The sequence below is a fragment of the Blastococcus sp. TML/C7B genome (assembly GCF_016612845.1).
Taxonomy (GTDB): Bacteria; Actinomycetota; Actinomycetes; order Mycobacteriales; family Geodermatophilaceae; genus Blastococcus.
This window is the reverse complement of sequence record NZ_JAEOAA010000002.1, coordinates 454467-568898: the sequence shown is the minus strand read 5'-3', so window position 1 is coordinate 568898 and position 114432 is coordinate 454467. Positions and strand designations below refer to the sequence as shown.

Below are 114432 nucleotides of genomic sequence, written 5' to 3'. Positions count from 1 at the left end.
ACCTCCTCGTCGGGGTGCGGGTCCTTCGCGTGCTGCGTGCGGTCCCGGGTGACGTTCTCCTCGGGGGTGATCACGTCGTCGAGGGTGGGGCCGTCCTGGGGATCGGTCATGGGAGCTCTCCTCCGGGGGTGGTTCGAGCGGTCCCGGAACCCATAGCCCGCTCGGCAGGGGTCCTAACCCACCGGGTCAGCGCGGTTCGAGCCGCGCAGCCGGCAGCCACGCCTCGATGAGCGCCGGCCCGTCCGAGCCGCTCACGGCGTAGGTCACCCGGCCCTGCCAGGTGCCGTGCCGTTGCCGCCACTCGACGAGCAGCCCCGGCCAGGTGCCGGGGGCGTCGGGCGGGTCGTGCACCCAGCAGTGCCGGCCCTCGGCGGCCCGCCCGGGCACGGGCGGAGGAGGGGTGGTGGGGACCGCGCCGGACAGCGCCGCGCGTTCGGCGAGCGACCGCCCCGACCCGCCCCGCTGCATCCCTCCGGCCACCCGGACAGGATCGCACGGATCGAACAGACGTTCGAGACGGGTCCGGGGTGTGTCGGCGGGTCGGGGCCGTCGAGCCCGACCCGCCGGGTACCTCAGGAGCGGTCGCCCGCCAGGCCGTCGGCCAGGGTCCGGACCACCGTCCGCAGCAGCGGGTGGGCGGGCAGGTCCTCGACCAGGACGGGCAGCGGCAACGACCAGTTCGGGCGGTCCGCCGCACCGGGCATGTTGGGTCGCCGCGGTTCGCCGACGGCGTCGTCCAGGGTCGCGGAGAGCAGCAGCGACGGCGCCTGCGCCAGCCGCTCGTGGGCCCGCTCGACCGCCTGCTCGGGCGAGGAGCCCTCGTCGACGCCGGGCAGGTGCTCGAGCAGCGAGGAGCGGCCGCGTTGCAGCTCCTCCTCGGTGCCGGTGCCCTGCTCCCGCTGCTCGTCCAGGTCCGCGCCGCCGACCAGCCCGGCGACCGTGGGCAGGTCGTGGGTGGTGATGGCGGCCATCGCCTCGGCCGGCCAGGTCGCGGGCTCGTCGTCCTCGAACCACAGCAGCCGGTAGGAGAGCACCCCGTGCTCGGCCATGGCCTCGCGCACGCCGTCCTCGACGGTGCCGAGGTCCTCGCCGACGACGAGGGCCTGGGCGCGGGCGCTCTCCAGGGCGACGATGCCGAGCAGGTCCTCGGCGGGGTAGCGCACGTAGGCGCCGTCGGCGGCGGTGCCCTCGCGGGGCACCCACCAGAGCCGGAACAGGCCCATGACGTGGTCGATCCTCAAGCCCCCGGCGCCGGCGATCGTGGCGCGGATGGACTGGATGAACGGCTCGTAGTCGGCGTCGCGGAGCCGCCACGGGATCAGCGGCGGCGAGCCCCAGTCCTGCCCGGCGGAGTTGAACGCGTCCGGCGGCGCGCCGACGCTCACGCCGTCGGCCAGGACGTCCTGCCAGGTCCAGGCGTCGGCGCCGCCGCCGGCGAACCCGATCGGGAGGTCCTGGATCACGGTCATGCCGTCGGTGGCGGCGGTGAACTGCAGCTCCAGCGCCCACTGCAGCCAGGCGTGGAAGCCGACGACGGCGCCGTGCTGCTCGACGTACTCCGCCAGCGCGGGGCTGCCGGGCCGGCGCAGATCCTCGGGCCAGGTGTGCCAGTCGGCGCCGTGCTCCTCGGTGATCGCGGCCCAGGTGGCCCAGTCCTGCAGGGTCTGCCCCTGCTCCTCCCGCCAGCGCCCGAACGCCTCGCCGCCGCCGTGGGCGAAGAAGATCCGCATGAGCACCTCGCGCTTGCGGGCCCAGACGGCGTCGCGGTCGATGAGCTCGCCGTCGTTCAGGGCGCGGCCGGCGTCCTCCTCCAGGTCGACGGTCTCGGCCCCGGGCACCTCGGGGACGCGCAGGTAGATCGGGTTGAGGAAGCGCCGCGTGGCCGGGAGGTACGGGCTGGCCTCCTGCTGCGGGATGGGGGCGACGGCGTGCAGCGGGTTGATGAGGACGAACCCGGCGCCCTGCTCGGCGGCCATCCGGCGGATGCTGCGCAGGTCGCCGAGGTCGCCGATGCCCCAGCTCTCCCGGCTGCGCGCGGCGTAGAGCTGCACGGCCCAGCCCCAGCTGCGCTGCTCGGGCAGCCAGCAGCGGCCGGGGGTGACGATCAGCCGGCGGCGGCGCCCCTCGGCGGACTGGAACCAGTGGTAGCCGAGCGGGAAGTCCTCGGGCAGCGAGCCGTCGACGTGCCGGACCTCGCCGTCCTCGCAGATGACGTCGATCTCGTCGATCTCGAGGGCGTCCCCGGGGCGGGCCACGATCGGCGCCCGGTCCTCCAGGTCGGCCGGCGGTTCGCCGATGATCTCGCGGAGCCGGTCGATCGTCTCCTGCGCGACCTGGTGCTCCTGGTCCAGCGCGTCCAGCCAGCTGGTGTCGATGCCGCGGTCGTCGGTCGTCGGGGTGCGTGTCACCGGCTGATCCTCGCCGGGCCGGCGGGAGCCCGCAGTCTCAGCGGCGCGCGCGTGGCGAAGCTCGCGTCGTGGCCGGCGCCGCGGCCGGGTCCTCGGGCCAGGGGTGGCGCGGGTAGCGGCCGCGCAGCTCGCTGCGGACGGCCGGGTAGCCGGTGACCCAGAAGCCGGCGAGGTCGGCGGTCGTCGCGACGACGCGACGGGCGGGGGAGAGCAGCTCGAGCCGCAGCGGCCGGCCGGCCACCCGTGGCGCCGCCGCCCAGCCGAACACCTCCTGGACACGCACCGCCAGGGTGGGGACGGCGGGGTCGGTGTAGTCGACGCGGATCCGGGAGCCGGTCGGCACGGTCACCGCGTCGGGGACGACGGCGTCCAGGTCGCCGGAGAGCTGCCAGGGCACGAGCGCGCGCAGCGCCGCGACGACGTCGACGCGGGCCAGGTCGGCGCGCCGTCGGGCGCCGGAGACGTCGATGCCGGCGAGCAGGGCCGCGTCGTCGACGGCGGGCCAGGGATCGCCGAGCCCGGCGTGCGCCGCGGCCAGCCGCTCGCGCAGCCGGGTGGCTGCCGGCGTCCAGGTGAGCAGGCCGAGCCCCTCGCGGCGCAGCCCCTCGGCGACGGCGGCGGCCGCGGCGGCCGGGTCCGGTGCACGGGCCGGGCGCTCGGCCAGCACGATCGCGCCGAGCCGCTCGAGGTGCGCGCTGCGGACGTCGCCGTCGCGCCAGGCCACCTCGTCGCCCTCGGTGTGCAGCGGACCGCCGGCCTCCAGGGCCGTGGCCTCATCGATCGCGACGGCCGACCTGACGCGGGCGTCCCGGCGGCCGGGGGCGCGGTCGGCGACGGCGACCGCCAGCCACGGGGCGCCGGAGAGCGCCGTACCCGGGGGCAGTTCGGCGCCGGTGCCGGCGGCCATGAGGTAGGCGGTGCCGTCCGGTCGCCGGCGGGCCAGCCGTTCGGGGTGGGCGAGCCCGACGACCAGCCCGGCGGCGGTGTCGTCCGGTATGCGCGGCGGCGGGACGTCGGCCACCGAGCGCTCGAGGCGGGCGACCTCGTCCTTCCAGCGCGCGGTCGCACCCCGGTCGGTGCCCGAGCGCAGCTCGCGCCAGCCCGCCACCAGGTCGTCGCCGCGGGTGGGCAGGTCCGCGGAGAGCAGCGCCACCACCTCGGCGGCCCGGCGCCGGCCCACGAGCGGGGCGCCGTCGAGCAGCGCCCGCGCCAGGCGCGGGTGCACGCCGACGGCGGTCAGGGCTCGGCCGCGGGGGGTCGCGCGGCCGTAGTCGTCCACCGCGCCGAGGGTGCGCAGCGTCCGGTCCGCGACCAGCAGTGCCACCTCCGGGGGCGGGTCGGGCAGGCCCAGGCCGGTGCCGCCCGGGGCGCCCCAGCAGGCGAGCTCGAGGGCGAAGGCGGTGAGGTCGGAGACGGCGACCTCCGGCTCCTCGTGCGCGGGCAGCCGGTCGTGCTCGGCCGCGGTCCAGCAGCGGTAGACCGCGCCCGGGGCCTCGCGCCCGGCCCGGCCGGCCCGCTGGGTGACCGCCGCGCGCGACGCCCGCACGGTGACCAGCGAACCGAGCCCGCGGGCGAGGTCAGCGCGCGGGACGCGGGCCAGGCCCGCGTCCACGACGACGCGGACGCCGGGCACGGTCAGGCTGCTCTCGGCCAGCGCGGTGGCGACGACGACGCGGCGCCGGGGGCCGGCCTGCAGCGCGGCGTCCTGCGCGGTGGCCGGCAGCCGCCCGTGCAGGGGGAGGACGTCGGCCTCGACCCCGCGCAGCTCGGTGGTCACCCGGCCGATCTCGGCGGCGCCGGGCACGAAGACCAGGACGTCGCCGGTGCGCTCGGCCAGCGCGCGGCGGACGGTGGCGGCGACGTGGGTGAGCAGCCGCGGGTCGACCTGCAGGCCGTGCGGCGGGTCGACCGGGCCGGTCGGTGGTGCCCAGAGGACGTCGACGTCGTGCAGTGCGCCGGGCGCCTCGACGACGGGTGCGGGTGCGCCGTCCCCGCCGAGGAGCGCGGCCAGGCGCTCGGCCTGCGCGGTGGCCGACATGGCCAGCAGCTGCAGGTCGGGGCGCAGCGCGCCGCGGACGTCGAGGGTGAAGGCGAGCGCAAGGTCGGTGTCGAGGTGCCGCTCGTGGCACTCGTCGAGGACGACGGCGGACACCCCGGTCAGCTCGGGATCGGCCTGCAGCCGGCGGACGAGCAGCCCGGTGGTGACCACCTCGACGCGGGTGGCGGCGCTGCGCCGGCTCTCTCCGCGAACGCTGAAGCCCACCCGGCCGCCGACGGGCTCGCCGAGCAGGGCGGCCATCCGGCGGGCGGCCGCCCGGGCGGCGACGCGGCGCGGCTCGGCGACCACGATCCGGCCGGGCAGGGCGCCGGCCAGCGCGAGCGGGACGAGCGTCGTCTTGCCGGTGCCGGGCGGCGCGACCAGCACGGCACTGCCCCGCGCGGCCAGGGCGTCGGCGAGCGCGGGCAGCGCGGAGCGGACCGGCAGGTCGGTCCCCGGCGTCCCGGGCGGTGGCAGCACGGTGCCCAGTCTGCTGCGCCGCGCGGCCCTAGAAGGGCGGTGGGTCGTCGTCCGGCAACGGCGACGGGGACGGCGGGGGCGGTTCGGGTGGTGGTTCGGGTGGTGGCCGGCGCAGCCCGGGTGGCCGGGTGGTGCGGGTGACCCCGCTGGGCGTGGTGACGTGCAGGGTGCCGTCGTCCTCCATGCGGAAGACCCAGCCGCGGGCGAAGGTTTTGAGCCGGTGGTGGGAGCGGCACAGGCAGCAGAGGTTGGCGCAGCCGGTCGAGCTGCCCTGGGCGTGCGGCACGACGTGGTCCAGATCGGTCCAGCCCACGCGCTGCCCGCAGTTGGGCATCCGGCAGGTGCGGTCGCGGGTGGAGACGAAGCGCTCCTGGCCGGTGGTGCGGGCGTACCGGTCGGTGGCCGCGGGTGGGGTGAGCGCGGGGCAGCCGCAGTCGCCGCCGGGGTGCTCGGTGCACCCGCGCGTCGCCACCCGGAGGAGCTCGGCCACCGTCGTCGTGGCCAGCAAGCGGCCGGTCTCGTCGGTGAGCGCAAAGGTGAGGCTGCCGCGGGCCGGTGCCTGCAGGCCGAGCGCGGCGATCCGGGCGAGCAGCGCCCGCACGTGGGCGGCGGTGATGACCAGTCCGTTCACCGACCCGGCCTCGGTCGTGGTGCCGCCCAGCCCGTCCAGGGTGGCCGTGATGGTCAGGTGCGCGGTGACGTCGGGCTGGTCGGCGCCACCGGGTCGGCGCAGCAGCAGGGAGAACAGCTCGGTGCGGATCCGCGCGATCGGCCGCTCGTCGCCGTCGGCCTTCGCCAGCCGGGCCAGCTGGTCGATCACGGCGTAGGCCTCGGCCGCCTCGTCGGCGTCCAGCTCCGCGCCCAGGGTGGCCCGGCCGTCGGCGCCGGGCTGGAGGAAGACGTCGGAGGACTCGGCCGCCTCCTCCCGGCGGGTGTCGGCGGCGGCCGCGTCCAGCTCGAGCAGCAGCTCGAGGGCGCGGGCGCGGAGCCGGGCCACGGACAGTTCCACCGCCCCGGGCAGCAGCCGCGCCTCGATGGTGCGCGCCAGCTCCGGGTCGGCGCCGCCGAGCACGTCGGCCAACGCCGCGGCCCGGGCCTCGTCGAGCTCGCCGCGGTGCAGGGCGGCGAGCGTGGCCGGCAGGTTGTCCTGCCAGGCCAGGGCCCGCGCGTGGCGGTGGCTCGCGGTGCCCCGCCCGCGGTTGAGCACGAGCGCCAGCTCCCCGGTGAAGAACTCGCTCACGCCGTCCCGGTCCCGAGCCGCGCCCCACCCGGGGGTGCGTGCGCCGGGCGTCCCCACCGGCGGGTCGTCCTCGTCGGAGGTCAGCTCCGCCATCCGCAGGATCAGCTCGGCCTCGTAGCCGGCGTCCATCGCCCTGCGGCGGTCCTGCCGGCGCAGCTCCTCGGCGACCTGCCGCTTGGACAGCACCCCGACGGGCAGCCGCCCGTTCCGGACCGGCTGGTCGAGCGACCAGTCGATCAGCACGCCCTCGACGGTCGAGGAGCCGGAGATCCGAGGCACACCCACACGCTACGAGCGGGGTACGACAGTTCCGGCGCTCGCGGGGAGGTCAGCCCAGCCGCGACCGCAGCGCCGGCACGCCGTCCCCGCTCAGGGAACCGAGCGCGGCGGTGCGCCCGGTGACCCCGAGCAGCAGCGCGTCGGCCGGGCCGCGTACCACCGGTCCCTCGCCGAGGGCCCAGTCCAGGTCGTCGGCCTCGACGCGCAGCCCCGCCAGGGCGCCCTTCGGCACCAGGCCGTCGACGGCCCCGGCGACCAGCCAGGTGAGCGACGTGCGCAGTCGGTGCGGGGGGATCTCGCGCGCCAACCCGAGCGGCCACCGGATGTCCAGGCCGTGCACCAGGACGTCGGTGAGGGGGGCCTCGGGACCCGAGCCCGGCGGCGTGAAGCGCGACTCCGCCTTGTCGCGCAGCACCCCGAGCAGCTCGTCGAAAGGTCGGCGCGCCTGCTCGCGGGCCAGCCGCACGTTCGCCCGGTCGAAGTTGCCCCGTGCGGCGATCATCGCGCGCAGGAAGCGCGGGACGCCGACCTCCAGCGGCACGACCAGGTGCCCGACCACCTCGTGCACGCTCCACTCGCCGCACAGGCTCTGCGCCGCCTGCTGCTCAGGGGTCAACCCGGACAGCTGCGCGGCCAGGGCGCGGCGCTCGTCGGCGATCTCGGCGAACGTGTCCACCCGGCCACCATGCACCGGGTTCCGCGCGCACGTCTCGGATCCGCGCGCGGCGGGTAGTCGCCGCGGATGCCGGTCATCGGGTTCCACAACTCGCACGAGCAGGTCCACCCCGCACGGCTGCTGGAGGCGGTGCAGCACGCCGAGGAGGTGGGGTTCACCGCAGCCATGTGCTCCGACCACCTCACGCCCTGGAACCCCCGGCAGGGGGAGTCGGGGTTCGCCTGGTCGTGGCTGGGCGCGGCGATGGCGACGACGTCGCTGCCGTTCGGGGCGGTGAACGCCCCCCGGGCAGCGCTACCACCCGGTGATCGTCGCGCAGGCGATCGCGACGCTGGGCGCGATGTTCCCCGGCCGGTTCTGGGTGGCGCTGGGCAGCGGTGAGGCGATGAACGAGCACGTCACCGGCGATCCGTGGCCGCGCAAGGAGCTGCGCGACGCCCGGCTGCGCGAGTGCGTCGCCGTCATCCGGGCGCTGCTGGCCGGCGAGGAGGTCAGCCACGACGGGTCGGTCACCGTCGACCGGGCGCGGGTCTACACGCTCCCCGAGATCCAGCCCGCGCTCATCGCCCCGGCGGTCAGCGTGGCCACCGCCCGCAACGGCGCGGACTGGGCCGACGGGCTGGTGACCATCAACCAGCCGCACGACCACCTGCGCGAGATGATCGCCGCCTACCGGGACGCCGGCGGCCAGGGGAAGCTGATCATCCAGGTGCACGTCTCCTGGGACCCCGACCCGGACCGGGCGCTGGGCATCGCCCACGACCAGTGGCGCAGCAACGTCCTTCCCGCCTCCGCTGTGCTGGGACCTCGACAGCCCGGAGGCGTTCGAGCAGGCCAGCGCGCACGTCCGGCCGGAAGGGGTCACCGACTCGGTCCGGGTGTCGGCGGACCTGGGGCAGCACGCCGCCTGGCTGCAGGAGTACCTCGACCTGGGCTTCGACGAGATCTACCTGCACCACGTCGGCAAGGAGCAGCGGCCCTTCCTCGACGCCTTCGGCGAGAAGGTGCTCCCGCAGCTCGGCGTCACCGCCGCCGGCCCGGTCGCGGCGGTGCGGGCATGAGGATCACCGACACCAGCGACCTGTGGTGGAAGAACGCCGTCGTCTACTGCCTGGACGTCGAGACGTTCATGGACTGGAACGGCGACGGGATCGGCGACTTCGAGGGGCTGGCCCAGCGCATCGACCACCTCGCCGACCTCGGCGTCACCTGCCTGTGGCTGATGCCCTTCTACCCGACCGCCGAGCGCGACGACGGCTACGACATCACCGACTTCTACGGCGTCGACCCGCGGCTCGGCACCCACGGCGACCTCGTCGAGGTGATCCGGACGGCGAACGACCGCGGCATGCGGGTGATCGCCGACCTCGTCGTCAACCACACCTCGCGCAAGCACCCCTGGTTCCGGTCGGCGGAGTCCTCGAAGGACTCGCCGTACCGCGACTTCTACGTGTGGCGCTCCGACCCGCCGCCGGACACCTCCGACCAGGTCGTCTTCCCCGACCAGGAGGACAGCATCTGGACGCTGTCGGAGAAGACCGGCGAGTGGTACCTGCACAAGTTCTACAAGGAGCAGCCCGACCTGGACGTGACGAATCCGAAGGTGCGGGACGAGGTCGCGAAGATCATGGGCTTCTGGCTGCAGGTGGGCCTCGCGGGCTTCCGCGTCGACGCCGTCCCCTTCTTCCTGGAGACCGCGGGCGCCGACGAGGATGCGCTGCCCGACCCGCACTCCTACCTGCGCGACCTGCGCTCGGTGGTCGGCCGGCGTTCGGGCAGCGGGGTGCTGCTGGGCGAGGTGAACCTGCCCTACGAGGAGCAGCTGCAGTTCTTCGGCGGCACCGACGGCGACGAGCTGACCATGCAGTTCGACTTCCTCGGCATGCAGGCGCTGTACCTGGCGCTGGCCCGCGGCGACGCCGGCCCGATCGCCGCCGCGTTGCAGGCGCGGCCGGAGCTGCACCCCGACTCGCAGTGGGCCACCTTCGTGCGCAACCACGACGAGCTGACCCTGGACAAGCTGACCGACGACGAGCGCGCCGAGGTGTTCGCCGCGTTCGGTCCCGAGGAGTCGATGCAGGTGTACGGGCGGGGGCTGCGGCGCCGGCTCCCACCGATGCTGGACGGCGACCCGCGGCGGGTGCGCATGGTCTACAGCCTGCTGTTCTCGCTGCCCGGGACGCCGGTGCTGTTCTACGGCGAGGAGATCGGGATGGGGGAGGACCTCGACGCCGAGGGCCGGCTCGCCGTCCGCACGCCCATGCAGTGGACGGCGGGGCGCAACGGCGGCTTCTCGCCGGCCGCGCCGCGGAAGCTGCCCGGGCCGGTGGTCACCGGCGGCTTCTCGCCCGAGTACGTGAACGTCGCCGACCAGCGCAACGACCCGGACTCGCTGCTGTCGTTCATGAAGCTGCTGATCCGGCGGTACCGGGAGTCACCCGAGCTCGGCTGGGGCGGCTTCTCGGTGCTCGAGCACCCGTGCCCCGAGGTGCTGGCCCACCTCTGCAGCTGGGACGACGGCGCGCTGGTGGCGCTGCACAACCTGAGCCCCGAGCCGCGGACCGTGCCGCTGCGACTGGCGGACTGCGACTCCAGCCACCGCCTGGTCGACCTGCTGCAGCCCGGCCAGACCGGGGTGGGGGACGACGGGTCGGTGGAGCTGCAGCTGGACGGCTACGGCTACCGGTGGCTGCGGGTGGTCGCGCAGGACAGCCGCCGGCTGGTCTGAGCCGACCGGTCAGGTCAGCCGGCGGGCCATGAGGACGTCGTCGACGTAGCGACCGTCGAGCCAGAACTCCTCGCGCAGCACGCCCTCGACGACGAAGCCGGCCGACTCGTAGAGCGTCCGGGCCGCGGTGTTCCCGCCGAGGACGCGCAGGCCGAGCTTGCGGATGCCGCGCCGGGCGGCCTCCGCGGCGGCGGCTTCGAGCAGCTGCCGTGCGACGCCCTGCCGCCGCGCGGAGGGGGCGACCGCCAGGCCCTGGATGTGCAGCACGTGCTCGTTGGAGGCCAGCGGCGTGGGGCGGCCGAACTGGGTGTAGCCGACGACCGCGCCGTCGTCCTCCGCGACCAGGACGTCGTCCGGCGGGCGGCGCTCGAAGAAGTCGGCGGCGTCGTCCCGGAGCGGCGCGACGGCGTTCTCCGGGGACCAGGTCGCCCGGTCGAGTTCGACCAGGCGCGGGCCGTCGGCGGTCACGGCGGGCCGGATGCTGAGCACCTCCGCAGTCTGCCCCGACCTGCCCGGCGCGGCATCACTGTGCGTCACCGCTCCGCCGGGGCGTTCTCCCGGACCGGTGGGACGGCTGCGCCTAGCGTGGCGCGCGAGGTGATCAGTCATGAGTGAACGCAACGGAAGCACGCCCACCGGACCCGGCACGGCCGAGATCCCGGTGATCCGCCCACGGGGTGGCAAGGCCCCGAAGACCGGTGCGGCACCGACGACCGGCGCGGCCCCCGAGCCCCCGGCGACCGCCCCTGCGCCCGCCGTCGGCGCGACCGCCGCGGTGGGCGAACCGGCTGCGGAACCGGCGTCGCCCGAGGCGGCCGAGCCCGCGCCGGGTGCGCACCCGACCGCGCCGGTCACCGTGCGCCCGGCTCCGCGGATGCCGCGCCGCGGACCGCTGACGGTGATGGGCCCCTGGGCGCCGGTCGCCGGCGGGCTGCTCGGCCTGGTGCTGGGCGGGATCGTCGCCGCGGTGCTCGGCGGATCGGCGGAGAGCTACGACCAGCGCCTCTCGGTCGTGTTCGTGGTGCTCGGGCTCGGCATGCTCGGCACCGCGGGCACGCTGCTCGCCGACGAGGTGCGCATCGTGCGGCAGCAGGCCCGCGACGCCGTCGTCCGCCCGCAGTGGGTGGAGGCGACCGCCGGCCTGGTGAACGGCCTGACGCCGGCGCGGCTGCTGATGCTGGCCAGCGTCGTCGTCCTGGTCCTGGCCGCCTGGGTGGGGCAGGGCTGACCCGTCCCGAGCGTGCGCCCGCGGGGTCCCCCTGACCCCGGGACCCCGCGGCGCGCACACCCGGGCCTAGGAGTAGGCCTGGATGCCCAGGTGGACGGCGAGGCCGAGCCCGGCGACGGCGATGACCGTGCGCAGGACGCCCTGCGGCGCGCGCCGGACCACGCCGGGGCCGATCCGGCCGCCGGCGAGGAAGCCCAGCGCCAGGGGCAACGCCGCCGACCACGCGACGTCGGCGAGCACCACGAACCCGATCGCGGCGACGCCGTTGGCCACGCCGAGGACGACGTTCTTCATGGCGTTGCCGCGGGGGAGGCCCTCGCCGGTGCTCAGCAGGTACATCGCCAGGAGCAGCACGCCGGCGGCCGCCCCGAAGTAGCCGCCGTAGATGCAGACGGCGAAGGTGCCCAGCGGCAGCCACCGCGGATCGCGCGCGGGGTGCTGGGCGCCCTCGGCGGCCAGCTCGCGCGGCGGGCGCTGCACGAGGATCGCCGCGGAGGCGCCGGCGATCAGCCACGGGACGATCCGCTCGAACGCCTCGGTCGGGGTGAGCAGCAGCAGCGCCATGCCGGTGGCACCGCCGAGGACGGCGGCGACCAGCAGCGGCCGCAGCCGACGGCCCTGCCCGCGCAGCTCGGGGCGTGAGGCGCTGACCGAGCCGACCGCGTTGAGCACCAGGGCGACGGTGTTGGTGACGTTGGCGGTGACCGGGGGGATGCCGGTGGCCAGCAGCGCCGGGTAGCTGACCAGCGAGGCGAGGCCCGCGATGCTGCCGGTCAGGCCTGCGCCGATGCCGGCGAGCACGAGGAAGCCGAACTCCAGGGGCGTCATCGGTTCAGCAGCACTGCGATCGCGACCAGGCCGAGGGCGACGATCGCCGTCCGCAGCACCGGTTCGGGGAGCTTCCGGCCGTAGCGGGAGCTGACGTAGCCGCCGATCAGCGAGCCGACGGCCAGCAGCCCCGCCGCCGCCCAGTCCACCCGGTCGGTGGCGACGACGACGTACGCGCCGGCCGCGACGGTGTTGACCGCGAGGGTGAGCACGTTCTTCAGCGCGTTGAGCCGCTGGAGCGACTCGCGCAGGAGCAGGCCGAAGATGCCGATCTGCAGCACGCCCTGGCTGGCCGCGAAGTAGCCGCCGTAGGTGCCGGTCAGGTACGCGCCGCCGAACAGCGCGGCCGTGCGGCCGAGGCCGACGCGCTGCTCCTCCTCGCCCGCTGACCGCCGGCGCTTGAGGGCGCGCTGCACCAGCGGCTGGACGGCGACCAGGGTGACGGCGAGCCCGATGAGCACCGGGACGACCGCCTCGAACGTCGACGCCGGCAAGTGCAGCAGCAGGAAGGCACCGGTCAGCCCGCCGAGGACCGACGCGGGCAGCAGGGTGAGCAGCCGGCGGCGTTGACCGCGCAGCTCGCGCCGGTAGCCGAAGGCGCCCGAGGCGTTACCCGCGATGAGCCCTAGCGAGTTGCTGATCGTGGCCGGCACCGGCGGGATGCCGACGGCGAGCAGGACGGGGAAGGAGACCAGGGTGCCCGAACCGACGACGGCGTTGATCCCGCCGGCCGCCAGCCCCGCCGCCAGGACCGCGACCATCTCCCACCCGCTCATGCGTGCATCCCGGCGAGCCTGTCACGGGTGCGGGGGGCTCCGCTGCCGCCGGCCCGTTGATCACCTCACACCCACGGCGGTCCCGGGCGTCGCCGGCACCGCCTCGGACGCGTGGTGATCACCGGTGACGTTCCCGCGGGAACGTCGGGGGGCCGCGGGTGGCGAACCACCCTCCGTGGGGTGAGGCGGCCGCCTCGAACCTGAACCGAGCCGGTCCGGTACCGAAGACTCGTCTGGATGCACCCCATGCTGACTCCGACAGTGATGACCGCCCCGTCGGGCTGCCACGGGTGCGGCAGCCCTCTCGCGGTGAGCACGCGCTCGTGGCGTGTCAGCCGGTCCGGAGGCGCTCGGCACTGGCTGTGCCTCGCGTGCGGGCGTGGTCTCGCCGTCGGACGGGCAGGGGCATCGGCGGAGCGGGAGGCGATGCGCCGCATGCGATCGGAGCCGGTCGTCGCGCTCCCGCCCTACGCTCCGGCGCCGTACGCGGTGCCCCCGAACGCAGCACCAGCCCCCGGCGCCTGGCCGGATGCAGCACCCGACGCCGTGGGACCGAGCGGTAGGAAGCTCCGGTGGGGGCGGCTGTCGCTGGTCAGCCTGGTTGTCCTCGTGGTGGCCTCGACGCTCCATTCGGCCGGCCCCACCGGACAGGCTGCCTCCATCGCGATCGGCTTCCCCGCGGGGCTCCTCTCCTGGATCTCGGTGGCCGCCTGGCCGATCGCGGCAGTTCGCTCGCGCTGGACGCGCAGCGGTCCGAGCACGCGCTCCTGGCAGGGCGCGGTGCCCGCGCCGAGCCAGGTGCCGGTCGTGCCCCGGTCCCGGGCTGGGGGACACAGGCACCCGCGTGTGACGGGCGCCGAGGACGACTGGATCAAGGGCGCCCGAGGCGAGCACGCGGTCGGCGCGGCACTGGACGCCACCGGACTGCCGGTGCTGCACGACCGCCGGCTCCGGCCCGGCTCCCGGGCGAACATCGACCACCTCGTCGTCGCCGCCGACGCCGTCTACGTCGTCGACGCCAAGAACCTCAGCGGCTCGTTCTCCCTGGCCGGCGGCACCTTCCGCATCAGCGGCTGGAACCAGGACCGGCTCGTGGAGGGTGTGCGGCGCCAAGCGGGTGAGGTCGCGGCCGCGCTGCGTCAGCTCGGGATCGCCGTCCCGGTGCGGTCGGTGCTCTGCCTGACCGGCACAGCCCGGCCCACGCGGGTCCAGTTCGCCACGGAGGTGCTGCTCACGACGCCGGACACCGTCACCTGGGTGCTCGGCCGGACCGGACCCCTCACCGACTGCCGGGGCTCCGAGATGGCGGACCTGCTCGCGTGGGCCTTCCCGCCCGCAGCAGGAGCCACGCCGGTCGAGCCGTGACCGGCCCCGGGCGGTTCAGTCGCCGTCGGGATCCTCAGCCGGTGCACCGGTCGGGGACGGCATCGCGCCGTCCTCCCCGCACGGCGCGCTGCCGGAGCCGCCCCCGTGCGGTGCCGAGCCGGCGATGAGCCACAGGCCGTTCACCTCGTGGAATGTGTAATCGAGGGACCACTCCGTGCAGGTCTCGTCGGGGCGATCGCGCGGCCCGGCACCGGCCTCCTGCTCGCTGGTGAAGGTGAGCCAGACGACGACCTCGTCCGCCGAGCGCCGTGCCTCCTGGACGACGAAGCCGTGGTCCTGGCTGGTCAGCACCGCATCGCGGAAGCGTTCGAAGCTGTCGTCCTGCGCCGTGCGCTGGGCGAAGGCGGTCGTGAAGTCCCCGTTGTTGATGGCCCGGAAGTAGACCTCCAGGGTGGAGGCCACGTGCCCAGCGGTCGCGGCATCGAGTGCGGCTTCGGGCACCGTGGCACCACCGGGGCCCGCGGCGTCGGGGCACTCGACGGGTGGGACCGGCTGCGGCGTGTCGAGCCATGCATCGACCCGGTCCTGCGCCAGGCGACCCGACACGGCCCAGTTGCCGCCTTCCCGGCCGTTCGTCGGCCCTGCGTCGTGCAGCCCGATGACGTCGCCCTCTGTGTTGATGACCGGGCCGCCGCTGCTTCCCCCGGTGCTGGCGGCGTCGTGCTCGATGAGGCTGTGCCGGGCGATCCCCTCGATGACGGCCTTGCGGTCCAGGCCGTTGACCGTTCCCTGCGTGACCGTGAGCGGTGCGCCCTCGGGGAAGCCGAGCACGGCGATCCGGTCGGTGACCCGAGGCGGCTCGGAGGCGATCTCGAAGAAGTGCCCCTCCAGGGGGGCCACCGTCTCCACGAGAGCCACGTCCGCGGCCTGGTCGATTCCGGCCACGTGAGCAGCGGTCGCGGTCGTGCCCTGGACGACACGCAGGACCTCGCCCCCGTCGACGACGTGCGCGACGGTGAGCACGTGGTGCGGAGCCACCACGAAGCCCGACCCGATCCCACCGCCGTCACACGTGGCCACCTCGAAGCGGACCACGCCGGAGATCACCTCCTGGACCACGTCCTCGAAGGCGGCGGTGGTGGTGGCTGCGGTCGGGGTCTCGGGTGACGGTGCTGCCGCGGTCGTCGTCGCCGGCGCGGCCGTGGTCGACGCGGGGGACGACGAGCCGGTCGACGGTGCCGAGCTGGACTCCGGAGTCGCGGACAACCCGGCCTGGGGCCCGCACCCGGTGACGAGCATGACGCCGGCAAGCAGCAGACCCCCCAGCAACGGCAGACGGCGTCTCCCGGGTGCCGCCTGTGCCGCTCCGGGCAGGTGCACGTGGCCGGGAAAACCGCCTCATCGACGCAGGATCCGCCCGCCGTACGGGCGCGACAAGGGCTTCCGCCCCGGCGGCCGAGCCGACCCACGGCACCCGGGACGACGACGATCGCGAGCGGCGGGTCAGTCGTTGCAGCGGCTGATGAGGATGTGCGCGGGGTCGCCGGCCTGGCCGACGACGGACAGGTCGCCCCCGCCGGCGGCCCATGAAGAGACGCTCGGCTGCTCGGCGTCCCCGACCAGCCCCTCAGTGGTGAAGGCACGCATCGCGTCGATCTGCTCGGCGTACCCACGCATGACCGGGAGCAGGTCGCCGGTGACCCGCAGCACCGCGACCCAGCCGCCGGTCGCGCAGGTGGCGGGGAACGGGTCGAAGACCAGCTCGCTGCCTGCGACGATGCGGAGCTGGTCGTCCTCGTACACCGCGAGGTCCTCGGGAGCGACGTCGTCGTCCGTGACCTCGGCGACCGGGCCGTCCTCGACGGGCGGGCGGGAGACCGGCTCGCCGGAGTAGCTGCCGCCCGAGATCTCCAGGTACCCGCCGCCGTCCGCCTCGGCGAGGCCGCGCAGGCTCATGGACCAGTAGGGCGGTCCGTTCCTCTCGCTGATGCTGGAGCCGTACGCCGAGCACTCGACGGCGAACGCCGTGTCCTCGGTGACGGAGCTGTTCCACAGCTCGGGGTCGTCGTTGCACCACTCGCCGTCCGGCCACCACGCGGGCGGCGCCACCGGAAAGCCGAGCTCCTCGGCCTGCCGCGCGTAGGCCGCGAAGACCTCCGGCAGGTCGTCGTCCACCCGGAGGAAGGCGTGCAGCCCCTCGTCGAAGGTGGGGAACACCGCCCCGACCAGACCAGAGCCCGGCTCGATCTCGAAGCCGACGGCGAGCGGTCCGCTCGTCCGCACGATCTCCTCGGGCTCGCCGGTGCACCCGGCGAGGACGAGCACGCACGTGGCGGCAGCGACCGACCGCCTCACCCGGCGTCGCCGGCGGCGGGTGCCGCAGCCGCCGCGCGGCGCCGCCGGAGCGGGACGAGCACCGCGGCCGCGATCACCGCGGCGAGCACCAGCCACGGCAGCAGGACGCCGAGGGCGATGACCGCCGCACCGCCCGCGGAGACCAGCGCGTTCCACCCGGTGCCCAGCCCGTCGACGAAGCCGTCCGGACCGCCGGGCGGGGCGACGCCGGGCTGCTGCAGGTGCAGGCGCAGCGTGGACAGCTCCACCTGGTCGGCGAGGAACGCGCGCTGCGACTGCAACGACTCCAGCTGCTCCTGCCGCCCGGAGAGCGCACCCTCGGCGGCGAGCAGCGCCTCGGTCGAGGGCGCCTCGTCCAGCAGGGCCTGCAGCCGGGCGACCGAGGTCTGCAGCGCCGAGATCCGTGCGTCCAGGTCGACGACGTCACCGGTCACGTCCGAGCGGGACACCGACACGCTGGCCACCTCGCCGAGGTCCTCGAGATCGGCGAGGACGTCCGTCAGCGCATCCGAGGGAACCCGCACGACGAGGTCGGCGGACGAGCCCTCGTCGTCCCCGGTCGCGGCGTACTCGGTGCGCTCGTCGACCCGCCCGCCGGCGGACTCGACCCGCTCGCTCAGCTCCTGAGCGGCGCCGGCGGGATCGTCGACGACGAGCGACGCGTCGGCGTTGGTGATCACCTGACGCTCGGCATCGCCGCCGACCGGGTCGGCGGCCTCGTCGGCGACGGCCCCTGCGCCTCCGCCGTCCGCGCTGCTGCTCGACCCGTTCCCGGACGAGCCGGAGCAACCGCCGACCAGAACCAGGGCCAGGGTCACGGCTGCGCTGCCGAGGAGGCGCCTCATGCCGGGACCGTAGGGCGCCATCACCTCTCGGACCAGCGTCGATGCCCGATCGTGACGCGGCGGACCGGCGGCCGCTCTGCACCCGTCGTCAGTCGGGGGAAGCCCTGGCCGCTGCTTTTCTCATGAACGGCGCGGCGCGGGACACCTGCACCTGCCGGCGGCCCTCAGTCCTTGCGGCCGGCGTCGACGAGCCGGATGACCGCGTGGCCCTCCTCGTCGGAGGCCTCCAGGTCGACCTCGACGTCGAAGCCCCAGTCGTGGTCTTCCTCGGGGTCGTCGAGGATCTGCCGCACCCGCCAGACGCCGGGCTCGGTTTTGTCCCAGATCAGCATCGCCGGGCCGCGGGCGTCGCCACCGGTGCGCACCTCGGGGTGCTCCTCGAAGTACGCGCGGACGACGGTCTCCCACCGGTCGGCGTCCCAGCCCGAGCCGCGGTCCAGCTCGCCCAGGTCGTACCAGCGGCGCAGCGCGAACAGCTCCACCCGGCGGAACAGCGCGTTGCGCACCATCGCGGTGAACGCGCGCTCGTTGCCGGTGAGCGGCCGCGGCCGCGCGGGGACGGCGACCTCGGCGATCGGGCCGTCGTCCTCGGGGTTGGTCAGCGACTCCCACTCGTCCAGCAGCGAGGAGTCCACCTGGCGCACCAGCTCGCCCAGCCACTCGACCAGGTCGGTCACGCCCTCGGTGCGCGCGTCCGCGGGCACCCCCGACCGCAGTGCCTTGAACGCGTCGGAGAGGTAGCGCAGCACCGCGCCCTCGGACCGGGTCAGCCCGTAGGTGTTCACGAGCTCCCGGAAGGTGAAGGCCCGCTCCCACATCTCGCGGACGATCGACTTCGGCGACAGGTGCGCGTCCCGCGCCCACGGGTTGGTGCGGACGTACACCTCGAACGCCGCGTCCAGCAGCTCCTGCAGCGGCTTCGGGTAGGTGACCTCCTCGAGCAGCTCCATCCGCTCGTCGTACTCGATGCCCTCGGCCTTCATCTGCGCCACGGCCTCGCCCTTGGCCTTGTTCAGCTGCGCCGCGAGGATCTGCCGCGGGTCGTCCAGCGTGGCCTCGATGACGCTGACGACGTCGAGCACGTAGGTGTCGCTCTCGGGGTCCAGCAGGTCGATCGCGGCCAGCGCGAACGTCGACAGCGGCTGGTTGAGCGCGAAGTCCGGCGGCAGGTCCAGCGTCAGGTCGTAGCGGCGGCCGTCCGGCTCGGGCTCGGGCAGCCGCTCCAGGACGCCGGCCTGCAGCAGCGAGCGCGCGATGCCGATCGCCTCGCGGATCAGCCTCAGCTGCTTCTTCCGCGGCTCGTGGTTGTCGGTGAGCAGCCGGCGCATCGCGGCGAACGGGTCACCGGGGCGGTCGACGACGTCGAGGACCATCGCCGTGGACACCCGCATGTTGCTGGTCAGCTTCTCCGGCTCGCCCTCGACCAGCCGGTTCATCGTCGCCTCGCTCCACGGCACCATGCCGTCGGGCACCTTCTTGCGGACCAGCTTGCGGCGCTTCTTCGGGTCGTCGGCGACCTTGGCGAACTGCTTGAGGTTCTCCACCTCGTGCTCGGGCGCCTGGACGACGACGGTGCCGGCGGTGTCGTACCCGGCCCGCCCGGCGCGGCCGGCGATCTGGTGGAACTCGCGCACCTGCAGCAGGCGCATGCGGACGCCGTCGTACTTCGACAGCGCCGAGAAGACGACGGTGCGGATCGGCACGTTGATGCCGACGCCGAGGGTGTCGGTGCCGCAGATGACCTTGAGCAGCCCGGCCTGCGCCAGCTGCTCGACCAGCCGCCGGTACTTGGGCAGCATCCCGGCGTGGTGGACGCCGATCCCGTGCCGGACCAGCCGCGACAGCGTCGTCCCGAAGGAGGAGGTGAAGCGGAAGCCGCCGATCATGTCGGCGATCGCCGCCTTCTCCTCCTTGCTGCACACGTTGACGCTCATCAGGGCCTGCGCCCGCTCCAGCGCCGAGGCCTGGGTGAAGTGGACGACGTAGATGGGCGCCTGCTTGGTGTCCAGCAGCTCCTGGATCGTCTCGTGCATCGGCGTCGTCGCGTAGTAGTGGTGCAGCGGCACCGGGCGCTCGGCGTTGGCGACCAGCGCGGTGGGCCGGCCGGTGCGGCGGGTGAGGTCCTCGCGCAGCGTCGTGACGTCGCCGAGCGTGGCGCTCATCAGCAGGAACTGCGCCTTCGTCAGCTCCAGCAGCGGCACCTGCCAGGCCCAGCCGCGGTCGGGGTCGCCGTAGTAGTGGAACTCGTCCATGACGACCAGCGCGTCGCCGACGCCGTCGCCGCCCTCGCGCAGCGCCACGTTGGCCAGGATCTCCGCGGTGCAGGCGATGATCGGCGCGCCCGGGTTGACCGAGGCGTCGCCGGTCAGCATGCCGACGTTGGCGGCGCCGAACACCCCGCACAGGGCGAAGAACTTCTCGCTGACCAGTGCCTTGATCGGCGCGGTGTAGTAGCTGCGCCGACCCGCCGCCAGCGCCGCGTACTGCGCGCCGGTGGCCACCAGCGACTTGCCCGACCCGGTCGGCGTCGCGAGGACCACGTTCGCCCCGCTGACCAGCTCGATGAGCGCCTCCTCCTGCGCCGGGTACAGCGTCGTGCCCCCGGCCTCGGCCCAGGCGGCGAAGTCGGCGAACAGCTCGTCCGGGTCGCCGCCCCTGGCGCGCAGCGCGGAGAGGTCGGCGGGGTCGTCGAGCAGGGGAGGAGCGGTGGTCGTGGTCATCAGGGGGATCAGCGTGCCCGACGCCCCGGACGTTCCCGCGACCCCGTGCCCGCCCGAGCGCGTCGCACGGGTTCCGCGGCCGCCCCCGCGGGTAGCGCGCGGAGGCCTGACCCGGTGAGCACGTCCCCCCACGCACCCGAGGAGAGCCATGTCGTCGCCCCGCCCCGAGTCCCAGCCCGCCCAGCAGCAGACGCCGCCCGGCACGCTCGGGGAGATGGACCCGAAGCCCGACCACGGCGAGGAGACCTACCGCGGCTCGGGCCGGCTGGCCGGCAAGAAGGCGGTCATCACCGGCGGCGACAGCGGCATCGGCCGGGCCGTCGCGATCGCCTTCGCCCGCGAGGGTGCCGACGTCCTCATCTCCTACCTGTCCGAGCACGAGGACGCGCAGGACACCGCCCGCTACGTCGAGCAGGCCGGGCAGAAGTGCGTGCTGGTGCCCGGCGACCTCGCCGACCGTGCGCACGCCAAAGACGATCATCCCCAAGGCGGTCGAGGAGTTCGGCCGGGTCGACGTCCTGGTCAACAACGCCGCGTTCCAGATGAGCCACGACTCGCTCGACGAGATCAGCGACGCCGAGTGGGACCACACCGTCGCGACCAACCTCTCGGCGATGTTCACCCTGACCAAAGACGTGCTGCCGCACATGGGGCCGGGCGGGTCGATCATCAACTCGTCGTCGGTGAACAGCGACAACCCCAGCCCGAACCTGATCGCCTACGCGATGACCAAGGCCGGCATCGCCAACTTCACCGCCTCCCTGGCGCAGATGCTGGCCGAGAAGGGCATCCGCGCGAACAGCGTGGCGCCCGGCCCGATCTGGACGCCGCTGATCCCGGCGACCATGCCCGAGGACAAGGTGGAGAGCTTCGGCCAGCAGGTGCCGATGGGCCGCCCGGGCCAGCCCGCCGAGCTCGCGCCGGTGTACGTGCTGCTGGCCAGCGACGAGTCCTCCTACGTCTCCGGGGCGCGCATCGCCGTCACCGGCGGCAAGCCGATCCTCTGATGGTCTTCATCTGGAGCAGTGGCTGGGGTCCCCGCCGCCGGCGCCCCCGTCGCGGGTACGGCCCGGCCGGCTACGGCCGGGGCTACGGCTACGGGCCGCCGCCGGGCTACGGCTACGGCCAGGGCTATGGCTACGGCCCGGGCTACGGACGGCGGAACGATTCGTGTCTGCGCGACCTGCTCTTCCTCAACACCGGCTGCTGCCTGGCCAACGCGATCGGGTGCGGCGGCGACGCCTTCCTGGTGGCGCCGGCGACCGCCCGCGCGGTCCGCAGGTCCGACGCCGGGGAGCGGGGCAGCCGGATCGCGGAGCGCATGGTGGCCGCCGTCCGCGTGTACCAGCGCGAGGTCAGCCCGACGAAGCCGCCGTGCTGCCGCTTCGAGCCCACCTGCTCCGCGTACGCGGTGGAGGCGCTGGAGCGGCACGGCGCGGCGAGGGGTGCGTGGCTGACGTGCGCCGGCTGGCTCCGCTGCCGCCCCGGTGGGTCCCGCGGCGCCGACCCGGTGCCCGCCTGACCGGTCCCGGTCCGTGCCGGGCGCCCCTCGGCCAGACTGTCGGCCATGCCCGCCGTCGACGACGCCGCCGGTGACCTGCCGGTCACCGCGTCCCTCGTCGTGCCCGCGGGCGCGCTGGCGTGGCGGTTCTCCCGCTCGTCGGGGCCCGGCGGGCAGGGCGTCAACACGGCGGACTCCCGCGTCGAGCTCTCCGTCGCACCGCTCGAGCTGCCCGGCCTCACCGATCCGCAGCGCGCCCGGCTGGCGCAGCGGCTGGGCGGCCGGCTGGTCGACGGCGTCCTGACCGTCGCGGCCAGCGAGCACCGCCAGCAGCTGCGCAACCGGCAGGCCGCCCGCGAGCGGCTGGCCGCGGTGCTGCGCGCCGCCCTGGCCCCACCGCCACCGTCCCGGCGCCGGACCAAGCCCACCCGCGGCTCGCAGGAGCGCCGGATCGAGGCGAAGAAGCAGCGCGGCCGGCTGAAGAAGCAGCGCGGCGGCTGGGACTAGCTCAACCGCTGCTGCAGGTGCACCGTCACCTCCTCGCCCGCGCGGCTCTTGCCGATCGCGGTGCAGATCGCCGCGCGCAGCGGCAGCCAGTGCGGGCCGGTGCCCGAGGGCATGAGGGTGGCGGCGAAGGCGTGCCCGTCGGCGGTCCCGGTCACCTTCACCGCGCGGCGGGTGCCCAGGAGCTCGGCGGAACCGGGGACCACGAGGTAGGTGGCGAAGGCGCCGTCCTTCTGGATCGGGGAGGTGAACGTGTGATCGAGGTGCTGCGCGGACGTCATGCCCGGTCCGACCGCGCGTGCGCCGACAACTCATCGCTCCGGCGCCGCAGGAAGGCGCGTTCACGCTCGTTGCCCGCCAGCTCCAGCGCCGCCCGGTACTGCTCCAGCGCCTCGGAGGTGCGGCCCAGCCGGCGCAGCAGGTCGGCCCGCACGGCGGGCAGCAGGTGGGAGCGGGGCAGGTCCAGCCCGTCGAGCTGCGCCAGCCCGGCGGCCGGCCCGTCGACCTCGGCGACGGCGACCGCCCGGTTCAGCGCGACCACCGGGCTCGGTGCCAGCGCGAGCAGGTGGTCGTACAGCGCGAGCACCTGCCGCCAGTCGGTGGCCGCCGCCGTGCGGGCATCCGCGTGGACGGCGGCGATGGCCGCCTGGAGCTGGTAGGGCCCGGGCCGGCCGCGGCGCAGGCACGCGCGCACCAGGTCCTGCCCCTCGGCGACCTGCGCGCGGTCCCACCGCGACCGGTCCTGGTCGGCGAGCAGCACCAGCTCGCCGTCGGCCGACGTCCGGGCGGGGCGGCGGGCCTCGGTGAGCAGCATCAGCGCCAGCAGGCCCAGCACCTCCGGTTCGTCGGGCATCAGCTCGGCGAGCACCCGGCCCAGCCGGACCGCCTCGGCGCACAGGTCGCCACGCACCAGCTGCGGACCCGACGTCGCCGCGTACCCCTCGGTGAAGACCAGGTAGACGACGGCGAGCACCGCGGGGAGCCGGTCGGGCAGCTCGGCCTCGGTCGGCACCCGGTAGGGGATGCGCGCGGCGCGGATCTTGGCCTTGGCCCGGACCAGCCGCTGCGCCATCGTCGGCTCGGGCACGAGGAAGGCCGCCGCGACCTCGGCGGTGGTCAGGCCGCCGAGCAGCCGCAGGGTCAGCGCCACCTGCGCCGGCCGGGCCAGCGCGGGGTGGCAGCAGGTGAACAGCAGCCGCAGCCGGTCGTCGGGCACGGCGTCCTCCTCGACCGGGTCGGGTTCCGCGCGCAGCAGCTCTGCCTGCACGTGCTTCCCGGGGCGCAGCGACTCGCGGCGCACCCGGTCGATGGCCCGGTTGCGGGCGGTGGTGACGATCCAGCCCGGCGGGCTCGGCGGGATCCCGTCGGCCGGCCAGCGGGAGAGGGCGGTCAGGAACGCGTCCTGGACCGCCTCCTCGGCGGCGTCGATGTCGCCGAGGAGGCGGACGAGGACGGCGACGGCGCGGCCGTAGCTCTCGCGGAAGACCTGCTCGACGCGGGCGGTGGCCTCGTCGTCCATCCCGTCAGAAAGCCTGCGACACCGGCCGGACCTCCACCGGCAGGCCGAGCACGCCGGCCAGCTTCCCGGCCCAGGCGAGCGCCTCGTCGAGGTCGGCGGCGGAGATCATCGTGAAGCCGCCGACGAACTCGGCGCCCTCTGCGTAGGGCCCGTCGGTGATCAGGACACCGTCCCCGTCGGCGCGGACGACGGTCGTGGCCTCCGGCTGGTGCAGGGCGGCGGCGAACACCCAGACCCCGGCGGTCCGCATCTCCTCGTTGAGCGCGTCGAGGTCGCGCATGACGGGCTCGAGGTCCTCCGGCGGCGGGACGACGCCGACGGGCTGGATGATGTTGAGCAGGTACTGCGGCATCTCTGCCTCCTCGGAGGAGCGCCGGCCCGGTGCCGGCTGCTCACCTCCTGTACGAACCGATCCTGCCCGGATCGACACCGCGCGGGGGCGTTCTCAGCCGCGGGCGAGGACCTCGCCGAGCACCCGCGCGCCCTCGGGGAAGCGGTCCGGCTGGGGCCCGGCGAAGCTGAGCCGGACGAACGGGGCGGTCGGCTCGGCCGGGAACCACTCGGAGCCCGGCGCGAGGACGACGCCGGCGGCCTCGCACTCGGCCAGCACCCGGGGCAGGTCCGTGCCGTCGGGCAGCCGCCCCCACAGGTGCAGCCCACCGGCGGGGACCTGCTCGACGACGACCTGCGGCGCGTGCTCGGCCAGGCTGCTCAGCAGCAGGTCGCGGCGCGCCCGCAGCTGGGTGCGCAGGCCGCGCAGGTGCCGCTCCCAGCCGGGCTGGGTGACGACGTCGAGGACGGCGGCCTGGAGCAGCCCGCTCACGTACATCGACTCCGCCGCCCGGTCGGCGAGCAGCCGGTCGCGGGCCGCGCCGCGGGCGACGACGGCGGCCACCCGGAGGGCGGGGGAGACGCTCTTGGTGAGCGACCGCAGGTAGACGACGTGCCCTCGACCCGTCGGCGGCGGCCAGCGGAGCGGGCGCGGTGGTGATGCCGAAGTCGTGCGCCCAGTCGTCCTCGAGCAGGAAGGCGCCGTGCGCGCGGACGATGTCGAGCACCCGCCGCGCGCGCTCCGGCGACCACTGCGCGCCGGTGGGGTTGGCGTAGCTGGGCTGGGCGTAGAACAGCCGGGCGCCGGACTCGGCGAAGGCGCGGTCGACCTCCTCCGGATCGGGCCCCTCGCCGCCGCTGGGCACCGGCACGATCCGGACGCCGGCGCGGGTGGCGGCCTGGATCGCGCCCCAGTAGGTGGGCGACTCCAGCAGCACGGGCTGCCCGGCGCCGGCCAGTGCCCGGAACGCCGCGCTCAGCCCGCTCTGGCTGCCCGGCAGCACGATCACGTCCCGCGGCGTGGGCGGGGGCACGTCGGCCGGGGTGACCGCGCGCAGCTCGCCGGCGAACCACGACTGCAGCTCGGGGAGGCCCGCGGCCGGCGGGCGGGAGAGCGCGGCCTCGCTGCGGGCCGCGCGGACCAGCGCCGACCGCACCAGCCGCTCGGGCAGCAGCTCGTGGTCCGGGAAGCCGGAGTGGAAGGCGATGACGTCGTTCGGCGTGCTGCGCAGCGCGGCCGGCATGCCGGGCGCCGGTGCCGCGGGGGAGCGCAGCGCCGCGGTCTGCCAGCCGTAGTCGGCGGGCCGGGCCGCGCGGACGGCGCGCACGAAGGTGCCGACGCCGGGCCGGGTCTCGATGAGGCCCTGGCCGGCCAGGGCGCGCAGCGCCTTCTGCACGGTGACCGGGCCGGCCCCGTGCCGGGCGGCCAGCTCCCGGGTGGGCGGCAGCTGCGCGCCCGGCGGCGCGCCGGCGATCCACGCCCGGAGCGCGCCGATGATCCGCGCTCCGCTATCGTCAGCCATGACGGCACACGATAGCGCTACCGCCCAGATCAACCGACCGCTATCGGCGCCCGCGCGGGCGGCGAACGTCGGCCTCGCCTGGGGGCTGCTGGGCGTGCTGGCCTTCTCCTTCACGGTGCCCTTCACCCGCGTCGCCGTCGACGGGCTCTCCCCGCTGTTCATCGGTGCCGGGCGGGCGGTCGTCGCCGCCGCGCTGGCCGCGACCGCGCTCGCGGTCACCCGCCAGCGGAGGCCCCGCGGCAGCCAGTGGTGGCGGCTCGCCGTCGTCGCCGGGGGCGTCGTCACCGGCTTTCCGCTGCTCACCTCGTTCGCGCTGCAGACCACGCCCGCCGGGCACGGCGCCGTCGTCATCGCGCTGCTGCCCGCCGCCACCGCCGTCGTCGCCGTGCTGCGCACCGGCGAGCGGCCGCCGACCGCGTTCTGGACGGCGACCGCCGCGGGCGCGCTGGTCGCCGTCGGGTTCGCGTCGGCCTCCTCGGGCAGCCTCGGCTCGCTGCACTGGGCCGACCTGCTGCTGTTCGGCGCCGTCCTCGCCGCGGCCGCCGGGTACGCCGAGGGCGGCCTGCTGGCCCGCGAGCTCGGCGCCTGGCAGACCATCTCGTGGGCGCTGGTGCTCGGCGCTCCGCTCACCGGCGCGCTGACCCTGGTGTCGGTGGCGCAGCGCCCCCCGGACGGCACCCCGGTCCAGTGGGCGGCGTTCGCTTACCTCGCCTGCATCAGCATGTTCCTGGGCTTCTTCGCCTGGTACCGCGGGCTGGCGATCGGCCCCATGGCACGGGTCAGCCAGATGCAGCTGGTCCAGCCGGTGCTGACGCTCGTCTGGGCCGGGCTGCTGCTGGGAGAGCGGCTCACCGCGGGCACGTTGCTGGGCGGGCTCGCCGTCGTCGCGTGCGCGGGGCTCGCCGTCCGGGTGCGGTCCGCCCCGGGGTGAGCGCGGGTCAGGCCGGGGGCAGCGGGCGGCGCTCCAGCACCCACACGGGCAGCTCGTCGTCCGCGGTGCGCAGCTCGGCCACCTGCTCGAAGCCGAACCCGCGCAGGAAGCGCACGTTGGCCCAGGAGAACACCGCGGCGGCCGCCGTCGTCTGCTCGGCGTCGCAGCGCACGACCACCGGCGCGAGGACGGCCGCCGCGAGCCCCTGGCGGCGGGCCGAGGGTCGCACCCCGAGGTGCGCCAGCCACCAGTGCGGCACCGAGGGCCGGGCGGCGTCGACCAGCGCGTCGGTCTCGGCCACGATCCGGGCGCGAGCGCCGCGGATGTGCGGCAGCTCGGAGCGCAGCGCGGCGGCGACGTCGGCCGGCAGCGGCGCGGTGCCCGCCGGCGGCTGCCAGGCGGCGACGGCGTCCACGTCGTCGGTGACCCAGGTGCTGCCGGTGGCCACCCCGCGGTGCCCGGCGTCCAGCTCGTGCAGGCGGGTGAGCCGCTGCATGCGGCCGTCGTCGGGCAGCGCCCAGCGGGTCCAGCGCGAGTCGGCCAGGGCCACGGTCAGCGTGGCGGCGATCCGGGGGACGTCGCGGTTCTCGGCCGGCCGGACGTCGGGGCCTTCCTCCTCCGGGTCGTCGATCCGCTGGATGGTGGGGCGGCGTCCGGTCACGCCTCCCATTCGACCACCCGGGCACCGCACAACGCCCCGGCGGCGGGTGTGAGAAAGCCGGAACGCGACCTTGACGCCGGCGGTCCCGCCTCGAAACGACCGGGTCGCAGGCTCCTCCCGTGCCCGCAGCCGTCGCCCCCGAGTCCGCCGCCCGGAGTGCCGGCGGCGTCCGGACGACGGACACGCACTGCCCCTACTGCTCGCTGCAGTGCGGCATGGCGGTCACGGCCGGGGACCGCCCGGCCACCCTCGTGCCGCTGGACTTCCCCACCAACCGCGGCGGGCTGTGCTCGAAGGGCTGGTCGTCGGCCGAGCTGCTCGACCACCCCGAGCGGCTGCTCCGGCCGCTGGTCCGCGCGGTGCCCGGCGACCGGACCAGCCCGCTGGTCGAGAGCACCTGGGACGACGCCCTGGGCCGGCTGGTCGACGCCATCCACCGCACCCAGCGCACGCACGGCCGCGACGCAGTGGGCTGCTTCGGCGGCGGCTCGCTGACCAACGAGCAGGCCTACCAGTTCGGCAAGTTCGCCCGGGTCGCGCTGCGGACCAGCGCCATCGACTACAACGGCCGCTTCTGCATGAGCTCCGCCGCGGGCGCGGCCAACCGGGCGTTCGGCCTCGACCGCGGCATGCCGTTCCCGCTGTCCGACGTCGCCGAGGCCGACGTCGTCGTCCTGGTCGGCGCCAACCCCGCCGACACCATGCCGCCGGCGATGCAGTGGTTCGACGCCGGACGGGAGCGCGGCGCGCAGCACGTCGTCGTCGACCCCCGGCGCACCGCGACCGCGCGGCACGCCGCCCTGCACCTGCAGCCGCTGCCGGGCACCGACCTCGCCCTGGCCAACGGGCTTCTGAACATCGCGATCGCCGAGGGGCTGGTCGACGAGGCGTACGTCGCCGGGCGGACCACCGGCTTCGACGACGTGCGCGCCGGGGTCGCGGCGTACTGGCCCGACCGCGTCGAGCGGATCACCGGCGTGCCCGTCGAGCAGCAGCGCCGCACCGTGCACGCCCTCGCCCGGGCGGAGAAGGCGATCGTGCTGACCGCCCGCGGGGCCGAGCAGCACCGCAGCGGCACCGACACCGCGCAGGCGTGGATCAACCTGGCGCTCGCCCTCGGGCTGCCGGGCCGGCCGGGCAGCGGCTGGGGCACGATCACCGGCCAGGGCAACGGCCAGGGCGGTCGCGAGCACGGGCAGAAGGCCGACCAGCTGCCCGGCTACCGCTCGCTGGCGGACCCCGCCGCCCGCGCGCACGTCGCCGCCGTCTGGGGCGTCGACCCGGACGACCTGCCGCAGCCCGGGCGCAGCGCCTTCGAGCTGCTCGACGCGCTCGGCACCGACGGCGGAGTGCGCACCCTGCTGGTGCTCGCGTCCAACGTCGCGGTGAGCGCGCCGGACGCGCGCCGGGTGATGAGCCGGCTGCGCGACCTGGACTTCCTCGCCGTCAGCGACTTCTTCCTCTCCGAGACCGCCGAGCTCGCCGACGTCGTCCTCCCCAGCGCCCATGTGGGCGGAGGAGGAGGGCACGATGACCAACCTCGAGGGCCGGGTCATCCGCCGTCGCCGCGCGCTCGACCCGCCGGCCGGTGTCCCCGACGACCTGCAGCTCCTGGCCACCCTCGCCGAGCGGCTCGGCGTCGGCGGCTTCAGCGGCGACCCGCGGACGGTGTTCGAGGAGCTCCGCCGCGCCAGCGCCGGCGGCGCGGCCGACTACGCCGGCATCAGCTACGCCCGGATCGACGCGGAGGACGGCGTCTTCTGGCCGTGCCCCGCTGCCGAGGACGGCGCGCCGGACCACCCGGGCACCCCGCGGCTGTTCACCGAGCGGTTCGCCACCCCCGACGGCCGCGCCCGGTTCCTGCGGGTCGAGCACGTCGACGCCCACGAGCCGACCGACGCCGAGTACCCCTACGTGCTCACCACCGGCCGGGTGCTCGCGCAGTACCAGTCGGGCACGCAGACCCGCCGGACCCGCAGCCTCCAGCTGATCGCCCCCACACCGCGCGCCGAGCTGCACCCCGACCTGGCCCGGCGGCTCGGCATCGCGCAGGACGACGTCGTCGAGCTGGCCACCCGCCGCGGCCGGGCGCGCTTCCACGCCGCGGTCACCGACGCGATCCGTCCCGACGTCGTCTTCGCGCCCTTCCACTGGGGCGGCGGCTCCAGCGCGAACGCGCTCACCGACCCGGCGCTCGACCCGACGTCGCGGATGCCAGCCTTCAAGGTCTGCGCCGTCGCCGTCACCCGCGTCGGCGGGCCGGAGGAGCGGATCGCCCCGCCCGCCCCCGCGACCCAGCCGCAGCCCCGCGCCGCCGCACCCGCCGTGCCCGCCCGACCCCGGCCTCCGGCCAGGAGCAGAAGGAGCCCGTCCATGAAGAGCACGCCCCGCTTCCTGCAAGGCGTCTACCCGATCACCGGGGAGGGGCTGACCAAGCCCGGCCCGGTGGACGCCGCCCTGCGCTACACCGTGCCGTCCGGGTGCTCGGCGCAGGCGCTGTACTTCCGCGGGGGCAACTCCACCGGCGAGCTGGTCTACGTGCTGCTGCTGCGCGACGGCGAGCCGGTGCGCTGGTTCCCGATCGGGGCGCGCGGCGACACGCACGTGCCGCTGCGGGTGGTCGAGGACCTGCCCGGCGGCTCGGTCGTCGAGCTGCACGCCGCGGCGCCCGAGGGCGTCACCGGTGAGCTCGTGCTCGACCTCGGGCTGGTGGAGGTCTAGTGGCCGGGATGGGTGGGGGAGACCAGCGTGTGCTCGGTGGGCGCCCGGAGGGCGTGACCTCGCTGCACGTGGACGACGAGCTCGACACGCGCAGCCGGATCGTCGTCGTCGGCAACGGCATGGCCGGTGCGCGGTTCGTCGAGGAGGTGCTCGACCGCGGCGGGGACGAGCAGTTCTGCCTCACCGTGTTCGGCGACGAGCCGCACGGCAACTACAACCGGATCATGCTCAGCCCGGTGCTGGCGGGGGAGTCCGATGAGGACGAGATCGTCCTCAACAGCCACGACTGGTACGCCGACAACGGGGTCATCCTGCGGGCCGGCGTCCGGGTCGAGCGGATCGACACCGCGGCGAAGCAGGTGCACGCCGACGACGGCTCGGTCACCCCCTACGACCACCTGGTGCTGGCCACCGGCAGCTACTCGTGGGTCCCGCCGATGGCCGGGGTGCGCCGGGACGACGGCTCGCTGCTGCCCGGCGTGCACGGCTTCCGCACCATCGACGAGACCCGCGCGATGCTCGAGGCCACCGGCCGGTGCCGGCGCGCGGTGGTCATGGGCGGCGGGCTGCTCGGGCTGGAGGCGGCCCGCGCCCTGCAGGGGCACGGGCTCCAGGTGGAGCTGGTGCACGCGATGCCGTGGCTGATGAACGCGCAGCTCTCCCGCGAGGCGGGGGCCATCCTGGAGAAGAGCGTCGAGCAGCTCGGCATCACGGTGCACCTCGACGTCCTCGCGACCGAGGTGCTCGGCGACGAGCACGTGGAGGGCGTCGTCCTCAAGGACGGCCGGCGGCTGGACTGCGACCTGCTCGTCGTCGCCGCCGGCGTGCGCCCGCACACCGACGTCGCCGTCCGGTCGGGGCTGGAGGTGGAGCGGGCGATCGTCGTGGACGACCAGCTGCGCACCGACGACCCCGACGTGTACGCCATCGGCGAGTGCGCGCAGCACCGCGGCTCGGTCTACGGCCTGGTCGCGCCGGCCTGGGAGCACGCGAAGGTGCTCGCCGACGTCCTCACCGGCACCGACCCGGACGCCGAGTACCACGGCAGCCGCACCGCGACGAAGCTGAAGGTGGCCGGCGTCGACGTCGCCGTCATGGGGGTGAGCACCCCCGAGCGGGACGACGACGAGTTCCTGGTGATCTCCGAGCCGAAGCGCGGCGTGCACCTGTCGGTGGTCATCCGCGACGACAAGCTGGTCGGGGCGACGCTGCTCGGCGACACCCGCAAGGTCGCCTTCCTGACCCAGGCCTTCGACCGCGGCGCCCCGCTGCCCGAGGAGCGGATCCGGCTGCTCGTCGACCTCTCCGACGGCGCGGAGGAGGTCGGCGTCGCGGAGATGCCGGCCGGGTCGCAGGTCTGCAACTGCAACGGCGTCTCCAAGGGCGACATCTGCGGGGCGGTCGCCGACGGCTGCGGCAGCGTCGGTGCGGTCATGGACCGCACCCGTGCGGGGAAGGGCTGTGGGTCCTGCAAGTCCCTGGTGAAGCAGATCGTCGAGTGGGCCGCCGACGGCGACGTCGCCGAGGACCCCGCCGCCTCCTGGTACGTGCCGGGCATCCCGCTGGCCAAGCCCGCTCTGATGGCGGCGATCCGCGAGCAGGACCTGCGCAGCGTCTCCGCCGTCTTCGCCGCGCTGGCGCCCGGCGGCACGGAGGACGCCCGCTCCAAGATGGGCCTCACCTCGCTGCTCAAGCTGATCTGGGGTGCGGACTTCGTGCCGCAGAAGGACGGCGAGTTCATCAACGACCGCGTGCACGCCAACATCCAGCGTGACGGCACGTTCTCCGTCGTCCCGCAGATGAAGGGCGGGGTGACCACGCCGGCCCAGCTGCGCCGCATCGCCGACGTCGCCGAGAAGTACGAGGTGCCGATGGTGAAGGTGACCGGTGGCCAGCGGATCGACCTGCTCGGCGTCCGCAAGGAGGACCTGCCGGCGATGTGGTCCGACCTCGGCATGCCCAGCGGCTACGCCTACGGCAAGAGCATGCGCACGGTGAAGACCTGCGTCGGCTCGGACTTCTGCCGGTTCGGCCTGGACGACTCCACCCAGCTCGGCATCGACCTGGAGACCCGCTTCCAGGGCATCGAATCACCGGCCAAGATCAAGATGGCCGTCGTCGGGTGCCCGCGGAACTGCGCGGAGGCCTACGTGAAGGACGTCGGGGTCGTCGCCGTCGGCGCCGGGCGCTGGGAGATCTACGTCGGGGGCGCCGCGGGCGCGACCGTGCGCAAGGGCGACCTGCTGGCCACCGTCTCCTCCGGGCAGGAGGTCATGACGCTGACCGGCCGGTTCCTGCAGTACTACCGGGAGAACGCCAACTGGCTCGAGCGCACCTACGACTTCGTGCCCAGGGTCGGGCTGGAGGCGATCCGCGAGGTGCTGGACGACGAGGCGGCGTGCGCCGAGCTCGACGCCGGCATCCAGCGCTCGATCGACGCCTACACCGACCCGTGGGGCCAGGACGCCGCCGAACCCGCGACGCCGGGCCAGTTCCGGCCGGCCCTGCCGCTGGTCGCGCTGCCGCAGGTGCCGGTCCGATGAGCCTCACCGACGAGCTGACCACCGCCGCCGCGGAGCGCACGCCCACCGAGCACGTCGTCGGCCGGCTGGACGACATCCCCATGGGGGAGGGGCGGGCCTTCGTCGTCGCCGGGGTGCAGGTGGCGGTGTTCCGGCTGCGCGACGGCTCGCTGCACGCCACCCAGGCGGCCTGCCCGCACGCCGGCGGGCCGCTGGCCGACGGGCAGACCGACGTCGACGTGCTGGTCTGCCCGCTGCACCTGTACGCCTACCGGTGGTCCGACGGCGGCTCGTCCGGCCCCGCCGGTCCGCTGCGGCTCTACCCGGTCCGAGCCGTCGACGGCGACCTCCTCGTCACCGCCTGACCCTGGCGCGGGACTTCCGGTACCGGAAGTGCCGTCAGGCGGGGCGGGCGCGGACGTGCATCCGCTCACCCTGCGGGCCGAACAGCACCAGCCCCTCGGCGGGCTCGGGGAACGGGTTGGAGAAGGTGTGCGGCACCCGGGTGTCGAACTCGACCACCTCCCCGGCGGTGAGCACGAAGTCCCGCGGCCCGAGCAGTAGCCGGATCCGGCCGGAGAGCACGTAGAGCCACTCGTAGCCCTCGTGCGTCTTCTGGTCGGTCTCGCCCACCCGCCAGCGCGCCGGCAGCAGCATCTTGTGCGCCTGCAACCCGCCGGCCTGGCGGGTGAGCGGCACCATCGTCATGCCGTCCTCCCGCTCGATCGGCCGGCCGTGCACGCGGGGGTCGGCCGGCGCCGGCGAGTCGACCAGGTCGTCCAGCGCCACGCCGTACACCCGGGCCAGCGGGAGCAGCAGCTCCAGGGTGGGACGACGGCCACCGGCCTCGAGCCGGGACAGCGTGCTCACGGAGATGCCGGTGGCGGTGGCGATCTCGCCGAGGGTCGAGCCGTGCTCGGTGCGCAGCGCCCGCAGCCGGGGGCCCACGGTCTGCAGGACGTCGTCGTCGGTCACGGGAAGAGTTTGCCACAACAGCAACGATGGTTGCCGAAGTCGTGCGGCGCGGTCGACAGTGGTGGCCATGGACGAGCGATACGACGTGGTGGTCATCGGCGGCGGAGCGGCGGGGTTGAGCGGAGCGCTCACCCTTGCCCGCGCCCGGCGCAGCGTGCTGGTGGTCGACGCGGGCGAGCCCCGCAACGCCCCGGCCGGGCACGTGCACGGCTACCTCGGCCGGGAGGGCACCCCGCCGGCCGAGCTCCTCGCGACCGGCCGGGACGAGGTCACGGGGTACGGCGGCACCGTGCGGCCCGGCCGGGTCACCGGACTGGGCCGGGAGGACGACGGGTTCCGCGTCGACCTGGCGGACGGCGGCCCGGTGCGGGCGCGCCGCCTGCTGCTCGCGACCGGCCTGGTCGACGAGCTGCCCGACCTCCCCGGGGTGGCCGAGCGGTGGGGGAGCACGGTGGTGCACTGCCCCTACTGCCACGGCTGGGAGGTGCGCGACCGGGCGGTGGGCATCGTCAGCACCGGCTCGATGGGCGTGCACGCCGCGACCCTGTGGCGGCAGTGGACCGACGACGTCGTCCTCTTCGTGCACACCGGCGCGGAGCCGACCGCCGCCGAGCTCCAGCGGCTGGCCGCCCGCGGCGTCCGCGTCGTGCGGGCTCGGGTCCAGGGCCTGGAGGGCGGCGCCGACGTCCGGCTGGCCGACGGCGAGCTGGTCGCGCGGGACGCCGTCGTCGTCACCACCCGGATGGTCGGCACCGCCGAGCTGGTCACGGGCCTGGGCGCGACGCCGGCGCCGATGGAGGTGAACGGCGCGGTCGTGGGCAGCTACCTGCCCGCCGACCCGACCGGGCGCACCGACGTCCCCGGGGTCTGGGTGGCCGGCAACGCCGGTGACCTGAGCGCGCAGGTGGTCGTGGCGGCGGCGCAGGGGCTCCGGGCCGGGGCGATGATCAACGCCGACCTGATCGAGGAGGACACCGCACGCGCGGTGGCGGCGCGGCGGAGCGCGGCGTGAGCGGGCACCAGCACGACGCGCAGCACCAGCACGACGCGCAGCACCGGCACGGCGCGCAGCGCGAGCCCGCGATCACCCGCGCCGGCTACGACGAGCTGTACCGGTCCGCGCCGGTGTGGACCGGCCGGCCGAACGGCCGGTTGGTCGCCGAGGCGACCGACCTGGCGCCGGGCACCGCCCTGGACGCCGGTGCCGGCGAGGGCGGCGATGCTCTCTGGCTCGCCGCCCGGGGGTGGCGGGTCACCGCCGTCGACTACTCCGAGGTGGCCCTGAAGCGGGGCGCGGCACAGGCGGCCGAGCTGGGGCTGGCCGACCGGGTCGAGTGGCGGCACGAGGACCTCGACACCTGGAGGCCCCCGGAACGCGCCTTCGACCTGGTGACCGCGCACTACCTGCACGCCACCTGGACCGACCGCGAGGCGATGTTCCACCGGCTGGCCGCCGCTGTCGCACCCGGCGGCACGCTGCTCGTGGTGGGCCACCAGCACGGCGAGGCCTGGGGCCACGGCCACGCGCACGAGGCCGGCGCGCTCTACACCGCCGAGGACGTCGCGGCGGTGCTCGACCCGGCGGACTGGGTCGACGTCAGCACCGAGACGCGCGACCGCGACCCGGGCGCCGCGCACCGCACCGGCAACCCGGTGCCCGACACCGTGCTGGTCGCCCGGCGCCGGTAGCTCAGGAGCGGGGCAGGCCCAGGGCGGCGAGGGCCTCGGCGACGGCGTCCTCGTGCAGCAGGTCGAGGGCCAGCAGCCGGTGCAGCAGGACGCCGCGGCGGGTGAGCCGCAGGTCGGCCGCCCGCAGCCGGGGCACCGTGGCGCCGGGCCGGGGGACGTCGACCGGCGGGTCCAGCAGGCCGGCGCGCTGCAGGTCGGCGACGTCCTCGCGGGCGGCCCACTCCGACCAGGGGCGCGGGTCGTCGGGCAGCGGGGCGATCGGCAGCGGCACCCGGTCGCGGCGGCCGACGGCGGCGAGCAGCCCCAGCCGGCGCCAGCTCAGCTCGTCGGCCAGCCGCAGGGCCCGGCCGGCCACCTCGGCGTCCAGGTCGGGGGAGCAGGAGACCTCGGCGAGCAGGTAGCCGAGGTGCCGCACCCGCCGCTCGTCGGTCGACCGGCGGGCTGCGGCCACCACGGCCTCGGTGAGGTCGTCGGCCGCCGGGCGTCCGCCGGGGCGGGCGTCGAACCAGCCGTCGGCGCGGGCCGGGCGGCCGGCGCGGTGCCGGGTGGCGGCGTACTCGACGGCGAAGGCCAGCGCGGCCCCGGCGCGGACCTGCTCGCGCGGCACGGGCACGGCCGCGGCCTCGGTCGCGGCGGTGCGCAGGCAGGCGGCGAGCGGGGCGGCGATCTGCACGAGCGCGGCCGACGGCTCGAACACGACGGTGGCCGCGGCGCGGCTCATCGAGCCGGCCACCGGGGCGCCCTGCTCGATGAGGGCGCGGCCGGGCAGCTCTGCGGTCTCCTCGGGGGCGCTCACGCAGTGATCATCGCCAACGGGGGGCTGGTCCTGCACGCCGGCGGCCCGGGCCTCACCACAGCGGGGCAGCGCCGGTGAGCGAAACGGAACAGAAGAACAGCCGCGGGGCGACGCCGGGGAAACCGGGCGACGGCACGGTTCCCGGCATGGCCGCACCCACCCAGCCCCGCCCGACCGCCGTCGCCGCACCCCCGCCGCGGGGCGGGCGGTGGATCGACGACTGGCGCCCCGAGGACCCGCAGTTCTGGGAGTCCACCGGCAAGGCCGTGGCCCGCCGCAACCTGTTCTTCTCCGTCTTCAGCGAGCACGTGGGCTTCTCCATCTGGAGCCTGTGGTCGGTGCTGGTGCTCTTCCTGCCCGAGCCGGTGTTCGGCATCGACCCGGCCGGCAAGTTCCTGCTCACCACCCTGCCGACGGCGCTCGGCGCCTTCGTGCGGCTGCCCTACACGTTCGCCGTCGCCCGCTTCGGCGGCCGGAACTGGACGATCGTCAGCGCCGCCCTGCTGCTGGTGCCGACGATCGCCACCGCCGTCGTCCTCGAACCCGGCGTCTCCTACGGCACCCTGCTGCTGGTCGCCTGCCTCGCCGGCGTGGGCGGGGGCAACTTCGCGAGCTCCATGGCGAACATCAACGCCTTCTACCCCGACCGGCTCAAGGGCTGGGCGCTCGGCCTCAACGCCGGCGGCGGCAACCTCGGCGTCCCCGTCGTCCAGCTGGTCGGCCTGCTCGTGCTCGCCACGGCGGGCGCGGCGCACCCCCGGCTGATCCTGGCCCTCTACATCCCGCTGATCGTCGTGGCCGCCGTCGGCGCGGCCCTGGTCATGGACAACCTGACGACGGCGCGCAACCAGCCGCGGGCCATGCGCGAGGCGACCCGCGAGCCGCACACCTGGATCATGTCGTTCCTCTACATCGGCACCTTCGGCTCGTTCATCGGCTTCGGGTTCGCGTTCGGTCAGGTGCTGCAGAACCAGTTCACCGGCTCGTTCGCCACGCCGCTGGCCGCCGCGTCGCTCACCTGGCTCGGACCGCTGCTGGGCTCGCTCATCCGGCCGCTCGGCGGCGCGTTGGCCGACCGGTTCGGCGGCGCGCTGATCACCTGCGCGACGTTCGTCGCGATGGCGCTGGGCGCCGGCGTCGTGTGGACGGCCAGCCAGGTGGGCTCGCTGCCGCTGTTCGTCGTCGGCTTCGTGCTGCTGTTCGTGCTCAGCGGCGTGGGCAACGGCTCGACCTACAAGATGATCCCGGCGATCTTCCGCTCGCAGGCGCTGCAGCGGGTCGCCGAGGGCGGTGACCCGGAGGCGGCCGACCGGCACGCGCTGCGGATGTCCGGTGCGCTGATCGGCATCGCCGGCGCGGTGGGCGCCTTCGGCGGGGTGCTGGTGAACCTGGCCTTCCGTCAGTCGTTCATGACCACCGGCACCGGCGACTCGGCCTACCTCGTGTTCATCGCGTTCTACGTCGTCTGCGTCGCCGTCACCTGGGTGGTCTACCTGCGCCCGCAGGCCGCGCACTCCGTCTGACCCGCGAGCGGCGCGCACTCCGTCCGACCGCGAGATCTGCACATTCGGGGCTCTCGAGCCGCTGGAAGCCACGAGTGTGCAGATCTCGCGGAGGGTTGTTGGTGGGCGGTGCCAGGATCCGGTCATGGGCATCGAGGTGCGACCGGCGAGCGAGTTCGACGACGTCGCGACGATGGTCGGGCCGAAGCGCCCGGACGCGCAGGCCTGCTGGTGCCTGAGCTACCGGCTGCTCGGCTCCAAGGAGAACCAGGCGCTGGTGGGGCCGGCGCGGGGCGAGCGGGTGCGCGAGCTGGTGCGGGAGGAGCCGCGGCCCGGCGTGCTGGCCTACGACGGCGACGAGGTGGTCGGCTGGGCGGCGGTCCACCCGCGGGCGGACACGAGCTTCGCCACCAACCGCCGGATCCCGCACGTCGACGACCTCGACGTGTGGGCGCTGTGGTGCGTCCGGGTGCGCCCCGGCCACCGCGGACAGGGCATCAGCCACGCACTCGTCGCCGGCGCCGTCGAGTACGCGCGGGCCTCGGGCGCGCCGGCGGTCGAGGCCTACCCCGTCGACAACGACGGCGCGAAGGTCGACCTGACGATGGCCTACGTCGGTACCCGCGCGCTGTTCGAGCGGGCCGGCTTCACCAAGGCAGCGGACACGACGTCGGTCCTCAACGGCTTCCCGCGGGTGCTCATGCGGCTGGACCTGCGGTGACCCGGGCTCAGACCGCGAGCCGGTAGCCGCGCTTCACCACGGTGGTCACCAGCGGCGCTCCGAGGGCGGCGCGCAGGCGGGCGACGGCCATCTCCACGGCGTGGCCGTCCCCACCGCCGGGCAGGCAGTCGACCAGCTCGGCGCGGGGGACGACGTCGCCCGGCCGGCGGGCCAGCGCGCGCAGCACCCCCATCGGCCCCGGCGGGAGCTCCACCACCCGCCCGTCGACGACGGCGGCGTACCCGCGCACCTGCAGCGTGTGCGCGCCCACCTGCAGCACCGGGTCCCGCTCGGGCAGCCGGGCGACCACCTCGCGGGCCAGCGCGCCGAGCCGGGCCCGCTCGGGCTGGCGGGTGGGGATGCCCTCGGCCTCCAGCGGACCGGCGGTCACCGCGCCGACGGCGACCGCCAGCACCCGGTCCCGCAGCGCCGCGACCAGCTCCTCGCGCCGGCCCAGCTCCCCGGCGACGGCGAGCAGGCTCGCGGCCGCCGGGGCACTGGTGAAGGTGACCGCGTCCACCGCGCCGGCGACGACCGACGCCACCAGGCGGCGTACCGGGCCGACGTCCTCGGGCAGCACCCAGCGGTAGACAGGCACGGTGAGCACCTCGGCGCCGGTCGCCCGCAGCCCCTCGACCAGGTCGGGCAGCGGGTCGCCGTGCAGCTGGACGGCGATCCGCCGTCCCTCCAGCGGGCCCTCCGCGCCGGAGAGCAGGTGGCTGAGCACCTCGGCGGAGGACTCCGACTCCGGCGACCACGCGTCGACCAGCCCGCCCCCGCGGATCGCGCCGCGCGCCTTGGGGCCGCGGGCCATCACCCGGGCGCCCCGCAGGTGCTCGACCAGGGGCAGGTCCCACGCGTCGGCCGCCTCGAGCCACCCGCGGAACCCGACGCCGGTGGTCGCCACGACCAGGTCGACCGGCTCGGCCAGCACCCGGCGCGTGGCCGCGACGAGCTCGGTGTCGTCGGACAGCGGCACGATGCGGATGGCCGGTGCGTAGACCACCCGGGCGCCGCGGCGGTCCAGCAGGGCGCCGAGCTCCTCCTTGCGGCGGGCGGCGGTCACCGCCACGGTGTAGCCGGCCAGCGGCAGCCCGGCGTCCGGCTCGGTACCGGTGTCGCTCACGTCGTCCCCCTCGTGGCCGGCGGTCGGCCCATCGTGCGTGCTCCGCGTTACCGCTGTGTGTCGGGCAGGGGCAGGAAGACCCCGGGCGGGACCGGGGTCGCCGGCGCCCCGTCGACCCGCAGGTGCGCGCGCCGGCGGGTGTCCTCCCGCGCGAACTCGGCCGCCTCGGTGGCCAGCCAGCGGAGCCAGTGGTCGGTCATCGCCGCGCCGTCCCGCGCCAGCCCGCGTTCCAGCCGCAGCGGACCCGGGGCCTCGACCCACACCCGCAGCGTCGTCCACGGGTCCAGCCGGCGGGGCGCACTGCCGCAGCCCTCCACGACCAGCACCTGTGCCGGGCGCACCGGCACCGGCTCCGCGGCGAACCGGCCGGCGTGCCAGTCGAAGCGGTGGTAGGCGCCGGGCCGGCCCGCGGCCAGCGGTCGCAGCACCCCCGCCTCGAGGCGGGCGACGGCGCGACGGTCAGCGTCCAGCCGGCGTAGAGGTCGTCCATGTGCACCAGCTCGGCGGCCGCGCCCAGCTCCGCGGCCAGCCGGCCGGCCAGGGTCGTCTTGCCGGACCCGGCCGGCCCGTCGACGCAGACCAGCCGCGTCGCCCCCAGCAGCGGGGGAGCGGTGAGCAGGTCGGCGGCCAGGCCGGCGGCGGTCAGCGGGCGGCGATCGTCCACGTGGGCACCGGCCCGCTGCTGCCGACCACCAGCCCGCGGCTGGCCAGCAGCCGCAGGTGCGCGTCGGTCTCGGTGACGGCGAAGATCCGCATCCGCCGCTCGTACTGCTCCCACGGCCGCGACCAGGTGAGGTGCGCGGCCAGCTGCCACGGCGTCGAGTGCGGGTGCGCGGCGATCGCGGCGAGCAGTTCGGCGAGCCGGTGCTCGTGGTGCGCGGTCAGCGAGTCGACGCGGTCGGCCAGCCCGCGGAAGCGCCACTCGTGCGCCGGGAGCACCTCGGCCGGGTCCAGGTCCCGGACGGCGGCCAGCGAGTCCAGGAAGTCGCGCAGCGGATCGCCGCCGCGCGCGTTGGTGGAGATGTTCGGGCTGATCCGGGGCAGGACGTGGTCGCCGGAGAAGAACAGCCGGGTCTCCTGCTCCGCGAAGCACAGGTGGCCCGGGGTGTGCCCGGGGGTGTGCACCGCGCGCAGCCGCCAGCCGGGGAAGTCGGCGTGGTCGCCGTCCTCGAGCATCCGGTCGGGCACCGCCATGCTGGTCCAGGCGCCGAAGTTCTCGGCGGCGCCGACGTCGGACACCGCCTCGTCGCGGTCGGCGCCCAGCCCGACGAGGAACTCCACCTCGGTGTCGACGGCGTGCTGCGCGCCCGCCGTCGTCAGCTCCCGGACGACGCCGGCGTCGGCCGGGTGCATGGCGATCCACGCGCCGCTGGCCTCGCGGACCCGGCCGGCCAGGCCCAGGTGGTCGAAGTGCAGGTGGGTGACCAGGGCGCCGCGGACGTCGGAGACGTCGCCGCCGATCGCCGCCAGCCCCGCGGTGAGCGCGTCCCAGGACTCGTCGCTGCCCCAGCCGGTGTCGATCAGCCCGAGCCCGCCGCCGTCGAGGGCGAAGGCGTAGATGCTGTTGTAGCGGAGCGGGTTGTGCGGGATGGGGACCGGGATCGACCAGAGGTCGTCGCGCAACTGCTCGACGGGGGGCAGGGCGCGGGCCTGCCACGCGGCGTGCTGGGCGGTGCCGGAGATCTCCACGCCCCGGCACTCTGCCAGCCACGACCGCCGCGCCGGTCACGGCCGCCGCACCTGCTGTCACCATGGGGGCATGTCCGGCCCCACCACCGCCACCCCGGCCGCGGTCTCGGCCGTCCCGCGCCGGCTGCGGCTGCTGCTCGCCGTCCTCGCCGGAGCCGTGCTCGTCGTCGCCGCCGTGGTCGTGCTGACCCTGCCGTCGACGACGAACACCGTCGTCGAGTACGGCGTCGTCGACCAGGTCGCGCTCGCCGGGCTGGGCGTGCTGCTGGCCGCGGGTGTGCTGCTGCTCGGCCGGTCCCGCGTCGACGCCGACGCCTCGGGGGTGCGGGTGCGCAACCTGTTCGTGCAGCACGTGCTGCCGTGGCAGGCGGTCCGGGCGGTCCGGTTCGAGCGGAAGTCGGCCTGGGGGTCGCTGGCCCTGGAGAACGGCGACGAGGTCTCGGTCTGGGGTCTGCAGGCCGCGGACGGCGAGTACGCGGTCCGCGCCGTGGAGGGGATGCGGGCACTGCACGCCGCCGCCCGGGCCACCGACCCGGTGCCCCCGCCGCTGCTCTACGACAACTGAGGACGGGGCGCGCAGCCCGGGAATGACCGGCGGAGGCACGACGCTGTAGACTGGGCGTGCCTCCCCCCGCTACACGAGGCGCGCGAACCAACCAGCGGCCCCACCCCGGGCCGTTGATCCAAGAGGAGCCCGCTCCCACCTGACGCCGTCCAGGCGACCAGGTCCCCGGATCGCGAGGACCGGCCCTGCCGGCGCTCGCGTCCCGCAACCGTCCCCCGGACGGCTGCGGACCCCGGTGAGTGGGCCCCGTGAGCAGACGCTCACGGGGCCTTCGACATCCCGGACCGGATCGGGTGAGCTCCTCACAGGCAAGAGCAGAGGAGAGGCCATCACCGAGCCCCGCATCAACGACCGCATCCGCGTCCCCGAGGTCCGTCTCGTCGGACCCGAGGGCGAGCAGGTCGGCGTCGTGTCGATCGGCGAAGCGCTGCGCCTGGCCCAGGACTCGGAGCTCGACCTCGTCGAGGTCGCTCCCATGGCCCGGCCGCCCGTCGCCAAGCTGATGGACTACGGGAAGTTCAAGTACGAGTCCGCTCAGAAGGCCCGCGAGGCCCGGCGGAACCAGGCGCTCACCGTCATCAAGGAGATGCGGCTGCGCCTCAAGATCGACCCGCACGACTACGAGACCAAGAAGGGCCACGTCGAGCGCTTCCTCAAGGGCGGCGACAAGGTCAAGATCACCGTGATGTTCCGTGGGCGCGAGCAGTCGCGACCGGAGATGGGCTACCGGCTGCTCCAGCGGCTGGCCGCCGACGTCAGCGAGCTGGGCGTCGTCGAGTCCAACCCCAAGCAGGACGGACGGAACATGGTCATGGTGATCGCACCGCACCGGAACCAGGCCGCCACCGACGCCGCGCGACGCTCGGCGAAGGCGGAGAAGGCCTCGGCGTCCGACCAGGCGAACGACGAGCAGACCGCACAGGCCTGATCGCTCGCCTCGATCGACCGCACGACCGAAGACGGCCGGCGCGTGCGGCAGCTCCGTGCTGCCGCACGCACCGACATCCAGACGAACAGGACGAGGGACATGCCGAAGCAGAAGACCCACAAGGGCACGGCCAAGCGCGTGCGCGTGACCGGCTCCGGGAAGCTGGTGCGCGAGCACACGAACAACCAGCACAAGTTCGAGGTCAAGTCCTCGAGCCGCAAGCGCCGCGTGAGCGGGATCGGCGTCCTGTCCCCGGCCGACGCGCCGCGGATGAAGAAGCTCCTGGGCCTCTGAGCGCCCCCTCCCCCCTCACCCTTTAGAAAGACAGGAGCACTCACGTGGCACGCGTGAAGCGGGCGGTCAACGCCCAGAAGAAGCGCCGCACAGTCCTCGAGCAGGCCAGCGGCTACCGCGGTCAGCGTTCGCGGCTGTACCGCAAGGCCAAGGAGCAGATCCTCCACTCGGCCACCTACAACTACCGCGACCGCAAGGTCCGCAAGGGCGACTTCCGCAAGCTGTGGATCACCCGCATCAACGCCGCGGCGCGTCAGAACGACATGACCTACAACCGGTTCATGCAGGGTCTGAAGCTGGCCGGCATCGAGCTGGACCGCCGCGTCCTGGCCGAGCTGGCCGTCAACGAGCCGGCGGCCTTCGCCTCGCTCGTCGAGTCCGCCCGCGCCGCGCTCGCCGCGAACCCGCAGGCGACCGGTCAGGCCGCCTGAGCACGGGCCCTCCGTCCGGAGGGCTGACCGGCGCCGCCGTGGGGAGACCTCCCCGCGGCGGCGCCGTCGTCTGCGCGCCCACGATCGGCCCCACATCGCCGATGTGGGCGCCATGGGGGCGGGGAAGCCGCCAGATCGCCGATGTGGGCGCGAGGAGGAGTCGGGATGAGCGAGCTGCTGACCGAGCGGTCGGGGCGGGTCGCCGCGGCGCGCAAGCTGGTGCGGCGGGCCGGCCGCGACGCCGCCGGGCTGTTCCTGGCCGAGGGGCGGCAGGCCGTCGCCGAGGCGCTCGCCGACCCCGACGGCGCCGTCGAGGTCTTCGCCACCGAGGCCGCCGCCACCGCGCACCGCGACCTGCTGGCCGCCACCGCCGTCCCCGTCCGGCTGGTGACGGACAAGGCCGCGGCCGGGCTGTCCGAGACGGTCACGCCGCAAGGCCTGGTAGCCGTCTGCGCGCTGCGCGACGTGCCCGCCGGTGACGTCCTCGCCGCACCGCCGGCGCTGGCCGTGGCGCTGGCCGAGTTGGCCGACCCCGGCAACGCCGGCACGGTGCTGCGGACGGCGGACGCGTGCGGCGCCGGCGCGGTGGTGTTCGGCGCGGGGTCCGCGGACCCCTACGGCGGCAAGGCGGTGCGCTCGAGCGCGGGCAGCCTGTTCCACGTCGACGTCGTCCGGGGGGTCCCGCTGGCGGAGTTCCTGCCCGCCTGGCGCGCCGCCGGCGGCACCGTGCTGGCCGCCGACGGCGGGGGAGAGGTCGCCCTCGACGAGGCCGCGGACGCCGGCGGGCTCGACGGGCCGGTGCTGTGGCTGTTCGGCAACGAGGCCCGCGGCGTCCCCGCCGACCTCGCCGGGCTGGTCGACGCCCGGGTGCGCATCCCGATGCGCGGCCGCGCCGAGAGCCTCAACCTCGCCGCGGCCGCCGCGATCTGCCTCTACACGACCCAGCTCGCCCAGCGCTGACGGGGACTTTCGGTACCGAAAGTCCGGGGCGAGGAGGGACTTCCGGTACCGAAAGTTCGCGGCGAGGAGGGACTTTCGGTACCGGAAGTCCCTAGAGGAGTTGGGCGCGCTTCCAGAGCCGCTCGGACGAGCCGCCGATCAGGCCGACGCCGCGGAGGAACTCCACCAGGCCGGTCGACGCCCCGCGCAGCTTGGCCGCGTAGTGCTCGTTGGCCCGGGCCGCGGCCCTCGCCGTCGCCGGGTCCAGGCCGACGGAGGCGTAGACCTCCGGCTGCACCAGGTTCTCCGCGACGATCGCGGCCACCGCCGCGACGACGGTCCGGTGCCGGTGCAGCTGCCACCGGGAGAGCTCGGGGGTGCGCCGGGCGACCTCCTCGCGCGCGAAGCGCATGTGCCGGGCCTCCTCGACGACGTGGATCTGGCTGGTGGCCCGGGTCAGCGGCTGGACGCGGTCGTCCTTCATCAGGTCGCGCTGGAAGATGTCGAGGATCTCCTCGGCGACGAGGATGGCCGCGTACGCCGCCGGCCCGCCGCCCTTCGCGGCGAACGCCTTGCCGAGCCGCAGGATGCGCGCGGGCGGCTGGTAGGACGGCGCCCCGAACGTCTCCGCGGTACGGGCGAACATCACCGAATGGCGGCACTCGTCGGCGATCTCGGTCAGCGCCCACTGCACGTGCGGCTGGGCGGGGTCGTCGCCGTACACATCGCGCAGGATGAGCTGCATCAGCAGGCACTCGAACCAGATGCCGACGCCGGAGATGGAGCAGTACTCGTGGATCGTGAGCGTGACGCGCTGCTCCTCGTTGAGCCCCTCCCACAGCGGGGTGCCGTAGAGGCTGGACCACTCCGGCGAGAGGCCGTAGAGGGAGTCGGGGATGGGCGCGTCCCAGTCGATGTCGACGACGGGGTCGTAGGACTTCTTCGCCGCGGAGCCGAGCAGCCGCGCGGAGAGCGCCTGCCGGTCGACCGGCGCCTTGCGCGTGGCGGACTCGTGGCCGGCGGTGCCGGAGGGCAGGGTGGCGGTCATCAGCGGTCTCCCTCGAACGTCGAGCGGGGCTGTCCCGAAAGGTAGCTGTTACGGTGAAACACATGCAACCCCCAGCGCTCGACGTCGCGTCGGGCGCCGCCTCCGAGGCGCCGACGGACGGACGCCGTGCCCGCTGGACCGAGCACCGGCGCGCCCGCCGGGAGGACCTGGTCACCGCCGCCGTGGAGGCGGTGCGGCTGGCCGGCCCCGAGTTCGCGGTCGAGGACGTCGCCCGCAGCGCCGGGGTGTCCAAGACCGTCATCTACCGGTACTTCAGCGACAAGGACGAGCTGGTCGACGCCGTCCTCAACCGGATCTCCGAGGCGATCCTGCTGCCCCGGCTGATGGGCGAGCTCGCCGCGGAGCGGGCCGACGACCGGGCCCAGCTGCACGCGGTCATCGCCGCGTTCGTCGCCCTGATCGAGGACGAGCCCGCGCTCTACCGGTTCGCCTACGCGCACGCCGGCCGCTCCGGACGGGCCGACCTGGTGGCCGCCACCGAGCGCGAGATCGCCGAGTCGCTGGGCGTGCTCATGGGGGAGCGGCTGTCGGTTGCGGGCCGCTCGCCCGACGCCGCGCTCACCTGGGCCTACGGCGTGGTCGGGATGGTCCAGCTGGCCGCGCACTGGTGGTCGGCGGCGCGCACCGTCCCCGCCGCGCAGCTGGTCGACCAGCTGACCGATCTCGCCCACGGGGGGCTGGGCACCCTGCTGCCCCCGACGCGCTGACCCACCGACCCACCCAGGAGGAGCGATGAGCGAGCACGAGGAGCCCGAGGGCTACGACGGCGAGGTCACCGTCGTCGTCGACGGCGAGCCCGCGCGGACCGCGCGCGCCGTCCTGGGCGCCCGCTTCGACCCGCTCGCCGGCTCGGTCGTGTGGTCCGGCCGGATCGCGCTGACGCTGCCCGCGCGCACCCGCCTGGAGCTGACGACGCCGCACGGCAGCGGTCGCGCCGAGGCGACCGAGACCGATCCGTGGGGGAACACCCGCGTCACCGGCCTGGACCGGCCGCCGTTCCCGGTCGAGCTGCTCGACGGCGCCGCCGGGGTCTGACCGCGGCTCAGCGCCGGACGCCGCCCCCGCCGCCGGCCGCGATGCCGAGCAGGCCCGCCACGTCGTCGGCGTCGTCCGGGCACAGCGCCGAGCCGACCCGCACGCCCAGCACGAGCTGCTCGCCCGCGACGACGAACGGCGTGCCCAGCGCGTCGGCGAGCCCGTCGGCGATGCGGGCGGCCTCCCGGGCCGCGGTGGCCGGGGCCAGCCCCGGGACGCCGACGGCGAAGCGGGTGGCGCCCAGCCGGCCGAGCACGTCGCCGTGCCGCAGCCGGCGCCCCAGCCGGTGGACCGCGGCGCGCAGCACGTCGTCGGCCGCCAGCTCGCCGAACCGCTCGGCGACCACGCCGACGCCGGTGAGGTCGACGGTGAGCACGGCGAGCACGTCCCCGCCGGTCCGCGCGTTCCACGCGGCGACGTCGAGGACCTCCTGCGTGCGCACCCGGCCCGGCAGGCCGGTCGCCGGATCGGTGCCGGCGAGCTCGGCCAGGTGTGCCCGGTGCTCGCTCGCCGGGGTCCGCGGCTGCGGGATGGCCGGGTCGGTCGCCGGGAGGGTGACCGGTGCAGGGACGGTCGGCCGGGGCGCGATCCGCGAGAGCAGCGCGCGGGCCGCCTCGACGACCGTCGCCCGGTCGTAGGTGAGCGCGTACTCGAACTGCCGGTCGGCGTCCGGGCCGGTCGACCCGAGGTCGCGGGCCAGCAGCGCCGCGGCGAAGTGCGGCCCCAGGACGACGACGTCCCACTCGTCCCGGACCGGGTCGGAGGGGGCGAGGGTGGCGCCGCGGATGCCGGGCAGCGGCTCGGCGTCCAGCCCCTCCCCGACGGCGCACACGAACCCCGTGGCGGCGGCCAGCTCGGCGTACCGGCGCTCGGTGGAGGGCGTGACGTGCCGGGCCTCCTGGAAGGTGGCGGCGACGACGCAGGTCTCGCCGACTCCCACGGCCTCGCGCTCGAGCTGCTTGCTGAGCTCGACGAGCAGCGACTTGGGCGAGCGCCGCAGCCGCGTGCCGCCGGGCAGGCAGCCGAACGGCGAGTCGGTGCCGTCGACCGGGGTCCCGGCCTGGGGAGCGGGCAGCACGAGCTCGCCGGCCGGGCGGTCGGCGGCGCGTCCCGCGGCCGGCCGGCCGAAGAACCAGCCCTGCCCGAGGACGGCGCCCAGCGACAGCGCCGCCTCCAGGTGCGCAGGGGTCTCGATGCCCTCGGCCAGCACCAGCGCGCCGGTGCTCTCGGCGTAGGCGTTGACCGCGTTCATCATCCGGGCGACGGCGGCGCCGGGGCGGCCCTGCACCAGGCGCAGGTCCAGCTTGACCACGTCGGGGCGCAGCAGCGGCATGAACGACAGCGACATCGGGTCGGCGCCGACGTCGTCCAGGGCGATGGCCCAGCCCAGCCGGCGCACCCGCTCCACCGTGCGCAGCAGCTCGGCCGGGCGGGATGCGAGGGCGCGCTCGGTGACCTCGAGGACCACGCGCAGCTCGCCGGGCGCGGAGCCCGCGATCGCGAGCAGGTCCGCCAGAGGCGCGGTGTCCAGGACCTCGGGCTCGACGTTGACGAAGACCGTCGTCGGCGCCAGCAGGCCCTGGTCGACCGCGCCCCGGAACGCCGCGGCCCGGCAGGCCCCGTCGAGCTCGGCGAGCCGGCCGGCGGCCCGCGCCGCGGCGAACATCGCGTCGGGGGCGGCCAGCGGCCCCTCCGGCCCGCGGGCGAGCGCCTCGTAGGCGACGACGCGGTCGGTGTCGAGGTCGACGATCGGCTGGAAGAGGCTGTGCAGGCCGCCGTCGAGCACCTGGTCGAGGGCGGCGGCGAGGGGCGCGGGCAGGTCGGGGAGCACCTGGTCCCATCGGCCCGCGACCACGGCCGCCACACCCGAGCCGACCCGTCCTGCCCCGAAGGGAGGAGGCTCAGCCCGGCAGCGCGATGAGGACGACGGCGGCGGCCGCCGCGCCCACCCCGGCCAGCTGGGCGGGCACCAGCCGCTCGCGCAGCAGCAGCTGGGCCAGCAGCACCGTCGTCGCCGGGTAGAGCGAGGCCAGCACCGCGGTGATGACCAGCGGGCCGTCCTGCTGGGTGGCGAGCAGGAACAGCGCGTTGGCCGCCATGTCGCCGAGTCCCGCCAGCAGCACCGCGGGCAGGCCGGCGCGGGGGACGCGCAGCGAGCGGCCGGCGCAGACGGCGACGACGAGCACGAGGACCAGCGACAGCACCCGGGCGCCGACCAGCGGCCAGAGCCCGGCGTCGGCCGGGGCGCGGTCGAGGAGGACGAAGAAGACGCCGAAGCCCGCCCCGGCGGCGAGCGCGGGGGCGGAGGCGCCGAGGCTGACGGCGCGCAGCGAGCGCGGCCCGCCCTCGGCGGCGACCAGCACCACCGCGACCAGCGCCAGGCCGATGCCGACGGCGGCGGCCGCGCCGACCCGCTCGCCCAGGGCGAGCCCGGCGAGCACCGGCACGGCGGCTCCGGCCAGCGCGGTGACCGGGGCGACGACGCTCATCACGCCGACGGCCCAGCGCCCGGTAGAAGAGCACCATGCCGGCGGTGCCCGCCGTGCCGGCGGCGGCCCCCCAGCCGAGGGCGGCGGCGCTCGGGTTCCCGCCGAGCGCGGGCAGCAGCACGACCAGCAGGGCGAAGCCGGCGAGCTGGGAGGCCGCGACCACCGCGTAGGCCGGCGCCCGCCGGCTGGCGAGGCCGCCGCAGAAGTCGCTGGCCCCGTAGACGAGCGCGGAACCCAGCGCGAGCTGCACCGCCACGTCAGCCTCCGGACCGTCGCCCCGCGCCGTCCGCGAGATCTGCACACTCGGGGCCTTCCAGGCGCTGGTACCCCCGAGTGTGCAGATCCCGTCGACGGCTCAGCGCTGGGGGACCAGCCGGCCCCGCCGCGCGGTCTTCTGCGCGTACATGTCCATGTCGGCGCGGTGCAGCAGCGCGTCGAACTCCTCGCCGTCGGCCGGGTAGACCGCCACGCCGACGCTCGCGCCGATGCGGACCTCCCGGCCGCCGGCCTCGGTCGGCACGGCGACGGCCGCGGCCAGGTCGTCGGCCACCCGCCGCGCCTCGCCGGCGGCCTCGCGAGGGTCCAGGCCGGGCAGCGCGACGAGGAACTCGTCCCCACCCAGCCGGGCCAGCAGGTCCCCGCGGCGCAGCCGGCCGCGCAGCGTGCGGGCGACGGTCTGCAGCACCTCGTCGCCGGCGGCGTGGCCGAGGTCGTCGTTGACCGCCTTGAAGCCGTTGAGGTCGACGAAGAGCAGCGCGACGGTGTCCGAGCCGGTGCGCGCGGTCCACAGCGCCGCCTCCACCTGCTCCTCCAGCCGCCGCCGGTTGGGCAGCCCGGTGAGCGGATCGGTGTAGGCGAGCTCCTCGATGCGGGCGAGGAAGGCGCGGTTGCGGTCGCGCTCCTGCAGCAGCGCGCGCTCGGCGGTCACCCGGGCGGTGACGTCGTGCTGCACGCCGATGTACTGGGCGAGCACGCCGTCGGCGTCGAACACCGGCGCCAGGTGGATCTCGTTCCACCACGGCTCGCGGTCCGGGCCGCGCAGGTTGAGGACGGTCTCCCGGCACTCCTCGCCCCGGTCGATGGCCGCGCGGATGCGGGCGACCGCGGCGGGGTCGGTGTCCGGCGACTGGAGGAACCGGCAGTTGCGGCCGAGCACCTCCTCGCGGGACAGCCCGGCGAGGGCCTCGAAGGCGTCGTTGACGTAGATCAGCGGCTGGTCGGGCAGCCGCATGTCGGCGATGGCGACGCCGCTGGTCGTGGCCGACAGGGCGCTGCGCAGCAGCGCGTCGCCGTCCGGCCCGGTGCGCAGCCCGTCCGGCGCCACGCCCGGGGCGGGCACCGGCAGCGCCGGGCGCTGCGGCGCGGCCGGCAGCGCGGCGGTGCTCCGGGGGACCACGCGGGTCAGCAGTGCGTGCGCGGCCCGGGTGACCGTCGCGCGGTCGTAGGTGAGCGCGTACTCGAAGGTGCGCTCCAGGTCGGGGCCGTCGTCGCCGAGGTCGCGGGCCAGCAGCGCGGCGCTGAAGTGCGGGCTGAGGACGACGACGTCCCACTCGCCGCGGACCGGGTCGGCTGGGTCCAGCGCGGCGCCGCGGACGCCCGGCAGCGGCTCGACGGGCAGGTCCTCGCCCAGCGCGCAGACGAAGCCGGTGCGCTCGACGAGGTCGCGGTAGCGCTGGATGGTCGACGGCGTGAAGTGCCGCGCCTCCTGGAAGGTGGAGGCGACGACGCAGGTGTCGCCCAGCCGCATCGCCTCGCGCTCGAGCTGCTTGCTCAGCTCGATCAGCAGCGACTTGACCGAGCGGCGCAGGGGGACACTCGCGGGCAGGCAGCCGAAGGGCGAGATGTCCACGAGGGCGGCGTTCGGAACCGTGGCGACCGCGAGCTCGCCGGTGGGCAGGCCGGGGGCGGCGCCCGGGCCGGGACGGCCGAACATCCAGCCCTGGCCGAGGGTGGCCCCGAGCGCCCGGGCCGTCGCCAGGTGCGCCTCGTTCTCGATGCCCTCGGCGAGCACCAGCGCGCCGGTGCGCTCGGCGTGGGCGTTGACCGCGTTCATGATCTCGGCGACCGCCGGGCCGGGGCGGTCCTGCACGAGGCGCAGGTCCAGCTTGATGACGTCGGGGGAGAGCAGCGGCAGGAAGGCCAGCGACATGGAGTCCGCGCCGACGTCGTCGACGGCCACGCCCCAGCCCAGGCTGCGGACCCGCTCGACGGTGCGCAGCAGCTCGGCCGGGCGGGCCGCGAGCGCGCGCTCGGTGATCTCCAGGACCACCCGCAGGTCGCGCGGTGCGCGCTCGGCGATGGCCAGCAGGTCGTCCAGCGGCGCGCTGTCGAGCACCTCGGGCTCGACGTTGACGAAGACGGTGAGCGGCGCCAGCAGGCCCTGCTCCACCGCGCCCCGGAACGCCGCCGCCCGGCACAGCTCGTCGAGCTCGGCCAGCCGGCCGGCCGCCCGGGCCGCGGCGAACAGCCGGTCGGGCCGCTCGAGCGGGCCCTGCGGGCCGCGGGCGAGCGCCTCGTACGCGACCACCCGGCCGGTGTCCAGCTCCACGATCGGCTGGAAGACGCTGCGCACGCCGCCGTCGCTCAGAGCCGCGGCGAGATCGCTGTCGGAGTGCTCCGGGATGAGGTCCACGCTCCCGCATCGGCCGGTCGGCCCCCGGCGGAGAGCCGATCCGGCCCGGGTCACCCCGAGGGGTCAGGTCGCGCCCTTGGGCCCAGATCGGCGACGTGGGGTTCTCCGACGTCCCATGGGCCCCACATCGCCGATCTGGGCGGGACGCGGCGGCGCACGACCGAACCCAGGCGCGGACGGGGGCGGACGGCGGGCAGAATGGCCTCCCGTGTCTGGCGCCAACGATCCCTACGACCCCAAGCAGGTCGCCGCCCTCTCCCCGGAGGCCCTCGACGACGCCGTCGACGCCGCCCGGACGGCGTTCGCCGGGGCGGCCGACCTGGAGGCGCTGGCCGCCGTGCGGCCGGCCCACCTGGGCGACCGCGCCCCGGTGCTGCTGGCCCGCCGCGAGCTCGGCGCGCTGCCGCCGGCCGCCCGCAGCGACGCCGGCAAGCGGGTGAACGCCGCCCGCGTCGCCGTGCAGGAGGCCTACGACGCCCGGCTCGCCGAGCTCGAGGCCGAGCGCGACGCCCGGGTGCTCGCCGAGGAGCGGGTCGACGTCACGCTGCCGTGGGACCGCACGCCGCGCGGCGCCCGCCACCCGCTGACGACGCTCACCGACCGGATCGCCGACATCTTCGTGGGCATGGGCTACGAGGTCGCCGACGGCCCGGAGCTCGAGGCCGAGTGGCTGAACTTCGACGCGCTGAACATCGGCCGCGACCACCCGGCGCGCACGATGATGGACACCTTCTTCGTGGCGCCGGAGGACTCCGGACTGGTGCTGCGGACGCACACCAGCCCCGTGCAGGCCCGGACGATGCTGGCGCGCACGCCGCCGATCTACGTCGTCGCCCCGGGCCGGGTCTACCGGACCGACGAGCTCGACGCGACGCACACCCCGGTCTTCCACCAGGTGGAGGGGCTGGCGGTCGACCGCGGCCTGACGATGGCGCACCTGCGCGGCACGCTGGACCACCTGGCGCGCTCGCTGTTCGGCGCCGACGCCATCACCCGCTGGCGGCCCTCGTACTTCCCGTTCACCGAGCCCTCGGCGGAGTTCGACGTCTGGTTCCCCGAGCACCGCGACGGGCCGCGCTGGGTCGAGTGGGGCGGCTGCGGGATGGTCAACCCGCGGGTCCTGGTCGCCTGCGGCATCGACCCCGACGAGTACTCGGGCTTCGCGTTCGGCATGGGCATCGAGCGCGCCCTGCAGTTCCGCTCCGGCGTCGGCGACATGCGCGACATCGTCGAGGGCGACGTCCGCTTCACTACAGCTTTTGGAGTCGAGCAGTGACTGGTTCCGGTCGGGCACCGAAGGTCACCTCTGTGGCCCCCCAGGTCCAGCAGTGAGAGTCCCCATCGGCTGGCTGGCCGAGTACGTCGACGTCCCCGCCGGGACGACGGTCGAGGACCTCGACACCGCCTCCGTGCGGCTGGGCCTCGAGGTCGAGGAGATCCACCGCGCCGAGCCGGTCGAGGGCCCGCTGGTCGTCGGGAAGGTCCTCGGGATCGAGGAGCTCACCGGGTTCAAGAAGCCGATCCGGTTCTGCTCGGTCGACGTGGGGGAAGCGGCCCCGCGCGGCATCGTCTGCGGCGCGCGCAACTTCGCCGTCGGCGACACCGTCGTCGTCGCGCTGCCCGGCGCGGTGCTGCCCGGCGGGTTCGCGATCGCTTCCCGGAAGACCTACGACCGGATCTCCGACGGGATGATCTGCTCGGTCCGCGAGCTCGGCCTCGGCGAGGACCACGCCGGCATCCTGGTGCTGGGGAGCGAGGGCGCCGACGTCCCGCCGCCGGGCACGCCCGCCGGCCCGGTCACCGGCCTGGACGACGTCGTCATCGAGCTGGCCGTCACCCCCGACCGGGGCTACTGCCTGTCCATGCGCGGCATCGCCCGCGAGATGGGCACCGGCCTGGCCGCGCCGTGGCGCGACCCGGGCGCGGTCACCCCGCCGGCGTGGTCCGGCGCCCCCGCCTGGGACGTGCGGGTCGACGCGCCCGAGCGCTGCGACCGGTTCTCCATGCTGGCCCTCGAGGGTCTCGACCCGACCGCGCCCAGCCCGTGGTGGCTGCGGCGCCGGCTCACCCAGGCCGGCATCCGCAGCATCTCGCTGGCCGTCGACGTGACCAACTACGTGATGCTCGAGCTCGGCCAGCCGATGCACGCCTTCGACCGCGAGAAGGTCAGCGGGCCGATCACCGTCCGGCTGGCCCGCGAGGGCGAGCGCCTGGAGACCCTCGACGGCAGCACCCGCACCCTCGCCGCCGGCGACGACCTGCTCATCACCGACGACTCCGGGCCGATCGGTCTGGCCGCGGTCATGGGCGGCGCGACGACCGAGATCGGTGACGGCACGACCTCGGTGCTGCTGGAGGCGGCGCACTGGGAGCCCACCGGATGTGGCCCGCACGGCGCGCCGGCACCGGCTGCCCAGCGAGGCGGCCAAGCGCTTCGAGCGCGGCGTCGACCCCGAGCTGACCGTCGTCGCCCTGGCTCGCGCCGCCGAGCTGCTCTGCGAGTACGGCGGCGCGCGCGTCGTCGGCGGCGTCGTGGACCTCGACACCCGGGGCCCGCGGCCGCAGATCCCGCTGGACGCCGGCCGGCCCGCGCGCGTGGCCGGCGTCGCCTACACGCCCGGCCAGGTGGTCGAGCTGCTCACCGCCGTGGGCTGCTCGGTCGACGGCGACGGCACCGACCTGCAGGTGACCCCGCCGTCCTGGCGCCCGGACCTCACCGACCCCGCGGACCTGATCGAGGAGGTCGTGCGGCTCGCCGGCTACGACGACATCCCCTCGGTGCTGCCGACGGCCCCGCCCGGCCGGGGGCTCACCGACGTGCAGCGCCGGCGCCGCGCGATCGGTCGCGCGCTGGCCGAGACCGGCTACGTCGAGGCGCCGTCCTACCCGTTCGTCGGGACGCCGGCCCTGGACGCGCTCGGCCTGCCCGAGGACGACGAGCGCCGCGCGGTCGTGCTGGTGCGCAACCCGCTGTCGGAGGAGGAGCCGGCGCTGCGGACGACGCTGCTGCCCGGCCTGCTCGCCACGCTGGCCCGCAACCTCTCCCGGGGGCAGCGCGACCTGGCGCTGTTCGAGCACGGCGCGGTCTTCCCCGGCGGGGTGCGCACCCCCGCGCCGCTCCCCGGCGTCGAGGGCCGGCCGGACGACGAGACCCTGGCCGCGCTGCTCGGCGCGGTGCCGGCGCAGCCGTGGCACGTCGCCGTCGCGCTCACCGGCTCCCGCGAGCCGCGCGGCTGGTGGGGCGCCGGGCGCGCCGCGACCTGGGCCGACGCGGTCGAGGCCGCGCGCCGGGTCGCCGCGGCGGCCGGTGTCGAGCTGACCGTCCGGGCGGGGGAGCGGGCGCCCTGGCACCCGGGCCGCTGCGCCGAGCTGCTGGTCGGCGACGTCGTCGTCGGGCATGCCGGTGAGCTGCACCCCCGGGTGTGCGCCGCGCTGGAGCTGCCGGCCCGCACCTCGGTGATGGAGCTGGACGTCGACGCGCTGCCCGCATCCCCGGTCGCCGTCGGTCCGCCGATCTCGGCGTTCCCGCCGGTGCTCCAGGACCTCGCGCTCGTGGTGCGGGACGACGTCCCCTCCGCCGCGGTCGCCGCGGCGCTGCGCGAGGGGGCCGGCGAGCTGCTGGAGTCGCTGCGGCTGTTCGACGTCTACACCGGCGCCCCCGTGCCGGCCGGGTCGCGGTCGCTGGCGTTCGCGCTGACGCTGCGGGCGCCGGACCGGACCCTCACCGGTGAGGAGGCGGCCGGCGTGCGCGACGCCGCCGTCGCCGCCGCCCGGGCCGCGACCGGGGCGGAGCTCCGTGCCTGAGCTGTCCGGCGTCGCCCTGGTCACCGGGGCGTCCTCGGGCATCGGGCGGCACCTGGTCGAGGGGCTGGCCGCCCGCGGCATGGCCGTGGCCGGCCTCGCCCGCACCGAGGACCGGCTGCGGACGGCGATGGACGAGGTCGCCGCCGCCACCGGCGGGCGCACCCTCGCCGTGGCCGCCGACGTCACCGACCGCGCCTCGGTGGAGGAGGCGGTCGGGCTCGTCCGCGAGGAGCTCGGCCCGATCGCCCTGCTGGTGAACAACGCCGGCCTGATCGACGAGTTCGAGGTGCCCGTCTGGGAGGCCGACCCCGACCAGTGGTGGGACGTCGTCTCCAGCCACGTGCGCGGCGCGCTGCTGACCGTGCGCACCGTCGTGCCCTGGATGGTGCTGCGCAACAGCGGGCGGATCGTGAACCTCGCCAGCGGCATGGGCACCCGCGGCGCGCCCGACTACTCGGCCTACTCGGTCGCGAAGACCGGGCTCATGCGGCTCACCGAGTCGCTGGCCGGCGCGCTCGAGGGCACCGACGTGCGCGCCTTCGACGTCGCGCCCGGCGTCGTCGACACCCCGATGACCCGCGCCATGCGCGTGTGGCAGGGCTTCGAGGACTGGACGCCGCCGGAGCGGGTCGTCGCGCTGGTCGCCGCGATCGCCGCCGGCGAGCTCGACCAGTGGACGGGCCGCTTCGTGCGGGCCGGCGCGGACGACCTCGACGTCCTCCGCGCCACCACACCCGCCGACGCCGCCCGGATGCTCCGCCTGCGCCCCTACGGCGACACCGACCCCCTCGCCTGACCCCGTCGCTCAGCCGGGTTCCGCGGTCCAGTGCGGGGCGGCGGCAGTCGACGACCAGGTGGTGCAGCCGGGCACGCATGCCGTCGATCGTCTGCCCGCCCAGGAACTTTCTGTAACGAAAGTCCCCGTCCAGCCGGGACTTTCGGTACCGAAAGTCCCGGGCGACGGCGGACTTTCGGTACCGAAAGTCCGGAGCCGGGTATCCGAGTGAACAGTCATGCATGGGCGTGTATGGTCATGCATCGTGAGCACAGGGCAGACGTGGACGGTCGGGGTCACCGGCGCCACCGGGTACGCCGGGGGAGAGGTGTGCCGCCTGTTGGCCGCGCACCCGAACCTGCGGCTGACCGGGGTGCATGCCAACTCGAGCGCCGGCCGACGCCTGGGTGAGCTGCAGCCCCACCTCCTGCCGTACGCCGACATGGTGGTCCAGCCCAGCGATGCAGCGGACCTCGCCGGTTACGACGTCGTCGTGCTCGCGCTGCCGCACGGCGAGTCCGCCGCGGTGGCCGCCCAGCTCCCGGACGACACCCTGGTCATCGACTGCGGCGCCGACCACCGGCTGAGCGACCCGGCCGCGTGGCAGCGCTGGTACGGCAGCGAGCACGCCGGCACCTGGCCCTACGGCCTGCCCGAGCTGCCCGGCCAGCGGGAGCAGCTGGCCGGCGCGCGGCGGATCGCCGTCCCCGGCTGCTACCCGACCTCGGTCACCCTCGCGATGGCACCGGCGCTCGCCGCCGGCCTGGTCGAGCCCGAGGTCGTGGTCGTCGCCGCCAGCGGGACCAGCGGCGCGGGCAAGTCGGCGAAGCCGCACCTGCTCGGCAGCGAGGTCATGGGCTCGGTCAGCGCCTACGGCGTGGGCGGGGTGCACCGGCACACGCCGGAGATGATCCAGAACCTCTCCCAGGCCGCCGGGTCGCCGGTCGGCGTCAGCTTCACCCCGACCCTGGTGCCGATGAGCCGGGGCATCCTCGCCACCTGCTCGGCGAAGCTCGCGCCCGGCACGGACGCCGCGACCGCCCGCGCCGCGTACGAGCAGGCCTACGCCGACGAGCCGTTCGTGCACCTGCTGCCCGAGGGCCAGTGGCCGACGACGGCGCAGGTGCTGGGCGCCAACACCGTCGCGCTGCAGATCGCGGTCGACCCCGACGCCGGCCGGCTGGTCGTGGTCGCCGCCGTCGACAACCTCACCAAGGGCACCGGCGGAGCCGCGCTGCAGTGCGCCAACCTCGCCCTCGGCCTCCCGGAGACCACCGGTCTCCCCCTCGTAGGAGTCGCACCATGAGCGTCACCACCCCGCAGGGCTTCACCGCCGCGGGCGTCGCCGCCGGGCTCAAGTCCAGCGGCGACCCCGACGTCGCGCTGGTGCTCAACACCGGCCCCGACGACGTCGCCGCCGCCGTCTTCACCACCAACCGGTTCCCGGCCGCCCCGGTCATCTGGAGCCGCCAGGTGCTGGCCGGGCAGCGCTGCCGGGCCGTCGTCCTCAACTCCGGCGGCGCCAACGCGTGCACCGGCGCCGACGGCTTCGCCGACACCCACCGCACCGCCGAGCACGTCGCCGAGGCGCTGGGCCTGGGCGCGATCGACGTCGCCGTGGCCAGCACCGGGCTGATCGGCACGCGGCTGCCCATGGACGAGCTGACCGCCGGCGTCACCGCCGCGGCGCAGGCGCTCTCCGCAGACGGCGGGGCGGACGCTGCGCGGGCGATCATGACCACCGACAGCGTGCCCAAGACCACCGCGCAGCAGGGCGAGGGCTTCGCGCTGGGCGGCATGGCCAAGGGCGCCGGGATGCTCGCCCCGAGCCTGGCCACGATGCTCGTCGTCCTCACCACCGACGCCGTCGTCGAGCCCGAGGTCCTGCAACGCGCGCTGGCGGCGGCCACGAGGGTCAGCTTCGAGCGGGTCGACTCCGACGGGTGCCTCTCCACCAACGACACCGTCATCGCCCTGGCCAACGGCGCGACCGGCGTGACCCCGAGCGAGGAGCAGCTCACCGAGGTGCTCACCGCGGCGTGCACGGACCTCGCGATGCAGCTGCTCGCCGACGCCGAGGGCTCCACCAAGGACATCGCGATCACCGTCCGCAACGCCGCCTCCGTCGAGGACGCCCTGACCGCCGGCCGGGCGTGCGCCCGCAACAACCTGCTCAAGACGGCGCTGTTCGGCAACGACCCCAACTGGGGCCGGGTGCTCGCGGCCATCGGCACGACCGACGCCGCGTTCGAGGCCGACCAGGTCGACGTCACCATCAACGGCGTCACGGTCTGCCGTGGCGGCGCGATCGGCGACCCGCGGGAGGGTGTCGACCTCACCGGCCGGGCCATCACCATCGACGTCGACCTGAAGGCCGGCGCCGAGCAGGCCACCATCTGGACCAACGACCTCTCGATCGCCTACGTCCACGAGAACTCGGCGTACTCGACGTGAGCCCCACCGAGCCGGAGCCGCACGTGACCACCGTCCACGACGACGACGCCCAGGACCCGACGCCCCCGGACGTCGCCGTCGACCAGGCGGTGCCGCCGCGGCGGATCGGCACCCACCGCGTCATGCGCACCCACGACCCCGAGGGCGACGCCCGCCGGATCGCCGTCCTCACCGGGGCGCTGCCGTGGCTCAAGGAGTTCCACGGCAACGTCGTGGTGATCAAGTACGGCGGCCACGCGATGGTCGACGACGAGTGCCGGCGCGCCTTCGCCGACGACATGGTGTTCCTGCGGACCTGCGGGATCCTGCCCGTCGTCGTGCACGGCGGCGGCCCGCAGATCACCGAGATGCTGGGTCGGCTGGGCATCGAGAGCGAGTTCCGCGGCGGCCTGCGGGTCACCACGGAGCAGACGATCGGCGTCGTCCGCATGGTGCTCACCGGGCAGGTCACCCCCGAGGTGGTCGGGCTGATCAACCAGCACGGGCCGCTGGCCGTCGGCCTCTCCGGTGAGGACGGCGGGCTGTTCACCGCCGAGCGCACCCACGCGGTCGTGGACGGCGAGCCGGTCGACATCGGCCTGGTCGGCGACGTCGTCTCGGTCGACCCGGCGCCGGTGCTGGCGCTCCTGGAGGCCGGGCACATCCCGGTCATCGCCACCGTCGCCCCCGACCGGCACGGCATCGTGCACAACGTCAACGCCGACACCGCCGCCGCGGCGGTCGCCGTCGCGCTGGACGCCGTCAAGCTCGTCGTCCTCACCGACGTCGAGGGGCTCTACGCCGACTGGCCCGACCGCGACTCCCTGGTGCAGCAGATCGACGCCGCCGAGCTGGCCGAGATCCTGCCCGAGCTGGACGCCGGGATGGCACCGAAGATGGCCGCCTGCCTGCGGGCGGTCCAGGGCGGGGTGAAGCGGGCGACCGTCGTCGACGGCCGGACCCCGCACGCCCTGCTGCTGGAGATGTTCACGACCGAGGGCACCGGGACGATGGTCGTCCCCGACCTCACGACCCCCGGGGAGGGCTGAGCACCATGACGCACACCGAGGAGCTGGCCCGCCGCTGGTCGGCCGTGATGATGGGGAACTACCGGACGCCGCCGGTCGCGCTGGCGTCCGGCTCCGGCGCGGTCGTCCGCGACGTCGACGGGGTCGAGTACACCGACCTGCTGGGCGGCATCGCGACGACGATCCTGGGCCACGCGCACCCGAAGGTCGTCGAGGCGATCAGCACCCAGGCGGCCACGCTGGGGCACGTCTCCAACCTGGCGATGCACGAGCCCGGCGTCGCGCTGGCCGAGCGGCTGCTGGAGCTCGTGGGCCGGCCCGGCCGGGTCTTCTTCTGCAACTCCGGCGCCGAGGCCAACGAGGCCGCGTTCAAGGTCAGCCGGCTCACCGGCCGGCCGCAGGTGATCACCGCCGAGGGCGCCTTCCACGGCCGGACCATGGGCGCGCTGGCGCTCACCGGCCAGCCGTCCAAGGCCGCCGCGTTCGCCCCGCTGCCCGGCGGCGTGGCCTACGTGCCCTACGGCGACGCCGGCGCGCTGACCGCCGCCGTGTCGGAGCAGACCGCGATGGTGCTGCTCGAGCCGATGCTGGGGGAGGGCGGCGTGCTGCCCGCGCCGGCCGGCTACCTGGCCGCCGCGGCCGACGCCGCCGCCGGTGCCGGCGCGCTGTTCGCGCTCGACGAGGTGCAGACCGGCATGGGCCGCACCGGGCACTGGTTCGCCCACCAGGCCGACGGCTTGCAGCCCGACGTGATCACGCTGGCCAAGGCGCTCGGCGGTGGCCTGCCGATCGGCGCGATGCTCGCGTTCGGCGAGACCGCCGAGCTGATGACCGCCGGCTCGCACGGCTCGACGTTCGGGGGCAACCCGATCGCCGCGGCCGCCGCGCTCGCCGTCCTCGACACCATCCGCGACGAGGGCCTGCTCGAGCGGGCGAAGGAGATCGAGCACCGGTTCACCGCCGGCATCGAGGGCCTCGGCCACGCCGGCATCAGCGGCGTCCGGGGGAAGGGCGCGCTGCTGGGCGTCGTCCTCACCGCCGACGTCGCCGCCGGGCTGGAGGCTTCCCTGCGCACCGCCGGCTTCCTCACCAACGCCGTGGCACCGGGCGTGCTCCGGCTCGCCCCGCCGCTGGTGCTCACCGACGCCCAGATCGACGCCTTCGTCGCCGCGCTGCCCGCCGCCCTCGACGCCGCACTCCAGGAGTCCGACTCGTGACCCGCCACTTCCTCCGGGACGACGACCTCAGCCCGGCCGAGCAGGCCGAGGTGCTGGCGCTCGCCGCCTCGCTCAAGGCCACCCGGCACACCGCGGAGGCCCCGGTGCCGCTGCGCGCGGCCAACGGCGTCCCGCGGGCGGTCGCCGTGCTGTTCGACAAGCCCTCCACCCGCACCCGCGTCTCCTTCTCGGTGGGCGTCGCGGAGCTGGGCGGCTATCCGCTGGTCATCGACGCGGCGACCAGCCAGCTGGGCCGCGGCGAGCCGATCGCGGACACCGCCCGCGTGCTCGACCGGCAGGTCGCGGCGATCGTGTGGCGGACCTTCGGCCAGGAGCGGATCGAGGAGATGGCCGCGACCAGCCGGGTGCCGGTGGTCAACGCGCTCACCGACGAGTTCCACCCCTGCCAGATCCTGGCCGACCTGCAGACCGTCATCGAGCGCAAGGGCTCGCTGGCCGGCCGGTCGCTGAGCTACCTGGGCGACGGCGCCAACAACATGGCGCACTCCTACCTGCTCGGCGGCGCCACCGCGGGCATGCACGTGCGGGTCGGCTCGCCCGAGGGTTTCCAGCCCGATCCGGGGGTGCTGAAGAAGGCCGCGGAGATCGCCGCCGAGACCGGCGGCTCGGTCGCCTGGACCGCCGACGCCGCGGCTGCCGCCGACGGCGCCGACGTCCTGGTCACCGACACCTGGGTGTCGATGGGTCAGGAGGGCGAGTACGACGCCCGCATCGCCCCGTTCCTGCCCTACGCCGTCGACGACGCCGCACTGGCCCGCGCCGCCGACGACGCCGTCGTCCTGCACTGCCTGCCCGCCTACCGCGGCAAGGAGATCGCCGCCGACGTGATCGACGGCCCGCAGAGCGCGGTGTGGGACGAGGCGGAGAACCGGCTGCACGCGCAGAAGGCTCTGCTGGTGTGGCTCCTGGAGCACTCGTGACGGAGCGACGATGACCTCGCCGAGCCGCAGCGCGCGCCAGGCCCGGATCCGGCAGCTGATCGAGGCCCAGTCGGTGACGTCGCAGACCCACCTGGCCGCGCTGCTGGCCGGCTCCGGCATCGAGGTCACCCAGGCGACGCTCTCCCGCGACCTCGACGAGCTCGGCGCGGTCAAGATGCGGGGTCTCGGACGGCGCTCCGGCGTCCTACGTGCTGCCGCCGGAGAACGCCCCGCTGCGCCCGGCGCAGACCGCGCCCGCCCGGCTGACCCGCCTGCTGGCCGACCTGCTGACGGGTGCCGAGGGCAGCGCCAACCTGGCGGTGCTGCGCACCCCTCCCGGTGCCGCCCAGTTCCTGGCCTCGGCCCTGGACAAGGTCGGCCTCCCCGACGTCCTGGGCACGATCGCCGGGGACGACACTCTGCTGGTCGTCTCGCGCGACCCCGACGGCGGGGCCGCGCTGGCCGACCGGCTGCGGTCGCTCGCCGAGCGCACCCCTGCCGTCTACCCCGAACTGCAGGACGACCTGGAAGAGGACGCCGGCCCGTGACCACCACGCCCCCTGGATCGCAGACCCGGCTCTGGGGCGGCCGCTTCGGCGGCGGCCCGTCGCCCGCCATGGCCGCGCTGTCCAAGTCGACCCACTTCGACTGGGCGCTGGCCCCCTTCGACCTGGCCGGCTCGCGCGCGCACGCCCGCGTGCTGCACCGCGCCGGGCTGCTCGCCGACGACGAGCTCGAGCAGATGCTCGGCGCGCTCCGCGAGCTGTCCGACGAGGTGGCGGCCGGCACGTTCACCGCGATCGACAGCGACGAGGACGTGCACGAGGCCCTCGAGCGCGGCCTCACCGAGAAGCTCGGCGCGCTCGGCGGCAAGCTGCGGGCCGGCCGGAGCCGCAACGACCAGATCGCCACCGACCTGCGGCTCTACCTGCGCCACCACGTCCGCGCGCTGGTCGGGGAGCTCTCGTCGCTGGAGTACGCGATCGTCGGCCTGGCCGAGCGGTACGCCGACGTCGCCGCGCCCGGCATGACGCACCTGCAGCACGCCCAGCCGGTGCTCATCGCCCACCAACTGCTGGCGCACGCGCACTCGTTCGCCCGCGACGTCGACCGGCTGCGCGACTGGGACCGCCGCACCGCGGTGAGCCCGTACGGATCGGGGGCGCTGGCCGGCTCGTCGCTGCCGCTGGACCCCGACGCCGTCGCCGCCGAGCTCGGCTTCGACCGGGCCACCGACAACTCGATCGACGGCGTCAGCGACCGCGACTTCGCCGCCGAGTTCTGCTTCGTCGCAGCGCTCATCGGCGTGCACCTCTCCCGGCTGGGGGAGGAGGTCGTGCTCTGGACGTCGACCGAGTTCGGCTGGGCGCGGCTGGACGACGCCTGGGCCACCGGGTCGTCGATCATGCCGCAGAAGAAGAACCCGGACATCGCCGAGCTGGCGCGGGGCAAGTCGGGCCGCTTCGTCGGCAACCTGACCGGGCTGCTCACCATGCTCAAGGGCCTGCCGCTGGCCTACGACCGCGACCTGCAGGAGGACAAGGAGCCGGTCTTCGACTCGCTTTCCCAGCTGATGCTGCTACTGCCCGCCGTCACCGGCATGGTCGCCACGCTCACCCTGCGCCCCGAGGTGCTGGAGGCCGCCGCCCCGCAGGGCTTCGCGCTGGCCACCGACGTCGCCGAGTGGCTGGTCCGCCAGGGGGTGCCGTTCCGCTCCGCGCACGAGATCAGCGGCGCCATGGTCGCCTTCTGCGAGGACGCCGGCCTGGAGCTCGACGAGCTCGACGACGACCAGCTCGCCGGCATCGACGAGCGGCTCACCCCCGACGTCCGCGCGGTCCTCTCCGTCCGGGGCGCCCTGGCCGCCCGCAAGGCCCGTGGCGGCACCGCCCCCGAGCGGGTCGCCGAGCAACTGGTCTCGCTGGCCGAGCTGGCCCGCCAGCACGCCGACTGGGCCACGGCCTCACCGGTGGCGGGCGCGCTCTGACCGCACCCGACCCCGACCGGCCCGGGCCGGGTCCCCTCGTCCGCGCGGAGGACCTGCTCGGGCCGGTCGACGTCGTGGCGCCCGCGCTGCTGGGCTGCTGGGTGGTGACCGACCGCCCCGAGGGGCAGGTCGCGCTGCGGCTCACCGAGGTGGAGGCCTACTCGGGTGCGGGGGAGGACCCCGCCTCGCACGCGCACCGCGGCCCGACGCCACGCGCGGCGATCATGTTCGGCCCGCCCGGCCGGCTGTACGTCTACTTCAGCTACGGCGTGCACTGGTGCGCCAACGTCGTCGTCGGCCCCGAGGGGCGCGGTTCGGCGGTGCTGATGCGCGCCGGTGAAGTCGTGGTGGGGGAGCCGCTGGCCCGCACCCGGCGACCCGCCGCCCGCGTTGCCCGCGACCTCGCCCGCGGCCCGGCCCGGCTCACCCAGGCGCTCGGGATCGGCCCCGACGACCGGGATGCCGACCTGCTCGACCCGTCGTCCCCGGTCCGGCTGCACCGGGGGGCGCCGCCGTCCGCCGTGTCGGCCGGACCACGCGTCGGCATCAGCGTGGCCACCGAGCTGCCCTGGCGGTTCTGGGAGGCCGGTGCGCCGTCGGTGAGCGCGTTCCGGGCGGGCGGGAAGTCGCGACGTCGGGGCACCGGGCAGGATGGTCCCCCGTGACTGCGAACGACGTCCTCACCGAGCTGCACCGCCGCGGGCTGATCGCCCAGAGCACGGACGAGGAGGCGCTGCGCGCGCACCTGGCTGAGGGGCCGGTCGCCTACTACGCCGGGTTCGACCCGACCGCGCAGAGCCTGCACGTCGGGCACCTGCTGCAGTTCATGGTGCTGCGCGCCCTGCAGCGGGCCGGGCACCAGCCCGTGGTGCTGGTCGGCGGGGCGACGGGTCTGATCGGTGACCCCCGGCCGACCGCCGAGCGGCAGTTGAACGACCGGGGGACCGTCGCGGGCTGGGTCGACCGGATCCGCGAGCAGGTGGCCCCGTTCCTCGACGTGCCGGCCCAGCGGGACGGCCTGCCGGCGCCGGTCTACGTGAACAACCTGGACTGGACCGCACCGGTGTCGGCCATCGACTTCCTGCGCGACATCGGCAAGCACTTCCGGGTGAGCCAGATGCTGGCCAAGGAGGCGGTGTCGGCCCGGCTGAACTCCGAGGCCGGCATCAGCTACACCGAGTTCAGCTACCAGATCCTGCAGGCCAACGACTTCCGCGAGCTGCACCAGCGGCACGGGGTGACGCTGCAGACCGGCGGCTCGGACCAGTGGGGCAACCTCACGGCCGGCATCGACCTGGTGCGGCGGACCTCGGGTGCGCGGGTGCACGCGCTCTCGACGCCGCTGGTGACCAAGTCCGACGGCACCAAGTTCGGCAAGTCCGAGGGCGGCGCGGTCTGGCTGGACCCCGCGCTCACCTCGCCGTACGCCTTCTTCCAGTTCTGGCTCAACGCCGACGACGCCGACGCCCGCGCCTGGCTGCCCCTGTACTCGGAGCGGCCGGCCGAGGAGGTCGAGGCGCTGATCGCGGAGAGCGTGGAGCGCCCGGCGGCGCGGGGCCTGCAACGGGCGCTGGCGGAGGAGCTGACCCTGCTGGTGCACGGCCCGGAGCAGCTGCGCCAGGCCGAGGCCGCCGGCCGTGCGCTGTTCGGCCGGGACGACCTGACCTCCCTGGACGCCGGAACGCTGAGCGCGGCCCTGAGCGAGGCCGGCAGCGTGGACGTCGAGGGGGAGGTGCCGTCGATCGCGGTGCTGCTCCAGCGCACCGGTCTGGTGGCCAGCCTGTCCGAGGCCCGGCGCACGGTGAAGGAGGGCGGGGCCTACCTGAACAACGAGCGGGTGGCCGACGCCGACGCCGTCCCGGGGGACGACGCCTGGCTGGCGGGGGGCTGGCTGGTGCTGCGCCGGGGCAAGCGGTCGATCGCCGGGGTGCGGCGCGGCGCTTGACGGGGCGCTGACCTGCACGTCCGCGCCCACGTGGACGTGGATGTGCCGGGTGGGACGACCCGGTGGCGGGCGTCACGCACCCCGGGTTTGACACGGCCGACACGGCCACGTAACTTTCTCTTTGCGCCGCGCGGCCCTGAGGGGCCGCCGGACCGGGACCCGCCGCTGGTGGGGGCAACGGAAACCGGCGTAGTGTTGGACATCCAGCCGCAGACGGAGCCCGGAAGGGTCGAGTTTGTGCGCGTCCGCTCTTTGAGAACTCAACAGCGTGCCGAAAGTCAGTGCCAAGTAATACCCCGTGCCGGGGGCTTTGTGTTTCCGGCTGGGATTCCTTTGGTTGATTGATATCGAGAGTGCTAGCTCTCGGTTCTCAGCCGGTTCAAATTCATCTACGGAGAGTTTGATCCTGGCTCAGGACGAACGCTGGCGGCGTGCTTAACACATGCAAGTCGAACGGTGAACCCGCTTCGGTGGGGGATCAGTGGCGAACGGGTGAGTAACACGTGGGCAACCTGCCCTCAGCTCTGGGATAACTCCAAGAAATTGGGGCTAATACCGGATGTGACTGCTGACCGCATGGTCTGGTGGTGGAAAGATTTATCGGCTGAGGATGGGCCCGCGGCCTATCAGCTTGTTGGTGGGGTAGTGGCCTACCAAGGCGACGACGGGTAGCCGGCCTGAGAGGGTGACCGGCCACACTGGGACTGAGACACGGCCCAGACTCCTACGGGAGGCAGCAGTGGGGAATATTGCGCAATGGGCGAAAGCCTGACGCAGCGACGCCGCGTGGGGGATGACGGCCTTCGGGTTGTAAACCTCTTTCAGCAGGGACGAAGCGAAAGTGACGGTACCTGCAGAAGAAGCACCGGCCAACTACGTGCCAGCAGCCGCGGTAATACGTAGGGTGCAAGCGTTGTCCGGAATTATTGGGCGTAAAGAGCTCGTAGGCGGTTTGTTGCGTCGGCTGTGAAAACCTGAGGCTCAACCTCAGGCCTGCAGTCGATACGAGCAGACTAGAGTGTTGCAGGGGAGACTGGAATTCCTGGTGTAGCGGTGAAATGCGCAGATATCAGGAGGAACACCGGTGGCGAAGGCGGGTCTCTGGGCAACAACTGACGCTGAGGAGCGAAAGCGTGGGGAGCGAACAGGATTAGATACCCTGGTAGTCCACGCCGTAAACGTTGGGCGCTAGGTGTGGGGCTCATTCCACGAGTTCCGTGCCGCAGCTAACGCATTAAGCGCCCCGCCTGGGGAGTACGGCCGCAAGGCTAAAACTCAAAGGAATTGACGGGGGCCCGCACAAGCGGCGGAGCATGTTGCTTAATTCGATGCAACGCGAAGAACCTTACCTAGGCTTGACATGCACGGAAATCCTCCAGAGATGGTGGGTCCGTAAGGGCCGTGCACAGGTGGTGCATGGTTGTCGTCAGCTCGTGTCGTGAGATGTTGGGTTAAGTCCCGCAACGAGCGCAACCCTCGTTCTATGTTGCCAGCACGTCATGGTGGGGACTCATAGGAGACTGCCGGGGTCAACTCGGAGGAAGGTGGGGATGACGTCAAATCATCATGCCCCTTATGTCTAGGGCTGCAAACATGCTACAATGGCCGGTACAAAGGGCTGCGATACCGCGAGGTGGAGCGAATCCCAAAAAGCCGGTCTCAGTTCGGATTGGGGTCTGCAACTCGACCCCATGAAGTTGGAGTCGCTAGTAATCGCAGATCAGCAATGCTGCGGTGAATACGTTCCCGGGCCTTGTACACACCGCCCGTCACGTCACGAAAGTCGGTAACGCCCGAAGCCGGTGGCCCAACCCTTGTGGAGGGAGCCGTCGAAGGCGGGATCGGCGATTGGGACGAAGTCGTAACAAGGTAGCCGTACCGGAAGGTGCGGCTGGATCACCTCCTTTCTAAGGAGCAACTCGCCGGCAAGCATCAGCTTGTCGGTGCAGAGCCATGCCAGGCCAGGATGTGCCCTCCAGTTTCGGGGGGTGCGCGGCGTGCCTGGGTGGTGCTCGAGGGTGGAACGCTGACCAGTTCGGCCGGCAGCTGGTGCTGCTCCTAGTACGACGCTTCCTTCGGGGGGTGTGGGGAACGGGGTGGTGGTGGTGGGTTGGTCGTAGGCACGCTGTTGGGTCCTGAGGGAGCGGACCATCCCCGTGCGCGGGGGTGTGGCGTGATCTCGTGTCAGGGCCTTCCTGTTTCTCGTACCGCCGGCCCCTCGTGGGGGTGCCGGGTCTGGCGGGGTCGTGTGGAGGGTGTCTGGTCGTACGTTGAGAACTGCACAGTGGACGCGAGCATCTTTTTGACTCTTATTTGCATGAGAGTTCTTGTAGGCCCGCACGACGGGTGTCCTTCCGGGCGCTGTTGTGTGGGATTTTTGTGTGGCCAAGTTGTTAAGGGCACACGGTGGATGCCTGGGCACCAGGAGCCGATGAAGGACGTAGGAGGCTGCGATAAGCCTCGGGGAGCTGTCAACCGAGCGTTGATCCGAGGATTTCCGAATGGGGGAACCCCGCACCAGTCATGTGGTGTGACCCGCGCCTGAACACATAGGGCGTGTGGAGGGAACGTGGGGAAGTGAAACATCTCAGTACCCACAGGAAGAGAAAACAACCGTGATTCCGTGAGTAGTGGCGAGCGAAAGCGGATGAGGCTAAACCGATCGCATGTGATAGCCGGCAGGCGTTGTGTGGTCGGGGTCGTGGGACCGTTCCGAGTGTTCTGCCGAGCACTCAGGGAGTGAGAAAAGCACGTGTTAGTGGAAGGCCTCTGGAAGGGGTCGCCGTAGAGGGTGAGAGCCCCGTACACGAAAACATGTGCTCTCCCGAGCGTCATCCCAAGTAGCACCGAGCCCGTGAAATTCGGTGTGAATCTGGCGGGACCACCCGCTAAGCCTGAATACTCCCTGGTGACCGATAGCGGACAAGTACCGTGAGGGAAAGGTGAAAAGTACCCCGGGAGGGGAGTGAAATAGTACCTGAAACCGTGTGCCTACAAGCCGTGAGAGCCTTAGGATTTCGGTCCGGGGTGATTGCGTGCCTTTTGAAGAATGAGCCTGCGAGTTAGTGGTACGTGGCGAGGTTAACCCGTGGGGGGTAGCCGTAGCGAAAGCGAGTCCGAACAGGGCGATACAGTCGCGTGCCCTAGACCCGAAGCCGAGTGATCTACCCATGGCCAGGTTGAAGCGCGGGTAAGACCGCGTGGAGGACCGAACCCACTTAGGTTGAAAACTGAGGGGATGAGCTGTGGGTAGGGGTGAAAGGCCAATCAAACTCGGTGATAGCTGGTTCTCCCCGAAATGCATTTAGGTGCAGCGTCACGTGTTTCTTGCCGGAGGTAGAGCACTGGATGGCTAATGGGCCCCACAAGGTTACTGACGTCAACCAAACTCCGAATGCCGGTAAGTGAGAGCGTGGCAGTGAGACTGCGGGCGATAAGGTTCGTAGTCGAGAGGGAAACAGCCCAGATCATCGGCTAAGGCCCCTAAGCGTGTGCTAAGTGGAAAAGGATGTGGAGTCGCAGAGACAACCAGGAGGTTGGCTTAGAAGCAGCCACCCTTGAAAGAGTGCGTAATAGCTCACTGGTCAAGTGATTCCGCGCCGACAATGTAGCGGGGCTCAAGCACACCGCCGAAGCCGTGGCATTCATGCGTTTCCTGTCGGTCCTTGTGTGGGCCGGCCAGGTGTGTGGATGGGTAGGGGAGCGTCGTGTGGCGGTCGAAGCGGCGGAGTGATCCAGCCGTGGACGCCACGCGAGTGAGAATGCAGGCATGAGTAGCGAGAGGGGAGTGAGAAACTCCCCCGCCGGAAGACCAAGGGTTCCTGGGCCAGGCTAATCCGCCCAGGGTGAGTCGGGACCTAAGGCGAGGCCGACAGGCGTAGTCGATGGACAACGGGTTGATATTCCCGTACCCGCGAAGGAACGCCCATGCTGAACCCAGCGATGCTAACCACCCGATCCACCGGTCCTCACTTGTGAGGCGAGTGTGGGGAGGCTGGGACCCGGACTGGTAGTAGGCAAGCGATGGGGTGACGCAGGAAGGTAGTCCTACCGGTGAGTGGTAGTACCGGTGCAAGGGTGTGGCCCGCGGGGTAGGCAAATCCGTCCCGCATACAGGGTGAGACCTGACGCATAGCCGAATGAGGCGAATTGGATGATCCTATGCTGCCGAGAAAAGCCTCTAGCGAGTTCCGAGCGGCCCGTACCCCAAACCAACTCAGGTGGTCAGGTAGAGAATACCAAGGCGATCGAGCGAACTGTGGTTAAGGAACTCGGCAAAATGCCCCCGTAACTTCGGGAGAAGGGGGCCATCTACTGTCAACCGCCTTGCGCGGGGTAGCGGTGGGTGGCCGCAGAGACCAGTGAGAAGCGACTGTTTACTAAAAACACAGGTCCGTGCGAAGTCGTAAGACGATGTATACGGACTGACGCCTGCCCGGTGCTGGAACGTTAAGGGGACGGGTTAGCCGTAAGGCGAAGCTCAGAACTCAAGCGCCAGTAAACGGCGGTGGTAACTATAACCATCCTAAGGTAGCGAAATTCCTTGTCGGGTAAGTTCCGACCTGCACGAATGGCGTAACGACTTCTCAGCTGTCTCAACCACAGGCTCGGCGAAATTGCACTACGAGTAAAGATGCTCGTTACGCGCGGCAGGACGGAAAGACCCCGGGACCTTTACTATAGCTTGATATTGGTGTTCGGTTCGGCTTGTGTAGGATAGGTGGGAGACTGTGAAGCGGGCACGCCAGTGTTCGTGGAGTCATCGTTGAAATACCACTCTGGTCGAATTGGATGTCTAACTTCGGTCCGTGATCCGGATCAGGGACAGTGTCAGGTGGGTAGTTTAACTGGGGCGGTTGCCTCCCAAAATGTAACGGAGGCGCCCAAAGGTTCCCTCAGCCTGGTTGGCAATCAGGTGTCGAGTGCAAGTGCACAAGGGAGCTTGACTGTGAGACCGACGGGTCGAGCAGGAGCGAAAGCTGGGACTAGTGACCCGGCACCGGCATGTGGAAGCGGTGTCGCTCAACGGATAAAAGGTACCCCGGGGATAACAGGCTGATCTTCCCCAAGAGTCCATATCGACGGGATGGTTTGGCACCTCGATGTCGGCTCGTCGCATCCTGGGGCTGGAGTAGGTCCCAAGGGTTGGGCTGTTCGCCCATTAAAGCGGTACGCGAGCTGGGTTTAGAACGTCGTGAGACAGTTCGGTCCCTATCCGCCGTGCGCGTAAGAGACTTGAGAAGAGCTGTCCCTAGTACGAGAGGACCGGGACGGACGAACCTCTGGTGTGCCAGTTGTACCGCCAGGTGCACTGCTGGTTAGCTACGTTCGGCAGGGATAACCGCTGAAAGCATCTAAGCGGGAAGCTCGCTTCAAGATGAGGTCTCTCACCGGGTCAACCGGGTAAGGCCCCCGCCCAGACCAGCGGGTTGATAGGCCGGAAGTGGAAGCACCGCAAGGTGTGGAGCTGACCGGTACTAATAGGCCGAGGGCTTGACCACACACACCCACTCGGGCCTGTGTGAGTAAGAGCCGGATAACAAGATTGCTTCGCGTCCACTGTGCGGTTCTGAACGCACGAACCAGGCATGGTTCAAGTTCACAGAGTTACGGCGGCCATGGCGAGAGGGAAACGCCCGGCAACATTCCGAACCCGGAAGCTAAGCCTCTCAGCGCCGATGGTACTGCCCTGGAGACGGGGTGGGAGAGTAGGACGCCGCCGGACAACCATTACGAACGGGGGTCAGAGCCACGTGCTCTGGCCCCCGTTCGCGTTGTCCGTTGTTCAGCTTTCGGCGGCTTGTGAGTGCGCCGCTATGTGATGAGGTACCCCGACGATGACTTCTCCGCGACGCGGTTCTGACGGCCCGCGCGGCTCCGGTAGCGGCCGTTCCGGCGCCGGCTCCGGCCGCCCGGGCTCCCGCGCCCAGCGCCCGGCCGGCGCTTCCGGTCGACCCGGCGCCCCGCGCAACGTCGCCGGCGGCCGCGGTGGGAACGGCGGGGACGGCGAGCGCCGGGCTCCGCGTCCGCAGAGCGACCGGGACGCCCGCTACTTCGCCGAGCGCGGCAACGACTCGAGCCCGCGTCGCGGTGCAGACGACCGGGGCGATGCCCGCGGACGTCCGGGTGGCCGGCCGACGAGCGGTGGTGCTCGCGGCGCCGGGTCGTCACGTGACGACCGCGGTGGCTGGCAGGAGCGTCGTCCCTCGACTGACCGCCCGCAGGGTGGCAGCTATCAGGATCGCCGCCCGTCCGGGGACCGTCCCCAGCGCGACCGTCCCCAGGGTGGTGGCTGGCAGGACCGTCGTCCCTCGGGTGACCGTCCGCAGCGTGATCGCCCCCAGGGTGGTGGCTGGCAGGACCGTCGTCCGGCAGGCGACCGCCCGCAGGGTGGCGGCTGGCAGGACCGCCGTCCCTCGGGTGACCGTCCGCAGCGTGGCGAGTGGCAGGACCGTCGTCCCTCGGGTGACCGCCCGCAGCGCGGCGAGGGTGGCGGCTACCAGGACCGCCGTCCGTCCGGTGGCCGCCCGCAGCGCGGGGACTGGCAGGACCGTCGCCCCTCGGGTGACCGCCCGCAGCGCGGCGAGGGTGGCGGCTACCAGGACCGCCGTCCGTCCGGCGACCGCCCGCAGCGCGGGGACTGGCAGGACCGTCGCCCCCCGGGTGACCGCCCGCAGCGTGGCGAGTGGCAGGACCGTCGCCCCGCCGGGGACCGCCCCCAGCGTGACCGTCCCCAGGGTGGTGGTTGGCAGAACCGCCCCTCCGGTGACCGCCCGCAGCGCGGCGACTGGCAGGACCGGCGCCCGTCCGGCGACCGGCCGCAGCGGTCCGGCCGTCCGGAGGGCGGTGCCGGGAACTGGCGGGACCGCCGTCCCGGCGACGACCGCCGCGGCGCCCCCGCGCGGGGTCCGCGTCCCGACGACCGGCAGGACCGTCGTCCGCCGCTGCCGCCCGGTCCCGAGCTCCCCGAGTGGGCCGACCCTCGCGAGCTCGACCCCGCGGTGCGTACCGCGCTGAAGGGTCTCGACCCCCGCGGCGTGGACAAGGTCGCCGCGCACCTCGTCGCTGCCGGCTCGCTGATCGACGAGGACCCGGAGACCGCCCTGGCGCACGCCCGCGCGGCGCGCGACCGGGCTTCCCGCGTCGCCGTCGTCCGGGAGGCGGTCGGCGTGGCCGCCTACCACGCCGGTGACTACGCCGAGGCGGCGCGCGAGCTCCGTGCCTACCGGCGGATGAGCGGCGACCACGGCTACCGCGCGGTGCTGGCGGACTGCGAGCGGGCCCTCGGTCGGCCCGAGGTCGCCCTGCGGCTCGTCGCCGAGGCGCTGACGGAGGAGCCGGACCAGGAGGAGACGGCCGAGCTGCGTCTGGTCGAGGCCGGCGCGCGCCGCGACCTCGGCGAGGACGCCGCCGCCCGGCTCGTCCTCGAGGCGGCGCTGGGTGGACGCCCGACGCCGGACTCCCTCACCGAAGGCGACGACATCCGGCTGCGCTTCGCCGCCGCCTACGCCGACCTGCTCTCCGCCCAGGGCGAGGAGGACCTCGCGCAGCAGTGGCACGACGCGATCGTCGCCGTCGACCCCGAGGCGCTCGCGGACTCCGTCGAGTTCACCGACCTCGACGACCTCATCGACGACGACGAGGACGACGACCTCGAGGCCGAGACCGAGGGCGCCGACCAGGATCAGACCCTGTCAGGTGGCGACGCCGCGCCGGAGGAGACCGACGCGGCGATCGACCCGGAGGACGCCGAGCTCGACGACGCCGAGGCACTCGAGGCAGCGATCGAGGCCGAGTTCGAGCGGTCCGACGACGAGGAGCCGGGAGCCGAGGAGTCAGCAGCCGACGCCGGCGCATTCCCGACCGGCGGCCGGTCGTTCCAGGACGAGGTCGAGGCCGAGGTGGCCGAGCTCCTGGGTGAGACCGGTGACGACGCGGACTCCGGAGCCGGCAGCACGGACAGCTGACAACCGGGCGGCGGGTGTCCACACCCGCCGCCCGCGTCCACAGATGGGGCACGCCCCTGTGCCGGGGCCCCCGGCCGATCCAGGCTCTGAGCATGAGCGTGGCTGTGATCGACCGGAACGACGTGGTGCTACGGGGACGGTTGTCCGCACCGGCAGAGGTCCGCACCCTGCCGAGCGGGGACACCCTGGTGACCTTCCGGCTGGTGGTGCGCCGGCCCGAGCCCCGGCCACGCGGTCAGACGGTCGACGTGCTCAGTTGCATCACCTACGACAAGTCGCTGCAGCGGCGCGTGGCGGCCTGGCAGCCCGGTGACGTCGTGGAGATCGAGGGTGCGCTCCAGCGGCGGTTCTGGCGCACCGGATCCGGCACCGCCTCGGTGTGCGAGGTCAACTGCCGGCGTGGGCGCAAGGTGCCCCGCGCCTCGGGGCCGGCGACCGAGCGCATCGCGTGAGGCGCGATCAGTCGTCCAGCGGCCGGAGCACGAGGCCGGTCCGCGGCTTGGGCACGAACAAGGTGGACTTGCGCGGCATCCGAGCCCCGGCGCGCGCCACGGCGGCGACGTCGGCGGGGGAGGGCGGGCGGAGCAGGAGGGCGACGCCGTTGCGCTCGCCCGCCGTCCGCAGCGCCTCCTCGACGGTGTGCGCGATGAGCACGCTGCCCGGCTCGTCCGCCCGCGCCCACAACCCCTCGATCAGCCCCTTGTGCGCCAGCACGACGTCGAGTCCGCGCCAGGCGGCCGGTGCCTCGGCCGGCACCCGGTCGCGCACGGGGGCTCCCGGATCGCGCAGGCAGAGCAGGCGGAAGCCGTCGGTGACCAGGAAGCCCAGAGCGTCCGGCTCGGCCAGCCAGGCGTCGACAGCCGCGGTGATGGCGACCGCCGCCGGCCGGTCGGGGTCCAGCGCGAGCTCGCTCACGGCGAAGCCGACCGCTGCCCGGCGGGCAGCGTCGTCGAGCGGGAGGTCCGGTAGGACCCGGTGGATCGCGGCCACGCGCAGCCCGCCCGGGCCCATCGGCGTCAGCAGCGCGAGGACGGCGTCGCACCCCGGGCAGCCGGGGTCGGTGCGCTGGTGGGCACGGGCGGCGGCGAACCGGTGGTGGCCGTCGGCGATGACGGCGCCGGTGCGCCCGAACGCCCCGGCCAGCTCGCCGATCAGCGCGGGGTCGGTCACCCGCCACAGCCGGTGGCGGACGCCGTCGTCGTCGAGCACCTGCAGCGTCGGCTCGCTCCGGCGGGCGCGGTCGGTGAGCACGGCGACCTCGTGATCCGGGTCGTGGGCCAGCACGATCGGCTCGAGGTCGGTGCGGGTGGCGGCGAGCAGCGCGCGACGGCCCTCGACGGCGTCGGGGAAGGTGTCCTCGTGGGGGAGGACCGCGGTCGAGCCCGGCACCGGCAACCCGACGGCGCCGAGCCAGCCCACCGTCGCGGCGTCGCCGTCGGCGGGCTGCAGCTCGTAGACCCACAGCGCCGATCGCTCGTCCCGTTCCAGGACGCCCTCGTCCTCCCACGCGGCGAGCATCCGCGCCGCCCGGGTTGCCCAGGCCGGCGCCGTCCCGGCTCCGCCCGCCGGTGCGGGATCGGCGGGGACGCCGGGCTCGGGCAGGATGAGCCGCACGATGTTGTGCGGATCGGCGCCGGCCAGGCGCTCCCGGCCGGCGGCGGTCACCAGGTCGTAGGCGGGCGAGCTCACCCGGGCCAGGTGGTCCGGGTCGTGCACGCGGTAGGTCAGCGCCCGGAAGGGGCGTACCTCCAGGCCCGTCGCGGTATCGGACGGGCGGTGGTCCGGCGACGACGAGGGCACCAGGGAATCGTAGGAGCGCCGCGCGGATGCGCCGGTGGCGCCCGCGGTACCGGCCGTCGGACCCGCAGGACAGCACATCCACGACAGCAGATCGAGAAGGAGAGGCCACGCGATGCCCGACCCGCGCCGCAGCCCGCTCGCGGCCGGCTCGCCCGGCCCCCTCGCCCAACAGCACGACGTCGCGCTGCTGGACCTCGACGGCGTGGTCTACGTCGGCTCCGAGGCGGTACCCGGAGTCCCCGGGGCGCTGCAGCAGGTCCGCCGCAGCGGCATGCGGCTGGGCTTCGTCACCAACAACGCCGCCCGGACGCCGGAGGAGGTGGCCGCACACCTGACCGAGCTGGGGGTCGAGGCGGCCGCGGCCGACGTCATCACCAGCTCCCAGGCGGCCGCGACGGTGGTGCTCGAGCTCCTGGGGCCGGGGGCGCGGATCCTGCCCGTGGGCGGGCCCGGGGTGGCGGCCGCCGTGCGCGCGGCCGGCCTGGAGGTCGTCGAGCGGGCCGAGGACGAGCCGGACGCCGTCGTGCAGGGCTACGGCCGGGAGGTCGGCTGGGCGCAGCTGGCCGAGGCGGTCGTCGCGGTGCGCAACGGTGCGCGGCACGTGGCCACCAACGCCGACGCCACGATCCCCTCCCCGCGCGGTCCGCTGCCGGGCAACGGGGCGATGGTGGGGGTCGTCAGCGCGGTCACCGGGCGTCCGCCGCTGGTCACCGGCAAGCCCGACCCGGCCATGCACGCCGAGTGCGTGCGGCGCACCCGAGCGCAGCGGCCCCTGGTCGTCGGGGACCGGCTGGACACCGACATCGAGGGCGCGCAGCGGGCGGGCGCGGCCAGCCTGCTCGTGCTCTCCGGCGTCACCGATGCCGCGACGCTGCTCGCCGCCGTACCCGAGCACCGGCCCGACCACCTCGCGCACGACGCCGCAGGCCTGCTCGACGTGCACCCGTCGGTGCAAGCTGACGCGGTGGGGTGGCGGTGCGGCGACTGGGTCGTGCGGCCGGCCGAGTCGGACGGGCTCCTGCTGGTGCACGAGCCGGCCGGCGACGGGAGAGCGCGCGCCGACGGCGCGGAGCGCGATCCGGACGGGGCCGCTCAGGGGTCCGACGGCGCGGTGCGGGGTTTCGACGGGCTGGACGGGTTGCGGGCGCTGTGCGTGGCGCACTGGATCCGGCACCCCGACGGCGGTGCCCCGGCCAGGGTGCTCGGCGAGGGCGTCGAGGCATCGACCGCGCTGCGGAACTGGGGGCTCGGCACCGGCTGACTGGGCCACGACGGCCCGGGACCACGGAGACGGCGCGCGGCCACGCGGACGGAACAGGACCACGGGAGACGGCGCGCGACCACGCGGACGGGACGGACCACGCGTGCCGGCGTGCGGCGGGACGCCGTGCGGTCAGGGTCGGGCGCGCGGCCCGGACGGTGCGAGCGCGGTCAGAGCAGCTTGCGCAGCCGGAGCATGTCGCGCAGGCCGGCCTCGAGCTTCACCCGGCCCGACGCCCACGCCGAGCCGAAGGACAGCCGGCCGCCGGTCAGGGCGACGAGGTCGTCGCTGGTCATGGTCAGCCGGATGTCGGCCTTCTCCACGGCGGGGCCGTCGGGAAGCACCTCGAGGTCCCGGACGCTGCCGGAGCTCAGCCGTCCGACGACCACCTGCTGCAGATCGGTCAACCGGCACGACAGGCTGCGGTCGAGGCCGGCGGCCGCGGGGTTCGCCGCGAGGTCGCCGAGGATGCCCCGCAGGGCGGTGAGGCATTCGTCCATCGTGGCCACGGGGGCGGTTCTCCTGCCGATGTCGGGACGTACCGGGCGCCAGACGTTATCGCCTGCCCTCGTCGCGCCGTGCCCCGTCGCCGGTGACCGGTAACCTCGGCGGGGCACGCGGCCGGTGCGACGGCACCCGGCCGCAGTCCGGCGTCCGCCCCGACGACCGGCCGCCACCACCTCCAGCGCAGGAAGCGATGACGATGACCGAGCCGAGCACGCCAGCGCCCCGTCCCGGGTCCGCCGCGCCCGGCCGCGGTCGACGCGGAGCGCACCGGGGCGGACCGGTTCGCCGAGCTCGAGCAGCGCCCCGTCGCCGAGCACGTGGCCGTCTTCGAGGCCGAGCACGGCCGGCTGCAGCGCGAGCTCGGCACGATCGACCAGCTCTGATGGTGCGTCGCCGGCTCGATGCCGAGCTCGTGCGCCGCGGTCTGGCCCGCTCCCGCGAGCACGCGGTCGCGCTCATCGCCGAGGGCCGCGTCGCCGTCTCCGGGCGCGCGGCCACCAAGCCCGCCACCGGCGTGGACGCGGGCGAACCCGTCGTGGTCCGCACCGATCCCGACCAGCCCAGCTGGGTCTCCCGCGGCGCGCACAAGCTGCTCGGTGCGCTCGAGGCGTTCCCGGTCGCCGTCGAGGGCCGCCGCGCCCTGGACGCCGGCGCCTCCACCGGGGGCTTCACCGAGGTGCTGCTCAGCCGCGGCGCCGCCGAGGTCGTCGCCGTCGACGTCGGCTACGGCGAGCTGGCCTGGTCGCTGCGCACCGACGACCGGGTGCGGGTCCACGAGCGCACCAACGTGCGGACGCTGACCCCCGAGGCGATCGACGGTCCCGTCGACCTCGTCGTTGCCGACCTGTCGTTCATCTCGCTGCGGCTGGTGCTGCCCGCGCTCACCGCGTGCGCCGGCCCCGGGGCCGACCTGCTGCCGATGGTGAAGCCGCAGTTCGAGGTCGGGCGGGAACGGCTCGGCGCCGGCGGCGTCGTCCGGGACCCCGAGCACCGGGTGCAGGCCGTCCTCGAGGTGGCCGCGGCCGCGGCCGAGCTGGGCTGGGGGACCGCCGGCGTGGTCGCCAGCCCGCTGCCCGGGCCGGCCGGGAACGTGGAGTTCTTCCTGTGGTTGCGCCGCGACGCGGGGCCGGTGCAGGAGCACGACGTCCGTCGAGCAGTCCAGGAGGGACCGCAGTGAGTCCGACCAGCGAGGGCGGCACCGCCCCGCAGCCACGGCCGCGTGCTGCTGACCGTGCACACCGGCCGGCACGACATCGTCGAGCTGGCCCGCAGCTCCGCCGCCCGGCTGCAGGCCGGCGGCATCGTCGTGCGCCTGCTCGAGGACGAGGCACGCGAGCTGCACATCGACGGCGCCGAGATCGTGCCCGCCGACGCGCACGCCGCGCGCGACACCGAGATCGTCATGGTCTTCGGCGGCGACGGCACGTTCCTGCGCGCCGCCGAGCTGGCCCGGTTCACCGACGCCGCCCTCATGGGGGTCAACCTCGGCCGGGTCGGCTTCCTCGCCGAGACCGAGCCCGAGGCGGTCGAGGAGACGCTCCAGGCCATCGAGCACTGCGAGTACTCCGTCGAGGAGCGGCTGGCGATCGAGGTGGACGTCGTCGACGCCGACGGCGCGGTCGTCGGCGGCACCTGGGCGCTCAACGAGGTGTCGATCGAGAAGGCCGAGCGCTCCCGCGTCCTCGACGTCGTCATCCTCATCGACGGCCGGCCGCTGACCAGCTTCGGCTGCGACGGCGTGCTGTGCGCGACCCCCACCGGCTCCACCGCCTACGCCTTCTCCGCGGGTGGCCCGGTCGTGTGGCCCGACGTCGAGGCGCTGCTGCTCGTGCCGACCAACGCCCACGCCCTGTTCGCCCGGCCGCTGGTGACCTCGCCGAACTCGGTGCTCACCGTCTCGATCCCCGCCGACGGCAACCGCGCCCGCGTCTCCGCCGACGGGCGGCGGATGGTCAGCGTCCCCGACGGCGGGCGCGTCGACGTCCGCAAGGCGACCCGCCCCGTGCGGATCGCCCGCGTGCACGCGGCCACCTTCGGCGACCGCCTCGTGGCCAAGTTCGGGCTCCCCGTGCGCGGCTTCCGCGACGCCCGGCACGCCGGGCCCGGGCACGAGCTCACCACCAGCCGGAACGTGCTGACCCGCGAGGTCGTCGACCGGTTCGGCGACGTCGTGGCCGGAGGGGAGGCGGCCGGTGGCGGCACGCACGACCACGTCTGAGCGCACCGCGCCGGCCCCCGAGGCGACCGGCCCCGGGCGGCTCACCGAGCTGCGCATCCGGGGCCTGGGCGCCATCGACGACGTCACCCTCGAACTGGGCCCCGGGCTGACGGTGGTCACCGGGGAGACCGGCGCGGGCAAGACGATGGTCGTCACCGGCCTCACGCTCCTGTTCGGCGGCCGCGCCGACCCGGGCCGGGTCCGGGCCAACGGCCGCGCCGGCGTCGAGGGCCGGCTGGCGCTGCCCGCCGACTCCCCGGCCTGGCAGCGCGCCGCGGACGCCGGTGCCGACCCGGACGACGACGGCAGCCTGATCCTGGCCCGCACGGTGAGCGCCGAGGGCCGCTCCCGGGCCTTCCTCGGCGGCCGCAGCGTGCCGGTGGGCGTCGTCGCCGAGCTGGCCGAGAGCCTGCTCGCAGTGCATGGCCAGACCGACCAGCTCCGGCTCTCCCGCCCCGCGGAGCAGCGCCGCGCCTTGGACCGCTACGCCGGGCCCGAGCACCTCGCGGCCCTCGAGAGCTACCGCGAGGCGCACGACCGCTGGCGGGCGGCGGTCGCCGATCTGGAGCGCCGGCAGACCCAGGCGCGCGAGCTGGCGCAGGCCGCCGAGGTGCTGAGGCACGGGCTCGAGGAGATCGAAGCCGTGGCGCCGGAGCCCGGCGAGGACGAGGTGCTGGCCACCCAGGTGAAGCGGCTCAGCGACGCCGACGCGCTGCGCGCCGCCGCCGACGAGGCCCGCCTGGCCCTGGTCGGGGACGTCACCGGCGACCTCGGTGGCGAAGAGGCGCCGCAGGACGCGACGGCGGCGCTGGCGATCGCCGAGCGGTCGCTGGCCGGCTCCGACGACCCGACGCTGGTCATGCTCGCCCAGGACCTCGCCGACGCCGTCGCGGTGGTCTCCGACGTCGCCGGCCAGCTCGCCGGGTACGTGGCCGACCTGGACGCCGACCCCGCACGGCTGGCCGAGGTGCTCGACCGGCGGGCCCTGATCACCGGCCTGGTGCGCAAGTACGCCGACGTCGGCGAGGGCGTGGGCGGGGTGCTGGCGTGGGCCGCCGACGCCGCGCAGCGGCTGGCCCAGCTGGACGTCTCCGACGAGGCCCTCGCGCAGCTGGCCGCCGAGCGGGACGCCGCCCGGGCCGAGGTCGACGCGCTCGGCGCGGAGATCTCCGCGGGCCGCCGGTCCGCCGCGGAGGGCTTCGCCGCCGAGGTGGGCCGGGAGCTGGCCGGGCTGGCCATGAAGAGCGCCCGCGTCTCCTTCTCCATCGACAGCCACCCCGACGAGCCCGGCCCCGAGGGGATCGACACGGTGGCGCTGCTGCTCGCCGCCCACCCGGGCGCGCCCGCCCGCCCGGTGCACAAGGGCGCGTCGGGCGGTGAGCTCTCCCGCGTCATGCTCGCCATCGAGGTGGTCTTCGCCGGCGCCGACCCGGTGCCGGTCATGGTCTTCGACGAGGTCGACGCCGGCGTCGGCGGCCAGGCGGCGGGCGAGATCGGCCGCCGGCTGGCCCGGCTGGCCCGCCAGCACCAGGTCGTCGTCGTCACCCACCTCGCGCAGGTGGCCGCTTTCGCCGACACGCACCTCGTCGTCGACAAGTCGCCCGACACCGGGGCCGGGGTCACCGCCACCGACATCCGCGCCGTGGAGGACGACGACCGGGTGCGGGAGCTCGCCCGCATGCTGTCCGGGCTCGCCGACAGCGACACCGGCCAGGCGCACGCCCGCGAGCTGCTGGCCGTCGCCGCGGAAGCGCGCGGCTGAACCGGCCGTTCCCGGTCGGGTGATCCGCGCTTGCCGAGGTCAGAGGCGGGGTAGGGCCGGGCGGTGACCTGCTTCTCCTCGGCCGACGAGTCGGCCCACTACGGCTTCTCCGTCTGCATGCTCCTCGAGCACTACCGGGACCAGCTGGGCTGGGAGCGCGACGGCGTGGTCGAGCTGGGGAGCGGTGACGCCACCGCCATCTCCGACGTCGTGTCGAGCCTGCCCGGCCTGCGCGTCCGCGGCTTCGACATCAGCCCGCCCTCGGTCGACAAGGCCCGGGAGAACATCCGCGCCCGCGGCGTCGAGGACCGCTACACCGTCGAGCTGGGGAACTTCTTCGACCACGCCGACGCCTCCGGCGGGCCGCAGATCGCCACGGTGATCTCCAACCCGCCCTACATCCCCGCACCCGACCGCGACATCCTCATGCCCGAGCTCTGGGGCGGGGTGCACGGCAACGACCTGGTGCTGCAGCTGCTCAAGAGCGGCTACGACAACGTGATCGCCGCCGTCGCCAGCTACTCCGACCCGCTGACCACGATCCGCACCGCCGAGGACGCCGGCTACCGGGTGGCGAACTTCCTCGCGATGGGCCTGGACTACGGCACCTACAGCAGCGAGCCCAAGGTGCGCGACCACATCCGCCGGCTCGTCGCCGAGGGCCGCGGCTGGGCCGGCGACGACGAGTACATGGTCGCCGTGGCCCTGTTCACCCGGAACCCCGACGTCCCCGGCGACCGCGCCGACCAGCTGCTGCGGGCCCTGCAGTTGTGAGCCCCGGGGAGCGGGGCCCGCAGGGCCCCGCTCCCCGGGAGCGTCAGCGCCGCTTGGCGTAGCCGGCGAGACCGAACTGGAGCAGCGCCAGGCCCCGGCGGCCCTGGCGGCGCAGCTCGCCGGAGAGCTCCGGTCCGGTGACCCCGGCGAGCACGCGGTCGCGGGCCAGCTCCAGCAGCGACGCGTACAGCCCGAGGACGGCGTGCGCGGCGAGCCACGGCTCCACCTGACCGGGCCACGCCCGGGTCTCCTCGGCGATGAGGCCGGCCAGCGCGTCGGTGAGCTCGCCCAGGATCTCCCGCTCGCGCACCTGCAGCGTCCGGCTGCCTCGGATGACCCGCGCCATGCGGGCCACGCCCTCGGCGGCCTCCGGCGCGCCGAGCAGCCCCACGGCGGCGACGACGAAGCTCCCGGCCGCGGCGGACACCGACTCGCCCGACGGGCGGGAGCGCACCGCGTCGAGCAGCGCCTCGCGCATCGGCGGATCGGCGTCGAAGACCAGGCCCTCCTTCACCGGGAAGTGGTTGAACACCGTCTTCTCGACCACGCCCGCGCGCTTGGCGATCTCGATCACGCTCACCGCGTCGAAGCCCCGCTCGGCGAACAGCTCGGCAGCCGCGTCGACGATCCGGGCCCGCGTCTCCTGGTAACGCTGCTCACGTCGTCCGGGGGTGCGCGCGGCGCGCCGGGCCGCATCGGCACCGGCGGCGCCGGCAGGTGCACCGGGGTCGGCGGAGCCCGCAGCGTCCGCGGCGCCGGAGGTCTCGTCCGGACCGCCGTCCAGCACCTCGGCGGGCGGTTCGGGCGGCGGGGGAGCGGTGGGGAACGCCCTGATCAGCGGCGAGGGGACCGACGGCGTGCGGTCGGTCGCCGGCGCCGTCGGCACAGGGGGAAGCGGGTCGGTACGGGGCACAGCGCGGGCCACTCCAGTCACGCGCGCCACGCTAGTCACGACTCGGTAACGGTCCCGCGCGAGCACCGACGGCGCCGACGCTGGCGTGTCGCGCGCCCCGCGGTGTCGTGCACTCTGCGTGACCGACGGGTCGCGCTCGCGCGTCGGTGGACCGGCCGGTCACGCCCCCGTGAAAGCATGGAGGCCATGCGCATCGGCACCCTCGGACGTCGCCGGGCACAGGAGTCGGGACCGGGTGTCACTGGCACCGTCCGGCTGGACCGCCGCACCAAGAACCTGACCAAGCGGCTGCGCCCCGGCGACATCGCGGTCATCGACCACGTCGACATCGACCGGGTGAGCGCCGACGCGCTCGTCGGCTGCAAGGTCGCCGCGGTGGTCAACGCCGCGCCCAGCATCTCCGGCCGCTACCCCAACCTGGGCCCCGAGATCCTGGTCAACGCCGGGATCCCGCTGCTCGACGGCGTCGGCCGCGACGTCTTCGCCGCCCTCAAGGAGGGCGCCGAGGTCCGGCTGCACGAGGGCAAGCTGCTCACCGAGGACGGCACGGTCGTCGCCGAGGGCGTCGCACAGGACGCCGAGCGGGTCGCCGCCTCCATGGCCGAGGCGCGCGCCGGGCTCTCCACCCAGCTCGAGGCGTTCGCCGCCAACACGATGGAGTACATGAAGCGCGAGCGCGCGCTGCTCCTCGACGGCGTCGGCGTGCCCGACGTGACGACGCCGATCGACGGCCGGCACGTGCTGATCGTCGTCCGCGGCTACGACTACAAGGAGGACCTGCACGCGCTGCGGTCCTACATCCGCGACTACCGCCCGGTGCTCATCGGCGTCGACGGCGGCGCGGACGCGCTCATCGAGGCCGGCTACCAGCCCGAGATGATCATCGGGGACATGGACTCGGTGAGCGACGCCTCGCTCACCTCCGGCGCCGAGGTCGTCGTCCACGCCTACCCCGACGGGCGGGCTCCCGGCCTGCCGCGGGTGCAGGAGCTCGGCGTCGACGCGATCACCTTCCCCGCGGCGGCGACCAGCGAGGACATCGCGATGCTGCTGGCCGACGAGAAGGGCGCCAAGCTCATCGTCGCCGTCGGCACGCACGCCACCCTCGTGGAGTTCCTCGACAAGGGCCGCGGCGGCATGGCCTCCACCTTCCTCACCCGGCTGCGCCTGGGCGGCAAGCTCGTCGACGCCAAGGGCGTCAGCCGGCTCTACCGCAGCCGCATCTCCACCGCCGCGCTGGTGGTCCTGGTGCTGGCGGCCTTCGTCGCCATCGGCTCCACCCTCGCCGTCTCCTCGGCCGGACGCGTGTACTTCGATCTGCTGCTCGACCAATGGAACAGCTTCGTGTTCTGGCTGGAGAACCTCTTCTCGTGATCGACTTCCGCTACCACCTGGTCTCCCTGATCGCGGTCTTCCTGGCGATCGCGCTGGGCATCGTCGTCGGCACCACCCAGCTCAACGGGCCGATCCTGGACCGGCTGGAGACCCAGGTCGACTCCCTCGAGCAGGACAAGCGGTCGCTGGAGGACCAGACCCGGGAGCTGCAGGGCTCGCTGGACACCTCCGACGAGTTCGAGTCCGCGCTGGCCCCCGCCCTGGTGGACGGCGCGCTGGCCGGGAGCAGCGTGCTGCTCGTCGTCGCCAGCCCCGAGGTCGAGACCGGCGACGTCGAGGAGGTCAGCGCGCTGATCACCCAGGCCGGCGGCACGGTCTCCGGGCAGATCTCGCTCACCCCCGCCTACACCGACCCCTCCACGGAGTCCAGCCTGCGCAGCTACGTCACCGGCGCGGGCCTGCCCGCCGGGGTCACGCTGCCCGACGGCGACGACGCCGGCCGGCTGGTCGGCTCGCTGCTCGCCCAGGTGCTGATGATCCCCTCCGGTGGCACCGCCCCCGACACCGCCGCCACCGCCTCCGTGCTCGCCGGCCTGCCGGCGCTCGAGGTGCTGACCACCGACAGCGACTCGGTGAGCCCGGCCAACTTCGCGCTGGTCCTCACCGCCGGTGAGTTCACCGGGGCGCAGGCCGCCGAGCGGAACCAGACGCTGGTCGAGCTGGTGACCGCCTTCGACTCGGCCGGGTCCGGCGCGGTCGTCGCCGGCGACGCCGCCTCGGCGCGCGACAACGGCCTCATCGGCACGATCCGGGAGGACCCGACCGTCTCGGCGGCGGTCTCCACCGTGGACAACCTGGGCTCGCCGGCCGGCCAGATCAGCACCGTGCTGGCGCTGCGCGCCGAGGGCGAGGGCACCTCCGGCGCCTACGGCACCGGCGAGGACACCCAGCCGGTGCCGCCGGTGCGGCCCGCCACCTCGTGAGGCCGCGCAGCCGGGCGGCCCTCGCACTCGCCGGGGCCGGCGCCGGCCGGCTCGCGCTCGCCGGCGCGGCCGCGCTCATGGCGGACGAGCGCGGGGAGCCGTGGCGGCGCACGAACTACGCCGGCCGCCCGGTGACCCTGCTCGGTGGCCCCGCCCTGGCCGCCGCCGCCACCGCGACGTCCGCTCTGGGGGCGCCCGCGGGCTGGCGTGCCGCGGCGGTCGTCGCCGGCGGGGTGTCCGGCCTGGTCGGCGGGTACGACGACCTGGCCGGCGCCCGCCCGGAGCAGGCCCGGGACAAGGGCCTGGCCGGGCACCTGCGCGCCCTGCGGGCCGGCCGCGTCTCCGCCGGCGCGGTCAAGGTCGCCGGGATCGGCGCCGCCGGAGCGGTCGCCGCGCTGCTCACCTCCCGGGGCCGCGGCACCGGCGCGCTGGCCGACGCCGTCCTCACCACCGGCCTGGTCGCCGGCACCGCGAACCTGGTCAACCTGCTCGACCTCCGGCCCGGGCGGGCGGCGAAGGCCGGGCTGCTCACCGCCGCGGCCACGCTGGCTGGTCCGGCCGGCCCGCTGGTGGCCGGCCCGCTCGGTGCCACCGCCGCGGTGCTGCCCGCCGATCTCGGCGAGCGGGTCATGCTCGGCGACAGCGGGGCCAACGCCCTCGGGGCGCTGCTCGGCCTGCGCCTGGCCGCGGGGCCCTCGCGCGGCCGCCGGGCCGGTCTGCTGGCCGGCGTCGTCGCGCTGACGCTGGCCAGCGAGAAGGTCAGCTTCACGCGGGTCATCGAGGCCACTCCCGGCCTGCGGGACCTGGACCGGCTCGGCCGCCGGGCGTCGTGACCCGCCGGACGGTCGCGCAGGGGGTCGCCGGCGCGGCGGCGCTGATCGCCGTCCTCACGCTGCTGGCGCGGGTGGCCGGCTTCGGCCGCCAGCTGGTCTTCACCAACGCGGTGGGCGCGGACACCACCGGGGACACCTACCAGGCGGCCAACACCGTCCCCAACATCGTCTTCGAGGTCGTCGCCGGCGGCGCGCTGGCCAGCCTCGTCGTCCCCATGCTCGCCGGCGGGATCGCGGTCGGGGACCGGGAGCAGGTGCGCCGGACGGCGTCGGCGCTGCTCGGCTGGACGATGCTGGTCCTGGCGCCGCTCGCCGTGCTCATCGCCGTGTTCGCCGAGCCGATCGCCCGCGTGCTGGCTCCGGGCGACCAGGCGGAGGTCGACCTCGCCGCCCGGCTCCTGGTCGTCTTCGCCCCGCAGGTCGTGCTCTACGGCCTGGGCATCGTGCTGGCCGGCGTGCTGCAGGCCCACCGGCACTTCGCCGCCCCCGCGATCGCCCCGCTGCTCTCCAGCGTGGTGGTGGCCGGGGCCTACCTGGTCTTCGCGGCCATGGACGGCGGGCGGGAGGTCGGCGACCTGAGCCGCGCGGCCGAGCTGGTCCTCGGCGTGGGGACGACGCTGGGCGTGGTGGCGTTGAGCCTGAGCCTGCTCGTCCCGCTGCGCCGCCTCGGTCTGGGCCTGCGGCCCGCGCTGCGCTTCCCGGTGGGCGCCGCGCCGCGGGTCCGCCGGCTGGCCGTCGCGGGCGTGCTGACGCTGGCCGGCCAGCAGCTGGTCGCCTTCGTCGCCATCCGGCTCACCGGCGGGGACGCCCCCGACGGCAGCCTGGTGATCTACGGCGCCGGGCTCACGCTCTTCCTCGTCCCGTGGGCCGCACTGGCCGTGCCGCTGGCGACCTCGGCCTACCCGTGGCTCGCCGAGCGGGCCGAGCTCGGCGACGACGACGGGTACGCCCGGGCGCTGGCCCCGGTGACCGCGCTCGTGGTCGCCGCCTCGGCCGGGGCCGCCGCGCTGCTGGTCGCCGGGGCGGGGCCCGTGGCGCGGGTCTTCCTGAGCTCGGGCTCCGACGCCGGTGTGGCCGCCCTCCGCGACACCACGATCGCCTTCGCGCCGGGGCTCGTGGGCTACGGGCTGGTCGCCGTCCTCACCCGGGCGCTGTACGCGCGCGGGCTCTGGAAGGCGCCCACCGCCTGCGTGCTCGGCGGCTGGCTGCTGGCCTGCGTCGCCGACGTCGTCCTCGCCGCGGTGCTGCCCGACGAGCACCGGGCCGCGGCGCTCGGCGCCGGGCACACCCTCGGGGTGACCGTGGCCGGGCTGGCGCTCCTCGTCGTGGTCGCCCGCGCCGCGCCCGCCGGCTCGCTCGGCGGCCTGCCCCGCATCGGGGTGACCGCGCTCGTCGCGGCGGCGGCAGCAGCGGCCGCCGGGCTCGCCCTGTCCCGGTCCCTCGGCGGGGACCCGGTCCCCGGCGACGGGGTCCTCGCCGCCATCGGTGTCGGCGTGCTGGCCGGAGCGCTCGTGCTCGTCGTCTTCCCGGCCGTCATGATGGGGGCCGCGCGCGGTCCGCTGACCGCCGCGCTGCGCGCCCTGCGCGCACCCGACCGGCAGGAGGTGCACCGTGGCTGAGCGCCCGCTCGCCGGTCGCCGGGTCGTCGAGGTGCTGGCCACCAGCGCCGGCGGCGTCGGCACGCACGTCCGGGCGCTGCTGCCGGTGGTGCGCGAGGCCGGCGCCGACGTCGGCGTGTGCGGTGCCCCGGCGACCGAGGAGCTGTTCGGCTTCACCGCATCGGGGGCGGACTTCACGCCGGTGGGCATCTCCACCGGCCTGGCGCCGGTGGCCGACGCGCGCGCGGTGCTCCAGCTGCGCCGCGCGCTGGCCGGCGCGGACCTGGTGCACGCCCACGGCCTGCGCGCGGGTCTCGTGGCCGCGGCGGCGCTGCGGCTGCCCGGTGCCCGCCCACCGCTGGTGCTCACGCTGCACAACGCCCTGCAGGAGGGCGGCGGCCGGCTGCGCGGCGCGCTGCAGGCCCTGGAGCGGCTGACCGTGCGCGGCGCCGACCTCGTGCTCGCCGTCTCCAGCGACCTGGCGGCCAACGCCCGCCGGGCCGGCGCCCGCGACGTGCGGGTGGCCCCGGCGCTGGCCCCGCCCCTGGCCCCCGCGCAGCGCGACCGCGCCGCGGTCCGCGCCGAGCTGGGCCTGGCCGACGGCCGCGCGCTCGTGGTCGCGGTCGGGCGGCTGCACCCGCAGAAGGGCTACGACGTCCTGCTCGACGCCCTCGGCCGGTGGTCGGGGCGCAGCTCCGCGCCGCTGTTCGCCATCGCCGGCGACGGGCCGCTGCAGGACGAGCTCGCCGCCCGCGTCGCGGCCGAGCGGCTGCCGGTCGTGCTGCTCGGCCGCCGCGGCGACGTCGCCGACCTGCTGGGCGCCGCCGACGTCTGCGTGCTGCCCTCGCGCTGGGAGGGCAGCCCCTTCACCGCGCAGGAGGCGCTGCGCGCCGGCACCCCGCTGGTGTCCACCCGCGCCGGGGGCATCCCCGAGCTCGTGGGGGAGGGGGCCGACCTGGTGCCGGTCGGCGACGCCGACGCGCTGGCCGACGCCCTGGAGCGGGTGCTCACCGATCCGGCGCACGCCGCGGCACTGGTGGAGGCCGGTCTGCGCCAGGCGGAGCAGTGGCCCGACGAGGCCGGCGCCGGGCGCCGCGTCGTCGCCGTCTACCGGGAGCTGCTGGGCCCGCCGGCAGCCGCACCCCGGTGACCGGCACCCGGCGGTGGGCGCTGCCGCTGGTGCTGCTGCTGACCGTGCTGCTCGGCTGGGCGCCGCCGGCCGCGGCGGCGGACGACCCGGTGGACCGCGTGCTGGTGATCGGCGTCCCCGGTCTGGTCTGGAGCGACGTCGACCCCGCCGCGACCCCCACCCTGTGGCAGATGGCCGAGCAGGGCGCCGCGGGCGCGCTGTCGGTCCGCGCCGCGCGCGGCACCACCTGCCTGCTCGACGGCTGGGCCACCCTCGGCGCCGGCAACCGCGCCCGCTTCCCCGGCCCCGACGAGGGGCTGCCGCCGGTTCCGCTGCCGACCGTGCCGCTGCCGGAGGAAGGGCCCGGCGAGCCCGTGCCCGAGGGCGCCCCTGGCGGCGACGACGCCGGCGCCGAGGAACCGGCGCCGCGGGTGGACACCTCGCTCTCGCACTGCGGGCTGCAGGAGCGGATCGCCGCCGTGGCCCTGGACGACCCCGCGGCCACCGTGCAGCGCACCGCCGACGACGAGGGCACCGCCCGGTTCGGCGCCGAGCCCGCGGCCCTGGGCGCCGGCGTCGGCTGCGCCGCCGTCTCCGGTCGCGCGGCCGCCCTGGCCGCCGCCGCCCCGGGCGTGCAGCTGGACCGCCGCGTCGCCCTGCCGACCGATCCGGACGAACTCACCGCCTTCCTCGGCGGGTGCGACCTCGCGCTGGTCTCGCTGGACCAGCTCACGCTGGCCGGCAGCCCCGGCGCCGACCAGACCGACGACGGCACCGAGCCCCGGCCGCGCGCCGGCGCCCTGGGCCGGATCGAGGAGTCGCTGGCCCGGCTGCAGGCCGCCGTCGCCGCGCTGCCGGGCGACACCCTGGTGCTGCTCGCGGGCATCTCCGAGGTCAACGACGGCCGCCCCCAGCTGCACGTCGGCATCGCCACCGGCCCGGGCTTCGACTCCGGGGGCTGGCTGCGCTCGGCGAGCACCGGCCGCGCCCCCTACGTCCAGCTGATCGACCTGGCGCCCACGGCGCTGCGGGCCCTGGGGCTGGACGTGCCGGCGTCGATGAACGGCCAGCCGCTGCGGGTGGACGGCGACCGGCCGGAGCTGGCGCGGGCGGTCACCGAGCTCGAGCAGATGAACGTGGCGGCCACGGTGCACCACCGCAACGTCGGCGCCTTCTTCTGGATCGTCGTCGGGGTCGGGGCGGTGCTCGTCGCGCTCGGCCTGCTGCTGCTGGGGGTCCGCGGCCGGTCCGCGGAGCCGCGCGCCCCCGTCCGCCGGGCCCGGGCGCTGCTGCGGGTGCTCTGCCTGGCGGTGGCCGCGCTGCCGGTGGGCACCTACCTGGCGGGGTTCGTGCCGTGGGAGCGCACCGGCGAGCCGCTGCCCTCGCTGGTGCTGGCGGTGCTGGGCGCCGTCGTCGTCGTCACCGCGGTCGCGGCGCTCGGGCCGTGGCGGCGCAGCCCGCTGGGCCCGCCGCTGGTGGTCCTGGCCGTCACCCTCGCGACCCTCGTCGGGGACGTCGTCACCGGCTCGACGCTCGAGCTCAACGGCCTGCTCGGGTACGACGCCATCGTCGCCGGCCGCTTCACCGGCTACGGCAACCTGAGCTTCGGCCTGCTGTCGGTCAGCGCGCTGCTGGTGACGGCGGCGGTCGCCACCGCCGTCGGGCGCCGGGTGCCCGAGGAGCGCCGCCGCACGGTCGTGGGCGGGGTGGTGCTGCTCGCCGGCGTCCTCACCGTCGGGGTCATCGGGGCGCCGTCCCTGGGCCGGGACTTCGGCGGCGTGCTCGCCGCGCTGCCCGGCTTCCTGCTGCTGGCGATGCTGCTCACGCGGCTGCGGATCACCGTGCTGCGGTTCACCGCGATCCTGGCCGTCGCGGTCCTCGCCGTCGGCAGCATCGCCGTCCTGGACTGGGCCGGGCCGGCGGCCGAGCGCAGCCACCTCGGCCGGTTCGTCGAGCAGGTGCTCACCGGCAAGGCGTGGACGGTCGTCTCGCGCAAGGCCTCGGCCAACCTCGACATCCTGCTCGGCAGCCCGCTGGCCTGGATGCTGCCCGTCGCGCTCGTGGCCGCGGTCTGGCTGGTCCGGCCGGGCGGCCCGCTGCGCACCGTCGACGGGGTGCCGCCCGGCGGGCTGACCGCCGCCGACGCCGCCGTGCTGCGCGCCGGGCTGCTCGCCGGCGCCCTGAGCCTCACCCTGGGGGCGGCGGTCAACGACTCCGGGGTGGCGCTCCCGGCGACCGCCGCGGCGCTGCTCGTGCCGCTGCTGGTCCGGCTGGCGGCAGCGCCCCGGATCGGGACACCGCCGGAGGGGGAGGGCGCGCGTGGCGCTGCCCACTCCGGCCCGGACGACGACCCGGACCGTGTTACGGTCGTCTCCCGTGGATCGACCGTCTGGAACGCCTGAATCCGTCGCGTCACGCGGCCTCCTCCGCAACTCCCAGCCGACGAAGTTCGTCTTCGTCACCGGCGGGGTTGTCTCCTCCCTCGGCAAGGGCCTGACCGCCAGTTCGCTGGGCGCGCTGCTGTCCGCGCGCGGCCTGAGGGTGACCATGCAGAAGCTGGACCCCTACCTCAACGTCGACCCCGGGACGATGAACCCGTTCCAGCACGGCGAGGTCTTCGTCACCGAGGACGGCGCCGAGACCGACCTCGACGTCGGGCACTACGAGCGCTTCCTGGACATCGACCTCTCCGGCCGGGCCAACGTCACCACCGGCCAGGTCTACTCGGACGTGATCGCCAAGGAGCGGCGCGGCGAGTACCTTGGTGACACCGTGCAGGTCATCCCGCACATCACCAACGAGATCAAGTCGCGCATCCTGGCCGGCGCCGAGAGCGCGGACCGGGTGGACGTCGTCATCACCGAGATCGGCGGCACGGTCGGCGACATCGAGTCGCTGCCTTTCCTCGAGGCCGCCCGCCAGGTGCGGCACGAGCTGGGCCGGGACAACTGCTTCTTCCTGCACATCTCGCTGATCCCCTACATCGCACCGTCGGGGGAGCTGAAGACCAAGCCGACGCAGCACTCGGTCGCCGCGCTGCGCAGCATCGGCATCCAGCCCGACGCGCTGGTCTGCCGGTCGGACCGGGAGATCTCCGAGGGCCTCAAGCGCAAGATCAGCCTGATGTGCGACACCGACGCCGAGGGGGTCATCTCCTGCCCCGACGCGCCGTCGATCTACGACATCCCGAAGGTGCTGCACAGCGAGGGCCTCGACGCGTTCGTCGTCCGTCGGCTCGGGCTGCCCTTCCGCGACGTCGACTGGACCGTGTGGGGTGACCTGCTCGACCGGGTGCACGCGCCCAAGCAGACGGTGAGGATCGCGCTGGTCGGCAAGTACATCGACCTGCCCGACGCCTACCTGTCGGTCACCGAGGCGCTGCGCGCCGGCGGGTTCGCCCACCGCAGCCGGGTGCAGATCCGCTGGGTGCCCTCGGACGACTGCGAGACCCCCGAGGGGGCGGCGAAGGCGCTGGCCGGCGTCGACGGCGTCTGCGTCCCCGGCGGGTTCGGCGTCCGCGGCATCGAGGGCAAGCTCGGCGCGATCCGGCACACCCGGACCAACGGCATCCCGACCCTCGGGCTGTGCCTGGGCCTGCAGTGCATGGTCATCGAGTACGCCCGCGACGTCGCCGGCCTGGAGAAGGCCAACTCCACCGAGTTCGAGCCCGAGACCCCCGAGCCCGTCATCGCCACGATGGCCACGCAGCTCGACGTCGTCTCCGGTGAGCGCGACATGGGCGGCACGATGCGGCTGGGCAGCTACCCGGCTGCGCTGCTGCCCGGCTCGGTGACGGCGAAGGTCTACGGCTCGACCGAGATCACCGAGCGGCACCGGCACCGCTACGAGGTCGCCAACGCCTACCGCGACCGGCTCACCGAGGCCGGCCTGGTGTTCTCCGGCACCTCGCCCGACGGCACGCTGGTCGAGTTCGCCGAGCTGCCCGCCGACGTGCACCCGTTCTTCGTGGGCACCCAGGCGCACCCGGAGCTCAAGAGCCGCCCGACCCGCCCGCACCCGCTGTTCGCCGGGTTCGTGCAGGCCGCCGTCGACTACCAGGAGTCCGGCCGGCTGCCGGTCACCTTCGACGAGGCGCAGCAGGTCGGCACCTGATGCCCGACGCCGCCGCCGGGCACGAGTACCGCGTCCTGGCCAGCGAGGACGTGTTCGACGGGCACGTCATCTCGCTGCGCCGGGACACCGTGGCCATGCCCGGCGGCGGCGAGTCGGTGCGCGAGGTGGTGAGGCACCCCGGTGCGGTCGCCGTCGTCGCGCTCGACGACGAGGGCCGGGTGGTGCTGCTGCGCCAGTACCGGCATCCGGTGGGCGCCTACCTCTGGGAGCTGCCCGCCGGCCTGCGCGACGCCGACGGCGAGCCCCCGCTGGCGACGGCGAAGCGCGAGCTGGCCGAGGAGGCGCTGCTGGCCGCCGAGCGGTGGTCGCTGCTCACCACCACGTACAGCACGCCGGGCTTCTGCGACGAGCTCGTGCTGGTGTACCTCGCCGAGGGGCTTCGCGACGTCGCCCGGCCCGACGGGTTCACCGTGGAGCACGAGGAGCTGGACATGACGATCGAGCGGGTGCCGCTGGCCGACGCCGTGCAGCGGGTCTTCGACGGCGACATCCGGAACTCGGCGGCGGTCGTCGGTCTGCTGGCGGCGGCGCAGGCGCGCGCGACCGGGCCTCGGCTGCGGGACGTCGACGCCACCTGAGGGCGGCCCGGCAGGGCGGCGGATCGGGCTGACCCCGCCGGTGCTGTCGGCCGAAAGGCAGCCACGGTGTCTGGCCCTGACGCACGGCACTCGCCCTGGGCGGCCCACTCAGGGACAGCGGACTCAAGGGAGAAAGAGGGCTGAGCCCGTAGTTACCCTGCCCCGGTGCTGATGTGCTCACGGACCTCCTGAGATGCGACTCCGAGAGACGGCGATCCACTGGCTGGACGGCACGCCAGCGCACGACCGAGCCCGCTTCAGACACCTCACCAACCTCGTGGCGAGTTGTTTCGACGCCTGCCTCGAACCGGTTCAGACCGACTTCGTGGTCAAGGTCAACACCGTCCTCCGGTCCACGCCCACATGGCCTGACCTGACCGTCATCCCTGTGCGGAATGACAAGGAGGACACCGTGGTGGGGGTCGAGAGGGCCATCGACCCAGCCGAGGTGCTATCGGGCACGGACGATGAAGTGCTTGCGGCCGTCCTGCGCATCCACGTGGAATCGCTGGTCCACCTCGCGTCCGCGCGTGGCTGGGACCCCCAGCCCTTCGTTCGTGCCGGGGATTGTGTCTTAGCAAGTGGCTACGAGATCCGCGCGTCACTGCCGGACAAGGTCAATCGCTTCCAGCGGGACATCGTTGCTCGCGCTTGGGGCGTGATTGATCGGGAGTCCGGGCGCATCACCCTCGCTGTGTACGACAGCACCGGACGAGAACTGAAGCGGACCGAGACGTCGTTTCCTCCCAGCTGGGACCTTTTGAAGAACGGGCTGCACAAGATCGCGTGGACGGACCGACGCTCGGCTGAGTTGCAGCCTCGGCAGCGCGGTGGCATCGATGTGGGCCCTCGGCTCACGGTGGAGACACCTGCCGAAAGCTGATGGACGAAATGTCCCCAAAGCCGCCTGCAGGGCGGGTGCGCGCCGGGTTGTAGGGGCGACGTCATCGCCCTCACCGATGGGAGTCACTACCACTCGGCGCGACGGTCCGACCAGCGAAAAGTGTCAGACCTGCTCTCTAGCGTGTGGGCATGGGAACGTTGGCGGGGACCTCCGTGGTGGAGGGGGTGCTCATCGACTGGGTGGGTGCCCGGCCGGAGGCGCACCTGGACCTGCCGGCCGAGTGGCTGACCGATGAGCAGGTGGCCGGGGAGCTGGGCCGGATCGAGCGGGACCGGGCGCGGCAGACCGCCCGGGAGGCGCAGCTGATCCTGCGGCTGGCGGAGCTGCGGCCCGACACCGACGACCCGCCACCCGGCACGCCGGGTGCGCGGCGGCGGAGTTGGCGGAAGACCGATCCGGAGTTCGCCGGGGTGAGCGAGTTCTTCGTCGACGAGGTGGCGCACGCGCTGAATCTGGGGCGGGGGACGGCGGCGTTCCGGGCGCGGCGGGCGTTCACCTGGCGGGACAACCTGCCGGCCACCTTCGCGTTGTTGCGGCGGGGTGGGATCGACGAGCGCCGGGCCGGGGTGCTGGCCGATGCGCTGCAGGCCACGACGCCGGCGCTGGCGCAGGCGGTGGAGGCGGCACTGCTGCCGGGGGCGGGGGAGTTGTCGCTGGCGCGGCTGCGGGAGCGGGCGCTGGCGCTGCTGGCCGAGCTGGATGCGGCGGCGGTGGAGGAGCGGCGGGCGGAGGCGCAGCGGGCGGCCGATGTGCGGGTGGCGCCCACCGTGGACGGCATGGCGACGCTGACCGGTGAGCTGACCGTGGAGGAGGCGGCCGCCTGCTACGCGGTGATCGACCAGCTGGCGGCGATGGCGAAGGCCGATGGCGACGAGCGGCCGATCGGGCAGATCCGCGCGGCGGTGATGGCGATGCTGATCCGCCGCCCGGCCGATCACGGGCTGGGTGGGGTGTCGGTGCAGCTGACCGTGACCGCCGCTTTGGACGGGCTCGCCGGGGACACCGCCGCGGGCGGTGAGGTCGCGGGGTTCGCGGTCACCGCCGCGCAGCTGCGCGAGCTGCTGGCCCGGGTGGAGGCGCTGGGGTTGACGACGCCGGCCGGGGGGTCGCTGTCGTTCGCGCTCACCGACCAGCGGGGGCGGCTGCTGGCCACGGTGACCGCCGGGGAACTCGCCCGCCTCGCGGCGACGGGCTGCCCGCAGCACCCCGACGCCGACCCCGACCCCGACGCAGACGCAGACGCAGACGCCGACGATGGCTGCGGCTGCGCCGTCCTCGGCATGCCCGACGACACCGCCGGCTACGAGCCGCGGGCGGGGCAGCGGCGGTTCGTCGCCACCCGGGACCGGCGCTGCCGGATGCCGAACTGCGGGCAGCGGGTCGGCTGGGCCGACCTGGACCACGTGGTCGCCCACGCCGACGGTGGGGCGACGTCGTGCGCGAACCTGTGCTGCGCCTGCCGCTCCCACCACCGGCTCAAGACCTTCGCCCGCGGCTGGCGCTTCCGCATGGACCCCGACGGCACGCTGCACGTGACCAGCCCCTCGGGCATCACCCGCACGACCCGCCCACCGGGCCTGCGACCACCGGAACCACCACCCTCACCACCCGACCCCGCCGACGACCCGCCGCCGTTCTGATCCGGTGGGATGTCGACCGGTCGATCTGTCGACCGGTCGACATGGGCCCGCGCGTGTCGGCGTGCTTTCAGTTCGCCGGCAGGCGCAGGCCGAGTCGTTCCAGCTCGAGCCCGGCCAGGGCCCGGACAGCCGTCGGGTCGCCGGCCCGCCACGCCGCTCCGGTGCCCGGCGGCAGCGCGGCCAGCCGGGGGAGGGGCGCGGTCGCCATCGCTCGCGCAGCGAGCAGCTCGAGGTCCGGGTGCGCCACCGCCGCCCCGGTCGGCTCCGCCGCGGCGCTGCTCGACAGCGACCCCGTCGCCACCGCACCCCGTCCCGCTGCCGCGGCCGGTCGAGCCCCCGACAGCAGCTGCCCGGCGGCCGCGGCCTCGCGCACCCAACGGGCGCGCCACGGCAGCCAGCGCAGCAGCAGCCAGCCCACCGGGAGGACGACGAGGGCGACGGCGAGGATCGTCGCCAGCGTGTCGACGGCGTCCTGCGCGCTCTGACTGGCGCCCCGGACCGAACCGCTCGCGCGGGCCAGCGCCTCGAACGGGGTGGCCAGCTCGTCGCCCACCAGCGGCACGTCCTCGGCCACGCCCGCCGCCGAGCCCATGCTGCCGGCGACCGAGCGGCCGAGGTCCTCGACCGCCCTGCCCGGCTCGGCCAGCAGCAGCACCGCCCCGTGCACCGCCCGCGCGGCGAGCACCCAGCCCACGACCCACACCAGCAGCCCGACGTCGGCGGCGAGCTGGCGCAGGCGGAGGGCGGGGTGCTGGGCGTACAGGCGCATCCGCCCATCCTTCGGCCGGCGAGGAGCGCCCGCAGGTCGAGTGCGAGCGCGCGGGACCGCCCGCAGGTCGGGCGTAGCGAGCTCCTCGCGTGCCTAGACTCCCGCGCATGCAGGTCGGGGTGGCCCGGGAGGTCAAGAGCGGTGAGTACCGGGTGGCGCTCACCCCCGCCGGCGTGACCGAGCTCGTCCGGGCCGGGCACACCGTGCTGGTCGAGAGCGGCGCGGGCGCGGGCTCCTCGATCCCCGACGCCGAGTACGCCGACGCCGGCGCGCGCCTGGTGCCCGACGCCGACGTCGTCTGGGCCGACGCGGACCTGCTGCTCAAGGTCAAGGAGCCGGTCGCCGAGGAGTACGGGCGGCTGCGGGCCAGCCAGACGCTGTTCACCTACCTCCACCTCGCGGCCAGCGAGGAGTGCACCGCAGCCCTGGTCGCCTCGGGCACCACCGCGATCGCCTACGAGACGGTCCAGACCGCCGACGGCGCGCTCCCGCTGCTCGCGCCGATGTCCGAGGTCGCCGGCCGGATGGCCCCGCAGGTGGGGGCGCACGCCCTCGAGCGGGCGCACGGCGGCCGCGGCGTGCTGCTCGGCGGCGTCCCCGGGGTGCACGCGGCCACCGTCGTCGTCCTGGGGGCGGGCGTCGCCGGGATGAGCGCGGCGGCGATCGCGCTGGGCATGCAGGCGGAGGTCGTCGTCCTCGACAAGGACATCGACAAGCTGCGCGCCGCCGACCGGATCTACCAGGGCCACCTGCAGACCGTCGCCTCCACCGCGTACGAGGTCGAACGGGCGGTGCTCGGCGCCGACCTGGTGATCGGCGCGGTCCTGGTGCCGGGGGCCCGGGCACCGGTGCTGGTCAGCAACGAGCTGGTGTCGCGCATGCGGCCGGGGTCGGTGCTGGTGGACATCGCCGTCGACCAGGGCGGCTGCTTCGAGGACACCCGCCCGACCACCCACGACGAGCCGACCTTCCGCGTGCACGACTCGGTCTTCTACTGCGTGGCCAACATGCCCGGCGCGGTGCCGAACACCTCCACCCACGCGCTGACCAACGTCACGCTGCCCTACGTCATGGCCCTCGCCGAGCACGGCACCGTCGAGGCGGTGGCGGCCGACCCGGCGCTGGCCCGCGGGGTCAACCCCGTCGCGGGCGGCGCCGTCGTCCTGCCCGAGGTGGCCGGGGCGCACGGGCTGACCGCCGTCCCGCTGGCGGAGGTGCTGTCCTGACCGTCGCCGACCTGCCGCCCCGCACGGCCGGCTCCGACGTGGAGCTGGTGGTGACCGGCTACCTGGACCACCTCGTCGTCGAGCGCGGCCTGGCCCAGAACACCATCGCCTCCTACCGCCGCGACCTGCGCCGCTACGCCGAGTACCTCGACGCCGCCGGTGTGCGCGGCCTGGGCGAGATCACCGAGTCCGACGTCGCCGGCTTCCTGGCCGCGCTGCGCCGCGGGGACGACGACCACCCGCCGCTGTCGGCCACGTCGGCCGCCCGCGCGGTCGTCGCCGTGCGCGGCCTGCACCGCTTCGCGCTGCTCGACGGGCTGGTGCCCGACGACGTCGCCGCCGAAGTGCGCCCGCCCACCCCGGCCCGCCGGCTGCCCAAGGCGATCCCGGTCGAGTCGGTGGTGGCGCTGATCGAGGCGGCGGGCGCGGTCGAGGGCCCGCGGGGGTTGCGCGACCGCGCGCTGCTGGAGCTGCTGTACGGCACCGGCGCGCGCATCTCGGAGGCGGTCGGGCTCGCCGTGGACGACGTCGACCGCGCCCAGGCGACCGTCCGGCTCGCCGGCAAGGGCGGCAAGGAGCGGATCGTGCCGGTGGGCAGCTACGCGCTCCGGGCCGTGGAGGACTACCTCGTCCGCGCCCGCCCCGAGCTGGCCGGCCGGAGCCGGGGCGGCGTGCGCGGCGGGGCGCTGTTCCTCAACGTGCGCGGCGGGCCGCTGTCGCGGCAGAGCGCCTGGCAGATCCTCCGCTCGGCCGCCGAGCGGGCCGGTGGGCCGGACGGCGTGGTGCCCGACGTCTCGCCGCACACCCTGCGGCACTCCTTCGCCACGCACCTGCTCGACGGCGGCGCGGACGTGCGCGTGGTGCAGGAGCTGCTCGGCCACGCGTCGGTGACGACGACGCAGGTGTACACGCTGGTCACCGTCGACCGGCTGCGCGAGGTGTACGCGACCAGCCATCCGCGCGCCTTGAACTGACAGTCGCCGCCGAACACGTTGGCAACTTCTGGAGCCGGTTCGGCTGGAGCAGTCACACGAGTTGCCAGGCGTCGCCATGTCGACAAGTCTCCGGCGCGCCCCCTTGGGAGCGTCCCCCACTCTTCGTAGCGTCCTCATCACCCGAGCGGACAGGACGGCTGACCGCACCCGAACAACCGGGCCCGGGTACGAGGTGGAGGCGACAGACTCATGGCGATCCGAGCGGACGCGGCCCCTGCCGTCGCGCGCCCGCGCGACGGCGACCCGGAGATGGGTGCCGCCGCCTCGCGGACGGACCCCGCGCGCGCCCGGCAGCGTCCGCTGCCGGACCCCAAGCCGCTGACCGAGCACGGCCCGGCCCGCGTCATCGCGATGTGCAACCAGAAGGGCGGCGTCGGCAAGACGACGTCGACCATCAACCTGGGTGCCGCGCTGACCGAGTTCGGCCGCAAGGTGCTGCTCATCGACCTGGACCCGCAGGGTGCGCTGTCGGTCGGCCTGGGCGTCCCGGCGCAGGCCATGGACCGCACCATCTACAACGCGCTCATGGAGCGCCGGACCTCGCTGCGGGACGTGCGCGTGCACACCGACATCCCCGGCCTGGACCTGGTGCCCAGCAACATCGACCTCTCCGCCGCCGAGGTGCAGCTGGTCAGCGAGGTCGCCCGCGAGCAGACCCTGCTGCGGGTGCTCGCCGACGTGCGCGACGAGTACGACTACATCCTCATCGACTGCCAGCCGTCGCTGGGCCTGCTCACGGTCAACGCCCTGACCGCGGCGCAGGGCGTGATGATCCCGCTGGAGTGCGAGTTCTTCTCGCTGCGCGGGGTGGCGCTGCTGGTCGACACCATCGACAAGGTCAAGGAGCGGCTCAACCCGCAGCTGGAGATCTCCGGCATCCTCGCCACGATGTACGACGCGCGCACCGTGCACTGCAAGGAGGTGTTCAGCCGGGTGGTCGAGGCCTTCGGCGACACCGTCTTCCAAACCGTCATCCAGCGCACCGTCCGGTTCCCGGAGACCACCGTCGCCGGCCAGCCGATCACCACCTGGGCGCCGACCTCCTCGGGTGCCGCGGCCTACCGCGACCTGGCCAAGGAGGTGCTGGCACTGTGACGCGGCGTCCCGTGCTGCCCGGTGCCTCGGAGCTGTTCCGCCGCACCGACTCGTCGTCCTCGGTCCCCGAGGTCACCGAGCTGCCCAGCCTCAGCGCCACGGTCAGCTCGCCCGCCCTGCGCACCGCCGCCCGGCGGGCCGGGGAGCCGGCCGCCGAGGAGCCGGCCCCGGCGAGCCCGCTCACCCTCGTGCCCGGGGGAGCGGCGACCCCCGCTGCCTCGAGCGACGACGAGCTGGCCGCCTTCCGCGCCGCCCCCGCGCCCGCACCGGTGCTCACACCCCGGGTGCCGACGCGCGGCCGGCCGGCCCGCGGCCGCGAGCGCACCAAGCACGACGAGAAGATCACCGTCTACATCTCGGCCGACGAGCTCATGGCGCTGGAGACCGCCCGGCTGACCCTCCGGGGCCAGCACGGCGTCGCCGCCGACCGCGGGCGGATCGTCCGCGAGGCGATCTCGGTGATCCTGGCCGACCTCGCCGAGCGCGGCGAGGACTCGGTGCTGGTGCGGCGCCTCCAGGGCTGAGCGGCGCGCGCCTACGCTCGCTGACCGTGGAGGACAGCAGCGCGGCAGCGGGGACGCCGGACGCCGTCGTCCCCGCGCGCTTCACCGTGCGGCTGACCAACTTCGAGGGCCCGTTCGACCTGCTGCTGCAGCTGATCGGCAAGCACAAGCTCGACGTCACCGAGATCGCGCTGTCCACGGTCACCGACGAGTTCATCGCCCATCTGCGCGCCCTGGGCGACGAACTCGACCTCGACCAGGCCAGCGAGTTCCTCGTGGTCGCCGCCACGCTGCTCGACCTCAAGGCCGCCCGGCTGCTGCCGGCCGCCGAGGTCGACGACGAGGAGGACCTCGAGCTGCTCGAGGCGCGCGACCTGCTCTTCGCCCGGCTGCTCCAGTACAAGGCCTACAAGCAGGCGGCCGCCTTCCTGCGCGAGCGGGAGGGCGAGGCCGCCCGCCGGTTCCCCCGGGTCGCGGCCCTGGAGCCGCGGTTCGCCGACCTCGCGCCCGAGGTGCGGCTGGACCTCACCCCGGCGCAGTTCGCCGCCCTGGCCGCCCGTGCCCTGGCGCCGAAGGCGCCCGACGTCGTCGGCGTCGGGCACCTGCACGCCCCGCCGGTGAGCGTGAGCGAACAGCTCCTGGTGGTGCGCGACCACCTGGCGCGCGCCGGCACCGTCTCCTTCCGCGCGCTCACCGCCGACTGCGACCACACCCTCGAGGTGGTCGCCCGGTTCCTCGCGCTGCTGGAGCTCTACCGCCAGCAGCGCGTCACCTTCGAGCAGCTCACGCCGCTGGGCGAGCTGCACGTGCGCTGGTCGGGCCGGCAGCCCGACGCCGGGGCGGTCGACGTGGACGGGGCCGTTCCCGGCGCCCTGCCCGGCGACGGCGGCGAGCCGGCGGCCGACGACATCGACGAGGAGTACTCGTGAGCACCGACGACGACCGGCCCACCGAGGAGCCGCGGCCCGCCGAGGAGCCCGCCCCGATCTCCTGGGAGGCGCTGGCCGGCGAGCTGGCGGCCGCGCGCCGGGAGTCCGAGCGGCGGGGGGACGCCGACCCGGCCGCGTGGGACGCCGTCGCGGCCGAGCTCGCCACCCGCGTCTCCGAGCTGCCGGTGGAGGAGGGCGAGGTCCCGCCGGTCCCGGTGGAGGACGACGAGCCCGCCCCGCCGGCCGCGGCCCCCGAGCCGGAGCCCGAGCCGGAACCGGAGCCCGAGCCGCTGGAGCTGCTCGACCCCGACGAGCTGCGCGGCGGGCTGGAGGCGCTGCTGTTCGTCATGGACGACCCGGTCGACGAGGCCACCCTGGCCGGTGCGCTGCGCTGCTCCCTGATCCAGGTGCGGACCGGGCTGGCCGAGCTGGCGCAGGGCTACGACGCGCGCTCGGCGGGGATCGCGCTGCGCCGGGTGGGGGAGGGGTGGCGGCTCTACACCCGGGAGGAGCACGCCGGCGTCGTCGAGCGGTACCTCGTCGACGGGCAGCGCAGCCGGCTCAGCCAGGCCGCGCTGGAGACGTTGGCCGTCATCGCCTACCGGCAGCCGGTGACCCGCGCCCGCGTCGCCGCGATCCGCGGGGTCGGCGTCGACGGCGTCATGCGCACCCTGATCGGCCGCGGGCTGGTCTCCGAGGTGGGCAGCGACCCCGACAGCGGCGGCGGGCTCTACGCCACGACGCCGCTGTTCCTCGAGCGGCTCGGGCTGACCTCGCTCGCCGACCTGCCCGAGCTGGCGCCGCTGCTGCCCGAGACCGCCGCCGTCCTCGACGAGCACCCCGACAGCTGAGGAGTGACCGGCGTCCTTTGCGCCGGGTGGGAGACTGGGCGGCGATGAGCGACGCGACCCCGAACGACGAGAGCACCACCGCCGCAGGCGACGGCTGGTCCGAGGACATGGAGCTCGCTCCGGTCCACCCCGGCGACCGCGCGCCCGGAGCCGACGGCGACGACCGCGACGGGGAGCGGCTGCAGAAGGTCCTGGCCCGTGCCGGGGTCGGCAGCCGCCGGGTCAGCGAGGACATGATCGACGCCGGCCGGATCAGCGTGAACGGCGCCGTCGTCACCGTGCAGGGCATGCGGGTCGACCCCACGCGCGACAAGATCGCCGTCGACGGCGTCCGCCTGGAGATCCGCGACGACCGGGTGACCTACGCGATGAACAAGCCCCCGGGCGTCATCACCGCGATGAGCGACGACCGCAACCGGCCCTGCGTCGGCGACATGGTCGGCGACCTCGCACCCGGGCTGGTGCACGTCGGCAGGCTGGACCAGGACACCGAGGGCCTGCTGCTGCTCACCACCGACGGCGAGCTGGCCCACCGGCTGGCCCACCCCTCCTACGGGGTCCGCAAGACCTACCTGGCGCAGGTGTCCGGCTCCGTGCCGCGCGACCTGGCCAAGCGGCTGCGCCGCGGGATCGAGCTGGACGACGGCCCGGTGAAGGTCGACTCGTTCCGGGTCGTCGACACCCACGCCGGCCAGTCCGTCGTCGAGGTCGTGCTGCACGAGGGCCGCAAGCACATCGTGCGCCGGCTGCTCGCCGCGGTCGACCTGCCCGTCTCGCGGCTGACCCGCACCGCGGTGGGCCCGATCGAGCTGCGGGCCATGCGCTCGGGCACGATCCGCAAGCTCAGCCGGCAGGAGCTCGGCACGCTGTCGGAGCTCGTCGGCCTGTAGGGCCGGGCAGGGGCACGGCGCTCCGGGGAACCGGTGGCGCCCGCTCCCTAGACTCGATCGAGGCCCCGGCGATCCGGGCGCCGGTGCAGGGCAGAGAACGAACGAGGAGTGTGCATGGCCGTCCGAGCCATCCGGGGCGCGACCCAGGTCGGACGCCGACGACCGGGAGCAGGTGCTCGAGGCGACCCGCGAGCTGGTGAGCACCGTGCTCGAGCGCAACGCGCTGGAGCACGACGACATCATCAGCATCCTGTTCACCGCCACCCCCGACCTGGTGTCGGAGTTCCCGGCGCTGGCCGCGCGCGAGCTGGGCATGGGCGACGTGCCGCTGATGTGCGCCACCGAGATCGCCGTCCCGCACGCCCTGCCGCGGGTGCTGCGGCTCATGGCGCACGTGGAGACCGAGCGCCCGCGCTCCGAGGTCCAGCACGTCTACCTGCGCGGGGCCGCCGCCCTGCGCCGGGACATCGCGCAGTGAGCGCCTCCTTCCGCGGCGCGGTGACCCTCGACGGGCCCTCGGGCACCGGCAAGTCCAGCGTGGCCCGCGGCGTCGCCGCCGCCCTGGGCGCGGCCTACCTGGACACCGGGGCGATGTACCGCGCCGCCACCGTCGCCGTCCTCGACGCCGGGGTCGACCCCGCCGACGCCGACGCGGTGGCCGCCATCGTGGCCGCCGCGCGGATCGAGGTGGGCACCGAGGCCGGCACCGAGCGCGTGGCGGTCGACGGCGTCGACGTCGCCGTCCGCATCCGCGGCGCCGAGGTGACGCGCGCCGTGTCGGCGGTCTCCGCCGTCCCGGCCGTGCGCCGCCAGCTGGTGGACCAGCAACGCGACCTGGTGACCGTCGCGGACGCCGTTGTGGTCGAGGGCCGCGACATCGGCACCGTGGTGCTGCCCGACGCGGCGCTCAAGGTGTACCTGACCGCGGCGCCCGAGGTGCGCGCCCAGCGCCGGGCCCGGCAGCTCGGGCTGACCGACGCCGCGGAGATCGACGCCCTGGCCGCGGACCTGCGCCGTCGGGACGAGCACGACAGCAGCCGGGCCGACAGCCCGCTGCGACCGGCCGCGGACGCCGTGGTCGTGGACAGCAGCGAGCTCGACCAGCAGGCCGTGGTGGACCGCATCGTGGCGCTGGCCGAGGCCGCGCTGGTGACAGGGGACCGGACGTGAGTGAGCACCGAACCACCGGGCAGCAGGACGGGCCGCTGCCCGTCGTCGCCATCGTGGGCCGCCCGAACGTGGGCAAGTCGACGCTGGTCAACCGCATCCTCGGCCGCCGCGCGGCGGTCGTGCAGGACGTGCCGGGGGTGACGCGGGACCGCATCTCCTACGAGGCGCTGTGGAACGGCAAGCGCTTCACCGTCATGGACACCGGCGGCTGGGACCCCAAGGCGACCGGCATCGGCGCCTCGATCACCCGGCAGGCCGAGTTCGCCATGGAGACCGCCGACGTCATCGTGCTCGTCGTCGACAGCCAGGTGGGCGCGACCGACACCGACCTCGCCGCCGCCAAGGTGCTGCGGCGCAGCAAGCGGCCGGTGATCCTCGTGGCCAACAAGGTCGACGACGAGCGCAGCGAGGGCAACGTCCACGAGCTGTGGAGCCTGGGCATGGGGGAGCCGCAGCCGGTGAGCGCCCTGCACGGGCGCTCCAGCGGTGACCTGCTCGACCTGATCCTCGACGCGATGCCCGAGGCGCCGCGCGAGCAGGAGCACGAGGAGGGGCCGCGCCGCGTCGCGCTGGTCGGCCGCCCGAACGTCGGGAAGTCCAGCCTGCTCAACCGGCTGGCCAAGGACGAGCGCTCGGTCGTCGACTCCGTCGCCGGCACGACCGTCGACCCGGTGGACTCGATCGTCGTCCTCGGCGGCGAGGAGTGGCGGTTCGTCGACACCGCGGGCCTGCGCCGCAAGGTGAACACCGCGAGCGGCATGGAGTACTACGCCAGCCTGCGCACCGAGGCCGCCATCCAGGCCGCCGAGGTCTGCGTGGTCCTGCTGGCCGCCGACGAGGTCATCAGCGAGCAGGACCAGCGGGTCATCACCCAGGTCGTGGAGGCCGGCCGCGCGCTGGTCCTGGCGTTCAACAAGTGGGACACCCTCGACGAGGACCGGCACGACCAGCTCGAGCGCGAGATCGACCGCGACCTCGCGCACGTCAAGTGGGCGACGCGGGTGAACATCTCCGCCTCCACCGGTCGCGGCGTCGGCAAGCTCGCCGACCACCTGCGCGCCGCCCTGGCGTCGTGGGAGCAGCGCGTGCCGACGGCGGAGCTCAACCAGTTCGTCCGCGCGCTGGTGCAGGAGACGCCGCCGCCGGCCCGGGGTGGGCGGGCGCCCAAGATCAAGTACGTGACGCAGGCCGACGTCCGGCCGCCGCGCTTCGTCGTCTTCTCCACCGGCTTCCTCGAGGCCGGTTACCGGCGCTTCCTGACCCGCAAGCTGCGCGAGCAGTGGGGCTTCGCGGGCACGCCGATCGAGGTGTCGGTCAAGGTCCGCGAGGGCCGCGACCGGGACGCCAAGCGCGGCTGAGCGGGAGGGCCGGCGCGCACGCCGGCCCTCCGCCCCGCTCAACCGCGTGGCCGCACGTCCTGCGGGGTGTCCTGCCGGGCACGCGGCGCGGGCACCTGCACGTCCCCGCCGCCGGTCGCCTCCGGCTCGTCGTGCCGCTGCGCCAGCCGGCTGGGCCACCACATGTGCCGGCCGAGGTCCAGGTTCAGCGCGGTGACCAGCACCGACCGCACGACCATCGTGTCCAGCAGCACGCCGAGCGCGACGGCGATGCCGAGCTGGGTGAGGAACGTCAGGGGCAGGGTGCCCAGGACGGCGAACGTGGCCGCGAGCACCATCCCGGCCGAGGTGATCACCCCGCCCGTGGCCGCCAGGCCGATGAGGGCCGCCCGCCGGGTGCCGTGGTCGTGCGCCTCCTCGCGCACCCGGGTCATCAGGAAGATGTTGTAGTCGATGCCCAGGGCGACCAGGAAGACGAAGACGAACAGCGGGAACGAGCTGTCGGTCGTGGACACCCCGAGGAACGCGTCGAAGATCAGCGCGCTGAGGCCGAGCGCCGCGCCGTAGGACAGCACGACGGTGGCGATCAGGATCACCGGCGCCGTGATCGCCCGCAGCAGCACGCCGAGCACCACCAGGACGACCCGCCATGATCAGCGGGATGATCACCCGGTTGTCGCGCTGGGAGGCGGTCTGCACGTCCAGGTTGACCGCGGTGTTGCCGCCGACCAGCGCCTCGCCGTCGCCGACGTCGTCCAGGCCGGTGCGCAGCCGGTCGATGGTGTCGTAGGCGGCTCCGCTGTCCGCGGGGTCGGCCAGCGAGGCCTCGACGAGCGCGGCGTCGCCGGTGACCTGCGGGTCCGCGACGTCCTCGACGCCGTCGGTGCCGGCGACGGCGGCCGCGACCTCGTCGGCGTCGGCCGCGGTGGTCAGCACGTACACCGGGTTGCCGGCGGCGGCGGGGAAGTGCCGGTCCGCGACCTCCTCGCCGGTGATCGACTCGGGGGTGCCGCGGAATCCGTCGGCCTGGCTCAGGCCCTTCGCGTTCAAGCCGAACACGCCGAGACCGGCGACCAGCAGCAGCCCGGCGGTCACCACCCACACCGCCCGCGGACGCGGCCGGATGAGCCCGCCGATGCGCGCCCAGAAGCCGGTCGCGCTCGGCTCGGGGCTGCCCAGGGCCGGGCGCACCGGCCAGAACACCCAGCGGCCGCAGATCACCAGCAGCGCCGGGAGCAGCGTCATGAGCACCACGAGGGTGACGCCGACGCCGATCGCTGCGACCGGACCGAGACCGGCGGTGGAGTTCATGTCCGCGAAGACCAGGCACAGCATGCCCAGGATCACCGTGCCGCCGCTGGCGAGCACCGCCGGCCCCGCCCGGTGCACGGCCTCGGTCATCGCCTCGTGCCGGTCGCCGTGCAGGCGCAGCTCCTCGCGGTAGCGAGCCACGAGCAGCAGCGCGTAGTCGGTGCCGGCGCCGATGACCAGCACGGTCAGGATGCTGGCGCTCTGCGCGTTGACCGTCAGGTCGGCGTGCCGGGCCAGCAGGGTGATCAGCGCCTGCGCGCAGAAGAGCGCCACCACCGAGGAGAAGATCGGCAGGATCCACAGGACCGGGCTGCGGTAGGTGAACAGCAGGATCAGGATGACCACGCCGAGCGCGGCGAACAGCAGCGCGCCGTCGATGCCCTCGAACGCCTCGGAGGAGTCGGCGGCGTTGCCGGCCGGCCCGGTCACCCAGGCCTCCAGCCCGTCGGGCCCGTCGGAGGCCTCCGCGCGCAGGCCGTCGACGATCGGGGCGATCGCCTCCCAGCCCTCGGCGCCCATGTCCAGCGGCACGACCAGCTGCGCGGCCTCGCCGTCCTCGGACAGGATCGGGTCGGTCACCGGGCCGGCCAGGTCGTCCAGCCGGCCGAAGCTCGCGGCGTCCTCGTCGATGGCGGCGAGGTCGGCCGGCGTCAGCCCGCCGGACCGCTCGTAGACCACGACCGCCTGGATGACGTCGGGATCCGAGCCGAGGGCGGCCTGCTGCTCCAGGGCCCGTGTCGACTCGGCGTCGCCGGGCAGCCACGAGGAGATCTCGTTGTCCTGCTCGTCGGTGAGGCCGCCGGCCAGCGGCCCCGACGCGGCGGCGAGCACCAGCCAGAAGACGAGGATGAGCCACTTGGCGCGCCGGTTGCTGACCTTGGATGCGAACGTCCTGCCCATGACGGAACACCTCCGGCACCGAGGTGCCCTGGTCGAGGAGGATGGCGACGGCCCCGTGCGGACGAGGCTTGCACCGGCGTCGCCAGGTGTCACGGGGTTTGACGGCCCGGGCCCCAGGAACTGATCGGCCCGCCGCCGGGTCCGGGGGAGCGGTGCGCTAATCTTCCGGAGCGGTCATCGCGCGTCCGGGAGCTCCCGGACCGGTGCGAGGACGCGCGGGCTGTAGCGCAGCTTGGTAGCGCACTTGACTGGGGGTCAAGGGGTCGCAGGTTCAAATCCTGTCAGCCCGACAGAGCAGTACATGCAGGTCAGAGGCGGGTCGGTCGAGCAGACCGGCCCGCCTCTGCCGTGAAGCGGACCGGCCGGCGGTGGTCCTCCCGGCCCCACTCCCGCTGCAGGTCGACGTCCCGGGGCTCGGTCGCGGTCACCCCCGGCAGGTCCTCGAGCGCGACCCCGGCCGACCCGCGGGCCAGGTCGCGGGCGCGGTGCACGACGAGGTACGCCCCCACCCGCACCGGGGCGACCTCGGCGAGCTCGGCCAGGGTCGCACCCGTCAGCACGACCGGCCGGTCGAGGTCCACCCGGTAGCGGCACCGCGCCAGGACGGCGGCCGGCGGCTCGCCGCGGTGCACCCGCGGGTCGTCGAGCGCGTCGAGCACCGCGCCGGAGCGCAGCCACACCCCGCAGTCGGTCCCGGCCAGCAGCGAGCGCACGGACGCGACCACCTCGGCGTCGGTGGCCGAGGTGTCGTCCAGCCGGACGACGACGTCCGGGTGCGCCCACACCAGGCCGCTGCCGCGGGTCGCCGTCCCCGGCACGTAGCGGGCCAGCGCGAGGCCCTCGACGTTCCGGGAGTGCCGGGCCGCGTCGTCGTCGGTGCGGCCCCCGAAGTCCGGCCCGTCGTGCCAGGCGACGGCGTCGCGCGCGTGCCGGAAGGTGGCGCCGCGCAGCCAGCAGCGGTGCGCGAACTCCCAGTCCTCGCCGCCGTAGGCGCGGAACGCCTCCTCGAAGCCGCCCACCTCCTCGAACAGGCTCCGGCGGACGCTGAGCACCGCCGAGATGACGAACCGGTAGGCGTCGTCCCCGGCCGAGCGCAGGTCGTCGGTGCGGTCGTAGGCCTCGGTCAGCCAGACCGGCTCGTCGAGGACCTCCGGGGCGTCCTCGCCGTGCACCAGCCAGCGGCGCAGCTGCTCCGGCGAGGTGGCGCCCAGCTCGGCGTGCCGGCGGCGGCCCACGACCAGGTCGGCGCCGCCTGCCAGGTGCCGGACGACGGCAGAGACGTACCCGGGTTCGGGCACCGTGTCGCCGTCGACGAAGCACAGCACGGTCCCGCGGGCCGCCGCGGCGCCGAGGTTGCGCGCGGCCGCGGCGCGGAAGCCGTCGTCGGCCTGGGCGACGACCCGCACCGCGTAGGGCCGGGGGCCCGGGTCGGGAGGCGTGGGGGAGCCGTCGTCGGCGACCACCACGTCGAGCAGGTGCAGGGGGTGGTCCTGCAGCTCCAGCGCCGTCAGCACCAGGTCCAGGTCGTGCGGCGCGGCGTAGTGCGGCACGACCACCGACACGACCGGCAGCTCCTCGGCGGTCACGCGGCGGCCCGGGCGAGCACCGGCAGCAGGAGGGCGGCGGTGTCGGCGACGGTGGGGGAGGCGCGGTACCCGTCGGGCAGCCAGGTGCCCACCGGGTCGGCCCACGCCCCGGCGAGGGCGGTGCGCAGGTCGTCGTAGACCCGGACGCAGCCCGGCGACCGGGCCAGCAGCTCGGCGGCGTAGTCGCTGCGCGCCACCAGCGGCCGCCGGCCGGCACCGATCCAGGCGTTGACCGATCCGGACGCCGACACGTGGGCGTGCGGGGCGACCGGCAGCACGGCCGACCGCAGCAGCTCCGGCAGGCGCGCGTCGGGGATCCAGCCGCTGACCGTGCAGGGCCGCCCGAGCGCCCGGGCCTGCGCGGCGAGCGCCTCGGCCAGGTCCTCGTGGCCGGCCGACGGGCGGCCCCAGGCGAGGAGTCCCGCCCCGTCGGGCAGCGCGTCGAGCGCGGCCAGCACGTCCTCGTGCCCCTTGCCGGGGTAGAGGTAGCCCAGGACGGCGACCCCCGTCGGTGCCGCGGCCGGGTCCGCGGCCGGGGCGTCGCGCAGGTCGGGCACGGGCAGGGGGACGACGTCGACCGCCACGTCGGCACCGCAGGCGGCCAGGAGCCGCGCCTCGTGCGCGCTGGCCACGACGACGGCCGCGGCGGCCTCGGCCATGCGCCGGTAGGCCGCCGCGCGCCGGGCCGCGTTGCGCGGGCCGTCGCTGGCCTGGGGGAGGTCGTGCAGCGTCAGGACGAGCCGACGCCGCCGGGCCAGGTCGGCGATCACGTCGGCGGCCTCCTCGGGCGTCCGCCCGAACAGCCGGTCGGTGACGTGCACGAGCAGCGGGCCCGGGGGAGCGGCGCCGAGCGCGCCGAGCAGCTCGGCGGCGGACGGGGCGCCGTCCAGGTGCAGGAGCACGGTGCCGGGCGCGAGCGCGCGGAGAGCTGCCGCCTGGGCGAGCGCGGTGCCCGTCACGCCGTGGCCGGCCGGCCCGACGACGAGCGCGGTGGCGGGGGCCGCGCCGTTCACACGTTCAGCGCCGCTCACGGGGCCAGCGCCGCGGCGGCCTCGGCGTGCCGGGCCAGCCCGGCCTCGGCCACCCCCGGGTGCTCGGCGTACCAGCGCAGCTGGGCCGCGCGCACCTCCTCGTCGGCGAGCGGGGACCCGGAGACCCGCCACTCCGCGCGGGCGGCGGCCGGCTCGAGGCCGAGGGCCGCGAGGACCTCCGGGAGGACGGGGGCGTGCACGCTGTCGAGCAGGGTGCGCCCGGGGTCGGCGACGTCCGCCGGGAGCCCGAGGGCCGCGAGCACCCGCCCGGCCAGTCCGGTCAGGACGCCGTTGCCGGGGTGGTTGACGGTGTGCGTGGCGGCGGCGCCGGCCGCCTGCAGCAGGTCGACCACCGGCAGCGAGCCGTGCCGCTCCTGCCGTCCCTCCAGCTCGCGGACCGACAGGTCGCGAACCGCCCGCACCGCGTCGGCGGACGGCACGTCGGGCAGCGCGGGGCGGCCGGCGGCGAGGGAGAGCGCGCGCAGGTCGGAGTACGGGACGACCGGGGGCTCGCCGGCCCCGGGCGACCGGACGATCACCTGGAACGGGTGCAGGGCGGCCCAGCGGACGATCGGGACGACGACCGACCGGGGCCGGCGGGCCGCCCGGGCGAGCACCTCGGCGGTGCCGAGCGGCAGGTCGCGGTAGCCGTCGCGGACCGGCTGGGAGACCAGGACGTCGACCCGGGCCAGGACCCGCTCCAGGTGCGGCAGGTCCTCGGCGGTGAGCTCGTGCACGGGTGGCAGGCGGACGGTCCGCACCGGTGCGTCGTCGATCCCGCTGGACTGCGAGGACGAGGAGCCCAGGAGCACCCGGAGAGCGACTCGGCCTGGCAGTTGCCGTGCACGACGAGCAGCGGCCGGTCGTCCTGCGGGATCGGCTGCAGCCCGTAGAAGTGGGCGTAGTGCTGCCGCCGGCCGGTCACGGACGCCACCCTAAGGAGCGCATCCGCCCGGGCGCCCGACGGACCGGCGAGCGCAGCCGCTGCAGCCGTGCTTGCATCTGGTCGTGCGCGACCTATCTCCCCTGGCCGTCGCGCGGTCCGGTCGCCGGCTGACGGTCGCCCTGCTCGCGCCCAGCAGCTACCCGATCGCCGAGCCCTACCTCGGCGGGCTCGAGTCCTTCGTCGGCGGCCTGGCCGACGGCCTGCGCGCGCGGGGGCACCGGGTCCTCCTCTTCGCGGCGGCCGGCAGCGACGGCGCCCAGCCCGAGGTCCTCTGCGGCGGCGACTGGCGGCCCGACGAGCTCTCCCGGGCCGACCCCTCGATGCCGGCCGAGGCGTTCCTGCGCGAGCACCACGCGCACCTCGCCGTCCTCGACGCGCTGCGGACGACCTACGCCGGCGAGGTCGACGTCGTCCACAACAACTCGCTGCACTACCTGCCGCTGTCGCTGGCGAGCACGCTGCCGGTGCCCGTGGTCACGACCCTGCACACGCCCCCGACCCCGTGGCTGACCTCGGCGCTCGACGCCGGGGGGAGCTCGCACGCGTTCACCGCGGTCAGCCGGTTCACCGCCCGCCAGTGGGAGCCGTGGGTGCCGCGGGCCGACGTCCTGCACAACGGCGTGGACCCCGAGCGGTGGGTGCCCGGCCCCGGTGGGGACGACGTGCTGTGGTTCGGCCGGCTGGTGCCGGAGAAGGCGCCGCACCTGGCGATCGCGGCGGCCGGGGCGGCGGGCCGGCACCTGCACCTGGTGGGCCCGGCGCTCGACGCCGGGTACTTCGCCGCGGAGATCGAGCCCCACCTCGGGCGCGACGTCACCTGGCACGGCCACCTCGGGGGCCGGCCGCTGGTCGAGGCGGTGGGCCGGGTGGCCGCCGTCCTGGTGACCCCGCAGTGGGCCGAGCCGTTCGGGCTGGTCGCGGCGGAGGCGGCGATGTGCGGCACGCCCGTGGTCGCCTTCGACCGCGGCGGGATCAGCGAGGTGCTGCGGCCGCACGTCGGGCAGCAGATCGGCGTCGTGGTGCCCGACGGCGACGTCGCCGCGATGGCGGCCGCGATCGGGCCGGCGACGGCGCTGGACCGGGCCGCGGTCCGGACGGCCGCGCTGTCGCACCTGTCGGCGCAGACGATGGTCGGCCGCTACGAGGCCGTGCTGCGGGCCGCGGCGGCCGGCGGGCCGGTCACCGACCAGGTGCGCGTCGCGGCGTCGTAGCCGGCCAGCCCGGCGGCGCGGAACTGCTCGAGCCAGCCGGTCATCGGCCACCAGCCCCAGCGGCGGTGGAAGACGGCGGCGTTGCGGACGATGGCGTCCAGGTGGTGCACCGGCGGGTCCTGCACGGGGTGGTGCTGGTGGGCCGCCGTGGCGCCGCCCACCCCAGAACAGCGCGCCGCCGAGCGAGCGGACGGTGGCCGCCACGTCGGTGTCCTCGCCGCCGTAGCCCCGGTACTCCTCGCAGAACCCGCCGGAGCGGGTCCAGTCGGCGGCGCGGACCGCGAACGACAGCGACCAGAACAGCCACCACTGGTCCTCGCCGGCGAGGACGACGGTCCCGGGCGCGGGGTCCGGGCGGGCCGGGTGCGGGCGGGCCGCTGACGGCAGCCGCGGGAGGTCCGCCGCGGAGGTGACCCGCACACCCTCGGGGAGGTAGGCCACCGGTCCGCACAGCAGGGCCGGCCCCGACGCGGCCCGCACCGCCGGGTCCTGGGCGGCCCGCGCGTACCCGGCCAGCAGCCCGGGCGAGGGGACGCAGTCGACGTCGAGGAAGACCAGCAGGTCGGCGCCCCGCTCCAGTGCCGCGGCGGCCGCGGCGTTGCGCGCCCGGGCCAGCGGCAGCTCGCCGTCGTCGGGCACGGGCACGTCGACCACCACCCGGCGGGTGCCGGGGGGAGCGGGCACCGAGTCGACGACGGCCCGCACACCCGCGTCGCCCATCGACGCGACCACGTGCCAGTCCGGCGCCTCTGTCATCGCGGCCACCCCGAGCAACTGCCCGCGCAGGTGGTCGTGCCGGCCGGAGACGATGGTGAGCAGGGCGGTGGTCACGGGTGCTCCTCGGCGGCGGCATCGAGGAAGGCGGCGGCGCGCCGCGCGCCGTCGCCGGGTGCCCAGCGGTGCCACGGTCCGGCGCCGGCCGCCCGCGCCCGTTCGAGCAGCGCCGGCCAGTCGGCCGCCGCGGGCCAGCGGTCCAGGGCCACCAGGCCCTCGGCCCGCAGCAGCTCGGCGCGGCGCTGCTGCTCGCGGAAGGGCCGGTCCTGCGCGACGACGACGGCGGGCCGGCGTGCGGCCGCCACCTCGGCGACGGCGTTGTGGCCCCCGTGGACCACGACCACCTCGGCCCGCTGCAGCGACGTCCACACGTCCTCGTCCCCGGCGGCGTCCTCGGCGGAACCGGGCACGCGGTACTCCCAGGTCCATTCCGGCGTGGCCGCCCGCGCGGCGCGGAAGTCGGCGTCGGTGACGTCGCGGCCACCGCTGCCGAACAGCACCAGCACGCTGCCCGGGCGGGGCGTGCCGGTGGCCTCCCGGCCGTCGAAGCGGGAGAACGCGCCGACGTGCACCACCGGCGTGCCGCCCGGGTCCGGGGAGCCGGTGCCGGCGGGGGCCGGCCACGGGGCGACCAGCGCCCGGGCGAGGTCGCGGCCGAGCCGGTGCGGGGGGTCGGTCCGGTCGCCGAGCATGGCGAAGACGACGACCGGGACGCCGCACAGCCGGGCCAGCGCCGTCACCTCGACCGAGACGTCGGTGACGAACAGGCGGGGCCGGGCCCGGGCGATCCAGGCCGCGACGGCCGCGGTGCGGTCCTGCAGCCCGCGGTGGTGCAGCGGCACCCAGTGCAGCGCGCCGCCGGCGGTCGCCGAGGCCCGGTCGACGGGGTCGTCGTCGTCCCGGGGGAGCGAGATCCACTCGCCGTCGAAGCCGGCCGGCGCCGGCCCGGAGCCGAAGGCGGTCACCGGGGTGCGCAGGTGCCGGGTGACCGCGGCCAGCCGCTGCCGGTGACCGGCGCCGTGGTGGTGGACGTACCAGCCGATCACGGGGCGACCCCTGCGCCGCCGGCGAGCACGCGCCCGTACAGGTCGCGGTGCGCGGTGGCGACGTCGAACCGCTGGGCCACGCGCCCGGCCCGCGTCGCGGCGGTGCCCGCCGGCGGTGCCATCGCCCGGGTCAGGGCCTGCGCCAGGGCGGCGGGGTCGTGCAGGTCGGTCTCGACGAAGGGCTGCTGCTGGTGCAGGAACCCGACCCGCCCCGCCACGACGGGCACGCCCAGGTCGTGGCAGAGCTCCAGCCAGCCCGAGTGCGTGCCGTGGCCGTAGCCCAGCACCGAGACGTCCAGCCCCCGGAGGTACGCGATGAGCCCGGCGTCGTCGAAGCGGTCGTGCGCGCGCAGGTCGACGGTGCCCGCGGCGGCCGC

The 114432-nt window shown here is 74.9% G+C and carries 101 protein-coding genes, 1 tRNA gene, 3 rRNA genes and 6 pseudogenes (2 of these 111 running past the window's edge); 70 read left to right on the top strand and 41 right to left on the bottom strand.

The window, feature by feature from the left end; genetic code table 11:
• From JKP76_RS15615 to JKP76_RS15590, 6 genes are all read right to left on the bottom strand, one after another.
• Positions 1 to 110: the 5' portion of a hypothetical protein gene (locus JKP76_RS15615; protein WP_200491827.1), read on the bottom strand. Its footprint begins 91 nt before the window's first position; only the first 110 of its 201 coding nucleotides appear in the window; the start codon lies at positions 108 to 110; the stop codon falls past the left edge of the window.
• A 76-nt stretch (positions 111 to 186) separates the two neighbouring features.
• Entirely contained in the window at positions 187 to 480 is a 294-nt protein-coding gene (locus JKP76_RS15610; protein WP_309229652.1) for a hypothetical protein, read from the bottom strand.
• A gap of 92 nt (positions 481 to 572) precedes the next feature.
• Entirely contained in the window at positions 573 to 2408 is a 1836-nt protein-coding gene (gene malQ / locus JKP76_RS15605; protein WP_200491826.1) for a 4-alpha-glucanotransferase, read from the bottom strand.
• Positions 2409 to 2445: 37 nt separating this feature from the next.
• A complete protein-coding gene (gene hrpB, locus JKP76_RS15600) occupies positions 2446 to 4926 on the bottom strand; it encodes an ATP-dependent helicase HrpB (RefSeq protein ID WP_200491825.1) in 2481 nt (826 codons plus the stop codon).
• Between the two features lie 28 nt (positions 4927 to 4954).
• Entirely contained in the window at positions 4955 to 6445 is a 1491-nt protein-coding gene (locus JKP76_RS15595) for an HNH endonuclease signature motif containing protein (RefSeq protein WP_200491824.1), read from the bottom strand.
• 49 nt (positions 6446 to 6494) lie between these two features.
• The gene (locus JKP76_RS15590) at positions 6495 to 7121 is read right to left on the bottom strand and encodes a maleylpyruvate isomerase family mycothiol-dependent enzyme (RefSeq protein ID WP_200491823.1); all 627 of its coding nucleotides are present in this window, start codon (positions 7119 to 7121) and stop codon (positions 6495 to 6497) included.
• Between the two features lie 66 nt (positions 7122 to 7187).
• Between JKP76_RS15590 and JKP76_RS22665 the strand changes: the two genes are divergently transcribed.
• Complete coding sequence (locus tag JKP76_RS22665; RefSeq protein WP_255522691.1) at positions 7188 to 7502, top strand: LLM class flavin-dependent oxidoreductase; 315 nt, start codon at positions 7188 to 7190, stop codon at positions 7500 to 7502.
• Positions 7426 to 9849, top strand: coding sequence for an LLM class flavin-dependent oxidoreductase (locus tag JKP76_RS15580; protein WP_309233010.1), 2424 nt, complete (start codon positions 7426 to 7428; stop codon positions 9847 to 9849). The genes JKP76_RS22665 and JKP76_RS15580 overlap by 77 nt, the downstream gene beginning before the upstream one ends.
• A gap of 9 nt (positions 9850 to 9858) precedes the next feature.
• Here JKP76_RS15580 and JKP76_RS15575 read toward each other — a convergent pair whose 3' ends face one another.
• Positions 9859 to 10338: a GNAT family N-acetyltransferase gene (locus tag JKP76_RS15575; protein WP_200491821.1), complete on the bottom strand. Its 480-nt coding sequence runs from the start codon at positions 10336 to 10338 to the stop codon at positions 9859 to 9861.
• Between the two features lie 118 nt (positions 10339 to 10456).
• Between JKP76_RS15575 and JKP76_RS15570 the strand changes: the two genes are divergently transcribed.
• On the top strand, positions 10457 to 11077 hold the full coding sequence (locus tag JKP76_RS15570; RefSeq protein ID WP_200491820.1) for a hypothetical protein: 621 nt from the start codon (positions 10457 to 10459) through the stop codon (positions 11075 to 11077).
• 66 nt (positions 11078 to 11143) lie between these two features.
• On the opposite strand, the gene JKP76_RS15565 is transcribed toward JKP76_RS15570, so the two are convergent.
• Complete coding sequence (locus tag JKP76_RS15565) at positions 11144 to 11905, bottom strand: sulfite exporter TauE/SafE family protein (protein ID WP_200491819.1); 762 nt, start codon at positions 11903 to 11905, stop codon at positions 11144 to 11146.
• Positions 11902 to 12681 carry a sulfite exporter TauE/SafE family protein gene (locus tag JKP76_RS15560; RefSeq protein WP_200491818.1) on the bottom strand — a complete coding sequence of 260 codons (780 nt, stop codon included), beginning with the start codon at positions 12679 to 12681 and terminating at the stop codon, positions 11902 to 11904. Before JKP76_RS15560 ends, JKP76_RS15565 begins: the two co-directional genes overlap by 4 nt.
• An 846-nt stretch (positions 12682 to 13527) precedes the next feature.
• Here JKP76_RS15560 and JKP76_RS23575 point away from each other — a divergent pair.
• The gene (locus tag JKP76_RS23575; RefSeq protein WP_200491817.1) at positions 13528 to 14046 is read left to right on the top strand and encodes a nuclease-related domain-containing protein; all 519 of its coding nucleotides are present in this window, start codon (positions 13528 to 13530) and stop codon (positions 14044 to 14046) included.
• Positions 14047 to 14061: 15 nt separating this feature from the next.
• On the opposite strand, the gene JKP76_RS15550 is transcribed toward JKP76_RS23575, so the two are convergent.
• The 4 genes from JKP76_RS15550 to JKP76_RS15535 form a co-directional block, all read right to left on the bottom strand.
• Positions 14062 to 15336: a S1C family serine protease gene (locus JKP76_RS15550; RefSeq protein ID WP_200491816.1), complete on the bottom strand. Its 1275-nt coding sequence runs from the start codon at positions 15334 to 15336 to the stop codon at positions 14062 to 14064.
• A 174-nt stretch (positions 15337 to 15510) separates the two neighbouring features.
• Positions 15511 to 16332, bottom strand: a complete 822-nt coding sequence (locus JKP76_RS15545; protein ID WP_200491815.1) for a hypothetical protein — start codon at positions 16330 to 16332, stop codon at positions 15511 to 15513.
• A gap of 26 nt (positions 16333 to 16358) precedes the next feature.
• On the bottom strand, positions 16359 to 17207 hold the full coding sequence (locus JKP76_RS15540; RefSeq protein WP_200491814.1) for a DUF4349 domain-containing protein: 849 nt from the start codon (positions 17205 to 17207) through the stop codon (positions 16359 to 16361).
• A 164-nt stretch (positions 17208 to 17371) separates the two neighbouring features.
• A complete protein-coding gene (locus tag JKP76_RS15535; RefSeq protein WP_200491813.1) occupies positions 17372 to 19927 on the bottom strand; it encodes an RNA helicase in 2556 nt (851 codons plus the stop codon).
• 148 nt (positions 19928 to 20075) lie between these two features.
• Here JKP76_RS15535 and JKP76_RS22660 point away from each other — a divergent pair.
• The 4 genes and pseudogenes from JKP76_RS22660 to arfB all read left to right on the top strand — a co-directional run.
• Positions 20076 to 20339 (top strand): annotated as a pseudogene (locus tag JKP76_RS22660) (SDR family NAD(P)-dependent oxidoreductase); the annotation flags it as partial.
• Between the two features lie 46 nt (positions 20340 to 20385).
• A complete protein-coding gene (locus tag JKP76_RS22655) occupies positions 20386 to 20934 on the top strand; it encodes an SDR family oxidoreductase (protein WP_309233009.1) in 549 nt (182 codons plus the stop codon).
• Positions 20934 to 21449 carry a membrane protein insertion efficiency factor YidD gene (yidD, locus tag JKP76_RS15525; RefSeq protein ID WP_200491812.1) on the top strand — a complete coding sequence of 172 codons (516 nt, stop codon included), beginning with the start codon at positions 20934 to 20936 and terminating at the stop codon, positions 21447 to 21449. Before JKP76_RS22655 ends, yidD begins: the two co-directional genes overlap by 1 nt.
• Before the next feature lie 45 nt (positions 21450 to 21494).
• The gene (gene arfB / locus JKP76_RS15520; RefSeq protein WP_200491811.1) at positions 21495 to 21935 is read left to right on the top strand and encodes an alternative ribosome rescue aminoacyl-tRNA hydrolase ArfB; all 441 of its coding nucleotides are present in this window, start codon (positions 21495 to 21497) and stop codon (positions 21933 to 21935) included.
• On the opposite strand, the gene JKP76_RS15515 is transcribed toward arfB, so the two are convergent.
• From JKP76_RS15515 to JKP76_RS24175, 5 genes and pseudogenes are all read right to left on the bottom strand, one after another.
• The gene (locus JKP76_RS15515) at positions 21932 to 22213 is read right to left on the bottom strand and encodes a DUF1905 domain-containing protein (protein ID WP_200491810.1); all 282 of its coding nucleotides are present in this window, start codon (positions 22211 to 22213) and stop codon (positions 21932 to 21934) included. The genes arfB and JKP76_RS15515 overlap by 4 nt on opposite strands.
• Complete coding sequence (locus JKP76_RS15510) at positions 22210 to 23451, bottom strand: RNA polymerase sigma factor (protein WP_200491809.1); 1242 nt, start codon at positions 23449 to 23451, stop codon at positions 22210 to 22212. Before JKP76_RS15510 ends, JKP76_RS15515 begins: the two co-directional genes overlap by 4 nt.
• 4 nt (positions 23452 to 23455) lie before the next feature.
• Positions 23456 to 23803 (bottom strand): YciI family protein, encoded by a 348-nt coding sequence (locus JKP76_RS15505; protein WP_200491808.1) that lies wholly within the window; start codon positions 23801 to 23803, stop codon positions 23456 to 23458.
• A gap of 93 nt (positions 23804 to 23896) precedes the next feature.
• On the bottom strand, positions 23897 to 24346 hold the full coding sequence (locus JKP76_RS21355) for a hypothetical protein (protein ID WP_242471970.1): 450 nt from the start codon (positions 24344 to 24346) through the stop codon (positions 23897 to 23899).
• Between the two features lie 175 nt (positions 24347 to 24521).
• Positions 24522 to 25304 (bottom strand): annotated as a pseudogene (locus tag JKP76_RS24175) (aminotransferase class I/II-fold pyridoxal phosphate-dependent enzyme); the annotation flags it as partial.
• On the opposite strand from JKP76_RS24175, the gene JKP76_RS15495 reads away from it, so the two are divergent.
• Positions 25303 to 26235, top strand: a complete 933-nt coding sequence (locus tag JKP76_RS15495; RefSeq protein ID WP_200491807.1) for a DMT family transporter — start codon at positions 25303 to 25305, stop codon at positions 26233 to 26235. The pseudogene JKP76_RS24175 and the gene JKP76_RS15495 sit on opposite strands and share 2 nt — an antisense overlap.
• A gap of 7 nt (positions 26236 to 26242) precedes the next feature.
• On the opposite strand, the gene JKP76_RS15490 is transcribed toward JKP76_RS15495, so the two are convergent.
• The gene (locus JKP76_RS15490; protein WP_309229654.1) at positions 26243 to 26896 is read right to left on the bottom strand and encodes a GNAT family N-acetyltransferase; all 654 of its coding nucleotides are present in this window, start codon (positions 26894 to 26896) and stop codon (positions 26243 to 26245) included.
• Positions 26897 to 27111: 215 nt separating this feature from the next.
• Between JKP76_RS15490 and JKP76_RS21345 the strand changes: the two are divergent.
• The 4 genes and pseudogenes from JKP76_RS21345 to JKP76_RS15475 all read left to right on the top strand — a co-directional run.
• A pseudogene (locus JKP76_RS21345) lies at positions 27112 to 28344 on the top strand (molybdopterin oxidoreductase family protein); the annotation flags it as partial.
• Positions 28345 to 28426: 82 nt separating this feature from the next.
• The gene (locus tag JKP76_RS21340) at positions 28427 to 29617 is read left to right on the top strand and encodes a molybdopterin oxidoreductase family protein (RefSeq protein WP_242471968.1); all 1191 of its coding nucleotides are present in this window, start codon (positions 28427 to 28429) and stop codon (positions 29615 to 29617) included.
• Between the two features lie 53 nt (positions 29618 to 29670).
• Positions 29671 to 32160: a nitrite reductase large subunit NirB gene (nirB, locus tag JKP76_RS15480; RefSeq protein ID WP_309229656.1), complete on the top strand. Its 2490-nt coding sequence runs from the start codon at positions 29671 to 29673 to the stop codon at positions 32158 to 32160.
• Positions 32157 to 32504: a Rieske (2Fe-2S) protein gene (locus JKP76_RS15475; RefSeq protein ID WP_200491805.1), complete on the top strand. Its 348-nt coding sequence runs from the start codon at positions 32157 to 32159 to the stop codon at positions 32502 to 32504. The genes nirB and JKP76_RS15475 overlap by 4 nt, the downstream gene beginning before the upstream one ends.
• Before the next feature lie 34 nt (positions 32505 to 32538).
• Here the strand turns inward: JKP76_RS15475 and JKP76_RS15470 are convergent, their stop codons facing one another.
• Positions 32539 to 33114, bottom strand: coding sequence for an XRE family transcriptional regulator (locus JKP76_RS15470; RefSeq protein WP_309233008.1), 576 nt, complete (start codon positions 33112 to 33114; stop codon positions 32539 to 32541).
• A 67-nt stretch (positions 33115 to 33181) separates the two neighbouring features.
• Here JKP76_RS15470 and JKP76_RS15465 point away from each other — a divergent pair, with 67 nt between their 5' ends.
• Together JKP76_RS15465 and JKP76_RS15460 are read left to right on the top strand one after the other, a co-directional pair.
• Entirely contained in the window at positions 33182 to 34126 is a 945-nt protein-coding gene (locus JKP76_RS15465; protein WP_200491803.1) for an NAD(P)/FAD-dependent oxidoreductase, read from the top strand.
• Positions 34123 to 34803 (top strand): class I SAM-dependent methyltransferase, encoded by a 681-nt coding sequence (locus JKP76_RS15460; RefSeq protein ID WP_309229658.1) that lies wholly within the window; start codon positions 34123 to 34125, stop codon positions 34801 to 34803. Before JKP76_RS15465 ends, JKP76_RS15460 begins: the two co-directional genes overlap by 4 nt.
• A gap of 1 nt (position 34804) precedes the next feature.
• Here the strand turns inward: JKP76_RS15460 and JKP76_RS15455 are convergent, their stop codons facing one another.
• Positions 34805 to 35599, bottom strand: a complete 795-nt coding sequence (locus JKP76_RS15455) for a hypothetical protein (protein WP_200491802.1) — start codon at positions 35597 to 35599, stop codon at positions 34805 to 34807.
• Positions 35600 to 35745: 146 nt separating this feature from the next.
• Between JKP76_RS15455 and JKP76_RS15450 the strand changes: the two genes are divergently transcribed.
• Both JKP76_RS15450 and JKP76_RS15445 read left to right on the top strand, forming a co-directional pair.
• The gene (locus tag JKP76_RS15450) at positions 35746 to 37122 is read left to right on the top strand and encodes an MFS transporter (RefSeq protein WP_200491801.1); all 1377 of its coding nucleotides are present in this window, start codon (positions 35746 to 35748) and stop codon (positions 37120 to 37122) included.
• Positions 37123 to 37246: 124 nt separating this feature from the next.
• On the top strand, positions 37247 to 37822 hold the full coding sequence (locus tag JKP76_RS15445) for a GNAT family N-acetyltransferase (protein ID WP_200491800.1): 576 nt from the start codon (positions 37247 to 37249) through the stop codon (positions 37820 to 37822).
• A gap of 7 nt (positions 37823 to 37829) precedes the next feature.
• Here the strand turns inward: JKP76_RS15445 and JKP76_RS15440 are convergent, their stop codons facing one another.
• The 3 genes from JKP76_RS15440 to JKP76_RS15430 all read right to left on the bottom strand — a co-directional run bounded on the left by JKP76_RS15440 (position 37830) and on the right by JKP76_RS15430 (position 40637).
• The gene (locus JKP76_RS15440) at positions 37830 to 38948 is read right to left on the bottom strand and encodes a uroporphyrinogen-III synthase (RefSeq protein WP_200491799.1); all 1119 of its coding nucleotides are present in this window, start codon (positions 38946 to 38948) and stop codon (positions 37830 to 37832) included.
• Between the two features lie 47 nt (positions 38949 to 38995).
• The gene (locus tag JKP76_RS21335) at positions 38996 to 39376 is read right to left on the bottom strand and encodes a uridine kinase (protein ID WP_242471967.1); all 381 of its coding nucleotides are present in this window, start codon (positions 39374 to 39376) and stop codon (positions 38996 to 38998) included.
• A gap of 214 nt (positions 39377 to 39590) precedes the next feature.
• Complete coding sequence (locus tag JKP76_RS15430) at positions 39591 to 40637, bottom strand: MBL fold metallo-hydrolase (protein ID WP_200491798.1); 1047 nt, start codon at positions 40635 to 40637, stop codon at positions 39591 to 39593.
• A 70-nt stretch (positions 40638 to 40707) separates the two neighbouring features.
• Between JKP76_RS15430 and JKP76_RS15425 the strand changes: the two genes are divergently transcribed.
• The 5 genes from JKP76_RS15425 to JKP76_RS15405 all read left to right on the top strand — a co-directional run bounded on the left by JKP76_RS15425 (position 40708) and on the right by JKP76_RS15405 (position 43815).
• Positions 40708 to 41202 carry a PH domain-containing protein gene (locus tag JKP76_RS15425; RefSeq protein WP_200491797.1) on the top strand — a complete coding sequence of 165 codons (495 nt, stop codon included), beginning with the start codon at positions 40708 to 40710 and terminating at the stop codon, positions 41200 to 41202.
• 328 nt (positions 41203 to 41530) lie between these two features.
• Positions 41531 to 42130: a translation initiation factor IF-3 gene (gene infC / locus JKP76_RS15420; RefSeq protein WP_200492578.1), complete on the top strand. Its 600-nt coding sequence runs from the start codon at positions 41531 to 41533 to the stop codon at positions 42128 to 42130.
• Between the two features lie 99 nt (positions 42131 to 42229).
• Positions 42230 to 42424 carry a 50S ribosomal protein L35 gene (gene rpmI, locus JKP76_RS15415; RefSeq protein ID WP_040336545.1) on the top strand — a complete coding sequence of 65 codons (195 nt, stop codon included), beginning with the start codon at positions 42230 to 42232 and terminating at the stop codon, positions 42422 to 42424.
• 44 nt (positions 42425 to 42468) lie between these two features.
• Positions 42469 to 42855, top strand: coding sequence for a 50S ribosomal protein L20 (rplT, locus tag JKP76_RS15410; protein WP_200491796.1), 387 nt, complete (start codon positions 42469 to 42471; stop codon positions 42853 to 42855).
• A gap of 165 nt (positions 42856 to 43020) precedes the next feature.
• Entirely contained in the window at positions 43021 to 43815 is a 795-nt protein-coding gene (locus JKP76_RS15405) for an RNA methyltransferase (RefSeq protein ID WP_200491795.1), read from the top strand.
• A 91-nt stretch (positions 43816 to 43906) separates the two neighbouring features.
• Here the strand turns inward: JKP76_RS15405 and JKP76_RS15400 are convergent, their stop codons facing one another.
• Positions 43907 to 44842, bottom strand: coding sequence for a diiron oxygenase (locus JKP76_RS15400; protein ID WP_200491794.1), 936 nt, complete (start codon positions 44840 to 44842; stop codon positions 43907 to 43909).
• A 62-nt stretch (positions 44843 to 44904) separates the two neighbouring features.
• Here JKP76_RS15400 and JKP76_RS15395 point away from each other — a divergent pair, with 62 nt between their 5' ends.
• Together JKP76_RS15395 and JKP76_RS15390 are read left to right on the top strand one after the other, a co-directional pair.
• A complete protein-coding gene (locus tag JKP76_RS15395; protein WP_200491793.1) occupies positions 44905 to 45570 on the top strand; it encodes a TetR family transcriptional regulator in 666 nt (221 codons plus the stop codon).
• Positions 45571 to 45595: 25 nt separating this feature from the next.
• Positions 45596 to 45898, top strand: a complete 303-nt coding sequence (locus tag JKP76_RS15390; RefSeq protein WP_200491792.1) for a DUF4873 domain-containing protein — start codon at positions 45596 to 45598, stop codon at positions 45896 to 45898.
• Positions 45899 to 45905: 7 nt separating this feature from the next.
• Here the strand turns inward: JKP76_RS15390 and JKP76_RS15385 are convergent, their stop codons facing one another.
• The 3 genes from JKP76_RS15385 to JKP76_RS15375 form a co-directional block, all read right to left on the bottom strand.
• A complete protein-coding gene (locus JKP76_RS15385) occupies positions 45906 to 47753 on the bottom strand; it encodes an EAL domain-containing protein (RefSeq protein ID WP_309229660.1) in 1848 nt (615 codons plus the stop codon).
• Between the two features lie 46 nt (positions 47754 to 47799).
• Positions 47800 to 48387, bottom strand: a complete 588-nt coding sequence (locus tag JKP76_RS15380; protein WP_242471966.1) for an EamA family transporter — start codon at positions 48385 to 48387, stop codon at positions 47800 to 47802.
• Positions 48388 to 48742: 355 nt separating this feature from the next.
• On the bottom strand, positions 48743 to 51019 hold the full coding sequence (locus tag JKP76_RS15375) for a diguanylate cyclase domain-containing protein (protein ID WP_309229661.1): 2277 nt from the start codon (positions 51017 to 51019) through the stop codon (positions 48743 to 48745).
• A 208-nt stretch (positions 51020 to 51227) separates the two neighbouring features.
• Between JKP76_RS15375 and pheS the strand changes: the two genes are divergently transcribed.
• The 17 genes and pseudogenes from pheS to rrf all read left to right on the top strand — a co-directional run bounded on the left by pheS (position 51228) and on the right by rrf (position 70874).
• Complete coding sequence (gene pheS / locus JKP76_RS15370) at positions 51228 to 52295, top strand: phenylalanine--tRNA ligase subunit alpha (protein ID WP_200491791.1); 1068 nt, start codon at positions 51228 to 51230, stop codon at positions 52293 to 52295.
• 52 nt (positions 52296 to 52347) lie between these two features.
• Positions 52348 to 53334: pseudogene (locus tag JKP76_RS21330) on the top strand (phenylalanine--tRNA ligase subunit beta); the annotation flags it as partial.
• A 67-nt stretch (positions 53335 to 53401) separates the two neighbouring features.
• A complete protein-coding gene (locus JKP76_RS21325) occupies positions 53402 to 54823 on the top strand; it encodes a phenylalanine--tRNA ligase subunit beta (RefSeq protein WP_309233007.1) in 1422 nt (473 codons plus the stop codon).
• Positions 54816 to 55619, top strand: coding sequence for an SDR family oxidoreductase (locus JKP76_RS15360; RefSeq protein WP_200491790.1), 804 nt, complete (start codon positions 54816 to 54818; stop codon positions 55617 to 55619). The genes JKP76_RS21325 and JKP76_RS15360 overlap by 8 nt, the downstream gene beginning before the upstream one ends.
• A gap of 244 nt (positions 55620 to 55863) precedes the next feature.
• A complete protein-coding gene (argC, locus tag JKP76_RS15355) occupies positions 55864 to 56904 on the top strand; it encodes an N-acetyl-gamma-glutamyl-phosphate reductase (RefSeq protein ID WP_309229663.1) in 1041 nt (346 codons plus the stop codon).
• The gene (gene argJ / locus JKP76_RS15350; protein WP_200491788.1) at positions 56901 to 58052 is read left to right on the top strand and encodes a bifunctional glutamate N-acetyltransferase/amino-acid acetyltransferase ArgJ; all 1152 of its coding nucleotides are present in this window, start codon (positions 56901 to 56903) and stop codon (positions 58050 to 58052) included. The genes argC and argJ overlap by 4 nt, the downstream gene beginning before the upstream one ends.
• The gene (gene argB / locus JKP76_RS15345) at positions 58049 to 59080 is read left to right on the top strand and encodes an acetylglutamate kinase (RefSeq protein ID WP_309229665.1); all 1032 of its coding nucleotides are present in this window, start codon (positions 58049 to 58051) and stop codon (positions 59078 to 59080) included. The genes argJ and argB overlap by 4 nt, the downstream gene beginning before the upstream one ends.
• A gap of 5 nt (positions 59081 to 59085) precedes the next feature.
• A complete protein-coding gene (locus JKP76_RS15340) occupies positions 59086 to 60276 on the top strand; it encodes an acetylornithine transaminase (RefSeq protein WP_200491787.1) in 1191 nt (396 codons plus the stop codon).
• Positions 60273 to 61217, top strand: coding sequence for an ornithine carbamoyltransferase (gene argF / locus JKP76_RS15335; RefSeq protein ID WP_200491786.1), 945 nt, complete (start codon positions 60273 to 60275; stop codon positions 61215 to 61217). Before JKP76_RS15340 ends, argF begins: the two co-directional genes overlap by 4 nt.
• A 10-nt stretch (positions 61218 to 61227) precedes the next feature.
• Positions 61228 to 61338, top strand: a pseudogene (locus tag JKP76_RS21320) (arginine repressor); the annotation flags it as partial.
• Between the two features lie 88 nt (positions 61339 to 61426).
• Positions 61427 to 61765: a hypothetical protein gene (locus JKP76_RS19775; protein WP_375335669.1), complete on the top strand. Its 339-nt coding sequence runs from the start codon at positions 61427 to 61429 to the stop codon at positions 61763 to 61765.
• Entirely contained in the window at positions 61762 to 63204 is a 1443-nt protein-coding gene (gene argH, locus JKP76_RS15325) for an argininosuccinate lyase (protein ID WP_200491785.1), read from the top strand. The genes JKP76_RS19775 and argH overlap by 4 nt, the downstream gene beginning before the upstream one ends.
• Positions 63168 to 63869: a DNA-3-methyladenine glycosylase gene (locus JKP76_RS15320; protein ID WP_375335668.1), complete on the top strand. Its 702-nt coding sequence runs from the start codon at positions 63168 to 63170 to the stop codon at positions 63867 to 63869. Before argH ends, JKP76_RS15320 begins: the two co-directional genes overlap by 37 nt.
• The gene (gene tyrS, locus JKP76_RS15315; protein WP_200491784.1) at positions 63866 to 65149 is read left to right on the top strand and encodes a tyrosine--tRNA ligase; all 1284 of its coding nucleotides are present in this window, start codon (positions 63866 to 63868) and stop codon (positions 65147 to 65149) included. Before JKP76_RS15320 ends, tyrS begins: the two co-directional genes overlap by 4 nt.
• A gap of 388 nt (positions 65150 to 65537) precedes the next feature.
• A 16S ribosomal RNA gene (locus JKP76_RS15310) occupies positions 65538 to 67056 on the top strand.
• A gap of 476 nt (positions 67057 to 67532) precedes the next feature.
• Positions 67533 to 70650, top strand: a 23S ribosomal RNA gene (locus tag JKP76_RS15305).
• Between the two features lie 107 nt (positions 70651 to 70757).
• Positions 70758 to 70874, top strand: a 5S ribosomal RNA gene (gene rrf, locus JKP76_RS15300).
• The 16S, 23S and 5S rRNA genes sit together here, the layout of an rRNA operon.
• Positions 70875 to 71316: 442 nt before the next feature.
• Here the strand turns inward: rrf and JKP76_RS15295 are convergent.
• The gene (locus tag JKP76_RS15295) at positions 71317 to 72207 is read right to left on the bottom strand and encodes a hypothetical protein (RefSeq protein ID WP_200491783.1); all 891 of its coding nucleotides are present in this window, start codon (positions 72205 to 72207) and stop codon (positions 71317 to 71319) included.
• Here JKP76_RS15295 and JKP76_RS15290 point away from each other — a divergent pair.
• Both JKP76_RS15290 and JKP76_RS15285 read left to right on the top strand, forming a co-directional pair.
• On the top strand, positions 72187 to 73116 hold the full coding sequence (locus tag JKP76_RS15290; protein WP_200491782.1) for a tol-pal system YbgF family protein: 930 nt from the start codon (positions 72187 to 72189) through the stop codon (positions 73114 to 73116). The two genes, JKP76_RS15295 and JKP76_RS15290, sit on opposite strands and share 21 nt — an antisense overlap.
• A gap of 92 nt (positions 73117 to 73208) precedes the next feature.
• Complete coding sequence (locus JKP76_RS15285; protein WP_200491781.1) at positions 73209 to 73568, top strand: single-stranded DNA-binding protein; 360 nt, start codon at positions 73209 to 73211, stop codon at positions 73566 to 73568.
• A gap of 7 nt (positions 73569 to 73575) precedes the next feature.
• Here JKP76_RS15285 and JKP76_RS15280 read toward each other — a convergent pair whose 3' ends face one another.
• Positions 73576 to 74916 (bottom strand): DUF1015 domain-containing protein, encoded by a 1341-nt coding sequence (locus tag JKP76_RS15280; protein WP_309233006.1) that lies wholly within the window; start codon positions 74914 to 74916, stop codon positions 73576 to 73578.
• Between the two features lie 112 nt (positions 74917 to 75028).
• Between JKP76_RS15280 and JKP76_RS15275 the strand changes: the two genes are divergently transcribed.
• On the top strand, positions 75029 to 76177 hold the full coding sequence (locus tag JKP76_RS15275) for an HAD-IIA family hydrolase (protein ID WP_200491779.1): 1149 nt from the start codon (positions 75029 to 75031) through the stop codon (positions 76175 to 76177).
• A gap of 170 nt (positions 76178 to 76347) precedes the next feature.
• Here JKP76_RS15275 and JKP76_RS15270 read toward each other — a convergent pair whose 3' ends face one another.
• Positions 76348 to 76677, bottom strand: coding sequence for an alkyl sulfatase C-terminal domain-containing protein (locus JKP76_RS15270; RefSeq protein ID WP_207147014.1), 330 nt, complete (start codon positions 76675 to 76677; stop codon positions 76348 to 76350).
• 389 nt (positions 76678 to 77066) lie between these two features.
• On the opposite strand from JKP76_RS15270, the gene JKP76_RS15265 reads away from it, so the two are divergent.
• The 4 genes from JKP76_RS15265 (at position 77067) to JKP76_RS15250 (ending at position 81438) form a co-directional block, all read left to right on the top strand.
• Positions 77067 to 77861, top strand: coding sequence for a TlyA family RNA methyltransferase (locus JKP76_RS15265; protein ID WP_200491777.1), 795 nt, complete (start codon positions 77067 to 77069; stop codon positions 77859 to 77861).
• 42 nt (positions 77862 to 77903) lie between these two features.
• Positions 77904 to 78902 (top strand): NAD kinase, encoded by a 999-nt coding sequence (locus JKP76_RS15260; protein WP_200491776.1) that lies wholly within the window; start codon positions 77904 to 77906, stop codon positions 78900 to 78902.
• Positions 78877 to 80664: a DNA repair protein RecN gene (gene recN / locus JKP76_RS15255; RefSeq protein ID WP_200491775.1), complete on the top strand. Its 1788-nt coding sequence runs from the start codon at positions 78877 to 78879 to the stop codon at positions 80662 to 80664. The genes JKP76_RS15260 and recN overlap by 26 nt, the downstream gene beginning before the upstream one ends.
• Positions 80665 to 80727: 63 nt before the next feature.
• A complete protein-coding gene (locus JKP76_RS15250) occupies positions 80728 to 81438 on the top strand; it encodes a methylase (protein WP_200491774.1) in 711 nt (236 codons plus the stop codon).
• A gap of 43 nt (positions 81439 to 81481) precedes the next feature.
• Here JKP76_RS15250 and JKP76_RS15245 read toward each other — a convergent pair whose 3' ends face one another.
• Complete coding sequence (locus JKP76_RS15245; protein WP_309233005.1) at positions 81482 to 82372, bottom strand: helix-turn-helix domain-containing protein; 891 nt, start codon at positions 82370 to 82372, stop codon at positions 81482 to 81484.
• Between the two features lie 156 nt (positions 82373 to 82528).
• Between JKP76_RS15245 and steA the strand changes: the two genes are divergently transcribed.
• The 10 genes from steA (at position 82529) to JKP76_RS15195 (ending at position 95485) form a co-directional block, all read left to right on the top strand.
• The gene (steA, locus tag JKP76_RS15240) at positions 82529 to 83725 is read left to right on the top strand and encodes a putative cytokinetic ring protein SteA (protein ID WP_242471964.1); all 1197 of its coding nucleotides are present in this window, start codon (positions 82529 to 82531) and stop codon (positions 83723 to 83725) included.
• Positions 83722 to 84669, top strand: a complete 948-nt coding sequence (locus JKP76_RS15235; protein WP_200491772.1) for a copper transporter — start codon at positions 83722 to 83724, stop codon at positions 84667 to 84669. The genes steA and JKP76_RS15235 overlap by 4 nt, the downstream gene beginning before the upstream one ends.
• Complete coding sequence (locus JKP76_RS15230; protein WP_200491771.1) at positions 84666 to 85502, top strand: hypothetical protein; 837 nt, start codon at positions 84666 to 84668, stop codon at positions 85500 to 85502. Before JKP76_RS15235 ends, JKP76_RS15230 begins: the two co-directional genes overlap by 4 nt.
• Complete coding sequence (gene murJ, locus JKP76_RS15225) at positions 85499 to 87121, top strand: murein biosynthesis integral membrane protein MurJ (protein WP_200491770.1); 1623 nt, start codon at positions 85499 to 85501, stop codon at positions 87119 to 87121. The genes JKP76_RS15230 and murJ overlap by 4 nt, the downstream gene beginning before the upstream one ends.
• On the top strand, positions 87114 to 88250 hold the full coding sequence (locus tag JKP76_RS15220; RefSeq protein ID WP_200491769.1) for a glycosyltransferase family 4 protein: 1137 nt from the start codon (positions 87114 to 87116) through the stop codon (positions 88248 to 88250). The genes murJ and JKP76_RS15220 overlap by 8 nt, the downstream gene beginning before the upstream one ends.
• Positions 88247 to 90631: a hypothetical protein gene (locus JKP76_RS15215; protein WP_200491768.1), complete on the top strand. Its 2385-nt coding sequence runs from the start codon at positions 88247 to 88249 to the stop codon at positions 90629 to 90631. Before JKP76_RS15220 ends, JKP76_RS15215 begins: the two co-directional genes overlap by 4 nt.
• The gene (locus tag JKP76_RS15210; RefSeq protein WP_200491767.1) at positions 90606 to 92342 is read left to right on the top strand and encodes a CTP synthase; all 1737 of its coding nucleotides are present in this window, start codon (positions 90606 to 90608) and stop codon (positions 92340 to 92342) included. Before JKP76_RS15215 ends, JKP76_RS15210 begins: the two co-directional genes overlap by 26 nt.
• Positions 92342 to 92941, top strand: a complete 600-nt coding sequence (locus tag JKP76_RS15205) for an NUDIX hydrolase (RefSeq protein WP_200491766.1) — start codon at positions 92342 to 92344, stop codon at positions 92939 to 92941. Before JKP76_RS15210 ends, JKP76_RS15205 begins: the two co-directional genes overlap by 1 nt.
• 193 nt (positions 92942 to 93134) lie before the next feature.
• A complete protein-coding gene (locus JKP76_RS15200; protein WP_200491765.1) occupies positions 93135 to 93824 on the top strand; it encodes a hypothetical protein in 690 nt (229 codons plus the stop codon).
• Between the two features lie 149 nt (positions 93825 to 93973).
• Positions 93974 to 95485: an HNH endonuclease signature motif containing protein gene (locus JKP76_RS15195; protein ID WP_200491764.1), complete on the top strand. Its 1512-nt coding sequence runs from the start codon at positions 93974 to 93976 to the stop codon at positions 95483 to 95485.
• Positions 95486 to 95552: 67 nt separating this feature from the next.
• Here JKP76_RS15195 and JKP76_RS15190 read toward each other — a convergent pair whose 3' ends face one another.
• Positions 95553 to 96254 (bottom strand): hypothetical protein, encoded by a 702-nt coding sequence (locus JKP76_RS15190; protein ID WP_200491763.1) that lies wholly within the window; start codon positions 96252 to 96254, stop codon positions 95553 to 95555.
• Between the two features lie 107 nt (positions 96255 to 96361).
• On the opposite strand from JKP76_RS15190, the gene ald reads away from it, so the two are divergent.
• The 10 genes from ald to der all read left to right on the top strand — a co-directional run bounded on the left by ald (position 96362) and on the right by der (position 105271).
• Entirely contained in the window at positions 96362 to 97480 is a 1119-nt protein-coding gene (gene ald / locus JKP76_RS15185) for an alanine dehydrogenase (protein ID WP_200491762.1), read from the top strand.
• 38 nt (positions 97481 to 97518) lie between these two features.
• Positions 97519 to 98454: a site-specific tyrosine recombinase XerD gene (locus JKP76_RS15180; RefSeq protein ID WP_309233004.1), complete on the top strand. Its 936-nt coding sequence runs from the start codon at positions 97519 to 97521 to the stop codon at positions 98452 to 98454.
• Between the two features lie 210 nt (positions 98455 to 98664).
• A complete protein-coding gene (locus JKP76_RS15175) occupies positions 98665 to 99570 on the top strand; it encodes an AAA family ATPase (RefSeq protein WP_304504651.1) in 906 nt (301 codons plus the stop codon).
• Positions 99567 to 100094, top strand: coding sequence for a hypothetical protein (locus tag JKP76_RS15170; RefSeq protein ID WP_200491761.1), 528 nt, complete (start codon positions 99567 to 99569; stop codon positions 100092 to 100094). The genes JKP76_RS15175 and JKP76_RS15170 overlap by 4 nt, the downstream gene beginning before the upstream one ends.
• A gap of 26 nt (positions 100095 to 100120) precedes the next feature.
• Positions 100121 to 101002 carry a ScpA family protein gene (locus JKP76_RS15165; RefSeq protein ID WP_200491760.1) on the top strand — a complete coding sequence of 294 codons (882 nt, stop codon included), beginning with the start codon at positions 100121 to 100123 and terminating at the stop codon, positions 101000 to 101002.
• Positions 100999 to 101853: an SMC-Scp complex subunit ScpB gene (scpB, locus tag JKP76_RS15160; protein WP_200491759.1), complete on the top strand. Its 855-nt coding sequence runs from the start codon at positions 100999 to 101001 to the stop codon at positions 101851 to 101853. The genes JKP76_RS15165 and scpB overlap by 4 nt, the downstream gene beginning before the upstream one ends.
• A 44-nt stretch (positions 101854 to 101897) precedes the next feature.
• Entirely contained in the window at positions 101898 to 102743 is an 846-nt protein-coding gene (locus JKP76_RS15155) for a pseudouridine synthase (protein WP_200491758.1), read from the top strand.
• A gap of 172 nt (positions 102744 to 102915) precedes the next feature.
• Positions 102916 to 103221, top strand: coding sequence for a chorismate mutase (gene aroH / locus JKP76_RS15150; protein ID WP_309233003.1), 306 nt, complete (start codon positions 102916 to 102918; stop codon positions 103219 to 103221).
• The gene (gene cmk / locus JKP76_RS15145; RefSeq protein WP_200491757.1) at positions 103218 to 103913 is read left to right on the top strand and encodes a (d)CMP kinase; all 696 of its coding nucleotides are present in this window, start codon (positions 103218 to 103220) and stop codon (positions 103911 to 103913) included. The genes aroH and cmk overlap by 4 nt, the downstream gene beginning before the upstream one ends.
• The gene (gene der / locus JKP76_RS15140; protein WP_200491756.1) at positions 103910 to 105271 is read left to right on the top strand and encodes a ribosome biogenesis GTPase Der; all 1362 of its coding nucleotides are present in this window, start codon (positions 103910 to 103912) and stop codon (positions 105269 to 105271) included. Before cmk ends, der begins: the two co-directional genes overlap by 4 nt.
• A 38-nt stretch (positions 105272 to 105309) precedes the next feature.
• On the opposite strand, the gene JKP76_RS15135 is transcribed toward der, so the two are convergent.
• A complete protein-coding gene (locus tag JKP76_RS15135) occupies positions 105310 to 105873 on the bottom strand; it encodes an MMPL family transporter (protein WP_200491755.1) in 564 nt (187 codons plus the stop codon).
• Positions 105874 to 106948: 1075 nt separating this feature from the next.
• Positions 106949 to 107461, bottom strand: a pseudogene (locus JKP76_RS21315) (MMPL family transporter); the annotation flags it as partial.
• A gap of 216 nt (positions 107462 to 107677) precedes the next feature.
• Here JKP76_RS21315 and JKP76_RS15125 point away from each other — a divergent pair.
• Positions 107678 to 107751 (top strand) — tRNA-Pro (locus tag JKP76_RS15125).
• Between the two features lie 18 nt (positions 107752 to 107769).
• Here the strand turns inward: JKP76_RS15125 and JKP76_RS15120 are convergent.
• From JKP76_RS15120 to JKP76_RS15110, 3 genes are read right to left on the bottom strand one after another with little or no spacing between them, the layout of a single operon-like run.
• Positions 107770 to 109047: a glycosyltransferase gene (locus JKP76_RS15120; RefSeq protein ID WP_200491754.1), complete on the bottom strand. Its 1278-nt coding sequence runs from the start codon at positions 109045 to 109047 to the stop codon at positions 107770 to 107772.
• Positions 109044 to 110078 carry a hypothetical protein gene (locus tag JKP76_RS15115; RefSeq protein ID WP_200491753.1) on the bottom strand — a complete coding sequence of 345 codons (1035 nt, stop codon included), beginning with the start codon at positions 110076 to 110078 and terminating at the stop codon, positions 109044 to 109046. The genes JKP76_RS15120 and JKP76_RS15115 overlap by 4 nt, the downstream gene beginning before the upstream one ends.
• Positions 110075 to 110890 carry a WcbI family polysaccharide biosynthesis putative acetyltransferase gene (locus JKP76_RS15110; protein ID WP_200491752.1) on the bottom strand — a complete coding sequence of 272 codons (816 nt, stop codon included), beginning with the start codon at positions 110888 to 110890 and terminating at the stop codon, positions 110075 to 110077. The genes JKP76_RS15115 and JKP76_RS15110 overlap by 4 nt, the downstream gene beginning before the upstream one ends.
• A 196-nt stretch (positions 110891 to 111086) precedes the next feature.
• On the opposite strand from JKP76_RS15110, the gene JKP76_RS15105 reads away from it, so the two are divergent.
• The gene (locus tag JKP76_RS15105) at positions 111087 to 112235 is read left to right on the top strand and encodes a glycosyltransferase (RefSeq protein WP_200491751.1); all 1149 of its coding nucleotides are present in this window, start codon (positions 111087 to 111089) and stop codon (positions 112233 to 112235) included.
• Here JKP76_RS15105 and JKP76_RS15100 read toward each other — a convergent pair.
• From JKP76_RS15100 to JKP76_RS15090, 3 genes are all read right to left on the bottom strand, one after another.
• Positions 112163 to 112396 carry a hypothetical protein gene (locus tag JKP76_RS15100; protein WP_200491750.1) on the bottom strand — a complete coding sequence of 78 codons (234 nt, stop codon included), beginning with the start codon at positions 112394 to 112396 and terminating at the stop codon, positions 112163 to 112165. The genes JKP76_RS15105 and JKP76_RS15100 overlap by 73 nt on opposite strands.
• Before the next feature lie 666 nt (positions 112397 to 113062).
• A complete protein-coding gene (locus tag JKP76_RS15095) occupies positions 113063 to 114055 on the bottom strand; it encodes a glycosyltransferase (protein WP_200491749.1) in 993 nt (330 codons plus the stop codon).
• Positions 114052 to 114432, bottom strand: the final stretch of a protein-coding gene (locus tag JKP76_RS15090) for a glycosyltransferase (protein WP_200491748.1). It continues 663 nt past the right edge of the window; the window shows 381 of its 1044 coding nt (coding positions 664-1044); the start codon falls outside the window, past its right edge; its stop codon occupies positions 114052 to 114054. Before JKP76_RS15090 ends, JKP76_RS15095 begins: the two co-directional genes overlap by 4 nt.

Bases quoted from the DNA above. Each gene is read 5' to 3' on its own strand.
- JKP76_RS22665 (WP_255522691.1), top strand. From the start codon at position 7,188: ATGCCGGTCATCGGGTTCCACAACTCGCACGAGCAGGTCCACCCCGCA.
- JKP76_RS15570 (WP_200491820.1), top strand. From the start codon at position 10,457: ATGAGTGAACGCAACGGAAGCACGCCCACCGGACCCGGCACGGCCGAG.
- JKP76_RS15565 (WP_200491819.1), bottom strand. From the start codon at position 11,905: ATGACGCCCCTGGAGTTCGGCTTCCTCGTGCTCGCCGGCATCGGCGCA.
- JKP76_RS15560 (WP_200491818.1), bottom strand. From the start codon at position 12,681: ATGAGCGGGTGGGAGATGGTCGCGGTCCTGGCGGCGGGGCTGGCGGCC.
- JKP76_RS15540 (WP_200491814.1), bottom strand. From the start codon at position 17,207: ATGAGGCGCCTCCTCGGCAGCGCAGCCGTGACCCTGGCCCTGGTTCTG.
- JKP76_RS15535 (WP_200491813.1), bottom strand. From the start codon at position 19,927: ATGACCACGACCACCGCTCCTCCCCTGCTCGACGACCCCGCCGACCTC.
- yidD (WP_200491812.1), top strand. From the start codon at position 20,934: ATGGTCTTCATCTGGAGCAGTGGCTGGGGTCCCCGCCGCCGGCGCCCC.
- arfB (WP_200491811.1), top strand. From the start codon at position 21,495: ATGCCCGCCGTCGACGACGCCGCCGGTGACCTGCCGGTCACCGCGTCC.
- JKP76_RS15515 (WP_200491810.1), bottom strand. From the start codon at position 22,213: ATGACGTCCGCGCAGCACCTCGATCACACGTTCACCTCCCCGATCCAG.
- JKP76_RS15510 (WP_200491809.1), bottom strand. From the start codon at position 23,451: ATGGACGACGAGGCCACCGCCCGCGTCGAGCAGGTCTTCCGCGAGAGC.
- JKP76_RS15505 (WP_200491808.1), bottom strand. From the start codon at position 23,803: ATGCCGCAGTACCTGCTCAACATCATCCAGCCCGTCGGCGTCGTCCCG.
- JKP76_RS15495 (WP_200491807.1), top strand. From the start codon at position 25,303: ATGACGGCACACGATAGCGCTACCGCCCAGATCAACCGACCGCTATCG.
- JKP76_RS21340 (WP_242471968.1), top strand. From the start codon at position 28,427: ATGACCAACCTCGAGGGCCGGGTCATCCGCCGTCGCCGCGCGCTCGAC.
- JKP76_RS15475 (WP_200491805.1), top strand. From the start codon at position 32,157: ATGAGCCTCACCGACGAGCTGACCACCGCCGCCGCGGAGCGCACGCCC.
- JKP76_RS15465 (WP_200491803.1), top strand. From the start codon at position 33,182: ATGGACGAGCGATACGACGTGGTGGTCATCGGCGGCGGAGCGGCGGGG.
- JKP76_RS15450 (WP_200491801.1), top strand. From the start codon at position 35,746: ATGGCCGCACCCACCCAGCCCCGCCCGACCGCCGTCGCCGCACCCCCG.
- JKP76_RS15445 (WP_200491800.1), top strand. From the start codon at position 37,247: ATGGGCATCGAGGTGCGACCGGCGAGCGAGTTCGACGACGTCGCGACG.
- JKP76_RS15425 (WP_200491797.1), top strand. From the start codon at position 40,708: ATGTCCGGCCCCACCACCGCCACCCCGGCCGCGGTCTCGGCCGTCCCG.
- rpmI (WP_040336545.1), top strand. From the start codon at position 42,230: ATGCCGAAGCAGAAGACCCACAAGGGCACGGCCAAGCGCGTGCGCGTG.
- JKP76_RS15405 (WP_200491795.1), top strand. From the start codon at position 43,021: ATGAGCGAGCTGCTGACCGAGCGGTCGGGGCGGGTCGCCGCGGCGCGC.
- JKP76_RS15400 (WP_200491794.1), bottom strand. From the start codon at position 44,842: ATGACCGCCACCCTGCCCTCCGGCACCGCCGGCCACGAGTCCGCCACG.
- JKP76_RS15395 (WP_200491793.1), top strand. From the start codon at position 44,905: ATGCAACCCCCAGCGCTCGACGTCGCGTCGGGCGCCGCCTCCGAGGCG.
- JKP76_RS15390 (WP_200491792.1), top strand. From the start codon at position 45,596: ATGAGCGAGCACGAGGAGCCCGAGGGCTACGACGGCGAGGTCACCGTC.
- JKP76_RS15380 (WP_242471966.1), bottom strand. From the start codon at position 48,387: ATGAGCGTCGTCGCCCCGGTCACCGCGCTGGCCGGAGCCGCCGTGCCG.
- argJ (WP_200491788.1), top strand. From the start codon at position 56,901: ATGAGCGTCACCACCCCGCAGGGCTTCACCGCCGCGGGCGTCGCCGCC.
- JKP76_RS15340 (WP_200491787.1), top strand. From the start codon at position 59,086: ATGACGCACACCGAGGAGCTGGCCCGCCGCTGGTCGGCCGTGATGATG.
- JKP76_RS15285 (WP_200491781.1), top strand. From the start codon at position 73,209: ATGAGCGTGGCTGTGATCGACCGGAACGACGTGGTGCTACGGGGACGG.
- JKP76_RS15275 (WP_200491779.1), top strand. From the start codon at position 75,029: ATGCCCGACCCGCGCCGCAGCCCGCTCGCGGCCGGCTCGCCCGGCCCC.
- JKP76_RS15270 (WP_207147014.1), bottom strand. From the start codon at position 76,677: ATGGACGAATGCCTCACCGCCCTGCGGGGCATCCTCGGCGACCTCGCG.
- JKP76_RS15265 (WP_200491777.1), top strand. From the start codon at position 77,067: ATGGTGCGTCGCCGGCTCGATGCCGAGCTCGTGCGCCGCGGTCTGGCC.
- steA (WP_242471964.1), top strand. From the start codon at position 82,529: ATGGAGGCCATGCGCATCGGCACCCTCGGACGTCGCCGGGCACAGGAG.
- JKP76_RS15205 (WP_200491766.1), top strand. From the start codon at position 92,342: ATGCCCGACGCCGCCGCCGGGCACGAGTACCGCGTCCTGGCCAGCGAG.
- JKP76_RS15200 (WP_200491765.1), top strand. From the start codon at position 93,135: ATGCGACTCCGAGAGACGGCGATCCACTGGCTGGACGGCACGCCAGCG.
- JKP76_RS15195 (WP_200491764.1), top strand. From the start codon at position 93,974: ATGGGAACGTTGGCGGGGACCTCCGTGGTGGAGGGGGTGCTCATCGAC.
- JKP76_RS15190 (WP_200491763.1), bottom strand. From the start codon at position 96,254: ATGCGCCTGTACGCCCAGCACCCCGCCCTCCGCCTGCGCCAGCTCGCC.
- ald (WP_200491762.1), top strand. From the start codon at position 96,362: ATGCAGGTCGGGGTGGCCCGGGAGGTCAAGAGCGGTGAGTACCGGGTG.
- JKP76_RS15175 (WP_304504651.1), top strand. From the start codon at position 98,665: ATGGCGATCCGAGCGGACGCGGCCCCTGCCGTCGCGCGCCCGCGCGAC.
- JKP76_RS15155 (WP_200491758.1), top strand. From the start codon at position 101,898: ATGAGCGACGCGACCCCGAACGACGAGAGCACCACCGCCGCAGGCGAC.